The following is a 112,164-nucleotide window of genomic DNA, read 5'->3' on the forward strand; positions in this document are numbered from 1 at the left end:
CCGAGGACGCTGCCGGGCGGTGGTCGATGAGCCTCCGAGACCGCGCCCGCGACGCCCTGTACGGGGCCATGAACACCAGCGACGGCTCCCCGGCCTCCGCCCGACGCGCCACCCAGGTCGCCTCCGTGGCTGCGCACGCGGCCGCGCAGCACGGCCACTCCGGCACCGCGGCGGTCGTCGCCACCCTCGGCGCGGCGGCCGTCGCCGCCGAGGGCGCGCTCAGCAACTACGTCTACCCGCCCGGCGACTACGCGTCGTTCCGAGAGGACGGTGCCCGATGAACCGCGTCCTCGCCTGGCTTATCCGCCCGTTCAAGCGGACCGCCCCGCACGTCGGCCGCCGCCAGTCCGCCCCGCTCTGGGTCCGTGGCCTCACGGCCGGCGGCCGCCCCATCGTCCTCGGCGTCGCCCTCCTCATGTGCGCGCCCGGGGAGTACCACCTTGCCGAGACCGCCGGGTGGGCCGATCCCTTCACCTACGGCATGCCGGTCGTCCTGTCCGCCTACGCGGGCATCGCGGCCGCCGTCGCCTCCACCCGCCGCCCCGGCGACCGGGGCCGGTGGTCCGCCATCGTCGGCGCCTGCCTCGCCCTCGGCCTCGCCATGGCCGCCCAGGTCGTGTCCCACCTGATCACCACTGGGCACGTCGTCGCCGATCAGCCCGTCCTGATCGCGGTCACCAGCCTCGTCCCGCCCGCCGTCGTCGGCCATCTGCTGCACCTCGCGGCCAGCCCGCCGGACGCCCACCAGGACGCCTCGGACGCTGAGGACGCGACCGCGGCCGCCGCCGTCCCGAGCGTCCGCCCCATCCCCGAGGTCGTCCCGCCAGACGTCCGCCTGCTGCCCCTCGTTGCTCGATCCGGCCCCACCGTGATCCTGGAACGGGAGGACGCCCGGGACGGCAGCAGGACACACGAACTGTTGCCCGGGACGGGCGAGGACGCAGAGGACGAACCGCGTCCCGAGCCGCCCCTCATGACGTCCGCGGACGTCGCCCGGCACTACCGCATCGAGCAGTCCACCGTCCGCTCCTGGGTCGCCGTGGGACGGCTCACCGTCCACAGCAAGACGCCCTCAGGACGCAACCTCTTCCACCCCAACCAGCTCCCCGATTGGGGATTCGGACCAGTGGAGGTGAGGGCATGAAGCCCATCCTCTTCGGCGCGCTCTCCAGCACGCTCCTGTTCGTACTCGCCGCTCTGTCGCTCACCGCCGAGACGCTGTCCTCCATCGCCCAGCCCACCGTCCTCACCTTCGTCCTCGGCGTCCTGGCCCGTCCCGCCATCGCCCGCCGCGCCCGGAGGTGGCTGACATGAGCGACGCCCTCGCCAAGGCCGAGGCAGCAGCCTCCGAAGCCGCCACGAACACGGCCGCTGTGCAGCTCGCGCTGGCCGCCGTCGAGCTGGCCAAGCTCGCCCACCAGCAGCCCGCCGCCCAGCCGCCCGCATGCCACCAGGCACACCGTCAGGGCCGCAGCCCCGGCGAGTGGCTGGGCATCGGAGCTGCCGTGTGCGTCGGCGGCGTCGGCATCGCGTTCGCCTCCATCGCCATCGCCATCTGCGGCATGTCCGTCGCAATCCTCGCCCTCGTCCTCCGCTCCATCTGGGGCGACATCCAGAAGAAACGCTGACCAGGAGAGAACCGTGAACCGAGAAGCACACCTGAAGCTGGCGGACGAAGCGGTTACCAAGGCGGAGAGGCTCGCCGGATGGGCCGAGAACGCGGCCCGCGGCGACGGACCGCACAAAGCCGCCCCCTACGCCGCCGCCGGCACCCTGTGGGACTCGATCGCCCGCACCCACCTGCTCATCGCGCAGGCCACCCCGGCCGACGACACCACCCCGGAGGCCTGACCCATGGCGTTCACCGACAAGGACCCGCACAACGCGGCCGAGATCCTGCGCGTCGTCGGCCTCGGCCTCCGCATCGAGCGCCGCCGAGCACTGGGCAAGCCCGTGAAGGCCCTGGAGAACCGCGTCGAGCGGATCCGCAAGGACGCGCAGAAGCGCGAGGACGCCAAGGACGCCGCGCGCCGCAAGTAGCAACGCCCCGGGGACGGCGTCCTACCGCCAAGCAGTCGCCGTCCCCGGGCCCCGGACCGCCCAACAGAACGACCGGAGACAGAAGCATGACAGTCCACCTCGTCAAGGCGTCACCGGACGCCCCCCAGGACGCCCAGGACGCACCCGCGCCCGAGGCGTCCCCCGCCCGTCCCGAGCCGTCCCCGGCCCGGCGCCGCGTCCGCATCGATCACCTGCGCCGCGTCGTCGTCGAGACCCGCGAGAAGCCCGCCTACCGCCTCGCCGTCCGCCACGGCTCGTACATCGTCGGCGGCACCCGCGTCCTCACCCGCCGCGCCTGGGACTCCCGCACCACCGCCCGGCACGAGCGGATGATGCGCGCCGCCGAGGCCGCCGGGCAGGAAGACGTCGCCCGCGACTGGGAGCAGCGCGCCTACATCTACCGCCAGTCCAGGCACCGCCGGCGCATGGAGCTGCTGCAGCTCGCCATCAACGCCCCCAAGGCCATCGCCATGGGCACCGCAGGCGGGGCGGGCATCCTGCTCATCCTCGGCATCATGCTCGCCGCGGCCAGCCACGACGCCCACGACGTCCTCACCCCGCTGAACGCCGCCATCACCTTCGTGGCCTGGGTCGCCTTCCTCGCCGGAGTCATCTGGGACCCGCTCCTTCACGCCCTCCCGCTGATCGCGCTCGCCGGAGTCTGGGCCGTCGGCCGGCACCGGCAGACCGCCCCGGCCTGGGCGCTGCCCGGCGACCCCGAGCAGCGCGACGTCGTCCCCGACGAGGGCGCCATCCTCAAGGCCCTCGGCAACCTCGGCATCGCCCCGCTCAACAAGGCCATCAAGGACGGCTGGCAGCCCCGATGGGTCCAGCCCACCACCCGCTCCGGCAACGGCTGGCACACCCAACTCCAGCTCCCCATGGGCGTCACCGTCGAGATGATCAACGGGAAGAAGAACGTCCTCGCCCACAACCTGCTGCGCAAGCCCGTCGAGGTGTGGCCCACCGAACCGCCCAAGCAGCCCGGCACCCTCGACCTGTGGGTCGCCGACCAGGGCTCCCTGTCCGGCGCCGTCCCGCCCTGGCCGCTGCTCACCGAGGGCACCGTCGACTACTTCAAGGGCGTACCCGTCGCCGTCTCCCAGCGCGGCGAGCCCATCATCGGCAAGCTCATGGCCGCCAACTACATGGTCGGCGGCATCATGGGCTCCGGAAAGTCGTCCCTGGTCATCGCCCTGCTGCTCGGCGCCATCCTCGACCCGCTCGTCATCGTCGAGGCCTACGTCATGGCCTACAACGTCGACTACGACCCGCTCAAGCCCCGGATGCGGACGCTGGTCAAGGGCGACGACGACGAGGACATCGAGGCCGCCCTGAAGGCCCTGCGCAACCTCCGCGACGAGGTGACCCTCCGCGGCAAGGTGCTGGAGGAGCTCGGCGGCGAGGCGACGAAGGTGACCCGCGAACTGGCCCTGAAGGACCCTCGGATGCGCCCGAAGGTCGTCGTCTTCGACGAGTGCCACGAGCTGTTCATGCACAAGGAGTACGGCAAGGAGGCCGCCGAGCTGGCCATCAAGGTGATGAAGAAGGCCCGCAAGGTCGCCATCACCCTCGTCTGGGTCACCGTCTCCCCGACCGCCGACAGCCTCCCGCGCGACGTCACCCGCAACACCAGCCACCGCGTGGCGTTCGCGGTCGGCGACCACGTCGCCAACGACGGCCTGCTCGGCTCCGGCCGCCACAAGGCCGGCATCACCGCCACCACCCTCATCCCCGGCGAGGACGTCGGCACCGCCGTGACCGTCGGCTTCAGTAACAAGCCCTTCGAGGTCATCCGCTCCCACTACGTCGCCCGCGACCCCGACAAGGGCATCGACGAGGTCACGCCCGTCGTCGAGCGCGCCATGAGCCTGTACGAGCACGGCGACGCCCCCGAGGCGCCCGCCTTCACCCCCGTCGACCACCTCGCCGACATCGCCACCGTCCTCGGCCACGAGCCGCGAGCCCGCACCCAGGACGTTCTCCACCGGCTCATCGACCACAACCCGGCCGAGTACGACGGCTGGACCTTCCGCGACCTCAAGGCCGTCCTCGACGACGCCGGGCACGGCGAGTACAAGACGAACGGCGGGAAGATGCACGTCAGCCTCGACCGCATCCTCGACGCCATCGCAGCCCGAGACGACGACCTCGACGACGAGGGAGGCACCGAAGACTGAGGGAGATCTCCCCCAGAGCCTCCCTGCCCGCCTCCCTCGGTGCGACCTGCGGAAACACCCACGGAGGGAGGCAAGGGAGGCACGGGAGGCAGGCAGTCGATCCCGGGAAACAGGCAGGCCATCATCCCCACGGGCGGCTCCCTCCCTGCCGCATGATGAGGGCATGGAGTCACAGATCCTTCGCCCGGGCCACCTCACCGCCCATCAGGTCGCCCGCACCCTCGGCGTCGGCCTCCCAGCCGTCCGCCAGCTCGTCCGCCGCGGCCAGCTCGCCCGCTCCGGCGGCACCGAGCGGCAACCCTGGTACCCCGCCGCTGACGTGGCCGCCCTCGCCGCCAAACGGGCCGCCCGCCAGTCCGCTTGACCGCAGGTCAGCCCGATGTCACGATCTGCGTGTACAGCCATGCCCACACGGGCACCGCAGACGCACACGAAGCCCCGGACCGGCCCTGAGCCTCCGGGGCTTCGTCGTGCCACCACAGCCCCAGGAGGTCGCCGTGGCGGACATCGTCTTCAACATCGCCCTCGGCCGGGTCGCCTACCTTGCTGGCCTGCCCGCCGCGAACGACGGCCTGGTCCTCATCCCGCTGGAGAGCAGCGGCCTCGAGGCGGACTCGGTCCTCCGGGACAAGGACACGTTCGCCGACGTCGTAGCTGGGTCCACGAACGAGCAAACGACCATCGGCCGGAAGCCGTTGTCCGGCGTCACGGTCACCGTCAACGACACCCTCGACCGCGTGGAGATCGACGCCGCCGACGTGTCCTGGACGGCACCGACCGGCAACGCGGTCGGTGCCGTCGTGGTCTGCTATGACCCGGACGTCAGCACGGGCACGGACGCCGACCTGGTCCCCCTCGTCAAGGCCGGCCTGACGTGGACGCCGGACGGCACGGCCTTCACCCTGTCGGTCGCGGACATCCTGCGGATCAGCTCCGCCGCGTAGGACCTACCGGCCCGACAGCAGGAGCGGGACGACGTGACGACCTTCACCGACAGTTTCGGCAGAGCCGACTCCAGCAACCTCGGGCCCGACTGGGTTGAGGTCAGCGGAGACTGGGCCATCATCTCCGGCCAACTCTCCCCGGGCAGCGCGGGCGGGACGATCATCCTGCGCGCCGCCGGGGCGATGGCCAGCAACGATCACTTCGCGCAGGTCACGATCGCCGCGACGACGGCAGCCAGCCACGGCCTGTGGATCCGCGGCAATAGCAACATCAGCAACGGCTATCTATGGCGGAACGACGGCAGCGCCTGGGCCCTCTTCTCGGTCGTTGGCGGCAGTTTCACGGTCATCGGCACCTACGCGGTTGCGGCCGCGGCAGGCGACGTGGCCAAGGTGCAGGCGGTCGGATCGACGATCACGGCCTACGTCAACGGGACCCTGCGCGTCTCCGTCGTTGACACCAGCGTCACGAGCGGCACCAGCGTGGGCCTGCGTGGCGAATCCACCAGCGCCCTCAGGTACGACGACTTCTCCGCGGCCGACGTCTCCGCCGGCGCGACGCTCGGCACGGCGGGCAGCACCGAAGCAGCCCAGCCGCTCACCGGGGCCAAGAGCGCCACGCTCAGCCCGGCCGCGGAGAACGACACCGCGCAGCCGCTCACCGGTTTCAAGGCCGCCACCCTGGGCGTCGCCGGGGCCAACGAGTCCGCGCAGCCGCTCATCGGCACCAAGACAGCGACACTCGGGACCGCCAGCAGCGTCGAGACAGCCCAGCCGCTCCCCGGCGCCAAGAGCGCCACGCTCAGCCCGGCCGCGGAGAACGACACCGCGAGACCACTCGCCCGGGCAGGCGGTCCCGACGTGGACATCGACATCACCGTCGGCGCGCCCCACGGCTCGGCCTACACAGCAGGCACACCACGGTCCGGCCGATGGGAGGTGAGCGCACCGTGTTGATCCCCTCGGCCTCCACGGAGTTCTTGCACATCCCCGTGAGCGGCCCGGCAGGCGTCGATCTCACTGGCACCGCGCCGAAGATCGCCATCCTGGCGGGCAGCACCCGTACCAACCCGGCGGCTGGCGACTGGAAGACGGGCGACTGGACGGACGACGGCGAGGCCCGGCTCCTCATCGGGCCCGACGGCGGCGTGGTCACCCTGGACCCTGGTGACTACCGGGTCTGGGTGACCATCGACCCGCCTGGGTCAGAGCTGATCGTCCGGCTTGCTGGGTACCTCAGCGTCAGCTAGCCGCCGAGCACGACGCTTCGCTGCCGCCGGCACCAGGACGCCGAGGATCAGCGCGGCCCCCAGGATCACGCCCGGCCACCACGTGATCAGTCGGCATCCGATCATCAGGACCAGGCCGACCACGACGATCCCCAACGGAACGTCCGTCTTCTTCATCGTCACCACCCCCAAGGGCGGACACCGTAGCGGAGGCCGCATGCCCAAGTCCCAGAGGTGGCGGATCTGCTCCGTACCCCGGTGCCCCGAGTACACCCAGCACGGCAAGTGCGACGGTCACCGCCGCGAGGCAGAGCAGCAGCGCGGCACGGCAAGGCAGCGCGGCTACGGCAAGCAGCACGAGCAGCGCTTCCGTCCTGGCGTCCTGGCCCGTCATCCGCAGTGCGTGTGCACCGAGCAGCAGCACGGGCACGGCTCGCCGTGCGGCCAGCCCTCAGTGCACGCAGATCACTGGCCGCTCAGCCGGCGTCAGCTCGTCGAGCAGGGCCACGACCCCGACGATCCGAAGCACGGCCGCGGACTGTGCGGCCGATGCCACAGCAGCGAGACCGCGCGCGAGCAGCCAGGAGGATGGAACGCATGACCACGAGGAGCAAGGCCAAGGACGAGGCTGAGGTCGAGGCGCCAGAGCCAGCGCCGAAGGTCGAGGCGGCGCCGGCACCGGTGTGCGGAGCCCCGCACTTCCTGCCGGCCCTGCCCCACGTCACCTGCACCGAGCCGCCCGACGACCCGGACCTGCCGCCCGGCCGGCTCGGCCATGAGCACCGGCACCTGGACGGCGACGCCCTCTACTCCTGGCGGTGACCCTAGGTCATCGCCGCAGGTCCGAAGCCTTGGCCGTGACATCACAGAGAGTGACGGGGACCCGGGGAGGGACCCCCGAAGTCGATCTTGGCCAGGACCGCCGGGGAGGTGGCTCCCAGGTTTGCCGGGTTCAGAGCCCCCGGTGATCATGCTCCGTCGTCACGCAACGTGACGACACTGACGCCGCGCAATGCGGTCATCTGGAGTGATCAACATGCCGAAAGGTGGAGCACGCTCACGATCCGGCCCGGCCCCCGACCCCGCTGCCCTGCGGCGTGAACGGGACGCCGGCGAGTGGACGATCCTGCCCGCCGAGGGCCGCCAGGGTGCAACGCCCGACTGGCCACTCACCGAGCAGACCGACCGCGAAGACGACCTGTGGGTGAGCCTCTGGGAGAAGCCCCAGGCCCTGATGTGGGAGAGGTACGGCCAGGAGATCGAGGTGGCCCTGTACGTCCGGCGGCTCGCCGAAGCCGAGAAGCCCGAGTCGTTCGTCAACCTGGGCACCCTGGTTCGGCAGATGGCCGACGCCCTCGGCATCACTACTCCCGGCCTGCGCGCCAACCGGTGGCGCATCGACCGGCCCTCAGCCGAGGACGAAGTGCCGGCCGAGCCGAACGCGGCTCCGGTCATCGCCCCGGGTTCGGCACGCGCCAGGCTGAGGGCGGTGGCCGGTGGTAGCGGCTGACGACGGTGCCTGGCCGCTCGACTTCCCCACCCTGTACGTCGTCCCGGACTGGATCGCCCGGCACTGCCTGCTTCAGTCCGTCGGCGGTCTCGACCTCCGGCCCAAGTCGTTCCAGATGTACGACTGGCAGCTGCGGATCACGGCCAACCTCTACCGGGTCAAGCCGACCGCCCAACTCGGGCAGCTGTCGACCGCCTTCCACTACCGGCGCGCGCAGGCCGTCGCTCCGCAGAAGTCCGGCAAGGGTCCCTGGGCGGCGAGCATCATCGCCGCCGAGGCGGTCGGCCCGGTGCTGTTCGCCGGCTGGGCGCAGGGCGGGGAGCGGTACCGCTGCCGCGACCACCGGTGCGGCTGCGGTTGGGTGTACGAGTACGAGCCGGGCGAGCCGATGGGCCGGCCGTGGAACCAGCCTCTGATCCAGATCACGGCGACGTCCGAGGACCAGACCGACAACACCTACCGGCCGCTTCAGGCGATGATCCGCAACGGGCCGCTGTCCGAAGTGATGAAGGTGGGCGAGCAGTTCATCCGGCTGCCGAACGACGGCCGGGTCGACGTCGTCACCTCGTCCGCTCAAAGCCGTCTGGGCAACCCGATCACGTTCGCCGCGCAGGATGAGACGGGTATCTGGAACGACGGCAACGGCATGACGAAGGTGGCGACCACGCAGCGCCGCGGTCTCGCGGGCATGTCCGGCCGCTCCCTCGAGCAGACGAATGCGTGGGACCCGACCGAGAACTCGGTCGCCCAGAAGACCGCGGAGACCAAGGCCCGGGACGTGTACCGGTTCCACCGGCTGCCACCGAAGGGCCTGTCGTACACGAACAAGGCGGAGCGGCGGAAGATCCATACCGCTGTGTATGCGGGCAGTGCGCACATCGACCTCGACGCCATCGAGGGCGAAGCCGCCGAGCTGATGGAGAAGGAGCCGGCCGAGGCGGAACGCTTCTACGGCAACCGCATCACCGCGGGCATGGGCTCCTGGGTCCAGCAAGACCACTGGGACGCCCGGAAGAAGCCGCGAGCGGTCCCGGACGGCGCCCGGGTGGTTCTGGGTTTCGACGGCTCGGACGTGGACGACTGGACCGGCCTCCGCGCCGAGACCTTGGACGGTTACCAGTTCACCCCGGTCTACGGGCCGGACCGGCGGCCGTGCATCTGGGACCCGGCCGAGTGGGAAGGCCAGGTTCCCCGGCTCGAGGTCGACGCCGCGGTCGACGAGCTGATGCGCCGCTACGACGTGGTCCGCATGTACTGCGACCCGCCGTACTGGACCAGCGAGGTCGCGGCCTGGCAGGCCCGGCACGGCGAGAAGCGGGTGACGGAGTGGCACACGCAGCGCACGGCACAGATGCACGCGGCGTGCGAGCAGCTGCTCACCGACATCACGAAGGCGAAGTCGGAGTTCTGGCACGACGGCTGCGAGACCACCTCGATCCACGTGCGGAACGCCCGGAAGGCGGCCCGGCCGGCGAACCGGTACGTGCTGCGCAAGGCCACACACCAGCAGAAGATCGACCTCTGTGTCGTGTCGATCCTGGCCCACGAGGCGGCAACGGACGCCATCGCCGCGGGCCAGGCCGAACCGCCGCCCACCTACTACGCCTACACGGCATGAGAGGGGGTGCGCGTGGCTACCGAGGAGCAGGCCCGGCGCCTGGTCGACGTCCTGGCGACGGAGTTGACGTCCCGCTCTGGCGCGGTGCTGCGGCACGACCGGTACTACCGGGGCAAGCACCCCCTGAAGTTCGCCTCCGATGAGTTCCGCAAGTACTGCGCCGACCGCTATGAGGGCTTCTCGGACAACTGGGTCCAGCCCGTTGCCGACTCGCCTGTGGAACGCCTCACGGTCACCGGCATGCAGGCCCCGCGCGAGACGAAGGCGGACTCCGATCTGTGGGAGGTGTGGCAGCGCAACGGTCTGGACGCCGACAGCCAGCTCGGCTTCCTCGGCGCCGGGAACGCCGCCAGGTCCTTCGTCCTCGTGTGGGGTGACCCTGACGACGAGGACACCCCGTGCGTCACCTTCGAGGACGCGTCGACGGCCGTCGTGCAGTACGAGCCGGGCTCGCGGCGCCGTCGGCGGGCCGCGCTGAAGCTGTGGCAGGACGGTCATCGCGAGTACGCCACGCTGTACCTGCCCACCGAGGTGTGGAAGTTCGAGCGGCCTCTGTCCGCAGGGGAGAAGAAGTCCCCGCAGATGGCGGAGGCCGACGCCGTCGTCGACTCGTGGACGCCCCGGGAGCTCGAGAGCGAACCGAACCCGCAGCCGAACCCCATGGGCGTGGTGCCCATGGTCGAGCTGCCCAACCGGCCCCTGCTGGCGTCCGAGCCGGTCTCGGACGTGTCCGGCGTAATCGCGATGCAGGACGCCATCAACCTGATCTGGGCGATGCTCTTCACGACCGCGGACTACGCGAGCCTTGAGCAGCGCATCATCATCGGCGCCGAGATCCCCAAGGTGCCGATCCTGGACTCGAACGGGCAGAAAGTCGGCGAGCGGCCGATCGACCTGAAGAAGTTCGTCACCGACCGCATCCTGTGGCTGGAGAACCCGAACGCGAAGGTCGAGCACTGGAACGCGGCGAACCTGACCGCTTACACCGACGTCATCGAGGTGGCCGTCGGGCACATCGCCGCCCAGACCCGCACGCCAGCGCACTACCTGATCGGCCGCATGGCCAATCTGTCCGGTGACGCGCTGATCGCGGCGGAGACCGGCCTCGTGAAGCGCGTCGAGGAGAAACAGCTGTGGTTCGGCCAAGCCCTGCGCGAGGTGTTCCAGCTGATCTGTCTGGCCCGCGGCGAGGACGCCAAGGGCAAGGCGCTGGCCGCCGGAACGGTGCTGTGGAAGGACCCGCAGTCACGGAACCTGGCACAGCTCACCGACAGCCTGCTGAAGCTGAAGCAGATCGGTTTCCCCTTCGAGTGGCTCGCGCTGCGGTTCGGCCTGACACCGACGGAGGTGGCCACGCTGATGGAGATGCGGACCCGGGAAGCTGACCTGGACCCGGTCGCCGCCATCATGAGCGGCGCCGGCGGACCGCCCGTTCCCGCCGGGCCGGATCCGGTGCCGGGTGACGGTGGCGAGGGGGCGTGACCGCGCCGCTGGTCCTGGCGCAGCGGCAAGCGGCCGCGCAGCGCAGGATCGCGGTCACGGCGATGGCGGCGGCCCTGCGCGAGTGGGGGCTGCTCGACGCGAACGACCTGCGTACCTCGTGGTCGCGCATCAGCCCGCGCCTGGTGGCCGTACTGAGCGCGGGCCAGTTGGCCGCAGCCCGCGGGGCCGACGACTACGTGGCCGCTGCGGCCGCTGCGCAGGGGGCCACTTCGGAAGCGGAGTTCAGCGTCGAGGCTGCCGCATTCGCTGGCGTCGCGGCCGACGGGAGACCGCTGGAGTCTCTGCTTGCCCGGCCGCTCGTGGCGTCGCTCCAATCGATCGGCCAAGGCGCCGACGTGGCGCAGGCACTCGGAGTGGGCCGGGGTCTGCTGGGGACGATCGTGCGCTCGGAGGTTGCCGATGCCGGACGCGGCGCTGTCGGCGCGGCCATGACGGGCCGCCGGACGATCCAGGGCTACGTGCGGGTGGTGCAGCCTCCGGCCTGCGGACGGTGCGTGATCCTCGCCGGGCGGGAGTACGGCTGGAACAAAGGGTTCCTGAGACATCCCCGCTGCGACTGCATTCACCTGCCGACCACGCTGATTGCCCGCCATCAGCACCGTGGCGGCCTCAACGGAGACGCCTTCTCACCTACCAACCGCCTGGGCAGCAGCACGCGCGGATTCATCGACCCGCGCGCCTACTTCAACGCCCTCTCGGCGGCCGAACAGGACCGCATCTTCACTGCGGCCGGCGCCCGCGCGATTCGCGAGGGCGCCGACATGGGCCAGGTCGTCAACGCCCGCCGCGGCATGTACACCGCCGACGCCTACGGTCGCCGCCTGGCCGCGACCCGCGAGGGCACCACACGGCGCGGCGCCTTCTACCGCCAGGAACGGGCCCGGACCGAGGCCCGCACCGGCACCCGCTTCGCCCGCGACCGCACCGAGACGCGACGCGGCCTGCCCTCCTTCAACCTGCGCACTCCCCGGCTGATGCCGGAGGAGATTTACCGCATCGCCGAGGACCGCGAGGACGCGATCCGCATGCTGCGCCGCTTCGGCTACCTGACCTGACCGCGCGCAATGCCCGGTCCCGACTTCCGCAACGGGAGACGCACCGCCATGACCGCATCCACCCTGCCCACTCACCCCGTCACCGGCCGCACCGCGCTGGGCTGGCGCAAAGCCCGCCCCGGCGAGGACACCGAGCAGCAGTACCCGATCTGGCCTGTCCTCGGCGCCGAGGACGGCGATGACGATGACGACCAGGACGACGGCGACGGCGACGGCGACGGCGACGACGGAGAGGACGACACCGGAGACGGCCAAGCCGACGACACCGGAGACGGTGACGGCGACCAGGACGGCGCCGCCCAGCTCGGCGACGCCGGCAAGCAGGCCCTGGACCGCATGAAGGAGCGGTGGCGCGCGGAGCGGGACCGGCGCAAGGCGGCCGAGACCGAGCGCGATCAGCTCAAGGGCGCGTCCGGAGGGAGCGACGACGATCCCGAGCGGATCCGCAGTGAGGCCGACCGGGCGGCAACCGCCAAGGCCAACCAGCGGATCGTGCGCTCCGAGGTCCGCGCCGCGGCGGCCGGGAAGCTCACCAACCCGCGCGACGCCCTGGCCTTCCTCGACCTCAGCAAGTTCGAGGTCGACGGGGACGGCCAGGTCGACGAGGACGAGATCGCCGACGCGATCGAGGACCTCCTGAAGGAACGCCCCTACCTGGGAGCTGCCGCAAAGGCACCCGAACCCAGGTTCCAGGGGACCGGAGACGGCGGCGCCCGCAAGGGGACCGGCGGCCCCCGGCAGCTCACCGAGCAGGACGTGAAGAAACTGTCGCCCGAGCAGATCGACGAGGCTCACCGCAAGGGTCAGCTCCGCGACTACCTCGGCGGATAACCACCCGAGAGGAAACCGATGTCCATCAAGCGTTTCCGGCCGGAGATTTGGTCCGCCAAGCTCCTGGTCGCACTCCGCAAGGAACTGGTCTACGCCGGCCCCGGCATGGTCAACCGTGACTACGAGGGCGAGATCCAGGAGGCGGGCGACACTGTCCGCATCACCTCGATCTCCCGGCCGACGATCGGCACCTACAACGCCAACTCGACCGTCATCACGCCGGAAGAGCTGAACGACGCCCAGCGCACGCTGGTCGTCGACCAGTCCAAGTACTGGGCGTTCAAGGTCGACGACGTCGACAAGCGCCAGGCCAAGGGCGACGTCATGCCGCAGGCCATGAGCGAGGCGTCCTACGCCCTCGCCGACGTCGTCGACCAGTACGTCGCCAACCTGTACACGCAGGCCCAGTCGGCGAACCAGCTCGGCACCATCGCGGTCCCGGTCGCGAACCCCGAGTACTTCTACTCGAAGATCGTGGTTCCGCTGAAGGTCACGCTCGACAACGCCAACGTCCCCCGCCAGGGCCGGTGGATGGTCGTCCCGCCGTGGCTCGAGGGCCGGGCCCTGCTGGACCCGAACTTCATCAACGCCGACAAGGCCGCCGACCAGGGCGCCGCCCTGCGCAACGGCTTCATCGGCCGCGCCGGCGGCTTCGACATCTACATGTCGAACAACGCCCCCAACCCGACCGGCGACGACTACGTGGTCACCGCGGGCAACAACACGGCGATCTCCTTCGCCGAGCAGATCAACAAGACCGAGGCCTACCGCCCGGAGTCGTCGTTCTCCGACGCGGTCAAGGGCCTGGCGCTGTACGGCGCGAAGGTCATCCGTCCCGAGGCGCTGGCCACGGCCATCGCTTCCCAGACCTGATCGGAGGCGCCAGATATGGCACGCACCGCTGTCGCGTACAGCAACCTCGTCCCCAACAGCAACCTCGCCGACCCGGCCGGAACGGCGGTCAGCTCCGGCGCCGGCAACGGCGGCCAGGTCGCGGCTGCCTTCCCGGAGTTGACGCTGCTCCGCGTCTCCAACGCCTCCGGCGGCTCCGGCACCGCGACCGTCCTGGCAGGCTCCCTGCCCCTGGCCATCGCCTCCGGGCAGGGCAACCTCGCCGTCACCGTCGCCAACAGCGCCACCCAGTGGATCGGCCCGGTGGAGTCCGGCCGGTTTCTCCAGAACGACGGATCTCTGATCGTCGAGACCTCCGTCGCTATGACCATCACCGCCTTCAAGGTCCCGAGGAACACCTGACATGGCCGAGACGATCTACCTGCGCGGGGAGGGGGGCGGCATCCACGCGATGGATCTGCCGCTGCCCGAGCCGATCGAGGAACGGCTGCGCAAGGGCATGCTGCAGCGCGTCAACGAGGACGGCACCCCCTACATCGAGCCGTCCTCCGAGGATGCGACGGACGCCGGGAAGGTGCCGGCCCCCGGCGCCCAGGTGCCGGGGCTTCCCCTGACCGAGCCCGCCAAGACGGCGGTCAAGGCGGACTGGGTGGGCTGGGCCGTCGTGAAGGGCGCCACCCCCGAAGAGGCCGACGGCATGACCAAGGCCGACCTCATCGAGAAGTACGGCACCCCGAGCACCTGAGGAGGGAACCGTGCCACTCCCCTCTCTGGCCACGGCCGCGGACGCCGTCGCCTACGGCTACAGCCTGCCGGAGGCGTCCGCGGTGGCCCTGCTCACCCGCGCGTCGGTCCGTATCCGGCGCGCGGCCGGACAGCCCATCACTCCCAGCGTCGTCATCGTCCAGCTCGCGGTCGACGGCGGCTGCGTGGAGCTCCCGGCGCCGCCGGTCCTCGAGGTCCAGTCCGTCTCGGCGGTCGACGAGGACGGGCTGCTCACCGAGCTGACCGGATGGTGGTGGGACGGCCAGGTCCTCCGCCTCGGCACCTGCTTTGCGCATCGCGTGCAGGTCACCTACCGGCGCGGCTGGGAGACGGTGCCGGACGGGATCGTGGAGCTGACCTGCCAGGTCGCCAACCGCATCGGGGATTCCCCGGTCGGTATGGAGGCCGGGATCCGCGAGCGGGCCATCGACGACTACCGGGAGACCTACGCGGCCGAGGCCACCCAGACCGCTGGTGACCTGCTGCCCGGCGAACTCACCGCCCTGCAGCGCGAGCTCGGCGAGCGGTGCGTGTGGGTGGTGGGCACGCCGTGAACCTCGACTCCATCCTGGCGTCGGGGCGCGCGGCGGCCGAGGAGCGCATGCGGGACACCGTCCGCATGTACGCGCAGGCAGAAGGCACCTTCGACCGTGGCACCGGTACCACCACGCCCGGCGCCCAGACGACCCTGTACACCGGCAAGGCCCGGGTGAAGGCCATCGCAGCGAGCACCGGCCAGGAGACCACGGCCGGTGAGCGTGAGCTCGTGCTACGCGAGTACGAGGTTCACCTGCCCTGGTCGACGACCGTGCCCGGCGGCCGGGTCCTTCCCGGCACCCGTATCGAGGTGACCGCGTCGTCCGATCCCCGCATGGCCGGCCTGGTCCTGTGGGTGACGGGCACCGCGTTCACGGACCAGTCCACAGCGTGGCGGATCAGGACGGAGGACCGGTCATGAGCAGCGCACGCTTCGACATGTCCGACGTGCGGCGCCTCGAGCGACATCTGGCCCGCGCGATCCCCCGCGCCCGCCGGGACACCAGCATGGTGGTCCGCAAGGGCGCCACGAACATCAAGAAGGACTGGAAGACCAACGCGCGAGCTTCCGCCCCGAAGCACGCCCCCGCCTACCCGCGCACGATCGACTACGACTTCGCTGCATACGGCCGGGACATCTTCATGGCCACCATCGGTCCGGAGAACCTTCACCGGACGCGCGGCTCGCAGGGCGCACTCGGCGCCATCCTCGAATACGGCTCGGTGCACAACCCTCCACACTGCGACGGCGGCCGGGCCCTGGACGTCGAAGAGCCCAGGTTCGAGGCCCAGATGGCGCTCATCGCCGAGCGTGGTCTGGCCTGGTGGTGACCATGGCCGTACCGACTGTCCTGCCGCACATGGACGCCGTCCAGGCCGCGCTGGAGGCCGCCGAGCTGACCGTGTATCTCGGCGGCGCGCCGACCCAGTCGGACTGGGTGCCACCCGACAAGTACGTGGTCCTCTACCCGGAGCCCGGCCAGGCTGTGCGGGAGTCCCTCGCCGACGCCCGTACCGACTTCACGACGACCTTCCAGATCACCTGTGTGGGCGGCTCGATGGAACGGGCGCTCTGGGCCGCTGACACGGCCCGTGCCGCCCTGTCAGCACCCCTCGCGGTGGACGGCCGGGCGACGTGGCGGCCGGAGGATCTGGGCGGGCCTCCAGTGCAGCGCGACGACGACACCACCCCGCCTTCCTGGTTCGTGCCGGTGCAGTACCGGCTGATGTCCATCCCCGCCTGATCAGGAGATCCCCCTCATGGCACTTCTCGCCCAGCAGGCCATTGCGCGCTCCGGCCTGACCCCGACCTACTCGGCCGCGGCCGCGTCCACCACGGTTCTCTGCGGCGACCGTTCGTTCCTGCACGTCAAGAACACGAACGGTTCGAGCATGACCGTCACGATCACGGCGACCGCCACGGTCGACGGGCAGCCCTGCTCCGATCTCATCGTCACGGTCCCGGCGACCACCGGCGACAAGATGATCGGACCGATCACCAACAAGCTCTTCGCGTCCGCCGCGGACGGTGTGAGCGCATCGATCACGTACTCGTCGACCACATCGGTCACCGTGGCCAGCCTCACCATCTGACGCTCCCCGCAGTCCCGCCCCGCCCCGTTGACCGGGGCTTTTTTCATGCCCCGAGGAGGGCCCCATGTCTGATCTGATCAACGACGGAATGACGAAGGTGTGCTGGGCCGCCAGCATCGGCAACATCAGCTCGCCGACCGCGACGGAGCTCAACGCGGCAGCCGACTACACGCCGCGCGTCACGCCCGACGGCCTCAAGGTGGACCCGTCCACCGCAGACGTCGACACCAGCTCCCTGGCCAGCACCTTCGACACCAAAACGGTCGGCAGGATCGGCTACGACGCGGAGATCACCTTCAAGCGCGGGACCACCGGCGGCGAGGACCTGCCCTTCACGACGCTGAAGTACGGCGTGAGCGGCTACCTCTGCGTGCGCCGCGGCGTCGCCTACGCCACCACGTTCTCGGCCGGCCAGAAGGTCGAGGTCTACCCGATCACCTGCGGTGAGCCGATGAACATCGCCCCCGCCGCCAACGAGGTCGCCAAGTTCACCTCGCCCATGAAGGTCACCTCGGCCCCGGCGACCGCCGCGACGGTGGTCTGATGCCGAGCACCTTCGAGGAGATCCTCGCCCGCGCGAAGCCCCGGGAGAAGACCGTCATGGTCTGCCTCGCGGGTGATCTCGCGGGCGAGGCCGAGCGCCTCCAGGACGAACTCTCGCGGGTCAGCGAGGACTGGGAGCCCGAGGACCTCACGGACGTCCACCCGGGCCGAGCCATCGCCGAACAGCTCAAGACGGTGCTCGCGCAAGCCCGTGCCTCCGAGGAGCCGTTCACGTTCCGGTACATCGGCGACCGGGCCTACTCGGACCTGGTGGCCGCGCACCCCTCGGACAGCCCGCAGGAGATGTTCGACTCCGTCACGTTCCCGCGTGCCCTCGTTGCGGCCTCGTGCGTCCAGCCGAAGATGACCGAGGAGCAGGTCGTCGAGCTGTTCGAGGTCATCAACGAGGGCGAGATCAAGAAGATGTTCGACGCGGCATGGGACGTCCATAACGCCTCGGACGTCATCCCTTTCTCTGTGGCCGCCTCCGCACTCCTGGCCTCCCTCATCGACGCGAAGTAGAGACCGCGCGGGCATGGGGCGTGCCTCGAAGTGTCTTCCTCGGGCGGGTCGTCGCGGAGGGCGAGCCCCTGTTCCTGGAGGAAGACCGGGCCTGGGCGTTCGCTCTCGCCGAGGTCGAGGCAGACACCTGCCCGGAGTGCCGGCAGCCGTGGAGCGAGGCAACGGACCCCGCGAACGAATTCAAGTACCGGGCCGAGCCCATCCGTTGCCACGCCTGCGCCACAACGGCCAAGACCGTGAAAGCCAAGACCGACAAGGGCGAGTCCATCGACGGCCTGCACATGCACCTCCAACTCGAAGCGCCCAACGGGAGGTGAGCCGTGGCTACTCGCAGTGTCACCGTGCGCCTGCGTGCCGACATCAGCAGCTACACGCGCGGCATGCGGACCGCGGCTCGCGACACCTCCAAGCTGGCGGGCGCCGGCGCGGCGGTCGGCACCGCCATGCTCGCCGGGTTCGCGGTGGCTGCCGCTTCAGCGGCCAAATTCGACAAGGCCCTGTCGAACGTCAAGGCGGTCACCGGGGCTTCGTCGTCCGAGATGGCGAAGCTGCGCGCCGCCGCCCTGGAAGCGGGAAAGACCACCGCGTACACGGCGACGGAGGCGGCGGACGCCGAGGCGGAGCTCGCGCGCGCCGGTGTCTCCGTCGCCAACATCACCGGCGGCGCCCTCAAGGGCAGCCTGGCCCTAGCGGCCTCCGGCCAGCTCGACCTGTCCGAGTCGGCGACCATCGCCGCCCAGACCATGAACACCTTCGGCTTGGCCGGCAAGGACGTCAGCCACATCGCCGACGTCCTCTCCGCCAGCGCCAACAAGAGCGCGAGCGACGTGCACGGGCTCGGCATGTCGCTGCGGATGGGCGGCCTGCTCGCGCACCAGACCGGCCTGTCTCTTGAGGAGACGGTCGGCACCCTGTCGGCCTTCGCCGACCACGCCCTGATCGGGTCGGACGCCGGTACATCGCTCAAGGTCATGCTGCAGAGGCTCACGCCCCAGAGCAACGAGGCCAAAGCCGCGATGGACAAGATCGGCTTCTCGGCCTACGACTCGCAAGGCAAGTTCGTCGGACTGTCCGAGATGGCAGGCCGGATGAAGACCAGCTTCTCGAAGCTGACGCCCGAAGCCCGGAACGCCGCGATGAGCACGATCTTCGGATCGGACGCTGTCCGCTCGGCCACGATCATGTACGAGCTCGGTTCCCAAGGCATCGACAAGTACGTCAAGTCGGTCAACGACCAGGGAGCGGCCGGCAGGATGGCCGCCGTCCAGACCGACAACCTCATCGGCGACCTGGAGCGGCTCCGCGGCGCCATCGAGGTCGCCCTGATCGAGGGCGGCTCCGCGGCCACCGGGTCACTCCGCACGATGACCCAGTGGATCACCAGGCTGGTCAACGCGTACTCCAGCCTGCCCCCCGGCCTCCAGCAGGCCGTCACCCTGTTCACCGGCATCGGCGGCGCCACAGCCCTGGCAGGCGCCGGCATCCTGCTGCTGCTGCCGCGTATCGCCTCCACCAGAGCCGCGCTCGCCTCCATGGGCGTCACCGCAGCACGGGCGCGCATCGCCCTCGGCGTGCTCGGCAAGACCTCCGCGGTCGTGGCCGGCCTGGCGGCCATCGGCTACGCGAGCCAGACGATCAGAGATCAATTCAAGGACGCCCCGCCGTCGGTGTCGAAGATGGCGGCCTCGCTGGTCGACCTCGCCAAGAACGGCAAGATCTCCGGCGAGGGCCTCAAGTCGCTCGGCAAGAACCTGGACGGCTTCGGCGAGGCCGTCCAGCGCGTCGCCCACCCGGACTGGGAAGCCCGCACCACCGACATCGTCAACTCGTGGACCTTCAACATCACCAAGGGCATCGGTGAATCGCAGATCCCTCTGGACGAGGCCCACGACAAGATCACGGCTGTCGACCAGGCACTTGCGCAGCTCGTGCAGTCCGGCAACGCGCAGTTGGCGGCCGACGCCTTCAACGAGCTGGCAGGCGCAGCGGCGTCAGATGGAACCAGCAAGGAAAAGCTGCTCACCCTGATGCCGGAGTACACCGACGGGCTCGCTGGCGTCGATGTGCAGACCAAGACGAACGCCAGCTCCCAGAAGGAACTCGCGGCCCAGCTCGGAATCACTGCAGACCAGTTGCAGGACAACCGCACCGAGGCCGAGAAGCTGACCGAGGCGCTGAACTCCCTGAACGGGGTCAACATCAGCGCTGGAGAGAAGGAGATCAGCTTCCAGCAGGCGCTCGACGATCTGTCCGCGGCCGTGAAGGAGAACGGCCACTCCCTGGACGTCACCACCGCCAAGGGGCGTGCGGTCAAGGGTGCGTTCCTGGGCGCCGCCCAGGCGGCCATGGACCACGCGCAGGCAGTGGCGGAGCAGAAGAACAGCCAGGAGGCCGGGCAGGCAGTCCTGGGCAAGGACATCGAACTGCTGAAGAAGCAGATGCGTGCCGCCGGGTTCTCGAAGGACGCCATCAACACCCTGACGGCCGCCTACGGCCAGTTGCCCGTAGTGGTGTCCACGGAAATTGACGCGAAGACCGCCGGCGCCATGGGAGACCTGGAAAGGGTCCAAGAGCAGGTCCGTCACACCAAGGGCAAGAAGATCACCGTTGACGCCCTGACCAAGGAGGGCGAGAAGAACCTCGAGGACCTCGGCTTCAAGGTCAAGCGCACCAAGGGCAAGAAGATCGTGATCACGGTGCCCACCGGCACCCAGGCGCACAACGTGGCCGTCCTCGCCGCGGCCATCGCCAACCTGCACGACAAGTCCGTCGCGGTGACCACGACCTTCTACACGCGCGGCTCCCAGTCCACGGTCGCGCCGGCGCACCGCGACTGGGGGGCGCAGGCGAACGGGTCGATCCTGTCCTTCTACGCCAACGGCGGCATGCGCGAGAACCACGTCGCCCAGTTCGCTCCCAAGGGGAGCTGGCGGGTCTGGGCCGAGGACGAGACGGGCGGCGAGGCCTACATCCCGCTCGCGGCCAGCAAGCGCCCCCGGTCCCGGCAGATCGCGGCCGAAGCGGTGAAGCGGCTGGGCGGCGCCGTCCAATGGTTCGCCGGCGGCGGCATCCCTGGCTTCACCTACACCCCCACCTCGAAGGCCGTGCTCGGCGGCCCGTCGAACGCCAAGCAGCGCTACGACCAGGAGATCGAGGACCTCAAGAAGGCCTGGGACGCGCTGAACAAGGCGCTCTCGGACGCCAAGAAGAAGGCCGACGACCTCAAGGCCGCCGAGAAGAACTTGTCGAAGGTCAGGCACGGGCACCACACGGCCGCGCAGTTGCGGTCGGCCGAGGAGCGTGTCGACAAGGCCAAGAAGGCGAAGAGGAAGGCCGACGACACGGTCCGGAAGGACCGCAAGGCCGTCAACGCCGCCGACAAGGAACTGGGTCTGAAGAACGGCGCTCACGCGCCGAAGGCTTTCTCCCTGAAGGCCTACGAGACCCAGCTCGACGAGTCAGTCCACGACACCGAGAAGTGGCGCAAGAGCCTGGAGAAGATCGGCCGCCGTGGCGGCAAGGAACTCCAGACCATGCTGGAGGGGATGGGCGAGGAGGGCTACAGCCTCGTCAATTCGCTCGCGGGGGCGTCGGACAAGCAGTTCAAGTCGATCACCAGCAAGTTGCAGAAGACCGGTGAGCTCGCGAAGGCGACGTTGGCGGACTTCACCAAGCAGCTCAACGGGTCGACGAAGGAGTCGCAGCAGTTCGCCGCCGACCTGCAGAAGCTGGCCGCATCCGGGTTCGGGGACCTGGCCCAGGCGCTCGCCGCGCAGGGCGACTCCAGCGCCATGGAGCTCGCGCACCAGGCAGCCGGGAGCAAGTCCCAGGCGGCTACCGCCAACGCAGCCGTTGGCAAGGCCCAGAACGCCCTCACAGGCGAGGACCTGTCGAACTCGCTGATCCTGCTGTCGACGCTGCGCGGCGGCCCGAACCGGGGCTTCGCCGACCTCATCTCCGCCGGCCTGGACGTGGCCACCATCCGCGCCCTGGTCCCGAAGATGACCAAGCAGATCAGCAGCCTGCCCGCCGTGAACAAAGACAACTTCGTGCGGCAGTGGGTGCAGCAGGGCGGCAAGGCGATGGCGACCGGCGGGATCCTCTCGCGACCGACGATGGTTCTCGGCGCGGAGGCCGGAGTCCGCGAGTCGTGGATCCCGTGGAACGGCACCGCTCGCTCTGTCGGGCTGCTGGCGCGAACGGCAGCGGGCATGGGCTACCAGCTCGTGCCCGCCGGCCGGTACGGGGGCGGTGGGGCGTCCACGGCCGCGATCGCCCGCGAGGTGTCCAAGCAGATCACCGTGAACTTGTACGGCGCCAAGCAGAGCGTCGCCGAGCAGGCGCACGACATCGCCCGCGTCATCTCCTTCGCGGTCTGACGGGAGGCTCACATGCCGACAGCAGGCAGCGCCCTGGACGGGCTCAAGGCCAGCCTGGGCGCCGTCGATCTCGGTCGCGTCGACTCCAACGGTGTCTCCTGGTTCCTCCAGACCTTGGAGGGCTGGGACAGCCCTGAGTCCCGCAGCGAGTTCACGGACCGCGAGGGCGACCACGGCTCATGGGCGGGCCCCGTGTACCTGGGGTCCCGCCCGATCACCCTCGGCGGAACGATCGTCGCCCCGTCCCGGGATCTCCTGGACGGGGCGATGGAGCAAATCCGATCGGCGGCCGGACTGACCGACACTGTGCTGACCGTGTGGGAGACCGCGCCCAAGCAGGCCGTCGTCGTCCGCTCGGGCAAGCCGCTCGCGCAGTACGTCACCGACACGGCGGCGACCTACAGCGTGATGGTGACCGCCGCTGACCCGCGCAGGTACAGCACCACCCTCCAGTCGGCCACCACCGGGCTGCCGTCCAGCAGCGGCGGTCTGACACCGCCCGTCACGCCGCCGCTGACGAGCACCGCGACCACGGTGGCCGGGGAGATCGACGCGTTGAACGAGGGGACGTTCGAGACGCGGGCCCTCTTCACCATCACGGGGCCGGCCGACACCCCGCAGATCCTCACCCAGATGCCGGACGGATCGGTCGTGTTCCTCACCTACACCGATGTCCTGGTCACGGGCGACAGCCTCGTCATCGACACGGACGCCAAGACGTGCGTGCTGAACGGCGCGGTCTCCCGGCGCCGGTACCTCGTCACCCCCACCGGCTGGCCCACCATCCCCGCCGATTCCCAGGTGTCCTTCCAGTTCCGCGCCCGCTACTACAACAGCACGGCCACGCTGACCGCCTCGTGGCGCTCCGCCTGGATGTGAGAGGAGATCACCTGTGACCGCCACCAATCCATCCTGGATCGACGGCCTCGCCCTGGACGGCTACAAGCTGCGGCGCATCGACTCGGCGCTGACCATGCACAACGGCAATGCCCTGGGCGCCCGCAGCGGGATCATCCCCGGGACGGGCGGTTTCGGCGTATCGATCGCCGGGTCAACCATCACCGTGGGCTCCGGCATCGCCGTCGTCTACTACGCAGGCGAGGGCGTCTTTCGTGCGCCGATGACGTCGTCGAGCACGCTCACCCTCACCGCCGCGCACGCCACGCTTCCTCGCGTCGACCTCGTGTACCTGCGGATCTGGTGCAACAGCGTGGACGCGTCCGGCCTCAACCAGGCGGACTGCGTCTACCTGGCGGGCACGGCCGCCGCGAGCCCGGTCGCACCGACGCCGGCCGGAACCCTGATTTACATGCCGCTCGCCACCATCAACGTGCCAGCATCCGGCGGCGGCTCACCGACCGTGTCCCAGGCCGTGCTCCCGTACACGGTCGCTCCCGGCGGCATCCTGCCTCTGCAGAGCTCGGCTCCCCCGAGCCCGTACACGGGCCAGTTCTACGACAATGGCACCGACCTGCTCCGCTACAACGGCAGCAGTTGGGACACCTACCAAAAGGTCCCGGGAGCCTGGACGCCGTACACACCGGTCTGGACCGGTTCTGGTACCAACCCGTCCGTCGGTGCCAACGGAACCCTCATCGGTCGCTACCAGAAATTCGGCCGAACCGTCATCGCCCACATCAACCTGACGTGCGGCTCCAACACGACATACGGGTCCGGTCACTACAACTTCACCATCCCGTTCGCAGCGGCCAACGTGGGCGCGTCCCTGATCGGCAACGCCATGCTCCTCGGCACGGACCGATGGAACGGAGAGATCAACATCTCACCGGGTGCCACCACGCTCGCCGCCTTCTTCCCACTGTCTGCAACGAACAACCGAACAGACTTCATGACCCCAACCCGCCCGGAAACACTCGCAACGGGCGCCCAGTTGCGAATGACGTTCCAGTACGAGTCGGCGACGTGACAGGCACTCCATATCAGCTCGCCTGGTACGGCTGCGATCTACGCACCGGCGGCATCGTGGAGGACCTGCCGTCCCTCACCCCGACGGGCGCCCTGTCGCGGAAGCTTGGTGCGCCCACGACCCTTCAGGCCGACCTCAGTCTGTCCGGGGCGCCCGGCGACTGGGAGGCGGCCACCGCTCCCGGGCGGAGCCTGCTCGTCGCCGTCGACACGGCCACCGACACCCCGCTGTGGGGAGGTGCGGTCCTGCCCCGGGACGGCGGCAGCTCCACCACCGTGCAGCTCGGCGCGGCCACCCTGGAGGCGTACCTCGACGCACGATTCCCCGGCACACAGAACCTCGTCGGCGTGGACCAGGCGGCCGTCGTCCAGGCCCTCGCGACACCGGCGCTCACCGGCGGCCCGCCGATCGTCATCGACGCCGTCAGCACCGGCGTGCTCATGGACTACCCGACGTCCGACGGCGACGACAAGTCCATCCTGTCGTGCCTGCAAGAGGTCATGGGCCTCGACGGCGGGCCGGAATGGACGATCGACGTCGTCTGGAACGCGGCCCACACCGGGTTCCAGTTCCCCCTGCGCGTCCGCTCTGCCATCGGCGTCCAGACCACCACGCCCGAGGCCGTCTTCGACTACCCGGGCTGCATCGCCGAGTACGTGCTCAGCGAGTCCTACGAGAGCGGCAAGGGCGCGACCCGCGTCATCGCCCGCGGCGAGGGCGAGGGCGAGTCCCGGCTCACCTCCGGCGTGCAACAGGCGACCGCGCTGACCGCGAACGGGTGGCCCATCTGGGAGTACCGCTACACCCCGGCAACCGGGGTCAACGACCCCGACCAGCTCACGGCGCACGCCGTGAAGTCCCTCGGCCTCATGGCGCAGGGCGGCCAGGTGTGGACGCTCCAGGGCGTGGCCTCGCAGTCACCACGGCTGGGCCGGGACTGGGGGCTCGGTGACTCGATCCGCCTCGCCGTCGACCACTCGCCGCGCCACCCGGCCGGCACCGACTTCGCGGCCCGCTGCTGGGCGTGGGAGCTCGACCCGGGCGCCAACAACGTCCGCCCGATCCTCGTGGAGGAGTCCTGATGCCGCGGCAACTTGAGCAGCTCCCCACCGACCCGACCACACTCGCCCGCGAGATCGCCGCGCTGAAGCGGCAGATGAGGGAGATGCGGGCGGCACGGCGGATGGTGGCCGCGAGCATCGGCACCCTGCGCGTGTACGCAGCCGACGGCACAACGCTGCTCGCCGAGCTCGGCCCGTCCGAGGACGGCGGGGGCGGCCTATCAACCTTCGGCGTCACAGAGGTCGACGGCATTCCGGTCGTGGCGGCCCTGTCGTCAGGCAGGCTGCGCTTCCAGTCGGTCGACGAGGAAGTGGTCGCCGTTCCCGGCTTCGCCGCCTTCACCGCTATCGCGGGCGGGAGCTGCGACCTCATGCTGGCGTCAGGCTCCCCCCGCGCGACGGACTGGGCGGCCGTGGTCGACCTGACATCCGGCTCGGACGGCGGCCGCCCCACCGTGCTCGTCGCGGGCACCCGCACAGTTGGTGGGGTCGGGGAGAGCGGCGCGTGCGACATGGACGTGGCCGGTGTCCTGACCGCGGGGAATATGGCGTTCGGGCAGGTCAGCATCACGCCGAGTGCCGCGAACACCCCCACCTCGATAAACGTCACGGGCCTGAGCCTCCAAGGGACCACGTTCCTCGGCTACGCATCGGCGGCCACGACCGTGCCCGGCACCCAGGTCACCGGAGTCGGCGCGACGTCCCCGTCCTCGACGGGCCTGACCGTGTGGGCGACGCGCACCAACACCACTGCAACCCTCGTGAACTGGTGGGTGTTCGGCGTATGAGCGATGTGACGTTCCAGCCCGGCCTCTGGTACTCGGTCACCGCCCAGGACGTCAGCGAGGCCTGCGAGAACTACAACCAGGAGTTCGAGGTGAACCCCTGCTACTCCAACGGGGGCCACGTTGTCGTGGAGTGCGGCCTGTGTCAGGCGCCGATGACGCTCGTGTCCGCCACGCTGCTCGACCCGCAGCCACAGATGCCCTGACCGCATCCCCTCTGCCCGCCCCGAGCCGCCCGGCCCGGGGCCTTTCTCATGCCCTGGAGGGCTCATGTCCCAGCAACAGGCACCGTCCATCGGACGGATCGTCCGGGTCCCCATGGACCCTGCCACGAACAACGGCGCTGACGAGGCGCCCGCGGTCATCACGCGCGTCTGGAACGACACGACGGTGAACGTGCGGATCCTCGCCGACGCGGCCCCGAAGGCGGAGGACTGGCGCACGTCGCTCGTCCTCGTCGAGAGCCTCAACGAGGGCATGGGCCTGTGCCGCTGGACCTGGCCGGGACGCGTCTGATGGTGCTCCCTCGCATCGGCCAGACCGTCCACTACGTCTCCCACGGGACACCGCTCCAGGCCGACGGCAGCCAGGCCTACAACTCCCGGTGCCGCGCCGCGATCGTCACCGAGGAGAACACGACCCCCGACCACCCCACCCAGGTCGGCCTGGCCGTCCTCAACCCGACCGGTCTCTTCTTCCACCGCTTCGTCCCGCACCACGACGGCAACGCGACGCCGAGCACAGAGGAGTGCCCGACGCCCGAGGCGCACGGGAAGCCGTTCCGGTACTGCGCGTGCGGCTGGATCGAGGCCTCCTTCGCCGCTGGGTCCTGGCACTCCTTGGAGGAATGCGACTCCTGAGTCGCCGTCTGCTCTCACACGTCCGCCCCGCGCCGCCCGGCCCGGGGCTTTCTCATGTCTGGAGACCCCATGGGCTCACCACTGACCCCGGACCGGTTGATAGCGATCCTCAAGGCGGAGGGCGTTAAGGTCGCCGAGTACCCGGGCTGGCGCACCCGCGAGCGGGACGACGAGACCGGCAAGCCGTTCGGCCCGGTCCACATGATCCTCAACCACCACACCGCCGGCCGCGACTCGCTCGCCGTCGTCGCCAAGACCGGCGTCCCCGGCCTGCCCCCGCCGCTCGCCCACATCCACCTGGCGAAGTCCGGCCTGGCCACACTGTGCAGCGCAGGCCGGGCGAACCACGCCGGGCTGATGGCGCGCAACGCCTACGACTCGTTCCTCAACGAGGAGTCCACGCACCCGGCGCCGGCCAAGAGCACAGGCACCGTCGATGGTAACGACCTCTCATACGGCATCGAGACCGAGAACCTGGGCAACGGCACTGACCCATACACCCGCGCCCAGTACGACGCGTGGGTACGGATCAACGCCGCGATCTGCCGGGAGTACGGCTGGTCAGAGGAGTCGTGCGGCTGCCACAAGGAGACCTCGATCGAGGGCAAGGTCGACCCGCTCGGCCCGGTCGACGGATACGGCACCCGCGGAAAGTTCGCGTTCACCGGCAAGCAGTTCCGGGCGGACGTCGAGCAGCGGCTGGCGCACCCGGCGAAGTGGTCCCCGCCGATCACCCTCCCTGCGCCGATCCCGGCGCCCCCCGTTCCAAAGCCGCAGCCCACCACAGAGCAGCGGCTCACCGCCCTGGAGTCGCGCGTCTCCGCGCTCGAAAAGAAGTGAGGTAGTCCCATGCCCGAGTTCACGCTGCCCGGCGAAGCTGAGACCGTCGTGAAGACGGCGAAGACCTACGCCGTCGACCTGATCGAACGCGTCCTCTGGACGTTCCTCGGCGCTGCCGGCGCTGTCGCTCTGGCGGGCGGCCCCGGCGACATGCTGCACGTCTCCTTCTGGCAGGGCGCGGCCACGGCCGGTATCGCGGCGGCTGTCTCCCTGGTGAAGGGTCTGTTCGTTCGCGGCTTCGGCCAGCGCTACAGCGCCAGCTCGGCGCCCGGCGTCTGATGGGGGCCCCCGCCTCGGACCCGGCGGGCGTCTACATCAGTTCGGCACAGATGTACCAGGAGCTGAGATCCCTGAGCGATGGACTGACCCGAGTGGAGACCAAGCTCGACAGCATCGGCCAGGGCATGAACGATCTCGGCAAGGACGTCGCCGACCACGAGACCCGCATCCGCACCCTGGAAAAAGGCCGGTGGCCGTTGCCCACCATCGGCGTCCTCGCCGGTGTGGCTGGAGCGGCGACGGGCGCCGTCGCCCTCTTCGCACGATGACCGCGGCCCCGCCCTCTTCGGAGGGCGGGGCCGCTTTCGTCATGTCCGGGTTCAGCTCGGGACGGCGATGACGTAGACACCTTTGCCTTGGACCCCCTGCACCAGGCCCTCGGTGGCGAGCAGCTCCAGCGCCGTCTTGATCGTGCGGCGGGACACGACGCCTCCGGTCTCCACCTCCAGCTCAGCCTGTGAGGGGAGCCGCCGGCCTACGGGGATCTCGCCCTCGCGGATGCGCTCGCGCAGCACGTTGGCGAGCTGCACGTACAGCGGCGTCATAGCGTCCCGGTCGAGGTGGATCATGCTGCGACCGTAAGAGCACCGCTCATGCAGGCATAGATCTACGTAGCCCGTCCGAGGACGTGCCAAGACGTACTAAGTGGGCGTAGCATCCGAGCAGAGAAAACCCCCGCGGCCGATGGCACGGCCCGGGGCTTGGACGACTGGTTGGAGTCGGCATGAGAGAGCCTACGCGCGCTCCGGACCGCGGCACAGCCCCCGAGGGCGCTCCGGGCCGCTGCGACTATCACAGGGGGCCGTCGGAGACCGCAGTCCCGGTGGATGTGACCGAGCGGACCTCCGGCCCCCCGCGACCCGTGTATGCGTGCGCCCCCTGTCGCGAGCAGCGCGGCCTCACGCCTCTGGCTCAGGCGGTCCAGTCGTGAGCGCCCGAACGGTACAACCGATCGCACCGGTGGAGTACGGAGCCCTGCTCTCTCACTGCACGACGTGCGGCACGTGCCGGGAAGTCCCCGATCGCGAATGCCCGCGGGCTGGTGCGCTGCGCCGACAGTGGCGGGCGGCGAGCCGACGATCCGCCGGCGCAAGGAGGTCGCGGTGAGCAAGCCGACCAAGCCAAAGCCGGATCGCGCCCGAATCTCGGGCTACTGCTGGGTCGAGCACCCGAACGGCGGGAAGCACTGCTGCCTACCGGTCGGGCACACGGGAAGCCACTGGCACCCGTACAGCAAGACCAGCTTCTAGGACCCCGGGCTCCGCGACGGCAAAGGGTCGGGGCTCGGGTGGGCGGTCGCCTCGCACGGCCCGGGGCGGCTGCCCGTCACTGGACCAGTTCGGAGAGCGGAACGTCGAGGGCCTGGGCAATCAGGATCAGGTGGTCGAGGAGCGTGGCGTAGGCGCCCTGCTCTATCCGATTGACCGTCTTGCGGTCGAGGCCGACGAGTTCGCCCAGCTTCTCCTGGCTCAGTTTGTGACTCAGGCGTGCGGCGCGGATTTGATCGCCGACGGCCCGGCGGCGGGTGAGCACCCAGTCGGGCATCGGGTCGTTCGGCACCCGTTCACGCTGGCTGCGCAGACGATCATTGTCTGTACCATCGTTGGTACATCTGAGAAGCTACGTTCCGGCCAGAGCGCAAGACTCTCAGATATAAAACACTTGTTCGAGTGAACGTGCTTCAATGCCTCTTGCACGGATGTCAGCGGAGCCGCATCATTCACTTGCGCCACACAGAGTGTTGACGATTCATTCACACGCCCACTGAACGTGCCGGGCGCCACTGGGACGGTGCCCCCTCCCGGACGCGTCCCGGCACAGGCAACCCCCGCACTCCCGAGGGAGTGCGGGGGTTGCCGATATCCCGCCTGACCTGCGCGTTCACCGTGATCGTTTAGGGGATATTTAGGGGACGCCCCCCAGTAGTAGGGGTGTAGCCAGGTCGTAGGCAGTGCGTAGCCAGACCGTGTGGCGAGCGCACGAGAAAGGCCCCGCACCCTCCCTGACCTGGGAGTTACGGGGCCTATCTGCTGGTCAACCTGGTGGGCGCGGACGGTTTCGAACCGCCGACATCCGCCTTGTAAGGGCGGCGCTCTACCACTGAGCTACGCGCCCAGGACGAGTCGACAGCCTACATCGCCCGGGGGGATGCCCCGCAAACCCGTATCGGGCGAGTTGGTGGCCAGGCAGGGGCAGGGGCAGAGGTCGTCCGTGGCGAGGGGGCACAAGGGGTCTGCGGGTGGGGGCTCGTCGGGGAACGGTCAGGGGGTGCGGGGCGGGGGTTATCCCCACCTCTCATTCGGGAGCGGGCCGGATCGATCCGGGCTTCGTGCGTGCATACCGTCGAAGAGGCTTCGGCGACCCGCTTGGGCGAGGGAGCGAGGCGTCCAGGCGTTCAGGCATTCAGGCATTCACGTGATCGCAGACCGGTATCCAGGGGGAGATCGACATGGCCAGTACACGCCACCGCGGCATCGGCGGGAGCCGGGACCGTACCCGCGCCGCCGCTCTCACCGCCCTCGCGGTCGGGCTCGTCGCCACGGTCGGTGCGTGTGGGGCTTCCGCCAGGGACGACAAGGAGCCCGAGCAGCGGTCCTTCGGGCTGCACGGGCGGGTCCTGACCGTCGACTCCGACGACTCCGCGCTCGATCTCGTGGTGTCGGACTCCGCGAAGGCCGGTGAGGTCCAGGTCACCCGGTGGTTCGAGGGCCACGTCGCCCTGGGCGGAGACCCCCGGGTCACCTGGGCCATGAAGGACGGGGACCGGCTGGTGCTGCGGATGAAGTGCTCGGGCGTCGTCGCCGACTGCTCGGCCCGGCACCGGATCGTCGTGCCGCGCGGGGTGGCCGTCAAGGTCGAGGACGGGGACGGGCGGGTCAGCGCGAAGGGCTTCGCGGAGGCGCTGAGCATCCGTACGGCCGACGGCTCGGTACACGTCAGCGACTCCTCGGGCGCGCTGGATCTGCGCAGCGGCGACGGCTCCATCCGGGCCGTCGGCGTGGACACCCGCAGGGTTCTGGCCCGTACCGACGACGGGTCGATCCGGCTCGAACTCGGCACCGTGCCGGACCTGGTGGACTCCCGCAGCGGCGACGGTTCCGTGTCGATCGTGCTGCCCCGGGCCGGCTACCGGGTGACGGCCGCGAGCGGCGACGGCTCGGTCCACGTGGACGTGCCGCGCGACGGTTCCAGCTCCCACCGGGTCTCCGCGCACACCGACGACGGAAAGATCACGGTACGAACAGCGAACTGATCGGCCCGTGTGTTCGTCTTCAACCGGTGGGAGAATGACAGCCGGGCAAGGCGGATGACAGCACGGGAGAGGGATGTGACGGCGACACCTTCGCGGCCGTATTCGCCGTTCTCGGGACCCGCGCGGCCTGCGCGCCCAGCACAGCCTGCACAGCATGCGCGCCCAGCACGCCCAGCACGCCCTGCACGTCCCTGGGACCTCCGGGACCTTCTCGGCCTCCGGGGGCGGTTCCGTCTCCCGGGCGGTCTCGGCCTCCCGGGCAAGGGCGGTCTCGGGCTCCGGCACGGGCGCCCACGGATCCCTCTGACGCCACCGGTCCCGCAAACGCGGGCGACCTCACCGACACGCCCGACGTCCGGCACCGCCCGTGACGTGCTCACGCTCGTCGCCCTGCCCCTGCTGGCCGCCCTCGCGCTGCCCGCGGCCTTCGCGGGGGGCGGCACCCGGCGCTGGTTCGGCGGACGGTCCGAGGAGCACCGGGCCGAGGCGCAGGCCGCCAAGGACGCCGCCGCGGCGGCGTTCTACGAGCTCGACACCGCCCAGCGCGACCTGCGGATCTCGATCGAGACCATCACGGCCGTCGACGACTCCCCGGCCGCCCGGCGCGCGGTCTCCGACTTCGCGGCGCTGGGGCGGCGCATCGACGAGGCCAGCCAGAAGTACATCACCGCCGTCGACGCCCATGATCTCGACCGGGACGAGCTGGAGGCGTCGGTCGCGGTACGGGCCCGCACCGAGCTCGTCGCCGCGAAGGACGAACTCGGCCGTGTGAAGGCCGATCTGGACCGGTTCGAGCTGAGCCTCGGGCCGCTGCTCGGCAAGGCCGAGACCCAGCTCGCCCGGCTGGCGCCGGCCGTCGAGCGGGCCCGGCAGGCACTGCTCGCCGCCTCCAACGCCCTCGATTCCGTACGGCAGTCGGGGCTGAAGGCCGACGATCTCGCGACACGGCTGGCCGCGCTGGCCCCCGAGCTGACCAAGCTCAACCAGGGCGCCGGGCAGCACGGCGTGCCGGAGACGCTGGAGCGGGCCGAACGGGTTTCGCGTGAGGCCGCGGCGGTGCGCTCGGAGGCGGAGCGGCTCCCGGAGCGGGCCGCGGAGATCGACCACCGGCTCGTTTCACTGCGGACCCGGGCGCAGGCCCTGACGACCCGCTCGGGGCAGGTGGAGCCGGTGCTGAGCGAGTTGCGGCGGCGGTTCTCGGCGGCGTGCTGGCAGGACCTCCAGCACGTGCCGGAGCAGGCCGCGGAGAACGTACGGCAGGCCGAGGCGAAGCTGAACGAGGCGCGGGCCGCGCGTGAGGCGCAGCGCTGGCCGGACGCGACCTCGCTGCTGGCGACGGTGCGCGCGCTGCTGAACGGCACCGACGAGGCGGTGTCGGCGGCGGGTGACCGGCTGCGGCGGCTGAACGCCGTGCAGAAAGATCCGCAGCAGGAGATCGACCGCACCCGGTTCGCGATCCGGGACGCGCAGCGGCTGGCGATGGCGGGCCGTTCGACGCCCGACCCCCGGCAGGCCCGCCCGCTCGACGACTCCGTCGCGCGGCTCGACCGTGCCGTGGCCACGCTGGAGGGCCGGCACCCCGACTACTGGCACTTCCTCACCGAGACGGAGGCGGTGCGGCAGACGGTGGCCCGTGTCGTCACGCAGATCCGCGAGGAGCGCGGCGGCGTCTGAGAGCGCGGCGGCGCCTGGGGAAGTACCGGGGGGCCGAACCAAGGTTCCGGACCGGGGGTCCGAACCAGGGTTCCGGACCGGGGGTCCGAACCAACGGTCCGCACCGGGATCCGAACCAGAGGTCCGCACCGGGGATCCGAACCGGGGATCCGCACCGGGAATCCGGCCCGGCAAGTCTCTCCCCCGTCCGGCCTCGCCCCGAGGCCCCCGCCCGCCCGCTCGCCGAGGCCCCCCCCCCGGGCAGTTTCCGCCGGAGGGAACCTCCCCGCGGAGCCTCCCCCCGGCTACCTCGCCGGGGAGAGGACCCTGGACGCCGATCAGGTGCGGTACGCGTAGTACGCCGCGTTCGGGTACGCCGCGAGCAGGCTCGACAGCGAGCGGCGGTAGGTGTCGGTGTCGTGGTAGGTCAGGTACGGCACCCCGCCGCTGCTGCGGTACGACGTGATCATGGAGTGGTCCTTGGACCCGTCCTTGTCGAAGTCCATCTGCATCACGTCGCCGACGTCCATCTGGTAGACGTTCGCGAGGGGCGTGGAGCGGTGGGCGGTCTGGGTGAACCAGGACCACTCGTTGACGCCGACCCAGGTGTCGGTCTGGGTGGACGCCGTGTAGTTCCAGGTGCCGTACTCCTCGGCGGAGCTCGCGACCGTCGCCCAGCCGCCCGCCATCAGGGACTGGCTGAGGTAGTTCGTGCAGTCGCCGCCGACGGAGTTGAAGCTGCGGTAGGCGGGGTTGTAGTTCTTCCAGTACTTCTCGGCGTACGTCGCCATGCCCGCGTAGTCGTACGGGCCGCCGGTGAGGTTCTTGGGGTTGGCGGGCGCGGGGTACGTGGTCGCTGCCCGGGGGGCGTCGACAGCGGCCATCGTGGTTCTGGTGGGCTTCGTCGTGACGGGCTGGTTGATCTGCCGGGGGCCCTTGTCCGTCGAGCGTTCGCCGGTCAGTTTCCAGGTTCCGTCGGGCCGGGCGGCGAAGGTCAGGACGTGGTGGGCCCGGAAGCCGGTGGTGGCGGGCTCGTCCCCGCGGATCTTCCGGTAGGTGAGGGTGGTGGTCTCGGTGACCCAGGCGGTGGCGTGACGGCCGGTGAGCCGGGTCCGGTCCACGGTGACCTGGGTGTCGGCGGCGCTGTAGGCCTCGCCGAGGGCGGCGAGGCGGGACCGGGTGCCGTGCAGCGCGGTGACGGCGGTGGTCTCGGTCTGCGCGAGGGTGCCGGAGACCCGGATGCCGGACGTGGTCGCCTTCAGGGCCGTACGGGCCTTCGGGGCCGTGTCCAGCAGGGCGGCCGTGCGGTCGGTGAAGACGGCGTCGGCCACGCGGCCGAAGGCATCGGCCGTCGCCGCGGTCACGCGGGGGGCGGGGGCCGCCGCGTGGGCGGTGGACAGGGGCAGCAGGAGGGCGGAGAGGGTGAGCGCTCCCACGACGGAACAACTGCGGCTTAAGTTCTTCGGTGTCACTGAAGATTCTCCTTGATCCCCGGTAGGACTCCAGGGAAGGGAATCTTTACATGTCCCACTCAACTGTGGTGACTCCGGGGGGAGTTCGCGTCGACTACAACCAAGTCCCTTATGTCGGAGGTAAGTTGATCTCGACGTACGGGGCGGGGTCACCACACGGAAGCGGGGTCACCGTCCCGGCGGCGGGCCCTACTTCACCACGGTCGACCAGTCGGGCGACTGGGCGGGGTCCAGGCCGCGCAGGCGTTCCAGGGTCTCGGGCTTCTGCACGTCGAGCCAGTTGGACAGCTCCTGGAAGGACACGCATTTCACGCCCTTCTTCGTGCACACGTTCTTGATGACCTGGTCGATGGACTTCATGTAGATGCCGCCGTTCCAGTCCTCGAAGTGGTTGCCGATGAACAGCGGTGCCCGGCTGCCGTAGTAGACGCGGTTGAATCCGGCCATGTAGGAGTTGACCGTCTCCTGCTCCCACTGCGGGTACTGGGCCGGGTTCCCCTCGGTCTCACCGTCGGACTGGTTGTAGAGGAAGTTGAAGTCCATGGACAGGCCTTGGTACTTGCCGTTCTCGTAGGGGAGCATCTGGAGCGGGAAGTCCCACACGCCCTCCTTCTTCCTGGGCCATATCTGGAAGTCGCCCGCGGAGCTGGCGTCGTAGCGCCAGTTGTACTCCTTCGACGTGGCCTTCATGGCCTTGAGCAGGTTCTTCTGTCCTTCGAGACACGGCGCGCGCCCGCCACTGATGGCCTTCGACGGGTCGAAGGGAAGCGACGGAAGGTCCGTGTAGCCGGTGTTGGTCCTCCACTTCTCCACGAAGTCGAAGAACTGGTTGATCTCGCTCTCCCACTCCTCGACGCTCCAGTCCCCGCCGCCCTTGTCGCCGCAGAAGTGACCGTTGAAGTGGGTGCCGATCTCGTTGCCGCCCTTCCACGCCTTGCCGAGCTCCTCCAGCGTGGTGCGTATGTGGTCGTCGGTGGCGTAGCTGATGGCCGCCGATCCGGGCGAGTGCATCGGCGGTTCGTAGAGCGTCTTCTTGTCCTTGGGCAGCAGGTAGATGCCGGTCAGGAAGAACGTCATGTGGGCGTTGTACTGCTCGGCCATCTGCCGGTAGTGCGAGAAGAGTTCGTCGTCGCCCTGGAGGGCGCCGTCCCAGGAGAAGACGACGAACTGGGGAGGCTTCTCACCGGGCTTGAGCGGTACGGCCTTCAACTCGCCTTTCTGCGGGCCGGTGTAGGACGTGGAGCCGTCGCCCAGCACATGGATCTTGCCGTCCCACGGCGGTTCCTTCTTCACCTTGGTGGCCGGGCCGTGCGCGCGGGCGGACGCGGCCGGGGTGGTGTGGTCGGTGTTGAGGGCCAGGTAGGTGGCCGCCGTGGAGGTGACGACGAGGAAGGCCGTCATGGCCGCGAAGCCCTGGCGGGCGGAGGCGGCTGCGGAAGCGGGATCGGACTCACGGCGCCGGCGCCGGCTGTGCTTCGAGTTCATACGGGGCACATTCTGCGAGGGGGACGGAAGGTGTGTGGCGCGGCCACCGGGTGGCCGTCGGCGGGGGCCGAGCCGGACGGTCGGCCGACGGGATCAGCGGAGCGGGCTCATGGCGCCGGACCAGATGCCGTACGGCACGTCGGCGACGGGTGCGCCGGCGATCCCCTTGAGCGGCAGCGGTTCGAGGCTCTTGGTCAGGTCGATGCGGTACAGGACCACGGCCGTCGACACGGAGGCGTTCGAGCCCACGTACCAGGCGGACTTGTCGTCGAGCGTGGCGCCCCGCTTGCCGGCCACCCTCACCGAGAGGGGGGCCGCGCCCGGGTGGCCGAGGCGGAAGGAGTCCGCGAGCGCGTCGGTGACCTGGCGGGCCACCTCGGCGCGCATCGCGCGGTGGGGCGCGGGCATGTCCAGCCGGACGCGGGAGCCGTTGCGGGTGATGCGCTTGACCGAGTACGGCTCGTAGTGCGTTCCGTCGGCGGCGAAGGTGGCGTAGGCGCTGGCCATGCGGATCGCGCTGGGGGTGGCGGCGCCGAGGGACATGGCCGGCACCTGGGGTCCGATGCTGGAGGGCAGCAGGCCCGAGGCCTCGGCGGTCTCGCGCACCTTGTCCAGGCCGGCGTCCATGCCGAGCTGCATGAACGGGGTGTTCACGTTCTGGGCGAGCGCCGAACGCAGGGAGATCCGGCCGTAGTTCTTGTTGCCCTCGTTGTGGGCGGCGACCTTCTTGCCGCCGCGGTCCCAGTAGGGGCCCTCGGGGGTGCTGACCGGGACGCCGTCGTTGCCGTCGTACAGGGTCTCGGGGGTGACCGGAGTGGCCGCGCCCTCGCGGGTCTTGTGGACGCCGTTCTCCAGCGCGGCGGCGTAGACGAAGGGCAGGAAGGCCGAACCGGCGGGGACCGTGGTCGCGTTGGACTCGTTGTAGCCCTGCTTGCGGTGGTCGGGGCCGCCGTAGACGGCGAGGATCCGGCCGTCGTCGCCGATCGAGGCGGCGCCGTAGTGGGCGGCCTTCGCGTTGTCCGGGTCGTCCTTCTTCGTCTGCTTGCGGGCCTTGGCCACGGCGTCGGTGAGCGCGGTCTCGCGCTTGCGGTCGAAGGTCGTGTAGATCTGGTAGCCGCCGAGGTCGAAGTCCCGGTCGGAGATGTGCCCGGCCTTCTTCGCGTACTGGGTCGCCAGCTCGACCAGGTAGTCGCTCTGCTTGCCGGTGTCGTAGCTCCCGCTCTGCTTGATCGGCTCGGGGAACTTCGTGTACGTGGCCCGCTCGGCGGCCGAGAGCTTGCCGGTCTTGACCATGCGGTCGAGGATCCAGGACCAGCGTTCGACGGCGCGCTCGTGGTTGGCCTTGCTCAGGGTGGGGTCGTAGAGGCCCGCGCCCTTGAGGAGCGAGGCGAGGAACGCTCCCTCGCTGGCGTTGAGGTGGCTCACGTCCTTGCCGTAGTAGGCCTGCGAGGCCCGCTGGAGGCCGTAGGTGCCGCGTCCGAACCAGCTCGTGTTGAGGTAACCCTCGAGGATCTTGTCCTTGCTCATCTTGTTGTCGAGCTTGAGGGCGATCATGGCCTCGGTGAACTTGCGGGTCACCGAACGGTTCTGGGTCAGGTAGACGTTCTTGACGTACTGCTGGGTGATGGTGGAGCCGCCCTGGGTGTCCCCCTGGCCGACCGTCTTGACCAGGGCGCGGGCCAGGCCCTTGGCGGAGATGCCGGGGTCGCTGTAGAAGCTCTCGTTCTCCGCCGCGAGGACGGCGGAGCGCACGTCCTTCGGTATGTCCTTCAGCGGCATGGCCTGGCGGCGCACCCAGCCGGTCCGGGCCATCGGCGTGCCGTCCGACCAGAAGTAGACATTGTCCTGCTGGGTGGCATATGTGTTCAGGTTCTGGGGTATGTCCGTTGCCGCGTAGGCGATGACGAGCAGCGAACCGCTCAGGCCCACGGACAGCGCGAAGGCGCAGAGCCACTGCCGCCAGGAGGGCAGCCAGCGGCGCAGTCCGGTGCGGCCGGGGCGCGGATAGGCGGGTTTGAGGCGCCGCGTGTACGGCTTGAGGCGTGCGGCCAGCCGGGCCGCGGCGGAGGGCCCCGAGGGCTTGCGGCGGCTGCCGCGGCCGCGCTGCGGTACGGATGTGTCAGCCATGGCGCACCCCTGCGCCTCGGCGGCCCAAAGACAGGGGATTCGAGGCATCGTTGTGATGCCATGTCCTGGTCACGACTGCGTCTCCCTCCGCACTCCGGATCTGCGCGCGCGGGTAGTTGCAGCGGCCGCTTTCGCGGCTGCGAGCCCCCCTCCCCGACCTTGCGGCTCGTCGCGGCCCTATTAAATTATCAGCGACCAATCCAATCCCTTCGATCAGCAACGAGACAAAAAAGCTCAGAGCTCAACGAGTTCCCCTGGTTCACCCAGCGCGAGCAGTCGTAACTCCCGCCCCGGAAGGCATGTTCCGCCACGCGCGACGAGCGCCGCCGAGCCCTCCGAACGACGCCCCCTTCCGGCTAACCTGGGGGCATGCCTCGCTACGAGTACCGCTGCCGGACCTGCGGCGACACCTTCGAACTGAGCCGTCCCATGGCCGAGTCGGCCGCCCCCGCGGCCTGCCCCGCCGGGCACGACGACACCGTCAAACTGCTGTCGGCGGTCGCCGTCGCGCGGGGCGGCTCGGCGTCCGCGCCGGCGCCCCAGCCGCCTTCGGGCGGCGGCGGAGGCGGGTGCTGCGGCGGAGGCTGCTGCGGCTGAGCGCGGGGATTTCTTACCAACTCTTCAGCCTCGTCCCATTCGAACCCCCGGCGTGCCGCGACGGCATGGCGTCGGTCACACCAACGCGTCCGCGCCAGGGGCAAGTTCGACACATCCCCCAGGACGCCCCGAACCGGGCGTGTCGCGGACCGGAGCCCTACGGCATCCCGACCCGGCGGAAAGAGCGCCGGAGTTGGGCAGTCCGGGCACTCCACCGCGAACACGGTTCGGAATGCCGGTCGAAACGACAGCGGTCCCGTGGGGAGGGTGCGCCGAGGACGATCACCCTCGGTACGCCCGTCCCCACGGGACCGCGACAGGAAACGGAATTACCTATTCCGAATTCCGGGAGTAGTTGAAATTCAGACGAGTCCTCGGCCGGCCTCGACGCAGGCGCCCATGAACTCGCGCAGGATGCGCTCCCCCGCCACCACACCCCGCTCCGGCAGCGTGGCGATCGCCGGAGCCGTCCAGTCGGCCTCGGCGAGTTCGCCGTGGCCCGGACGCCAGCCGCGGTCGGCGGCGAGCAGCAGGTCGGCGTCGAGCAGCGAGTCGCCGGCGGCGAGGGTGAGCGGGGCTCCGGTGCGGCGGGCGACCTCGCGCACGGCCGCGCTCTTGGTGAGCGGCCCGGGGACGGCGTAGATCTTGCGTCCCTGCAACGAGACCGTCCAGCCGCGGCTCTCGGCCCACGCGGTGAGGTCCTTGACCCACTGCTCGGGCAGCAGTTCCCGCTCGACCACCAGGTAGACGAACAGGTCCTCGGCGACGCGGTGTTTGCGCACCCACTCCGGGTCCGCGGTCGCCTCCAGGTGCTCGCGGACCTCCTCCAGCGGCGCGCACTCGGAGGCGAGCCGCTCCTGCACGCTGCGGTGCCAGTCGGGGTCGGAGACACCGTCGACGAGCAGATGTCCGCCGTTGGCGCAGATCGCGTACTCGGGCTCCGGACCCGGCAGGTTGATGCGCTGGTACTGCTTGCGGGTGCGGGTCGTGGTGGGCACGAAGTGCGCGATGTCGCCGAGTTCGGTGAGCAGCCCGGCGGCCGTCTCCGTCATGTAGGAGAGGGGCTTGCTCTCGTGCACCTCGACGCAGAGCAGCCGGGGCGCGCGGGCGTCCGGCATGGTGAGCGCGAGCGCGGCGGAGGAGTAGATGAGTGTGCGGTCGAGGTCGCTGGCGACGAGCACCTTGGGCGTGGACATCAGAGGGTCACCGCCTTGCCGTCGGCACCGGTCGCGCCGCGTGTGTACTTCGGGTGGATCAACCCCACACAGGTGTACGGGAGTTCGTCGACCTCCTCGACGGGCACCCCGCGCTGCTCGGCGAGCAGCCGGACGTGGTCGAGGTCGGCGCCCGCTCCGGCGCGCGCGAGGATCTTCCAGGGGACCCGGCGCAGCAGTACCCGCGTGGTCTCGCCGACGCCCGGCTTGACGAGGTTCACGTCGTGGATGCCGTACTCCTCACTGATCCGTTCGACCGCCGCCCAGCCCTCCCAGGTGGGTTCGCGGTCGGCGGCGAGGAGTTCCTTCGCCCGGTCGCGGGCGGATTCGGCGACGTCGGGGAAATGGGCGGCGACGGCGTCGAGGAACTCGACGGAGACGTCGGAGCCGGCGAGCTCGCGGTAGAACTTCGCGCCGTGGAAGTCGTGTTCGCCGACCAGGTCGGAGCGCAGGACGGTGCGCGAGATCAGCCCGGAGACGGTCGAGTTGAGGCACGCGGAGGGGATGAGGAAGTCCTCGCGGGTGCCGTACGTGCGCACGCAGGAGCCCGGGTCGGCGAGGACCGCTATCTCCGGGTCGAAGCCGGTGATGCCCTCGGCCTCCTCGAACTCCTCGATCGCGTCGGCGAGTTCGCGGGTGATGGCGCCCTTGCCGGTCCAGCCGTCGACGAAGACGACGTCGGCGGGGTCGTGGTGGGCAGCGAGCCAGCGCAGCGCGTTGGCGTCGATGCCGCGGCCGCGGACGATGGAGACGGCGTAGTGCGGCAGGTCGAGGCCGTGCTGGTGGTGGGCCCAGCGGCGCATCAGGACGCCGACGGGGGTGCCGGCGCGGGCCAGGGACACCAGGACGGGGCGCGGGGAGCGGTCGGCGAGCACGAGTTCGGTCACGGCGCCCACGGCCTCGGCGATCCGGGCGGCGGAGGCGTCGAGGGCGGCGTGGAAGAGCTCCTGGTACGCGGCGCTCGGCTGGTACTCGACCGGCAGCGACTCGGCGTAGTGGGCGCCACCGCTCTGGATGGCCTCCTCGCGCTCCTCGGTCGGCGCCTCCAGCGTCACGTCCGACAGGTCCTGCAGCAGCCAGCCGACCTCGTCGGGGGCGTACGAGGAGAAGGCGGGGCCGCGGAGGGGCTCGGGCAGCATGGAGGGCCTTTCGGTGGACGGCCGTACGGGCGTGTACGAGGGCACGACGGCGAGCAGGACGTGCGGGGTGTGTGCCGCCAACTGTGCCAACAGCCCGTCGGGTGCGTGCAGTTCGGGGGTGTCGGCGGTGGAGTCGACGACCGCGACGACGGCGTCGAAGCCGGCGCCCGCGACGTTGTAGGCGTAGCGCTCGCCGGGGCCGTCGTCCGGGTCGTCGTGGGCCGGGAAGGCGATGCGGCTGCGGATGGCGTAGCCGGGGTCGTCGAGGGCGAGCACCGGGGAGCGGGTCGTGGTGGAGAAGTACACCTCGGCGGGGGCGGAGCGCTCCAGTTCGTGGGCCAGGCGCAGCGGCGCGTACATCAGTTCCTCGAAGCCGAGGACCAGGACGCGGCCCGCGTCGGCGGGCAGGGCGTGGGCGAGCCGGGCCGCCATGGCGGGCAGGGCCGCTTCCATGCGTATTCGGTGTCCGGGGGTGAATCCGTGCCGTCCGCCGTCGGGGAGGCCGTGGGGCCAGCCGAGGTCGACGCGGACGGCCGGGCCGGTGTCCGGGGCGGCGGGGTGGGCGGGCGCCGCCGTCTCGTGGCGGGCGACCAGGGCGGTGCCCTTGGCCAGGACGTCCTCGGGCAGGCGCACCGTGCCGGAGGCGGCCGCGATCAGGTCCACGCGGGCGCCGATGTCGCCGGCGAACTTCTCGAAGCGCGCGTGGTCGGCGGCCGAGCGCATGTCGACGAGCGCGACGACGACGTACCGCTCGCGCGGGTAGCGCCGGTGCAGGTCGCGGATGGTGTTGAGGACGGTGTTGCCGGTGGAGAACTCGTCGTCGACGAGGACGAGCGGGCCGGAGCCGGCGAGCAGGCCCGGGTCCTCGGGCAGGAGGAGGTGCGAGGTGGCGTGCGAGTGGGACTCCTCGAAGCCGCCCGCCGGCCGGACTCCGCGGACCGGGCGGCGGGTGGAGTGGAGGTAGGGGGCGACGCCGATCCCGTCGGCGACGGAGTGGCCGAGCCCGGTGGCCGTCTCGGCGTATCCGAGGACGACGGCCGCGCGGGCGTCCTCGGTGCCCAGCAGCTCGCGCACGCGCCGGCCGAGCTCGACGCCGTACCCGTGGACCACGGCCGGCGACTGCGGCACGTGCTTGCCGAGGATGTTCGAGACGAGCAGGTGGGCGCGCTTGGGGTTGCGTCGCAGGGCGAGCCCCAGCAGGCCGCTCAGCCCCTCGTCGCCGACGAGCTCGACGCCGAGCCGCTCGGCGACCCAGGTCCCGGTCCACACCGCGTCGTCCGCGTCGTGCCCGGGGTCCGTGGCGTGCGCGGGGTCCGGGCCGCGCACGCCGTCCGGGCCGCTGCCGCCGTCGGGGTGGTTCGGGTCGTGCGCTGGGGTGTTCATCTGTTCCTTGCTGTCGGGGGTGCTCTTCGCTCGGCCGGACCGGCTCACGCCGGCAGTCCGGCGGTGAGCAGCTCGACGAAGCCGATGTCCTCGCGGGCGACGCCGAAGACCTCCGCGCGCAGCAGGGTGCGCTCGGCCCAGGCGCGATGCGGCTTCACCTCGTTCATTTTGTTCGTGTACGCCGATCTCAGTACACCGCCGCCGCCGCGCTCCGGCCTGAGGATGTCCTGGGCGTCACTGAATTCCTCGTGGCTGACCACGGACAGTGCGTGGACGGGTGGTACGTGCGAGGGGTGGATGCAGGTCTTGCCCATGAGGCCGTTGGCCTGGTCGAGGGCGATCTCGCGCAGGAGTCCGTCCATGGCGTGTTCGAGCAGCCGCTCGCGCAGTTCCTCCGCCTCTCCCTCCAGGAAGGGGCTGCGGCGGAGCTGCGGCTTGAACATGCGTTCCGGGACGCGGAAGTACTCCCAGACGGGCCCGGTGACGGTGAAGCCGCTGCCGTCGGCCCGGCCCAGCATGTTCACCACGTCGGCGATCACGGAGGCGACGACCTGGACGTCGTAGGCGGTCATGTCGGGGGCGCGGCGCAGCCCGTAGGAGGAGCAGAAGTCGGTGACGCCGAGGCGCAGGGCGAGCACCCGGTCGCGGTACTTGTCGACGGCGCGGAAGATGCCTTCCAGCGTCTCGACGCGCGATTCGCGGTAGAGCAGTTCGGGCGACTCCAGGACGGGCATGGCGAAGAGCCGCCTGCCGCTCTCCGCCTCGGCGGCGGCGAGGGCCTCCAGGAAGGGTGTGCCGCGTTCCTCGGTGAATTTCGGCATCACGAAGCCGGAGAGCAGCGAGACGGCGGGGCCGAGGCGCCGTACGAGGTCGGGGATCTGCTCGGGGAAGCGGACACGGACGAAGAGCAGGGGCAGCTCTCCGGTGCCGGGGCGGGCGGCGAGGTCGGTGAACTGGCGGACCAGGTTCTGCTCGGCGCCCACGACCTCGGAGTCGTCGATCGAGTCCTCCAGGCACAGGACCATCGAGACGACGCCGCGTGCGGCCTGCTTGACGATGTCGTCGGCGAGGGTCGTCCGGGTCGCCGGGCTGTACAGCGTCGCGCCGAGGGCGGCGGCGAGCACTCTGGCCGGGGACTCGGACGTGAAGACGCCGGGTTCCTGGTGGAAGAGCCGCTGCCGCTCCTCCGGGGTGACGTGACCGAAATGACGCATGGGACTCCCCCGCGGCGGCTAGGTGGCCGAATGTGATGTGGCCGGTAATGGTACGTACGTTTCCATGTCAGAGATTCCCACCGGGCGTGAAGTTCAGGTAACTCCACCATGTCGAACACCGGCCGGTTCCGGAACGACCCCACATTGTCGTGACCAGGACCGACAGGGCAGGATGACCGCATGACGCACGCGATGCTGAAAGGGTCGAACGTCCCGCTGGACTCCACAGCGGTGCGCGCCGTCCTGCGCTGGACGCCCGGCCAGGGTGTCCCCGATGTCGATGCCTCCGCGCTGCTCCTCGGCCCCGACGGTCGTGTGCGATCCGACGAGGACTTCGTCTTCTACAACCAGCCCCGCCATCCGTCGGGCAAGGTCTGGCGGCTCGGCAAGAAGCGCGGCGCCGAGGGCCTCACCGACACGATCCAGACGGATCTGACGGGTGTCGAGCCCGGCGTCGGACAGATTCTCCTGGTCGCATCGGCGGACGACGTCACCTTCGACCACGTACGCGATCTGCGCATTCTGCTGTACGACGCGGGCGTCGCGGACGGTGAACCTCTGGCGTACTTCGACATCAAGCCGGAGACCGGGGCGGAGACCGCGCTGATCTGCGGCGAGCTGTACCGGCGCGGTGACGGGTGGAAGTTCCGGGCGCTCGGCGAGGGCTACTCCAACGGTCTGGTGGGGCTCGCGACGGATTTCGGGATCTCGGTGGACGAGTCGGAGGCCGCGGCCGGGTCCGCGCCGGAGACGGCCGCCTGGGCCGCGCCCGCGGCGGCTCCGGAGACCTCGCAGCCGCTGCCGCCCGAGCACGCGGCCCCGGTCCCGCAGCAGCCGGCCCCGGTGCCGCAGCAGCCCGCCTACGGCTATCCCGGGCCCGCGGCCGCTGCCTCGACCGGCCCCGCGTACGGCTACCCGCAGCCGGCGGGACGGCAGGAGGATCCTTCCGCCTACGGCTACCCGCAGCCGCAGAGCGCCCCGGCCACGCAGCCCGCGTACGGGTTCCCGCAGGCGGTGGGATCGGGCCCTGACCCCGACTTCCGGCTGCCGCCGCAGGGGCCCCAGTTCCTCTCCCGCTGAGTCCGGCGGGGGCGTATGCCGTCGGCCGGCCGTGCGCGAGCACCGCGGGCCGGCGGGAGACGCCCTAACGGTCGGCCTTCGACTTGTAGCCGCGGCCCCACTGGAGCCCCCAGCCGTAGAGGCGGTCGAGTTCGGCCTGGAAGCCGTACACGAACCGGACCTCGCGGCGCACGGTCACCTCGCCCTTGTTGCACTCGATCATGACGACGGCGCAGGAACGGGCCTGCGGATGGCGCTCCTCCAGGCCGATCTCGATGCGCGGGCCGTTGCTCGGGTAGAGCGTGATGATGGCGTGCGTACGGTCGAAGGCCGGCGTCTGGTCGTAGATGTAGACGAAGACCAGCAGGCGCTTGATGTCGTCGCGGTGGTCGAGGTTGACGTAGGCCGTCTCGCCCGAGCCGGAACCGAAACGGTCGTCGCCGCTGAGCTTCACGAACGGCGGGGCGTTGAGTTCGCCGAAGAAGCTGCCGAGCGGCTGGACGACGCCCTTGGTGCCGTCGGTCAGCTCGTACATGACGCCGAGGTCGAGGTCGACGTTGACCATGCTCTGGGTGTGGGCCTGCACCACTTCCGGCTTGAAGGTGCGGAAGGGGTGGCGCAGCAAGCTGCCGCGCTGGGGCCCGCCGATGTCGGACGTGCGCATCCGCCAGGACAGGTTGATGCGGAGGTTGCCGCTGGCCGCGCCCTGCTTGGTGAGCGAGACCGTGTGGTTGCGCTTGGTCATCTCGATGGAGTTGGAGGCCGCGCTGCCGGAGTCGAAGTCCGCCGAGCGGCCGCGCCACAGGTCCTGCCAGATTCCCATTCGGCCCCCCACGTGTCTGGTGTGCGGCGGGGCGGCCGACGAGTCCTCGTCGACCGCCCCGCTCAGAGCGTTCCTCAGCCGGAGGGGTGTCACACCCCGGACGAGACCTCAGCCTTCTCGTCCGAGGTCGGGCCTTTTCCCTCGGCCTCGGCGAGCGCCTTGTTGCGGCGCACGGAGGACCAGAAGGACCAGCCGATCAGGACGACGCCGACGAGACCGGTGATGACCTCGTTGATCTCGTACTGGATGGTGACCAGGAGGATCGCGGCGAGGGCGCCGATGGCGTAGTGCGCGCCGTGCTCCAGGTAGACGTAGTCGTCGAGGGTGCCCTGGCGGACGAGGTAGACGGTGAGCGACCGGACGTACATGGCGCCGATGCCGAGGCCGAGCGCCATGAGCACGATGTCGTTGGTGATGGCGAAGGCGCCGATGACACCGTCGAAGGAGAAGGAGGCGTCCAGCACTTCCAGGTAGAGGAACATGAAGAACGCGGCCTGGCCGGCGAGGACGATGGCCGGCTTCTTCTTGCCGGTCCGCTCGGCCTCCTCCTCTTCCTCGTGTTCGCGCTCCTCCTCCTCTTCGAGCTTGTCCTCGAAGTAGCCGGAGAGACCGCCGACGATCATGTACGTGATCAGGCCGGCGATGCCGGAGATCAGTACCGTCTGTGCCTTGTCGACGTGGCCGCCGCCGTGCTGGTGGGCGTGGACCGCGAAGGTCATGGAGGTGATCAGCAGGACGATCAGGGCGATGCAGACCGACAGCATGTCGACCTTGCCGAGCTTGGCCAGCGGGCGCTCGATCCAGCGCAGCCACTGGATGTCCCGGTCCTCGAAGATGAAGTCGAGGAAGATCATGAGCAGGAACATGCCGCCGAAGGCAGCGATCGACGGGTGGGCGTCGGTGACGAGCTGCTGGTACTGGTCCTTGTCGTTCAGCGCGAGATCGACCGCGTCGATCGGGCCGATCTTGGCGCTGATCGCGACGATCACGACGGGGAAGACCAGGCGCATGCCGAAGACGGCGATCAGAACGCCGACCGTGAGGAAGATCTTCTGCCAGAAGGCATTCATCTTCTTCAGGATCCCGGCGTTGACCACCGCGTTGTCGAAGGACAGCGAGATCTCCAGGACGGCCAGGATCGCCACGATCCCGAAGGCGGTCCACCCCCCGTAGACGGCCGCCGCGGCCAGACCGAGCGCGGTGATCGCGAACGACCAGCCGAAGGTTTTCAGAAGCACTGGCTACCCAATCATCGTGTGGTGGGGGCACCCCCAAGCGGTGGCTCAGGGAGTGCGCAACCCCCGTGCCGTACTCGGCTTTACCTACTGTTGACCACGAAGTCTAAGGGGCCGCCTTCGGCTGATACAGGTGGGTCTAGGAAACATTGACCCCGAAGTCGAGTGCGATGCCCCGCAGCCCCGACGCGTACCCCTGACCGACGGCACGGAACTTCCATTCCGCGTTGTAGCGGTAGACCTCGCCGAAGATCATCGCCGTTTCGGTGGAGGCGTCCTCGGAGAGGTCGTAGCGGGCGAGCTCCTGGCCGTCCGCCTGGTTGACGACCCGGATGAACGCGTTGCTGACCTGGCCGAAGGTCTGGCCACGGTTGTCCGCGTCATGGATGGACACCGGGAAGACGATCTTGTCGACCACGGCGGGGACCTTGGCGAGGTCGATCAGGATCGACTCGTCGTCGCCCTCGCCCTCACCCGTGAGGTTGTCGCCGGTGTGCTCGACGGAGCCGTCCGGGCTCTTGAGCTGGTTGTAGAAGATGAACCACTCGTCCCCGAGCACACGGCCGCCGCTGCACAGCAGCGCGCTCGCGTCGAGGTCGAAATCGGCTCCGGTGGTGGAGCGCGCGTCCCAGCCGAGCCCGATCATCACATGTGTGAGGTTCGGTGCGGCCTTCGAGAGGGAGACATTGCCCCCCTTGGCGAGCGTGACGCCCATGATGCTGGTCCTCCCGAGGTGCGATCTTCTGTTGGTACGGCCGGTCCGGTGCCGCACCGAGCGGTGCGGCACCGGACCGGGATGCCCGAGGGCCGGCGGACTCAGACGTTGACGCCGAAGTCCTGCGCGATGCCGCGCAGGCCCGAGGCGTAGCCCTGGCCGATGGCCCGGAACTTCCACTCGGCGCCGTTGCGGTAGAGCTCGCCGAAGACCATCGCGGTCTCCGTCGAGGCGTCCTCGGAGAGGTCGTAGCGCGCGATCTCCGCTTCGCCGGCCTGGTTCACGACGCGGATGAACGCGTTGCGGACCTGGCCGAAGGACTGCTGGCGGTTCTCGGCGTCGTAGATGGAGACCGGGAACACGATCTTCGTGACGTCGGCGGGAACGGCGGCGAGGTTGACCTTGATCTGCTCGTCGTCGCCCTCGCCCTCACCGGTGATGTTGTCGCCGGTGTGCTCCACCGAGCCGTCCGGGCTCTTCAGGTTGTTGAAGAACACGAAGTTCTGGTCGGTGCTGACCTTGCCGTCCGCGTTCGTGAGGATGGCGCTGGCATCGAGGTCGAAGTCCACGCCGGTGGTGGTCCGGGCGTCCCATCCCAGACCGACGATGACCGCGGTCAGTCCCGGGGCCTCCTTCGACAGCGATACGTTGCCGCCCTTGCTGAGGCTGACTCCCACGAGTCCTCCCAATGGTGTTCAGGGGCGGGGAGCCCCGTAGGTGCGTTGGTATCGGATCAACGGTTCGATCCTAGTGAGGGGTTCCCGTGCCTTGCAGGGCTTGGAACCGAAGAATCACAGGGTGTCGAGCGCCTTGACGTACTCGTTCAGGTCACGCGCGTCCGGCAGCGCGTTGACGACGGTCCAGCGGACGACGCCCTCCTTGTCGATGATGAACGTGCCGCGCACGGCGCAGCCCTTGTCCTCGTCGAAGACGCCGTACGCGCGCGAAATGTTGCCGTGCGGCCAGAAGTCGGAGAGCAGCGGGTACTCCAGGCCCTCCTGCTCGGCGAAGACGCGCAGGGTGTGGATGGAGTCGTTCGAGACCGCGAGGAGCTGGGTGTCGCGGTCCGTGAACTGCGGCAGGTTGTCGCGCAGGGAGCACAGCTCGCCGGTGCACACACCGGTGAAGGCGAAGGGGTAGAAGAGCAGTACGACGTTCTTCTCGCCACGGAAGTCGGACAGCTTCACGGTGGCGCCGTGATTGTCCTTGAGCTCGAAGTCCGGGGCCTTGGTGCCGACCTCGACGGCCATAGTCACTCGCTTCCCTTCCAAGGGTCTGTTCGGGTGACGCCCAGCGTACGCAGTGATCGGCTCGCGGCGGCGGCGCGACCCCGGCCGGGTCCCCCGGGTGCCGGTTCCGGGCATGCGTGAGGCCCCCGCCGAGGTGGCTCGGCGGGGGCCTCACGGATGCTCTGCGTGCAGACGGGGCTGCAGCTCAGCGCTTCGACTTGGGAGTGGCCAGGCGGGTGCCCGACCATTCCTTGCCGACGGAGATGCTCTTCGTCTGGGAGAGGCCGGCTGTCTGTGCGGCATCGCTGATGTCGCTGGGCTCGACGTAACCGTCCCTGCCGGTCTTCGGGGTCAGCAGCCAGATGTTGCCGCCGTCCTCGAGGAAACTGATGACGTCCACCAGTGCGTCCGTGAGATCGCCGTCCTCGTCCCGGAACCACAACAGCACCACATCGGCGACGTCGTCGTAGTCCTCGTCGACCAGATCCTGGCCGATCAGCGATTCGATGCCTTCACGGAGCTCGTGGTCAACGTCGTCGTCGAAGCCGATCTCCTGGACCACCTGTCCGGGCTCGAACCCCAGCCTGGCGGCCGGGTTGGTCCGCTCCTCCGCGTGGTCCGCGGTCGCGCTCACGGCTTGCCTCCTGATCATGTTTCGGAATGGGGGTCTCCCTCTGCTCGTCCAGAGCGGGGGGATCTCAGCCACGCGCGTACGCGAAGCGTTGGCCGTAGTCCACACGGGCGGAGCGGATCGCGCAAGTACCCGGCCGCCGAGACCGCCGAAACGGTGACGATCCTGGCAGTGCCGACGCAACTCCCGACGGGCCTTCATGACGCCGCGTGACGGGCACCACACACTTCTGCCCCATTTATTCCCTTCGGAACCCTCGGGGCGTGCGAAAGCCGAACTGCTTTGCGGAACGCGTCACCCCCTGAGCGTATCGTTACGTTTTGGTCGAGACCGCCCCAACGGTCCGCACGAGCGACTCGGTTACCCCCTGGTAGAGATGACGTACGCGTTCGCGGGGTACACGATGGGGATCGGTGCAGATGCAGGGAAAACCCACGAAGACAGCCCTCTGACAGCGAAGGAACAGCGTGGCTTCCGGATCCGATCGCAACCCGATCATCATTGGCGGCCTTCCCAGCCAGGTCCCGGACTTCGACCCTGAGGAGACTCAGGAGTGGCTCGACTCCCTCGACGCCGCCGTCGACGAGCGCGGCCGCGAGCGGGCCCGCTATCTGATGCTGCGGCTGATCGAGCGAGCCCGCGAGAAGCGCGTGGCCGTGCCCGAGATGCGCAGCACGGACTACGTCAACACGATCGCGACCAAGGACGAGCCGTTCTTCCCGGGCAACGAGGAGATCGAGCGCAAGATCCTCAACGCGACCCGCTGGAACGCCGCCGTGATGGTCTCGAGGGCGCAGCGCCCCGGCATCGGCGTGGGCGGCCACATCGCGACCTTCGCCTCCTCCGCCTCGCTCTACGACGTCGGCTTCAACCACTTCTTCCGCGGCAAGGACGAGGGCGACGGCGGCGACCAGATCTTCTTCCAGGGGCACGCCTCCCCCGGCATCTACGCCCGCGCCTTCCTTCTCGACCGGCTCTCCGAGCAGCAGCTCGACGCGTTCCGCCAGGAGAAGTCGAAGGCGCCCTACGGACTGTCCTCGTACCCGCACCCGCGGCTGATGCCGGACTTCTGGGAGTTCCCGACCGTCTCGATGGGCCTCGGCCCGCTCGGCGCGATCTTCCAGGCGCGGATGAACCGCTACATGGAGGCGCGCGGCATCGCGGACACCTCCAAGTCCCATGTCTGGGCGTTCCTCGGCGACGGCGAGATGGACGAGCCCGAGTCGCTGGGCCAGCTCTCCATCGCCGCGCGCGAGGGCCTGGACAACCTGACCTTCGTCGTGAACTGCAACCTCCAGCGCCTCGACGGCCCGGTGCGCGGCAACGGCAAGATCATCCAGGAGCTGGAGTCGCAGTTCCGGGGCGCCGGCTGGAACGTCGTGAAGCTCGTCTGGGACCGCACCTGGGACCCGCTGCTCGCGCAGGACCGCGACGGGGTGCTCGTCAACCGGCTGAACACGACGCCGGACGGCCAGTTCCAGACGTACGCCACGGAGACGGGCGCGTACATCCGCGACCACTTCTTCGGTGACGACCACCGGCTGCGCGCGATGGTCGAGAACATGACCGACGACCAGATCCTGCACCTGGGGCGCGGCGGCCACGACCACAAGAAGATCTTCGCGGCGTTCTCGGCGGCCAAGGCGCACGCGGGCCAGCCGACGGTGATCCTGGCGCAGACGGTCAAGGGCTGGACGCTCGGCCCGAACTTCGAGGGCCGCAACGCCACGCACCAGATGAAGAAGCTGACGGTCTCCGACCTCAAGGGCTTCCGCGACCGGCTGCACCTGCCGATCTCCGACAAGGAGCTGGAGGACGGCGCCCCGCCGTACTACCACCCGGGCCGGGACTCGGAGGAGATCCAGTACATGCACGACCGCCGCAAGGGCCTCGGCGGGTACGTGCCCACGCGTGTCGTGCGGTCGAAGCCACTGGTCCTGCCCGAGGACAAGACGTACGCGAGCGTGAAGAAGGGTTCGGGTCAGCAGTCCATCGCCACGACCATGGCGTTCGTCCGACTGCTCAAGGACCTCATGCGGGACAAGGAGATCGGCAAGCGGTTCGTGCTGATCGCGCCCGACGAGTACCGCACGTTCGGCATGGACTCGTTCTTCCCGAGCGCGAAGATCTACAACCCGCTCGGCCAGCAGTACGAGTCGGTGGACCGCGAGCTGCTGCTCGCCTACAAGGAGTCGCCGACCGGCCAGATGCTGCACGACGGCATCTCGGAGGCGGGCTGCACGGCCTCGCTGATCGCCGCGGGTTCGGCGTACGCCACGCACGGCGAGCCGCTCATCCCGGTCTACGTCTTCTACTCGATGTTCGGTTTCCAGCGCACGGGCGACCAGTTCTGGCAGATGGCGGACCAGTTGGCGCGCGGTTTCGTCCTGGGCGCGACCGCCGGGCGGACGACGCTGACCGGTGAGGGGCTCCAGCACGCGGACGGCCACTCGCAGCTCCTCGCCTCGACGAACCCGGGCTGTGTCGCCTACGACCCGGCGTTCGGCTTCGAGATCGCGCACATCGTCCAGGACGGTCTGCGCCGCATGTACGGCTCGTCCGACGAGCACCCGCACGGCGAGGACGTCTTCTACTACCTCACCGTCTACAACGAGCCGCTCCAGCACCCGGCGGAGCCGGAGAACGTGGACGCCGAGGGCATCCTGAAGGGCCTGTACCGCTTCAGCGAGGGCACCTCGGGCACGATCCCCGCGCAGATCATGGCGTCCGGCATCGGCGTCACCTGGGCGATGGAGGCGCAGCGGATCCTCGCCGAGGAGTGGAACGTCAGGGCCGACGTGTGGTCGGCGACGTCCTGGAACGAGCTGCGGCGCGAGGCGGTCGACGTCGAGCGGCACAACCTGCTGCACCCCGAGGAGGAGCAGCGCGTCCCGTACGTGACGCGGAAGCTGTCCTCCGCGCAGGGTCCGTTCGTGGCCGTCTCCGACTGGATGCGATCGGTTCCCGACCAGATCGCGCGGTGGGTGCCGGGCACCTACCAGTCCCTCGGCGCGGACGGTTTCGGCTTCGCGGACACGCGCGGCGCGGCCCGGCGCTTCTTCCACATCGACGCGCAGTCGATCGTGGTCGCCGTGCTGACCGAGCTGGCCCGTGAGGGCAAGGTGGACCGGTCGGTGCTGAAGCAGGCCGTCGACCGCTATCAGCTTCTCGACGTGCGGGCGGCCGACCCGGGCGCGGCGGGCGGCGACGCGTAGGGCGTGAGCCCGGCAGGACCGACGAGGGGCGGCGGGCCGTGGGCCCACCGCCCCTCACCCGTTTTCTTTCTACGATGCGGGCATGAATGCGGCCATGGATGCGGGCATGAACGAACAATCGGCGCAGGCCCGCTGGGAGCTGCGCACCCAGCGGCCCCTGCTCGTGCTCGCGGTGGCGTTCGCCCTCGCCTACGCCGTGCCGATCGTGGACAGCGACGCCGGCCGCTCCGTCACGTTCACCTGCACGGTCGTGGAGTGGGTGGTGTGGGGGGCCTTCGCGGCCGACTACCTCGTCCGGCTCGCCCTCGCCCCGCGACGGCGGGTCTTCGTCCGCGGTCACTGGATGGACCTGTGCGCCGTGATCCTGCCGATCCTGCAGCCGCTGCGGCTGCTGCGGCTCGTCTCCACGCTGACGCTGGTGGGGCGGCGCGCCCGGATGGCCTCGCAGATACGGCTGACGACGTACGTCGGGGGCGCGGTCGTCGGACTGCTGATGTTCGGCTCGCTGGCGGTGCTGTCGGTGGAAAGGGACTCGCCGAACGGGAACATCAAGACGCTGGGTGACGCGGTGTGGTGGTCGTTCACGACGATGACGACCGTCGGATACGGCGATCACGCCCCGACGACGGGGATGGGCCGTGTCCTCGCGGTCGGTCTGATGCTCTCCGGGATCGCGCTCCTCGGTGTGGTCACCGCGAACATCGCGGCCTGGTTCATCTCGCGGTTCGAGAAGGACGACGTGGAGGAGCGGCGGCAGACGGCGGCGATCGAGGCGCTCACGGCCGAGGTGCGCGCGCTGCGGGCCGAGGTCGCCGCCCTGACCGAGGGCCCGGGAATCCTGCCGCATCCCCTGGCGGCGGGGTCGGAGGAACACTCGCCCACGTAACCGGCGGGGTCGGAGGAGCACTCCCCCACATAACGGGCGGGGTCGGAGGAGCACTCGCCCACATAACCGGCGGGCCCGCGTGCCGCTCGAAGCGGTGCGCGGGCCCGTGTCCGGTCCGGTCCCCGGAGGCGTCAGAGCAGGCCGTTGCCCGGTCCGCCGCCCAGCCAGATGACCGCCAGGAGTGTGTCGATCGCTCCCAGCACCAGGGCGATCAGCGCCGGCACCGGCCCCGAGCCGGTCCAGCGGCGGCCCATCGCGAGCCAGCCGCAGACCATCGCGGCCGGCCCGAGGACGATCCCCAGCGTGAAGAAGCCCGCCACCGCGCACACGGTGCCGACGATCCCCAGGGTCGCGCTGTCCGGCCCGGTCCGTGATCCTGTACGGCCACGTGAACGGGGGTACCTGCGCGTACCGTTTCCGAAGCCCGCCATCATCAACTCCTGAACTCCCGTGACCTGTCGGTCGGTTCGGGTCGATGGACCGGGTACCCCCGTTTCACGCCGGCAGACCCGCCCGGGTCCGGGCGGGTCTGCCGGAGGCGGACGGGTCAGATGTGACCGACGCCCGCACCGGCTTCGGCGTTCTCGCCGCGCTTGGTGAACAGCGCGACGAAGACGGCCACGACGGCGACCACGGCGGCGACGAGGCACGCGAGGCTCATGCCGGAGATGAACGTGTCGTGCGCGACCACCGAGATCTTCGCCGCGATGGCCTCCGGCGTGCCCTTGGTCACCGGCGCCATGCCCTGCTGCACGGCCTGCGAGGCCAGGGCCTCCTGCGCGTCGGTGAGCTTGGGCAGCCCGGCCCCGACCCAGTTGCCCGCGAGGTCGTTGTCGACCTTCGACGCCATCACGGCACCGAGCACGGCCGTACCGAGGCTGCCGCCGATCTGCATGGCGGCCTGCTGGAGACCGCCGGCGACGCCGGAGAGCTCCATCGGGGCGTTGCCGACGATGACCTCGGTGGCGCCGACCATGACCGGCGCGAGACCGAAGCCGAGCAGGGCGAACCAGATGGACATCAGGCCGCTGGAGGTGTCCGCCTCCAGCGTCGACATGCCGTACATGGCGATCGCGGTGGCCGCCATGCCGCCGGCGAGCGGGATGCGCGGGCCGAGCTTGGTGATGGCCAGACCCGCGAGCGGGGAGCCGACGATCATCATGCCGGTGAGCGGCAGCAGGTGCAGGCCCGCGTCGACCGGGCTCATGCCGTGCACGTTCTGGAGGTAGAACGTCACGAAGAACAGGCCGCCCATGAACGCGATGGCCATGAGCACCATCAGCACCACACCCGCCGAGAGCGGGACGGAGCGGAAGAGGCCGAGCGGGATCAGCGGTTCCGCGACGCGCTTCTCCCACAGGGCGAAGCACACGAAGCCGAGGACCGAGGCACCGAGGAAGGACCAGGTCTTGACGTCGCCCCAGCCCCAGGCCGGGGCCTTGATGAGGGCCCAGACCAGGCAGAACATGGCGCCGGAGAGCAGCGCGATGCCGAGCAGGTCGAAGGAGCGCGGGGCGTTCTCGGCGCGGTGGTCCTTGAGGATCAGCACACCGAGGACGAGCGCGAGGGCGCCGACGGGCACGTTGATGAAGAACACCGACTGCCAGCTCACGTGCTGGACGAGCAGACCGCCGAGGATCGGGCCGCCCGCGGTGGAGGCGCCGATGACCATGCCCCAGATGCCGATCGCCATGTTCAGCTTCTCGGCCGGGAAGGTCGCGCGGAGCAGGCCGAGCGCGGCGGGCATGAGCAGCGCGCCGAACAGACCCTGGAAGACGCGGAAGGTGACCACGAAGGCGATGCTGTGCGACAGGCCGATCGCGCCGGACGCGGCGGCGAAGCCGGTCACGCCGATCAGGAAGGTCTGCCGGTGGCCGAAGCGGTCGCCGAGCTTGCCCGCGGTGATGAGGGAGACCGCGAGGGCGAGGAAGTAGGCGTTGGTGATCCACTGGACGTCGGCGAAGGTCGCGCCGAGGTCCTGGGCGATCGCCGGGTTGGCGATGGCCACGATGGTGCCGTCGAGGGCCACCATCATGACCCCGACGGCCACGGTGATGAGGGTGAACCACGGATGGCCGCGCAGGCCCGTGGACGGGGCCTGGTCCAACGGCGGGACCGGAGTCTTGTCCTCCGGGCCCGTCTTGTCGATGGTGGTCTGACTAGTCATTTTTCGAGGCTAGTGACAGTCGCTGACAATTGACAAACCGATTCACAAGTCGGTAACTGTCACGTCACTCACAGATAGGCTGAACTGGGCGAACTGTTGGCGAAGGAGAGAGCGCGGCACCATGACGGACACGGTCCCCCCTGCGCAGGTGACGCGCCCCGGGCTGCGGGAGCGCAAGAAGCAGCGCACCCGGGACGCGCTGCTGCGGGCCGCCCTCGAACTGTTCACGACCCAGGGTTACGAGGAGACCACGGTCGACGAGATCGCCGAGGCCGTCGACGTCTCCCAGCGCACCTTCTTCCGCTACTTCGCGGGCAAGGAGGACGCGGCCCTGTTCCTGCAGCGGCTCTCGGAGTCGCATTTCATCGCCGCGGTGCGCGAACGGCCGCCCCACGAGGCACCGTTGGAGGCGCTGCGGCGCGCCGTGCTGGAGAGCTGGGACACCATCGGCGAGGCGATCGAGGCGGTGGTGCCCATCGAACTGCACATGCGCACCTACCAATTGATCGAATCGACCCCGGCGCTGCTCGCGGTGCACCTGCGCCGCTCGGAGGAGATCGAGGAGGAGATCGCGCGGCTCATCGCCGAACGCGAGGGCCTCGACGTGGACAGGGACCCGCGTCCGCGCATCGCGGTCGCGGTGTTCGGCGGGGTGATGCGCGTCACGGGCCGGCTGTGGGGGGCCGGCGAGGACACCAGCGTCGAGGCGATCCGTGAGCTGACCGCGGCCTATCTCGACCACGTGGGGCCCGCGTTGGCGGAGAAGTGGGGCCCCGCCCCGCGGTGACGCCGGGCCCTGCCCCGCGGTGACGCCCGCCCGCGCGATCCGGCACCTCTCACCCAGGCCGATCGACGCATGCCCGTGTACGGAACCTCACGGACGCCCGCGCTCGTTGTAGAGGTGACGTGCGCGCGAGATGTGCCACGTGGGCCTCCGGGTCATCACAACACCCCCGTACGGAGCGTCACATATCGCACACGCATAGCAGGAAAGCACGTACAGAGTGTCACCATTTAACTCAAACTGAACCCGGTTTGCCCCAATCACCCCATCAGAAACGTGATCCCAGTCACTCGTTTAACGGGAGGCTCTTCACTTCTCCTAGGGTGTCCTCTCAGTGACTTCCTTCGACACCACTCCCCAACTCAACGTCTGGCGCGCTCTGCTCGCGCTGGCCGTGGTGTTCGTGATGCTGGCCACCAGTGGCTGGACCGCGCTCCACAGCCACCGGGCAGCCTCACCGCTCCAGGCGTCCCGCTCCGCGTGGGAACGCGGCAGCATCGCCGGGCACAAGCTGCCCGACCCGGACTCCGCTCCGGGGCTGCTGACGCATTTCTTCACCACGCTCGACACGCAGGAGCGTGCGGAGCTCGCTCACCGCTACCCGCTCGCGGTCGGCAACATGAACGGGGCGCCGGTGACCCTGCGCTACGCGGCGAACCGTCTCGCGCTCAAGCACGAGCGCACGGTCGAGCGCGGGCGCATGCACGACAACCGGCTGTCCTCGGTCGGCCAGTACGACGCCGGCCGCCGCATGCACCGCTACGAGGCGCTCCTGCACAAGGGCCGCAAGATCCTCGCCTTCGACCCCAACGGCTCGGGCCGCGTCGCCGAGGTCTTCGGCGACCTCGACAGGGCCGACCGCGTCTCGGTCGTGGTGCCCGGCGTGGACACCGACCTGCTCACCTTCCAGCGCACGTACAAGCAGTACGCGGCGCCGGTCGGCATGGCGGGCTCGCTGTACGCGGCGGAGCGCGCGGCCGACCCCGGCACGCGTACGGCCGTGATCGCGTGGGCCGACTACACGACGCCCAGCGGACTGGGCATCGACTCGGCCACCGCCATGCGGGCCGAGGACGGCGCGGTGCGGCTGAACGCGCTGCTGCGGGCACTGCCGGGCAGCTCCGAGGTGGCGCTGTACTGCCACAGCTACGGCTCGGTGCTGTGCGGGGTGGCGGCCTCGAAGCTGCCCGCCAGGGTCTCCGACATAGCGGTGGCCGGCAGCCCCGGCATGCGGGCGGCGAAGGCGGCGAACCTGCGCACGACCGCGCGGGTCTGGGCGATGCGCGACACGGACGACTGGATCCAGGACGTGCCGCACATGGAGGTCGGCGGCCTCGGGCACGGCGCGGACCCGGTCTCCAAGGGGTTCGGGGCACGGGTGCTGTCGGCCGAGGGGGCGAAGGGGCACGCCGGCTACTTCGAGCCGGGCACGGAGAGTCTCCGCAACTTCGCGGAGATCGGGATCGGTGCGTACCGCGCCGTCCGCTGTGCGCACGATGATGACGCCTGCCGGACGGGTTTGTCCGCCGGTGCGTCGGTCTGACGCGCGTAGAGGACGAAAAACTGCGGTCCGCCCAGAGAGGCGACGGAGGCTTGCGTGCCGCATACGATGGCCCGCATGGGTGACGTACTGGCCGGTTTTCATGCCGCCTGGGAGTTCGAGTCCGACTCCGTGCTCATCCGCTTCGAACGGGGGATCCGCACACCGAAGCTGTTCCAGGCGCTCGGCGAACGCCGTGTCCCCCTGGAGGCGATCGCTGCGGTGACGCTGACGCCCGGGAAGCGAGGCACGGTCGTTCTGCGTGCGGTGCCGAGGCCCGGCGCCGATCCGCTGATGGAAGCGGCCGCGGGACAGCTCAAGGAGGGGTGCGACCCCTATCGGCTGGTGCTGCCCGCCGACCGCGAGACGCTCGCCGAGTACTACGCGGACGAACTGCGCGGACAGCTCACCGGCGACGAGGAGCCGGCCGAGCGCTTCCTCGTGAAGCCGCCCGAGGGGCCGCTGACCTTCAAGGCCTACGACGGGAAGGCCACCTTCGACGGCAAGACGGTGTCCTTCCGGTGGTTCTGGACGGGCGCGTCCTCGGCGAAGTGGAAGGCCGGAGACCAGACGTTCCCGGTCTCCTCGCTGTGCGGGGTCGAATGGCGCTCGCCCGAGGTGTTCGAGGGGCATCTGCGGCTGCTGCGCCGGGACCCCGCCCCGGCACATCCCGCGCAGGCGGACCAGGACCCGGCGGCCGTCGTCTTCGGACTCGGGTACGGGCCCGTCCACGAGTCGCTGCCGTTCGCGGCGGCCGTGCTCGCCGCCGCGCGCTCCGCGAGTCCCGCTCCGGTGGACGCGGTCCCGGCGCCGCACCGCGACCCGGCCGACATCGCCGACCGGATCCGGCATCTCGGGGAGCTCCACGAGGCGGGGCTCGTCACGGACGAGGAGTTCTCCGTGAAGAAGGCGGAACTGCTCGCCCAGCTCTGAGGCACGGGTGCCCCGAAGGGGGCCCTCGCCTCAGGAGCGCTCGGCGGCGAGGGCCTGGCCCGCGTCGCCGTAGAAGCCGATCTTCCGGTCGAGCACGGCCAGGGTGTCCTGGAGCTCGGCGATCCGGGCCCGGACGTCCCGGCGGGTGGCTTCCAGGAGTTCGTAGCGCTCCCTGTACGTGTGGTCGCCGGCACGCACCATCTCCGCGTAGCGGACCATGTCGGCGACCGGCATCCCGGTGAGCCGGAGCTTGCCGACGAGGCCCAGCCAGTCCAGGTCGCGGTTGCTGTAGCGGCGCTGGCCGGTGTGCGAGCGGTCGATGTGCGGCATCAGCCCGATGCGCTCGTACCAGCGCAGGGTGTGCGCGCTGAGGCCGGTGAAGGCGACGACTTCGCTGATCGTGTAGTTGTCCCGGCCGTCCGGGCGCCGCGGCTCCTGCTCGGGGGGCTCGGCGCAGGTGTCGGTCCCGGTGGCCTCGGCTGTGGTCTCCATCACCGTCATGCCCCCACGCTAAAACCTTGGAGTGCACTCCAGGCAACCCGAACCGGCCGAAAACCCCAGGACATGGCCGGGAGACGCCGGTGACCGTGCTGATCGCCCCCGGCGGACAGCCCGCCCCCTCCATGCGGCCGGTCCTCCGGGGCACTTAGGGTCGGGGTATGTCCTTGCAGAGCCTGGCGCTGATCTCGAACTGGCCCGTCCCCACCGCCGCCGCAGCGGTCGTCCGGGCGGACGGCACCGTGGCCGGCACGCACGGTCCCGGCGGGCACCGGTTCGCGCTGGCGTCCGTGACCAAGCCGCTCGCCGCGTACGCCGCTCTCGTCGCGTACGAGGAGGGCGCCATCGAGCTCGACGAACCCGCGGGACCCGCCGGTTCGACGGTCCGCCATCTGCTCGCGCACACCTCGGGTCTGGCCTTCGACGAGCACCGGGCGACCTTCACGCCCGGTGAGCGGCGGCTGTACTCCAACGCCGGCTTCGAGGTGCTCGGGGACCACATCGCCAAGGCGGCCGACATGCCCTTCGCGGAGTACGCGCGCCAGGCGGTCCTCGAACCGCTCGGCATGACCGCGACGACGCTGGACGGTTCGCCCGCCAAGGACGGCGTCTCGACGGTGGACGACCTCGTCCGCTTCGCCGCCGAGCTGCAGGCGCCCCGGCTGCTGGACCCGCGCACGGTCGCGGAGGCGATGACCGTCCAGTACCCCGGCACCAAGGGCGTCCTTCCGGGGTACGGCCACCAGAACCCCAACGACTGGGGGCTCGGCTTCGAGATCCGCGACTCCAAGTCGCCGCACTGGACGGGGAACGCGTCCTCGGCGCGCACCTTCGGCCACTTCGGGCAGGCCGGTACGTTCCTGTGGGTCGACCCGGCCGTGGGCGCCGCCTGCGTCGCGCTGACCGACCGGACCTTCGGCCCCTGGGCGGTCGAGGCGTGGACCCCGTTCACGGACGCGGTACTGGCCGACCTCGCGGCCTCCTGACGCGGGCCGGCGTCAGCCGACCGTCATCTCCCACACCAGCAGCTCCGCCGGCGCGCCCGCGACCAGTTCCAGGTCCTTCGCGTCCGTGACCCGGGCCGCGTCCCCCTCCCCCAGTTCCACGCCGTCAAGCCGGACCTCACCGCGCACGACGTGGACGTACACGTAGGACCCGTCCGGGACCGCCGTGCGCTCGCCCGCCGTCAGCCGGCGGACATGGAGCATGGCGCCCGCCTCGGGGACGGCGTACGGGGTGGAGTCGGCGATGCCGCGGACGGTCTCGTAGGCGGGGTCGCCGCCCGGCTCCAGCGGGGCCAGCCACATCTGGACGAAGACCAGCGGCAGCTCGCCGTCGTTGCGCTCGACGTGACGGACTCCGCCCGCCGAGCTCAGCCGCTGGACGTCGCCGTGCCGCAGCACCGACACGTTCCCCGCCGAGTCGCGGTGGGTCAGTTCGCCCTCCACCACCCAGGTGACGATCTCGGTGTGGCTGTGCGGGTGCTCGTCGAAGCCCGCGCCGGGGGCGAGCCGCTCCTCGTTGCAGGCGATGACCGCGCCGAAGCGGAGGTTGTCGGGGTCGTAGTGCGGGCCGAAGGAAAAGGCGTGGAGCGAGGAGATCCCGGCCGCCGGGTCTCCTCCGCGGTAGCGCTCGTCGGCGCGGCGGACGTCCATCACCCCACCACGGTAGCCGTGGCCGGGCGGCGGCTCCTCGCTTACTTGCGACCCGCCGCCGCACGGCTCCGTCCGGATAAGGCAGTCTTGTCCCGTGCCCGAACCCGAAGCCAGCAACACCGAGCGCCCAGCGCACGACGTCGACTCGCACACCGCGACCCTCAAGCGGCTGGAGAAGTCGGCCGGCAGTCTCGCCGCCCAGGCCATCACGCGCATGGACGAGACGCTGCCGTGGTACCGGGCCATGCCACCGGAGAACCGGTCGTGGATCGGGCTGGTCGCCCAGGCCGGTATCGCGGCCTTCACGGAGTGGTTCCGGCACCCGGACGCCCCGCAGGCCATCTCCACGGACGTCTTCGGCACCGCGCCACGCGAGCTGACCAGGGCCATCACGCTGCGCCAGACGGTGGAGATGGTGCGGACGACAATCGAGGTCATGGAATCGGCCATCGACGAGGTGGCGGCACCCGGCGACGAGTCCGTGCTGCGCGAGGCACTCCTCGTGTACGCCCGCGAGATCGCCTTCGCCACCGCCCAGGTGTACGCGCAGGCCGCGGAGGCGCGCGGCGCCTGGGACGCCCGGCTCGAGTCGCTCGTGGTGAACGCGGTGCTCTCCGGCGAGGCCGACGAGGGCGCCGTCTCCCGGGCCGCCGCGCTCGGCTGGAACTCGCCCGAACATGTCTGCGTGGTGCTGGGCACGGCACCCGACGGTGACAGCGAGCTGACCGTCGAGGCGATCCGGCGGGCGGCACGGCACGCCAAGCTGCAGGTGCTGACGGGAGTGCTCGGGGACCGGCTGGTGGTCATCGCGGGCGGCAGCGACAACCCGCTGGCCGTCGCCAAGTCGCTGATCGGTCCGTACGCCGCCGGATCGGTGGTCGCGGGCCCGATCGTGCCCGATCTGCTGGCCGCGACCCGGTCCGCGCAGGCCGCGGCGGCCGGGCTCAAGGCGTGTTTCGCCTGGCAGGACGCCCCTCGCCCGGTGCTGGCGGACGATCTGCTGCCGGAGCGCGCGATCGCCGGAGACCCGTCGGCCCGCGAGCAGTTGGTGGAGGAGATCTACAGACCGCTGGAGGAGGCGGGCTCGGCGCTCCTGGAGACGCTCAGCGTCTATCTGGAACAGGCGAGCAGCCTCGAAGGCGCGGCCCGCATGCTGTTCGTCCATCCCAACACCGTGCGCTACCGGCTCCGACGTGTGACTGACGTCACCGGCTGGTCGCCCTCGGATGTTCGATCGGCGTTCACGCTGCGGATCGCGCTGATCCTGGGGCGTCTGGCCGATGGAGATCCACAAACCTAGGCTTTTGTCGGGCCCCTACAATTCCCCCTCGTGTTCTTCGTCCCTGTCCCCACGGGCGGCCGTGGCCGTCCACAAGAGAGAGTGTGAGAGTGCTCGTACTCGTCGCTCCCGGCCAGGGCGCTCAGACGCCCGGCTTCCTGACTCCTTGGCTCGACCTCCCCGGCGCCGCCGAACGCCTCGCCGCGTGGTCGGACGCCATCGGGCTGGACCTTGCCCACTACGGCACCCAGGCCGACGCGGACGCGATCCGTGACACGGCCGTCGCGCAGCCGCTCCTGGTCGCCGCCGGTCTCCTGTCCGCCGCCGCCCTCGGTGACGTCACCCCCGGTGCCGTCGCCGGCCACAGCGTCGGCGAGATCACCGCGGCCGCGTTCGCGGGAGTGCTCGACGACACCGCCGCGCTGGACCTCGTACGCAAGCGCGGCCTCGCGATGGCCGACGCCGCCGCCATCACGCAGACCGGTATGTCGGCGCTGCTCGGCGGTGACCCCGACACGACGGTCGCGCACCTGGAGAAGCTCGGGCTGACCCCGGCGAACGTGAACGGCGCCGGCCAGATCGTGGCCGCCGGCACGCTGGAGCAGCTCGCCGCCCTGGAGGCGGACAAGCCCGAGGGTGTCCGGCGGGTCGTGGCCCTGAAGGTGGCGGGCGCGTTCCACACCCACCACATGGCCCCCGCGGTCGACGCGCTGGCGAAGGCCGCCGAGGAGCTGACCCCGGGCGACCCGCGGGTCACGTACGTCTCGAACCGTGACGGCCAGGCGGTGGCCTCCGGTGCCGAGGTCCTCTCCCGCCTGGTCGGCCAGGTCGCCAACCCGGTCCGCTGGGACCTGTGCATGGAGACCTTCCAGGAGCTCGGCGCGACCGCGCTGATCGAGGTGTGCCCCGGCGGCACGCTGACCGGTCTGGCCAAGCGCGCGCTGCCCGGTGTCACGACGCTGGCCCTGAAGACCCCCGACGACCTGGACGCGGCTCGCGAACTCATCGCCGAGCACGGCGCAGCCTGAGGAGCCCGAGAGCATGACGAAGATCAAGGCACCCAAGGGCGCTCCGTTCGCGCGCATCCTCGGCGTCGGCGGCTACCGTCCCGTCCGGGTGGTGCCCAACGAGGTGATCCTGGAGACGATCGACTCGTCCGACGAGTGGATCCGTTCGCGCTCCGGCATCGAGACCCGGCACTGGGCCTCCGACGAGGAGACGGTGGCCGCGATGTCGGTCGAGGCGTCCGGCAAGGCCATCGCCGACGCCGGGATCGACGCCGACCAGATCGGCGCCGTGGTGGTCTCCACCGTGTCGCACTTCGCGCAGACCCCCGCCATCGCCACCGAGATCGCCGACAAGCTCGGCACGAACAAGGCCGCGGCCTTCGACATCTCGGCCGGCTGCGCGGGCTTCGGCTACGGCCTGACCCTCGCCAAGGGCATGATCGTCGAGGGTTCCGCGGAGTACGTCCTCGTCATCGGCGTGGAGCGGCTGTCCGACCTCACCGACCTGGAGGACCGCGCGACGGCCTTCCTGTTCGGCGACGGCGCGGGCGCGGTCGTCGTGGGTCCCTCGCAGGAGCCTCACATCGGCCCGACCGTCTGGGGCAGCGAGGGCGACAAGGCCGGCACGATCAAGCAGACCGTGCCGTGGGACCGCTTCCGGGTCGGCGACGTCTCCAATCTCCCGCTCGACTCCAAGGGCGAGATCAAGTTCCCTGCCATCACGCAGGAGGGCCAGGCGGTGTTCCGCTGGGCCGTGTTCGAGATGGCGAAGGTCGCACAGCAGGCGCTGGACGCGGCCGGGATCAGCCCGGACGACCTGGATGTCTTCATTCCCCACCAGGCCAACGAGCGGATCATCGACTCGATGGTGAAGACGCTGAAACTGCCGGGACACGTCACGGTCGCGCGTGACGTGCGCACCACCGGCAACACCTCGGCCGCCTCGATCCCGCTCGCGATGGAGCGGCTTCTGGCGACCGGTGAGGCGAAGAGCGGCGACACCGCGCTCGTCATCGGCTTCGGGGCGGGTCTCGTGTACGCCGCGACGGTCGTTACCCTCCCCTAGGCACTCCGTACCGGATCATCCGGTCCGTACGGAATATCGCCACCCCTCTGGAAACACACCGAAGGAGCGCCTGACATGGCCGCCACTCAGGAAGAGATCGTCGAAGGTCTCGCCGAGATCGTCAACGAGATCGCCGGGATCCCCACCGAGGACGTCCAGCTGGACAAGTCCTTCACCGACGACCTGGACGTCGACTCGCTGTCCATGGTCGAGGTCGTCGTCGCCGCCGAAGAGCGCTTCGACGTCAAGATCCCGGACGACGACGTCAAGAACCTCAAGACGGTCGGCGACGCGACCGACTACATCCTCAAGCACCAGGCCTGATCTTCCGGTCACCTGGGCCGACCGTCCGGGGCCGCCGGGGCCGTGTGCCCTGGTTCCCCCGGGCTGATGCCCCGCCACCCGGCGGTGGCGCCGCTGAATCCTCGTATCCGTTGGAGAAAGAATTCCCGTGAGCCCGACCAATCGCACCGTGGTCGTCACCGGTATCGGCGCAACCACACCGCTGGGTGGCGACGCAGCCTCTACCTGGGAGGGCCTGATCGCCGGACGTTCCGGCGTCCGCCCTCTCGAGCAGGAGTGGGCCGCCGACCAGGCTGTCCGTATCGCGGCGCAGATCGCCGTGGAGCCGGGCGAGGTCATTCCCCGCCCGCAGGCCCGCCGTCTCGACCGCTCGGCGCAGTTCGCGCTGATCGCGGCCAAGGAGGCCTGGGCAGACGCCGGTTTCACCGACAAGGCGGGCGAGGACCAGAGCGTCGACCCCGACCGGCTGGGCGCGGTCATCGCCTCCGGCATCGGTGGTGTCACGACCCTGCTCGACCAGTACGACGTGCTGAAGGAGAAGGGCGTACGCCGCGTCTCCCCGCACACCGTTCCGATGCTGATGCCGAACGGCCCGTCCGCCAACGTGGGCCTCGCCGTGGGCGCCCGCGCCGGTGTGCACACCCCGGTCTCCGCCTGCGCCTCCGGCGCCGAGGCCATCGGCTACGCCATCGAGATGATCCGCACGGGCCGCGCCGACGTCGTCGTCGCCGGTGGCACCGAGGCGGCCATCCACCCGCTTCCCATCGCCGCGTTCGGCAACATGATGGCGATGTCCAAGAACAACGACGACCCCGAGGGTGCCTCGCGCCCGTACGACGTGGCCCGTGACGGCTTCGTCCTCGGCGAGGGCGCCGGTGTGCTCGTCCTGGAGTCCGCCGAGCACGCCGCCAAGCGTGGTGCCCGGGTGTACGCCGAGGCGGTCGGCCAGGGCATCTCGGCCGACGCGCACGACATCGTGCAGCCGGAGCCCGAGGGCCGCGGCATCTCGCACGCCCTGCAGAACCTGCTCGACAACACCGACCTGGACCCGGCCGAGATCGTGCACGTGAACGCGCACGCCACCTCGACGCCCGCCGGTGACGTGGCCGAGCTGAAGGCGCTGCGCAAGGTGTTCGGCGACGACGCCGACCACTTCGCGGTCTCGGCGACGAAGTCGATGACCGGTCACCTCCTCGGTGGCGCCGGTGGCATCGAGTCGGTCGCGGCCGTGCTCGCGCTGTACCACCGTCTCGCGCCGCCGACCATCAACGTGGAGAACCTCGACCCCGAGGCCGAGGCCGCCGCGGACATCGTGCGCGGCGAGGCCCGCAAGCTGCCCGTCGAGGGCCGTATCGCCGCGCTGAACGACTCGTTCGGCTTCGGCGGGCACAACGTGGTGCTGGCGTTCCGTTCGGTCTGACTCCGGTTTCCTCCTCCGTACGGCGTGTGGCCCGTACCCCTGGTCCCAGGGGTACGGGCCACACGCCGTTCGAAGACCGGTGACGTCGGGGTCCCTGACGGAGCCTCACGCCTCCGTGCGTCACACCACCTGGTGCAGCCAGCGGACCGGGGCGCCCTCGCCCGCGTAGCGGAAGGGCTCCAGCTCGTCGTCCCAGGGCTTGCCGAGGAGTTTGGCGAGGTCGGCCTCCAGGTCGCTCTCGCCGCGCTGGGAGCGCAGGAGCGCGGCGCGCAGCCGGTCCTCGGGGATGAGGATGTCGCCGTGGATGCCGGTGACGGCGTGGAAGATGCCGAGTTCGGGGGTGCAGCTGTAGCGCTCGCCCTCGGCGGTGGGGCAGGGTTCGGCGGTGACCTCGAAGCGCAGCAGGTGCCAGCCGCGCAGCGCGGAGGCGAGCTTGGAGGCGGTGCCGGCCTCGCCCTTCCAGGAGAACTCGGATCTCCAGGTGCCCGGCGCGGCGGGCTGCCGGATCCAGTCGAGGTTGACGCGTGTGCCGAGCACCCCCGCGACCGCCCACTCGACATGCGGACACAACGCGCGGGGCGCGGAGTGCACGTAGAGAACTCCACGTGTCGTCACTGGGGCCTCCGGACAGAGCGAGACATCTTGTAACTTAGCGGAACGGCAGTGGCAGGGCGGCCACGTGGCGAGGCTACCCTGCGGCGGCGCAAGGAGTGTGACGTACCGTCGGTCCAAGCGCCGTGAACCTCCGAGGTTTCACCCGGCGGGACGTGTCCGGACTCCCCTGCCGGGACTCCGGGCCCGCCTTCCGGGCGGAGCCGGTCACACCGCGGAACCGTGGCGCGACCGACCGTGTACGACGTGGTGCGACCGACCGCGCGGAGCGGATGCCGACCAACCCTGTACAACGAACGAGGAGACCAGGGGATGCGGAATCGCAGCCACCGTTCGCGGGCCGTCCTCGCCGCCGCCGCCGCGGCGGCGCTCCTGGGCACCGCCGCCTGCGACTCCTCGGCGCCCGGCGGGACCGGGAGGATGCGGCCGTCGGCGAGGCCCACGCCGGTGTGGGACCGCAGTCCGGACTCCATGGCCGCGGTCGGCGACTCGATCACCCGCGGTTTCGACGCGTGCAGCGTGCTCTCCGACTGCCCCGAGGTGTCGTGGGCGACGGGCAGCGATCCGCGGGTCGACTCGCTCGCCGTACGGCTGCTCGGCACGACGGGGGCGGCCGAGCGGAGCTGGAACTACGCGGTGACCGGAGCGCGGATGGCGGACCTTCCCGGCCAGATGGCCGAGGCGGTGACCCGTAGGCCGGAGCTGGTCACGGTGATGGCGGGCGCCAACGACGCGTGCCGGTCCTCCACCTCCGCGATGACGCCCGTGGCCGACTTCCGTACCGGGTTCCAGGACGCGCTGCGGACGCTGCGCCGGACCCTGCCCAGGACGCAGGTGTACGTGTCGAGCGTGCCGGATCTGAAGCGGCTCTGGTCGGAGGGGCGGGGCAGCGCGCTGGGCAAGCAGGTGTGGAAGCTGGGCATCTGCCCCTCGATGCTCGGGGACGCCGACTCGCTGAACGCGGCGGCGACCCTGCGGCGTGGGCAGGTGCAGGACCGGGTGAAGGCGTACAACCAGGTGCTGCGCGAGGTGTGCGCCAAGGACCGGCGCTGCCGCTTCGACGGGAACGCCGTCTTCGACTTCCGCTTCGGCACGGATCAGTTGAGCCACTGGGACTGGTTCCATCCGAGCAGGGACGGTCAGGCGCGACTCGCGGAGATCGCCTACCGGACCGTCACGGCACGCGAGCCCGTGACCTAGGGTTTCCCTCATGAGTGAACTTTTCGGCACACTTTCCGACGGCACCCCGGTCCATCGCTGGACGCTGGAGCGCGCCGGGGTCCGGGTGCGTGTGCTCACGTACGGCGGGATCGTGCAGTCGGCCGAGGTGCCGGACCGGGACGGGCGGGCCGTGGACGTGACCCTGGGCTTCTCCGCCCTGGAGGGGTACACGGCCCATCCCGAGCCGTATCTCGGCGCGCTGGTCGGGCGGTACGCGAACCGGATCGGGGGCGCCCGTTTCACCCTGGAGGGGGTGACCCACCGCCTGGAGCCGAACAACGGGCCCAACTCCCTGCACGGCGGCGACGGCGGTTTCGACAAGCGCGTGTGGGACGCGGAGCCGGTCGAACACGGGGTCCGGCTCTCCCGGGTCAGCCCGGACGGCGAGGAGGGCTTCCCGGGGCGCCTGGAGGTCTCGGCGACGTACACGCTGGACGAGCGGGGGGCGCTGCGGATCGCCTACGAGGCGGTCACCGACGCGCCGACGGTGGTGAACCTGACGAACCACACGTACTGGAACCTCGCCGGCTCCGGCAGCGCGCTCGGGCACGAACTCCGGCTCGACGCGTCCCGGTTGACCAGGGTGGACGACACCCTCATCCCGACCGGGGAACTCGACCCGGTCGAGGGCACCCGCTTCGACTTCCGCGAGTCCCGCAAGACCGGCGCGGGATACGACCACAACTACGTGCTCGACAAGGGGCTCACGGCCGATCCGGTGGAGGTGGCCGAACTGTACGACCCGGCGTCCGGGCGGGTGCTCACGGTCGCGACCACCGAACCCGGGCTCCAGCTCTACACCGCGGACCACCTGGGCGAGCCCTTCGCCCCGAACGACGGCATCGCGCTGGAGACCCAGCACTTCCCCGACTCCCCCAACCGGCCGGCCTTCCCGAGCACCGAGCTGCGGCCGGGCGCGGTGTACCGCTCGCAGACGGTGTACGGGTTCTCCGTACGGCCCTAGGGCCGCCCCGAGGACGTGGTCCCGGAGGGCGCCGGGGGAGAAAACGGCGGGCCCCGGTCCGGATGTCAGGTTCCGGGCCGGGGCCGGCCGAAGGGGGGCGCGACGTCTACGCCTCGACGATCGTGCTCAGACGGCGGTCCAGAAGGGAACGACCTGCCTGAACCTCGTACAAACCCTTCACGAACGCCCACGTGTCCGCCGCGGTGTCCCAGACCTCGAAGGCGCGGCGCGGGAGCTCCACGACGGCCTCGGCGCTCTCGCCGGGGGCGGCCTCGACTCCGGCGAATCCGGCGAGCGCCCGCGCGGGCCGGTCGGCGCCGGGTTCCACCGGGGCGAGGTAGACCTGCACGACCTCGCGCCCGGCCCGCCGGCCGGAGTTGCGGACCCGGACGGTGACGGTGGTGCCCTCGACCTCGATGGACTCGTACGTCCAGTCGGTGTAGCCGAGACCGTGCCCGAACGGGTACGAGGGGGTCCTGCCCTCCTTCTCCCAGGCGCGGTAGCCGATGAAGACGTCCTCGGTGTACGGGAGTTCGCCGTCGGCCGGGGTGACCCGGGTGACCGGGGCGTCGGCCAGGGCGCCCCAGGTGGTGGGGAGGCGGCCGCCCGGCTCGTGGGCGCCGGTGAGGACGTCGGCGAGGGCGGCGCCGCCCTCCTGGCCCGGGAACCAGCTCAGGAGCACGGCGGCGACCTCCTCGCGCCACGGGAGTTCCACCGGGGAGCCGGAGTTCACGACGACGACGGTGTTGGGGTTGGCGGCGGCCACGGCGTGGACCAGTTCGTCCTGGCGGCCGGGGAGCCCGAGGTCCGCGCGGTCGAAGCCCTCGGACTCGACGCGGTCGGTGGTGGCGACCACGACGACGGCGGTGTCGGCGGCGCGGGCCGCCTCGACCGCCTCGGCGATCAGTTCGTCGGCGCCGCGCACGGGCTCCTGGTGGGCGAGGGAGAAGCCGACGACCTTCATCGGGACGCCCTCGGGGACCGTGACGACATGGGTGAGGGAGACCTCCACCGGCTCGCCCGCGGCGAGTTCGGCCCGGCCGCGCGGGACGGGGGCGCCGAAGAACGTCACGAACGGGTCGTCCTTCTCGGCGCCCTGGACGCCGTCGAAGTACGTCGTGCCGCCGACGGTGAGGGTGAACGCGCCGAGGCCCTTGATGCCGAACGTGTGCGGGCCGGAGTCGCGCGGGGTGAGGGTGCCGGTGAGTTCGACGCTGTGCAGGTTCGCGTGTGTGACCCCTTCGGGCAGGTCGTCGCCCATCCACTGGATCTGGCCGTTCGGGGCGGAGGCGGTGGCGATGATCGCGCCGGCGGCGTCGCGGCACACCGCGCGCAGCTCGAACCCCTTGTCGGCGACGGGGAGTTCGACGGCGAGGTCGGCGCCGACGGCGTAGGTCACCGTGCCCTCGGGGAGCGCGGCGGTGAGGCCGTCGAGGGGCGAGACGATCCGGGCGGGGAAGACGGTGGCCGAGCCGCCGCCGAGGACGCGTGCGTCGCGGGCGGCGGCACCGATGAGGGCGACCCGGTGGCCCGCGGGGAGCGGCAGGGCGCCTTCGTTGCGGACGAGGACGAAGCCGCGGCGGGCCACCTCGCGGGCCAGCGCCGGCCCGTCCACGGCCGCGGGCGCCTCGGTCACCACGGGTTCGGCGCCCTCCAGGGCGCCGACGCGGGCGGCGAGCCGGAGCACGTTGCGCACGGCGGCGTCGAGGGTGGCCTCCGCCACGTCCCCGGCGCGCACGGCGGCGGCGAGCGGTTCCCCGTAGACGGTGAGGGGGCCGGGCATGGCGACGTCGAGGCCGCCCTCGATCGCCGCCCTGGTGTCGCGGGCGGCCATCCAGTCGGAGACGTTGAATCCGTCGAAGCCCCATTCGCCGCGCAGGACGTCGTTCACGAGACGGCGGTGCTCGCTCATGGTCGTGCCGTTGACCGAGTTGTAGGCGGTCATCACGCCCCACGGGCGGGCCTTCTCGACGATGGTCTCGAAGGGCGCCAGGTACAGCTCGCGCAGGGCGCGTTCGGAGACGAGGTTGTCCACGGTGAAGCGGTCGGTCTCGGCGTCGTTGGCGACGAAGTGCTTGACCGTGGTGGCGACCCCGCCGGACTGCACACCGCGGACGTAGCCGGCGCCGATCGCGCCGGTCAGGAGCGGGTCCTCGCTGTAGGCCTCGAAGTGGCGGCCGCCGAGCGGCGAGCGGTGGAGGTTGACGGTGGGGGCGAGCAGGACGTGGACGCCCTTGCGGCGCGCCTCCTGGGCGAGCAGCGTGCCGGCGCGGCGGGCCAGCTCCGGGTCCCAGGAGGCGGCGAGCGCGGTGGGCGAGGGGAGCGCGACGGAGGGGTCGTCGGCGGTCCAGCGGACGCCGCGGACGCCGATCGGGCCGTCGGACATGACGAGGGGCCTCAGCCCGATCTCGGGGAGTCCGGGCAGCGTCCACATGTTCCGCCCGGACAGCAGCCGGGCCTTCGCGTCCAGGCCGAGCCGGGCGAGCGCCGCCTCGACGACGGCCTCACGGGCCGCGTCCGCCTCCGCGCCGTCCGCCCCCGCGCCGTTCGGGTCCTTCGCCGTCTCCACCGCAGCGTCCGCCATGCCGGCACCTCCTCGTCGAAAACCGTCGGTCCCCAACATCGCGCATTCGGCCCCGCCGGGCGAGAGCCTGACGGCGGGACAGCAGGCCCGGGGGCCGGGCGGTCCGGGCGGTCCGAGGGTCCGGGGGGCGACGGGAGGCGGTCTAGAGGGCGAGGGGGAGCGTCCCGGTCACGGGGTGGCGCTCTGCTCCTCGGAGGCGGTGTCGGCGTCCGGTTCGGCGTCGCCCTCCTGGATCTCCTCGCCGAGCAGGTCCCGGGCCATCAGGGTGGCGCCCGCGACCGCTCCCGGCATCAGGAACACCGCGACGAACGGGACGAGGAAGGCCAGGCCCAGCGGGGTGCCGAAGCCCCAGACCAGCGTCTTGCGGGAGCGGAGCAGCGCGAGGCGCGCCCGCAGGTCGACGTCACGGCGCTGCAGGGCGACGGCGACGAGTTCCTCGGTGAGGAAGAAGCCTGTCACGAAGAAGCCGAGCACCGGGACGACGGTCTGGCCGATGAACGGGACGAAGCCGAGCGCGAAGAGGAGGGTCGCCCACACCAGGGCCCGCGCGAGGATGCGAAGGCTGTCGCGCGCGGAGATCCACAGCTCGCGCCAGAGCGGCAGCCCGGACTCGGGGGCCGTGCCGTCCGGGGAGACGTCGCGGTCGACCTTCTCCGAGAGGCTCTCGTAGAAGGGCTGGCCTATGAGCAGGGTGACCGCGGTGAAGGTGAGGACGGCGAGGAGGAGGGCCAGGGCGAACAGGACGGCGGTGAGGAAGCCGCGGAACAGACCGTCCCAGGGGCTGCTCCAGTCGTCCGCGAACGGCGTCGCCCAGGTGACGAAGTCCTCCCCGTACACGCCGAGGGCGACCAGCGCCGCCGCGTAGAGGACGAGCGTGACGAGTCCGGGCAGCAGCCCGAACCCGAAACTCTTCCCGTGCCGGGCCACCCACCGCTGGCCGCGCAGCAGATAGCCGAAACCCACCCCAAGATCGCGCATGGGGAGACCCTATCGGGGCGCAGCGCCGGGCCACAGCCCGTGGTGGCGGCGGCCGTGGCCGCCCGGTCCGCCGCCCATCCCGAAGCGGGCACCTCCCGGTTCGCCGCCACCCCGGAAGCGGGTGCCGCCCGGTCCGCCGCCACCCCGGAAGCGGGTGCCGCCCGGTCCGCCGCCACCCCGGGGGCGGCGCCGCGCGGCGGTCCGCCGCCGCCCGCCGCCGCCCCGCCGGGATCAGAGCTTGACGATCATCTTTCCGATGTTGTCGCCGCGCAGGACGCCGAAGAACGCCTCCACGTTGTTCTCGATGCCCTCGACGACCGTCTCGGCGTACTTCAGCTCGCCGGAGCGGATCCAGGCGCCGACCTCGCGCACGAACTCCGGCTGGAGGTCGTACTGGTCGCCGACGAGGAAGCCCTGGATGCGGCCGCGGGTCTGGATCAGCCGGGCCAGGTTCCGCGGGCCCGGGGCGGGCTCGGTGCTGTTGTAGACAGAGATCATGCCGCAGATGGCGATGCGGCCGTCCCGGTTCAGGGAGCCGATGGCGGCCTCCAGGTGGTCGCCTCCCACGTTGTCGAAGTAGACGTCGACGCCGTCGGGCGCGGCCTCGCGGAGCTGCTGGGAGACCGGGCCGTTCTTGTAGTTGAAGGCCGCGTCGAAGCCGTACTCCTCGACGAGCAGCTTGACCTTCTCGTCGGAGCCGGCCGAGCCGATGACGCGCGAGGCGCCCTTGAGCTTGGCGATCTGGCCGACCTGGCTGCCGACGGCACCGGCCGCGCCCGACACGAAGACGGAGTCGCCCTCCTTGAAGGAGGCGGTGCGCAGGAGCCCGGCGTAGGCGGTGAGGCCGGTCATGCCGAGGACGCCGAGGTACGTCGACAGCGGCGCGGCCTCCGGGTCCACCTTGACGGCCTGCTTGGCGTCCACGACGGCGTACTCGCGCCAGCCGAGGAAGTGCAGCACGTGGTCGCCGACCTCGATGCCCTCGGCGTTCGAGGCGACGACCTCGCCGACCGCGCCGCCCTGCATGGTCTTGCCGAGCTCGAAGGGGGCGACGTAGGACTTGGCGGCGCTCATACGGCCGCGCATGTACGGGTCGACGGAGACGTAGGCGTTGCGGACCAGGACCTCGCCGGGACCCGGCTGCCGGACCTCGGCCTCGACCAGGGCGAAGTCGGCGGGCTCGGGCCAGCCGACCGGACGGCTGACCAGGTGCCATTCACGGCCGGTGGAGGGAAGCTGGGGGGTCTCGGACATGAGGGGTGCGCCTTTCGCGGTGACCGGCGGGGGGAATTACTTAAGTACCTCAAACAATGAGTACCTGAAACAACGATGCTCATGAATATTTCATGATGTCAAGTAACGCGGTACGATCGAGGGCATGGCCACCCCCAAGAGACCACGGATCGACCCCTTGACCCTGGAGGTCGTCGAACTGATCGGCACGGTGGTGGCCCGCTACCACGAGGAGTACGAGCACGCGGCCGCCGAACACGCCCTCACCGGCGCGCAGGCGCGGCTGCTGAGCCTGCTCTCGCTGGAGCCGCTGCCGATGCGCCGTCTGGCGCGGCAACTGCGGTGCGAGCCGTCCAACGTCACGGGCATCGTGGACCGGCTGGAGACGCGGGGGCTGGTGGAGCGCCGCCCCGACCCGGCGGACCGCCGGGTGAAGCTGGCGGCGGCGACGGCCGAGGGCCGCAGAATCGCCGGCGGGCTGCGCGACTCGCTCGACTTCGCCCGCGAACCCCTGGCGGAGCTCTCGGACCGGGAACGGCTGGCCCTGCGCGACCTGCTGCGCCGCATGCTGGGCGAGACCCCGGAGGGCGCGGGCGGCGGCGCCTGAGGGCGCGAGCGCCGAGAAGGGCACCTGGCCGGCCGGAGGCAGGGCCAGGACACGGGAGGGCCCGGAGACGGGACGGACGGCCCGGAGACGGGACGGACGACCCCGAGACGCGACGGACGACCCGGAGACGGGTCGACCCGTAAGCCGGAGAACCGGAGGAAGGTCAGCCCGTGCCGGGCGGCACCCTCACGTGCACCACCACAGGAAGCGGTTGCAGTCGCCCGAGGACGAGGGCGCGGGCGTGGGCGCCGACGTGGTCGGTCCCGTGGTGGCGGGGGCCGACGTACCCGGGGCCGCGGGAGTGGCCGCCGGGGCCGATGTGGACCGGCCCGGGAGGGTGCCCGCGGTCGCGGACCCGCCGCTCCCGGCGCTCTTCTCGCTCGTCGCCGACGCGGAGGCGGAGGACGAGGCGGAGGCGGATCCGGAGGCCGACGGCGAGGAGGTGGACGTACGTCCGGCCGAGGGGGACTTGGAGGGCGAGCCCTTCTTGAGCACGGACGCCGCCGGCGAGGCCGAGCCGTCGGGCGACTCCGCCGCGGCGGGGCTGGGGCCGAGCCCGGGCGCGTCGACGCCGAGTTCGGCGAGGCTCAGACCGCCGGCCGCCAGGACGAAGCCGACGGCTATGTACAGGGTGCGGCGGCGCCGGCGGCGGTGCGCGGCGGCCTTGCGGTCGCGGCGGCTGGCACCGGCCGGACCCCTCGCCCCCCGCGGGTCGCCCTCACTCCCGGCCTCGGTGTCCACGACAGGGCCACGTCGGCGCGCGGCACGCCGGGAGCGCCACTCGACGTCACGGTCGCCACCGTCGTCGCCGTGGTGCGCGTCGGTGTCCGCGTCTGCCGGCGGGCGCGCGCCGGCGTCCTCGGCGTCCGCGCCGAGTTCGTCGACCGGGGTGCCGCACCCGGGACAGGCGAGGGCGCCGTTGAGGTGCCTGCGGCACACGTGGCAGTAGTCCATGACGCGGGAAGACTAGGGTCACCGCCGGTAACGTTCCTAGGCGCAGTTGTGAAGATGTTGTGCGGAATCGATTATTCCGGTCCGTCGGACCCGGGCACCCCCGAACATTCCCCGCCATCCTGCGCCCATCGCGTCGAAACCGATATGCGCGCGACCCATTGACACTCCCCGGGCGGCGTCCTTACTGTCACGCCAGCATTTCGAACGTGTGACGAAATTTCGAACAGAGCTGAAAGCACAGGGGGCAACTGCCGTGCGCATCACGGGAATCACCACACACGTGGTCGGGACACCCTGGCGGAACCTGACCTACGTCCAGGTGCACACCGACGAGGGCATCACCGGGGTCGGCGAGACCCGCATGCTGGGCCACACCGACGCGCTGATCGGCTATCTGCACGAGGCGCAGGCCAACCATATTCTCGGCTCCGACCCGTTCGCGGTCGAGGACCTGGTCCGCCGCATGAAGTACGGCGACTACGGGCGCGCCGGAGAGATCGTGATGTCCGGCATCGCCGTCATCGAGATGGCCTGCTGGGACATCAAGGGCAAGGCGCTCGGGGTGCCGGTCTGGCAGCTTCTCGGCGGCAAGGTCACCGACAGGGTCAAGGCCTACGCCAACGGCTGGTACACCACCGAACGCACCCCGGAGGCCTACCACAAGGCCGCCCAGGAGGTCGTCGCCCGGGGTTACAAGGCCCTCAAGATCGACCCCTTCGGCACCGGGCACTTCGAGCTGGACCACGAGGCCACGCTGTACTCGGTGTCGCTCATCGAGGCGGTGCGCGACGCGATCGGGCCCGAGACCGAGCTGATGCTGGAGATGCACGGCCGTTTCTCACCGTCCACCGCCGTCCGGCTGGCCCACGAGCTCGCCCCCTTCAAGCCCGCGTGGCTGGAGGAGCCGGTGCCGCCGGAGAACCTCAAGGCGCTGGAGAAGGTGGCCGCCAAGGTCGACATGCCCCTCGCCACGGGCGAGCGGATCCACGACCGCATCGAGTTCCGCGAGCTCTTCGAGAGCCAGGCGGTCGACATCATCCAGCCCGACGTCGGCCACATCGGCGGCATCTGGGAGACCCGGAAACTGGCCGCGACCGCCGAGACCCACTACATGCTGGTCGCGCCGCACAACGTCGGCGGGCCGGTCCTGACCGCCGCGTCCCTCCAGGTCGGCTTCACCTCGCCGAACTTCAAGATCCTGGAGCACTTCAACGACTTCGCCGACGCGGAGATCAAGAAGGTCGTCAAGGGCGCCCCGCAGGTCGTGGACGGCTACTTCGAGCTGTCCCACGAGCCGGGACTCGGCGTGGAGCTGGACGTCGACGCGGCGGCCGAGTTCCCCCAGCAGCAGGCCCGGTTCGACCTGTGGGCCGACGGCTGGGAGCAGCGCAAGCCCAAGGGGTCGAAGTGAGCACCGCGGTCCTCGTCGAGGGTCCCGGCGAGCACCGGCTGGTCCCGCACGAGCCGGTCCGGCCCGCGGCGGGCGAGGCGCTCGTGCGGGTGCACGCGGTCGGCATCTGCGGCAGCGACCGCGAGGTCTACCAGGGCAACCGGCCCGAGGGCTACGTCCGCTATCCCCTGACGCCGGGTCACGAGTGGTCCGGGACCGTCGAGGAGGTCGGCGCCGGTGTCCCGGCGACGCTCGTCGGCCGCAAGGTCGTCGGCGAGGGCTTCCGCAACTGCCAGGTCTGCGACCGCTGCCACGCGGGCGAGACGACGTTGTGCACGGCCGGGTACGAGGAGACGGGCTTCACCGTTCCCGGGGCGATGGCGAGCACGCTGACGCTGCCGGCCAGGCTGCTGCACGTCCTGCCCGACGACGCCGATCTGACGGCCGCCGCCCTGCTGGAGCCGGCCGCCTGCATCGCGGCCGCCGCGCTCAAGGCGAACGCCCGGCCCGGTGAGCGGGTGGCCGTGGTGGGCACCGGAACGCTCGGGATGTTCGCCGTGCAGTTCCTGAAGGCGGGCTCCCCGGCCGAACTGCTCGTGGTGGGCACCCGCCCCGACCGGGCGGCGCTGTCGCGGGAGTTCGGCGCCACCGGGTTCCGCACCAGGGACCAGGAACTCCCCGACGACTTCGACGTCGTGATCGAGACCGCCGGGTCCGCGTCCGCCGCGCGCACCGCCGCCTCCCTGCTGCGGCGCGGCGGGCGCCTGGTCCTCACGGGGATCCCGGCGCCGGGTGCCGAGGGTCTCGACCCGACCGATCTCGTCGTACGGCAGTTGGAGGTGCACACCGTGTTCGGGGCTCCGCCGGAGGCCTGGGCGCACACGGTACGCGTCTTCGGCGCGGGTCTGCTGGACCCCTCCCCGCTGGTGACCCACGAGTTGCCGCTCGCCGCGTTCCCGGAGGCCATCGAACTGGTGGGTTCCGGTGATCCCAAGGTCGGCAAGGTCCTGCTGAAGCCGTGACCACCCGAGCCGTACGCCGGTACGGGGTTCCCTGACGGTCCCGTACCGGCGTACACCAGGCCTCGCGCGCCCGACGTCGCGAACCATGCCCGAAATATCGAACGATGAAGGACAGCTTGTGACCGACGCCTCTCCCACGGCGCCCCGTCGCCCCGGCGAGCCGGCCCTGGCCGCGCTCGGCCTGGCCGCGCCCGCCCTCGCCCCCGACGACGCCTCGCCGCACACCTTCCCCGGAGGCGGCCGCTGGCGCACCGAGGTCCCCTCCGTGGAGGGGCCCGAGGCGCTCGCCGTGGTCCTCAAGGAGGCCTCGCGGCTCGACGTGCCGATCCACCGGATCAGCCAGGGCAGCGGCATCTGGATGCTGACCGACGCCGAGATCACCGAGATGGTCGAGGCCACCGGTGAACGCGACATAGAGCTCTGCCTGTTCACCGGACCGCGCGGCATCTGGGACATCGGCGGCTCGACCCGCTCCGACTCGCGCGGCGGCGGGCTGCGCGCCCGCGGCCACGACGCGGTGGCCGGCTGTGTCGAGGACGCCGTCCGGGCGACGGAACTGGGCGTCAAGTGCCTGCTCGTCGCCGACGAGGGCGTGCTGTGGACGCTGCACCGGGCGCGCGTCGCCGGGATCCTGCCGGCCGACACGACGTTCAAGGTCTCGGCGCTGATCGGTCCGGTGAACCCGGCCTCGTACGCCGTGTACGAGAACCTCGGCGCCGACTCGCTGAACGTGCCGAGCGACCTGACCCTCGATCACCTCACCGAGATCCGGCGGGTCTCCGCCGCCCCCATGGACATGTACATCGAGGCCCCCGACGATCTCGGCGGGTACATCCGGATGTACGAGGTCGCCGAGCTGATCCGGCGCGGCGCACCGCTCTACCTGAAGTTCGGGCTGTCCAAGACCCCCGGGCTCTACCCGTACGGGCACCATCTGCGGGACCTGACCCTGAGCACGGCCAAGGAGCGGGTGCGGCGCGGCCGTCTCGCCCTTGACCTGCTGGCACGGCACGGCGCGGGCGGCGACATGGCCCCGCTCGGCACCCGTCTGCCCGGGACTCTCTCGCGGTTCGACACTCCCTCATAACGTTCGCACAAACCCCCTTCACACAAGCAGACACAGTCGCGCACAATCCAACACACCTTCTCGGCCTCACCTGTAACACTCCCGGAACATCCCAGCTCCGTGAGACTCCGCCCGGTCCAAGACATCAAGGATGATGATCATGCGTAACCGCAGAGCCGCACTCGCCGCCATAGCCGGAGCCGCCTCCCTCGCCCTGACCCTCACCGCCTGTGGCCAGAGCGGCGAAGGCGGCAGCAAGGAGGACAAGGGCAGCAGCAAGGGCGGGACGATCGGCATCGCGATGCCGACCAAGTCGTCCGAGCGCTGGATCGCCGACGGCAACAACGTCGTCAAGAACCTCCAGGCCAAGGGCTACAAGACCAAGCTGGTCTACGGCGAGGACGACCCGGACCAGCAGGTCTCGCAGATCGAGAACCTGATCACGCAGGGTGTCAAGGCGCTGATCGTGGCCGCCATCGACAACAAGTCCCTGAACAACGTGCTCCAGCAGGCCGCCGACGCCCACATCCCGGTCATCGCCTACGACCGTCTGATCCTCGGCTCGAAGAACGTCGACTACTACGCGTCCTTCGACAACTCGAAGGTCGGCGAGCTCCAGGGCAACTACATCCTGCAGAAGCTCGGCCTCGCGGACGGCTCCAAGAAGGGCCCGTTCAACCTCGAGCTCTTCGCCGGCTCGAACGACGACAACAACACGAAGTACTTCTTCGGCGGCGCGATGAAGGTGCTGCAGCCCTACATCGACAAGAAGCAGCTCGTCGTCCAGTCCGGCCAGACCGCGCTCAACCAGGTCACCACCCTGCGCTGGGACGGCGCGACCGCCCAGAAGCGCATGGACGACATCCTCACCAAGTCGTACTCCAGCAAGAAGGTCGACGCGGTCCTCTCCCCGTACGACGGCATCTCCATCGGCATCCTGTCGGCGCTGAAGTCGGACGACTACGGCTCCAAGAGCAAGCCGCTGCCGATCCTCACGGGCCAGGACGCCGAGCTGGCGTCGGTGAAGTCGATCATCGCGGGCGAGCAGACGCAGACGGTCTACAAGGACACCCGCGAGCTCGCCAAGATCGCTTCGACGATGGTCGACTCGGCCCTCAACGGCAAGAAGCCGGAGACCAACGACACCAAGACGTACGACAACGGCGCCAAGGTCGTTCCCGCCTACCTGCTCCAGCCGGTGAGCGTCGACAAGTCCAACTACCAGTCGGTCCTGGTCGACGGCGGCTACTACACGGCGGACCAGCTCAAGTAAGCGTCGAACCTTACGGATTGGAAGGCACGACCATGGCGGGACCCGTCCTGGACATGCGCTCGATCGTCAAGACCTTTCCCGGCGTCAAGGCGCTCTCGGACGTCAATCTGACCGTCCGGCAGGGCGAGGTCCACGCCATCTGCGGTGAGAACGGCGCCGGCAAGTCCACCTTGATGAAGGTGCTCTCCGGCGTTCACCCTCACGGCAGTTACGAGGGCGAGATCCTCTTCGAGGGAGAGGTCTGCCGCTTCAAGGACATCCGGGCGAGCGAGCACCACGGCATCGTCATCATCCACCAGGAACTGGCGCTGTCGCCCTACCTCTCCCTCGCGGAGAACATCTTCCTCGGCAACGAGCACGCCAAGCGCGGTTTCATCGACTGGAACCTGACGCTGCGTCACGCCACCGAGCTGCTGCGGCGGGTGGGTCTGAACGACCACCCCGAGACCCGCGTCGCCGACATCGGCGTGGGCAAGCAGCAGCTCGTGGAGATCGCCAAGGCCCTCTCGAAGAAGGTGAAGCTGCTGATCCTCGACGAGCCGACCGCGGCGCTCAACGACGAGGACAGCGAGAAGCTCCTGGACCTGATCCTGGAGCTGAAGAAGCAGGGCATCACCTCGATCATCATCTCCCACAAGCTCAACGAGATCCGCAGGGTCGCCGACTCGGTGACGATCCTGCGGGACGGCCGGACCATCGAGACGCTCGACGTGAAGGCGCCGGAGACGACCGAGGACCGGATCATCAGCGGCATGGTCGGCCGCGACCTGGAACACCGCTTCCCCGAGCGCACCCCGCACCACGCCGAGGCGGGGGCGGCTCCCGCGCTGGAGATCCGCGACTGGACCGTCCACCACCCGATCGACCAGCAGCGCAAGGTCGTCGACGACGTGTCGATCCAGGCGCGGCGCGGGGAGATCGTCGGCATCGCCGGCCTGATGGGCGCAGGCCGCACCGAGCTCGCGATGAGCGTCTTCGGGCGGACCTACGGCCGGCACGCGGGCGGCACGGTCCTCAAGGACGGCGAGGAGATCCGTACGAAGACGGTCGCGGAGGCCGTCGACCACGGCATCGCGTACGTCACCGAGGACCGCAAGCACTACGGCCTCAACCTCATCGACACGATCAACCGCAACATCTCGTTGTCCGCGCTCGGCAAGGTGTCCAGGCGCGGGATCGTCGACGAGCACGCGGAACGCCAGGTCGCCGAGGGCTACCGCACCTCGATGAACATCAAGGCGCCGACCGTCTTCGAGCCGGTGGGCAAGCTGTCCGGCGGCAACCAGCAGAAGGTCGTCCTCAGCAAGTGGATCTTCGCGGGTCCGGACGTGCTCATCCTGGACGAGCCGACCCGCGGCATCGACGTGGGCGCCAAGTTCGAGATCTACACGGTCATCGACAAACTGGCGGCCGAGGGCAAGGCGATCATCTTCATCTCCTCCGAGCTGCCCGAACTGCTCGGCATGTGCGACCGCATCTACACGATGGCCGCTGGGCGGCTGACCGGTGAGTTCTCGCGGGCCGAGGCCACTCAGGAAGTGCTGATGCGTCAGATGACGAAGGACAAAGAGGTAACGCGATGAGCACCGATGTGACCAACATCCCGGCCGAGGCGCCACCGGGCAAGGGCGGGAGCGGCGACGCCGGCGAGAACCTGCTGCGGGTGATGCTCGACGGCCTGCGCCAGAACATGCGCCAGTACGGCATGCTGCTCGCGCTCGGCCTGATCGTCGTCCTCTTCGCGGTCTGGACCGACGGCCAGCTCCTGCTGCCGCGCAACGTCTCCAACCTCGTCCTGCAGAACAGCTACATCCTGATCCTGGCGATCGGCATGATGCTGGTGATCATCGCGGGCCACATCGACCTGTCGGTCGGCTCGCTGACGGCGTTCGTCGGCGCGTTCGCGGCCGTGCTGATGGTGGAACACCGGATGGCGTGGCCACTCGCCCTGCTGCTGTGCCTGGTGGTGGGCGCCGTGGCGGGCTCGGTCCAGGGATTCCTGATCGCCTATCTCGGCATACCCTCCTTCATCGTCACCCTCGCGGGCATGCTGCTCTTCCGCGGTCTGACGGAGATCCTGCTCAAGGGGCAGACCCTCGGCCCGTTCCCGGACGGCCTGCAGAAGGTGGGCAACGGCTTCCTCCCCGAGGTCGGCCCGACCACGAACTACCACAACATCACCCTGCTGCTCGGCCTCGCGGTGATCGCCTTCGTGGTCGTCCAGGAGGTCCGCGACCGCAAGCGCCAGCAGGAGTTCACCCTGGACGTGCTGCCGGCCAAGCTGTTCCTGCTCAAGCTGGTGGCGCTGGTCGCCGCGGTGCTCACCGTCACGATGCTGCTCGCCAGCTACAAGGGCGCGCCGGTCGTGCTGCTGGTCCTCGGCGCGCTGGTCGTCGGCTACGGCTACGTCATGCGCAACGCCGTCTTCGGCCGGCACATCTACGCGATCGGCGGCAACCTCCCGGCGGCGAAGCTGTCGGGCGTGAAGGACAAGAAGGTCACCTTCTACGTCTTCCTGAACATGGGCATGCTCGCGGCCCTGGCGGGTCTGGTGGTAGCCGCCCGCCTGAACGCGGCCTCTCCGAAGGCCGGCCTGAACTTCGAGCTGGAAGCCATCGCCTCGTCGTTCATCGGCGGCGCGTCCATGAGCGGCGGTGTCGGTACCGTCCTCGGCGCGATCATCGGCGGTCTGGTCCTCGGCGTGCTGAACAACGGTATGAACCTCCTCAGTGTCGGCACCGACTGGCAACAGGTCATCAAGGGCCTGGCCCTGCTGGCCGCGGTCGGGTTCGACGTGTGGAACAAGCGCAAGGTCGGTTCGTAAGTCAGCCGGGGCCCCCCCCAGAGGCGGGGCCCCCTCCATTGGGCAGGAGCCGCGAAATGGAAACGAGCAGACGTACGGTCATCGCAGCGGCGGCAGCGGGCTTAACCGCGGCCGGCATCGGCACGGCGCACGCGGCGGGCGAGAAGAAGCCCGTGAGGGAACTGTTCGGCAGGCTCGCCGACGGGACGAAGGTCCACCGGTGGTCGCTGGAGAACGGCGGGACACGGCTCAAGGTCCTGTCCTACGGCGGAATCGTCCAGTCCCTGGAGATCCCCGACCGGCACGGCAGGTACCGCAACGTCGCACTGGGCTTCGGCGACCTCGACTCCTACGTCGCCTCCAGCCCGTACTTCGGCGCCCTGATCGGCCGGTACGGCAACCGCATCGGCAAGGGGCGGTTCACCCTCGACGGCACGACCTACCAGCTCTCCGTCAACGACGGCGTCAACAGCCTGCACGGCGGCGCCAAGGGCTTCGACAAGCGGGTCTGGGACGTGGAGGGCTTCGCCTCCGGCTCCGACGTCGGACTCGTCCTGCACTACACCGGCATCGACGGCGAGATGGGCTACCCCGGCACGCTCCGGGCGAAGGTCATCTACACCCTGACCCGGCACGGCGACTGGCGCATCGACTACGAGGCCACCACGGACAAGGCCACCGTCGTCAACCTCACCAGCCATGTGTACTGGAACCTCGCCGGTGAGGGCAGCGGCTCGATCTACGACCACGAGCTCGAGATCGCCGCCTCCCGCTACACCCCCGTCGACTCGGGCCTGATCCCCACCGGGGAACGCGCGAAGGTCGCCGGCACCCCCTTCGACTTCCGCCGGACCAAGACCGTCGGCCGGGACATCCGGGTGGCCCACCAGCAGCTCCTGTACGGCAAGGGCATCGACCACAACTGGGTCCTCGACAAGGGGATCACGGCGCGGCCCGAGCATGTCGCGACCCTCCGCGACCCGTCCTCCGGCCGCACCCTGACCATCGCGTCGAACGAGCCCGGCCTGCAGTTCTACTCGGGCAACTTCCTGGACGGCACCCTGGTCGGCACCGGCGGCCACATCTACCGCCAGGGCGACGCGCTGTGCCTGGAGACCCAGCACTTCCCGGACTCCCCGAACCAGCCGTCGTTCCCCTCGACGGTGCTGCGGCCCGGGCAGACCTACCGGACCAGCACGGTCCACTCGTTCGGGGTGTGACCGGATTTCTCAGCCGGTTCACAGGATCCGCACGACCTCACGACGATTGAACAGCGCCCCGTCCGTATCCGTATGAGAGGGCGGCCCGTGCTCCCCCGCGCGGGCCACCCAAAGAACGGGGGCCCGTCCTCCCCAACGGGCTCGCCCTATACGGAGGTTCCATGGCCGGCAATGTCACCTCGCTCTTTCGCGGCACCGCGGCGCACAGCCCGTCGATGGCCGCACTGACGCGGGAGGGCGACGGAGCCGGCCCGGTTGACTTCTGCATCCCCTGCAACCCGTACTTCCCCACCCCGGCAATGTTCGACGAACTCGCCGGCCGTCTGCGCGAGATCATCACCTACTACCCGAGCAGCGCCGACACGATCACCAGCGAGCTGTGCTCGCTGCTCCAGCTTCCGCCGCAGTGCGTCGCGATGGGCAACGGCTCGACCGAACTGATCACCTGGATCGATCACCTGCTGGTCCGTGAGTCCCTCGCGATCCCCGTCCCCACGTTCGGCCGCTGGACCGACCAGCCGATGGAGACCGGCAAGCGGGTCGACATGTTCCCGCTCCAGGAGTCCAACGGCTTCGCGCTCGACCTGGCCGCCTACGCCAAGTTCATCCGCTCGCGCGGCACCAAGGTCGCCGTCATCTGCAACCCGAACAACCCCGACGGCGGTTTCCTGCCGCGCCAGTCGGTCATCCAGTTCATGGACGCGATGGCCGACCTGGACCTGGTCGTCATCGACGAGTCCTTCCTGGAGTTCGCCGACGCCGAGTCGGAGCCCAGCGTGGTGGAGGACGCGGTCATGAGACCCAACGTCATCGTGCTGCGCAGCCTCGGCAAGAACTTCGGCCTGCACGGCATCCGCTTCGGCTACATGGTCGCCAACCCCTCGCTCGCCGGCAAGGTCCGCTCCATGCTGCCGAAGTGGAACCTCAACTCCTTCGCGGAGACCGTGGTGTTCATGCTCAAGAACCACGGCAAGGAGTACATGGAGAGCCTGCACATGGTCCGCCGCGACCGGCTCGACATGGCCCGCCAGCTCTCCGCGCTGCCCGGCCTGACGATCTACCCCTCGCAGGGCAACTTCCTGTTCGTCCGTCTTCCCGTCGGCGCCGAGGGCACCGTGGTGCGGGACCGGCTGCTCACCGAGCACCGCATCCTGGTCCGCGAGTGCGGCAACAAGGTCGGTTCCTCCAGCCGGTTCCTGAGACTCGTCGTACGTCCTCAGACGGATGTGCGCCGCCTGGTGGCCGGTCTGGAGCAGGTGCTCTACGGGGCCAGGAAGGAAGCCGCCGTACCCGAGCTGAGCAACGGGACCGGCTACGGCTCGGGTACGGCCATGGTCGACCGTCTCGTCGGCTCGACCAACGGGGCGGGCATGCAGGGGCTGGCCGCGCAGGCCAACGCGTGGCCCGGACAGCCCGCCCCGGCGCCCCAGCCGGTGGCCGCCGCCGCCCCGCAGCCCGTCCTGCCGGCCGCCCCGCAGCCGCGGCCCGCCGCCGCGTCGCCCTACCCGGCCCAGCAGCCCGCCGCCGCCCCCGTCTATCCGGCCCCGCAGCAGCCCGCGGCGGCCCAGTACCCCGCCCCGGGGCCGTCCAACTGGCCGGCCGCGGCCCAGGGCCCGGGCGCGATGCCGGCCCAGATGCCGCCCGCCGCCATGCAGGCCCCGTCGCCCGCCCTCCAGCCCGCCGGCCAGACTGGGATGCCCGGCATGGCGGGGGCCGCCTCCATGGGCGCTCAGGGCGGTCTGACGGCGGCCCAGGTCCGCGGCAGGACGCAGCCGGAACCACCCCCACCCCAGTCGCCGAGCAACGGCAGCGGCTGGGGCGCCGTGGGCGCCATGCTGTACAACCAGGCCGGTTAGGCCACTCGTACCGCCGCGCGCCTACCCCGCGCGGCCGGCCTCCCCACAGGCCGGGCGGGACCCCCGCGGAATCGGCCTCCCCACGGGCCGGCCGCGGGGATCCGCCCACGACCCGAAGCCCGATCTCCAGGCGCCCGGTGCCGGTGGCGCACCGCGGCGGACCGGCAGCGTGTCCGACAAGGAGCTTGACGGGCGGTCACTTTGCGGAACGCACAGCCCTCCGACAGCATCCCTCCCTACGGTGCCGTGTCCATGACAGACACCCCCACGAACGACACGTCAGCGGCCCCCGTCGGGCGCCGCACCGTACTGATCGCCGCGGGCGCCTCGGCCGCGGCCCTCGCCGTGGCCGCCGCGGCACCCGTCGCCCCCACCGTCACCCCCGCCCCGGTCACGGACCCGGCGGACGCGGCTCCCGCGGCGGCGGCCGTCTGCACCCTCACCAAGGAGATGACCGAAGGCCCCTACTACCTCGACGGCCAGCTCGTCCGCTCCGACGTCACCGAAGGCAAGGCGGGCGCCCCCCTCAAGCTGGTCCTGACCGTCGTCGACGACTCCACCTGCGCACCGATCGGCAACGCCCTCGTGGAGATCTGGCACTGCGACGCACTCGGCGAGTACTCCGGCTTCGTCGGCAACAACGGCCACAGCGAGCCGGACGACGGCACGTTCCTGCGCGGCGGCGTCCTGACGAACGCCTCCGGCGTCGCGAACATCACCAGCGTCTACCCCGGCTGGTACCGCGGCCGCTGCGTGCACATCCACGTCAAGGTGCACACCGGCGTCACCCTCACCTCCGACGGCTCCTTCACCGGCGGCAGGGAACTCCACACCGGTCAGCTCTTCTTCGACGAGAAGATCACCACGGCGATGGCCAAGGTGTCCCCGTACTCCACCAACAAGGTCACCCGCACCACCCTCGCCCAGGACTCCGTCTACGACGACGGGGGCGCCGCCTCCGGCCTCCTGACCCTGACGGCCCTCGGCAGCACCACCTCCGCCGGCTACACCGGCACGCTGACGCTCGGCGTCGAGACGAGCTGACCCGTACCCTCCCCCCACGGAGAGGCCGGGGGCGGTCCGCGAAACCGCGGGCCGCCCCCGGCCACGGCCATACCGGGTAATCCCCTCGCGCCGGGATCGTCATACGACCATCGAATGACCTGCTCCTGTGGACAATGGCCGCACCTCCCCGGCTCCCGGCCCCCCACCGGAGGGCGGGGAACCCCCGTCGCCGTCCCCCGGGAGTACCCGCATGGTGTTGAGCAGACGTACCTTCAGCGCACTCGCCGGCACCGCCGCCCTCGGCCTCTCACTGAGCGGCAGCGGGAGCGACGAGGCGTGCGCGGCCGGAAGGACGCCCCTCGCACCCACCGGACCCGCGCCCGCGCCGCCCTCGGCCGACGGCAGGAGACACACGGTCGGCTTCGACCGCTACTCGATGCTGATCGACGGCAGGCGCCTGGTCATCTGGTCGGGCGAGTTCCACCCCTTCCGGCTGCCCAGCCCGTCCCTGTGGCGGGACGTCCTGCAGAAGATGCGCGCCCACGGCTACAACGCGGTCAGCATCTACGTCGCGTGGAACTACCACTCCCCCGCGCCCGGGAAGCACGACTTCACCGGGGTCCGCGACCTCGACCTGTTCCTGCGCACCGCCGCCGAGACCGGGCTGTACGTCATCCTGCGCCCCGGCCCGTACATCAACGCCGAGGTCGACGCGGGCGGTTTCCCCGGCTGGCTGACGGCCACCCCCGGCGTCGCCCGCACCTCCGACCCCACCTATCTGGGGCACGTCGACGCCTGGCTGACCGCCGTCGACCGCATCGCCGCCCGCCACCTCCACACCGACGGCGGCGGCACGATCATCCTGTACCAGCTCGAGAACGAGTACGACAACCATGTGACCGAGCCCGCGGGCCGCGACTACATGGCCCACCTGTACGCCAAGGTGCGGGCCGACGGCATCGACGTCCCCCTCTTCCACAACGACAAGGGCAGGAACGGCCACTGGGCCCCCGGCACCTTCGGCACGGGCGGCGAACGCGGGCGTTACCTGTACGGCTTCGACGGCTACCCCTCCCCCTTCAAGACCCCGCCGGACTGGGGACACTTCGGCCCCGGCGGTACGACAGGCGGCTCGACCGCCAGCCCGGACACCCCCGGCTTCATCCCGGAGTTCGGCGGCGGCTGGTTCGACCCGTGGGGCGGCGCCGAGTTCGACGGCCGCGGATACGCCGAGTCCCGCCGCACCCGCGACGCGGCCTACGAACGGCGCTTCTACCTCACCAACCTCGCCAACGGCATCACGCTCCACAACGTCTACATGACCTTCGGCGGCACCTCCTGGGGCTGGCTGCCCGCGCCGATCGTCTACACGTCGTACGACTACGGGGCCGCCATCGACGAGGCGCGGCAGCCGACCGACAAGCTCGTCCCGATGCACCAGATCGGCCGGCTGCTGCAGTCGGTGCCCGATCTGGCGAAGCTCGACCGCGCCGAACCGCTCCCCGGCGACGACATGGGGGCGGGCCCCGGCATCAAGGCCTACCACCTGGTCAATCCGGACACGAAGGCCCGCTTCCACGTGCTGCGGAACGACTCCTCCAGCGACGCCGTCGCCACCGTGGCGCTCCCCGGAGCGAGTGTCGAGGTGCCGGTGCCCGGCCTCGACGCCCGGCTGCTCGCCGCCGGGATCGCCCTGGGGCGGCGGAAGCTGAGCTGGTCCACCGCCCAGCCGATGCTGTGGCTGGCCGCGGGACGGCAGGACATCGCCGTGTTCACGGGCCGGGCGGGCGAGTCCACACGCACCTGCCTGGAGGCCTCGGGCGAGCCGAAGGTCACCGTGCTGGACGGGGACGCCCGGTACCGCTACGAGGACGGGGTCCTGCGGATCGACGCCGTGCTCGACGGCCTCACCCGGGTCCGGGTGGAGGGCGGCGGGGTGAAGGCCCCGCTCCTGCTGCTGCTCGCCGACGACGAGAGCTCCCGCCTGCTGTGGCGCCACGACACCCCGTCGGGTCCGGTGCTGGTGCGCGGCCCGGCGCTGCTGCGCACGGCCGTCCTGCGCGGTACGGCCGCGCGTCTCACCGGAGACACGACGAAGACGGCGGACCTGGAGGTGTGGGGGCCGCGCGGGGTGACCGAACTCGTCTGGAACGAGCGGCCGTTGAAGGCCCACGCCACCTCCTCCGGAAGTCTGCTGGCCGAGCGGGCGCTGGCCGGACCGGGCCGGGTGCGGCTGCCCGCGCTCACCGGCTGGCGCCGGGCCGAGGAGAACCCCGAGGCGGCGCCCGGTCACGACGACACGGCGTGGCGGCGGGCGGACCGGACGGCCTCGTCCAGCGTCACCCCGGTACCCGCCGGGCAGCCCGTGCTGTTCGCCGACGACTACGGCTTCCACTACGGAGACGTCTGGTACCGGGGGCACTTCACGGACGCGGGCGACGCGGACTCCGTCTCCCTGTCGTATGTCGCCGGTACCCAGGGGCTGTTGATGGCCTGGCTGGACGGTGAACCGCTCGGCACGCACCGGATGCCGGTGCCGGACAAGAAGACCGTGCGCAAGGGGACCTGGGCGGCCACCGCCACCTTCCCCGTGCGGCCGAAGGAGCGGCGTTCCCATGTGCTGTCCGTCCTGGTCCGGCGGATGCAGCACGACGAGGACGGCCGGGCCGACGACACGCACAAGGCGGCCCGGGGCCTGACGGCCGTCACCTTCACCGGGGCCTCCCCCGCGGTCCGCTGGCGCATCCAGGGCGAGGCGGCCCCCGACCCGGTGCGCGGGCCGCTCAACACCGGAGGTCTGCACGGGGAGCGGCACGGCTGGCATCTGCCGGGTTTCGCCGACGGCGGCTGGAAGGCCGCCGGCTTCCCGCGCGCCGAGCGGCGCCAGGGCGTCACCTGGTACCGCACCAGCTTCCGGCTCGGCGTGGACAGCGGGGTGGACGCGTCGATCGGGCTCACCCTCACGGACGATCCGGGCCGCGCCTATCGCGTCCAGATCTTCCTGAACGGCTGGAACATGGGCCAGTACATCAACGACGTGGGCCCGCAGCACACGTTCGTCCTCCCCAACGGGGTGCTGCGCACCCGGGGGCACAACACGCTGGCCCTCGCGGTGCTGTCCGACGGGACCACGCCCGCGGGACCCGGCCGGGTCGAACTGACCCTGCTGGGCAGCGCGGCCGGAGGAGTGCCGGTGACACCGGTCGCCTCCCCCGGCCCCGGGAGCGCGTGAGGAAACCCGGCAGCGCGGGGCGAAGGAGCCTCAGGCGAGCCTGATCATGTTCCAGGACAGCGGCTCCAGGACGGCGCTGAGCGTGCCGTCTTGGAGCGTGGTCCCCTCGACCTGGTGGGGAGTGACCCGCTCCGGGTCGTGGAGGCTGTTGACGGCGTCCGGATCGGCGTCGGAGAGCGCGCTGTGCTCGACGACGGTGGTCAGCCCCGTCCGCGCCAGGGCGACCTCCAGCGGCAGCGGCTCGGTCCGGCCGCGGTTGACGGCGAAGACGGTGACCGAGCCGTCCTCGGCGCGTACCGCGGTGGCGTGCAGCAGGTCCACCTCGCCGTACTTGCGGGTCTCGTACGTCGGCGAGTCCACCCGGACGTCGAGGACCCGGCCGCGCCCGTGGGCCGAGGCCTGCGCGAAGGGGTGGAACGTCGTCTGCCGCCAGGCCGGGCCGCCCGGTTCGGTCATGATCGGCGCGATGACGTTGACGAGCTGGGCGAGGCAGGCGACCGCCACCCGGTCCGCGTGCCGCAGCAGCGCCACGAGCAGCGAGCCGAGGACGACCGCGTCGGTGACGGTGTAGACGTCCTCCAGCAGGCGCGGGGCCTCCTGCCAGTCCTCGGCCGGGTGCAGGTCGGTCCGGCTCTGGTACCAGACGTTCCACTCGTCGAAGGACAGGTTGATCTTCTTCTCGGACTTCAGCCGGGCGCCCACGTGGTCGCAGGTCGCGATCACGTTCTCGATGAACGACTCGGTGTCGACGGCGGAGGCGAGGAAGGAGTCCCGGTCGCCGTCGGTCTCCTCGTAGTAGGCGTGCAGGGAGATGTGGTCGACGAGGTCGTACGTCTCGGCGAGGACCGCCGCCTCCCACGCGGCGAAGGTGGGCATGCCCTGGCCGGACGAGCCGCAGGCGACGAGTTCGATGCCGGGCTCGATCTGCCGCATCGCGCGGGCCGTCTCGGCGGCGAGCCGGCCGTATTCCTCCGCGGTCTTGTGGCCGGTCTGCCAGGGGCCGTCCATCTCGTTGCCGAGGCACCAGAGCCGGACGCCGAAGGGATCCTTGTCGCCGTGGGCGATCCGCAGGTCGGAACGGGCGGTCCCCGAGGGGTGGTTGGCGTACTCCTGGAGTGCCAGGGCCTCGGCGACCCCGCGGGTGCCGAGGTTGACGGCCATCATCGGCTCGGCCCGCGGGCCGATCTTGCGTACGAAGCCGATGAACTCGCTGAGCCCGAAGCGGTTGGTCTCGGTGGAGCGCCAGGCGAGGTCCAGCCGGCGGGGCCGCTCCTCGGCGGGGCCCACCGAGTCCTCCCACTCGTAGCCGGAGACGAAGTTGCCGCCGGGGTAGCGGACGGCCGTGACGCCGAGCTCGCGGACGAGTTCCAGCACGTCGGTGCGCAGGCCGTCGGCGTCGGCCGCCGGATGGTCCGGTTCGAAGACCCCGGTGTAGACGCAGCGGCCGAGGTGCTCGACGAAGGAACCGAAGAGACGGGGGTCGACCTCGCCGACGGTGAAGGCGGGGTCGAGGACGAAGCGGGCAGGGCGCATGGTGTCCTTTCGGGGCGCCTGTTCGACATGCCGGAGAACGATCGCGACTTCGGACAGGACCGTAGGAAGGAAGCGCTTACCCGTCAATGGTGCGCGCACGGAGCGCCGGCCGGGACGCGACGACGCGCGTCCTCGCCCGGTCGGCTGCCGACCGGGCGACTATCCGGCGAACTCCGGCTGCGGAAGGCCCTTGCCGGCGCCCGGGACGACCAGCAGGGAGCCGGACATCGGGTGCGGTGCGTCGAGGCCCGTACGCGCGGTGGTGATGTACAGGTCGGTGAGGTCGGCGCCGCCGAACGCGCAGGCGGTGGGGCGCCGGACGGGCAGTTCGAGCACCCGGTCCAGCGTGCCGTCCGGCGTGTAGCGGCGGACCGCGCCGCCGTCCCAGAGGGCCACCCAGACGCAGCCCTCGGCGTCCACCGTCAGACCGTCGGGGAAGCCGTCCTCCACGGTGACGAACGGACGCCTGCCGACGGGCAGTCCGTCGTCCCCGGTGTCGAACACGTCGACGCGGCGGGTCGGCGAGTCGACGTAGTAGACACGGCGGCCGTCGGGACTCCAGCCCGTGCCGTTGCTGACGCTCACGTCGTCGAGGATCGGGCGGACCGTGCCGTCGGGGGCGATCCGTGACAGCGTGCCCCCGCCGGGCGCCTCGTCGTAGCGCATGGTGCCGCACCACAGCGAGCCGTCGGGCGCGACCGCGGCGTCGTTGGCGCGCCGGCCGGGCACCGGCTCCCGGTGCAGCCAGCGGAACGAGTCGCCGTCGGGCCCGTAGAGGCCCACGCCGTCGCGGAGGTTGACGACCAGGCCGCCGCCCGCGCGGGGCTTGGCCGCGCCCACGTGCTGCTCGGTGGCCAGCACCGTGCGGCGGCCGGAGGCGGGGTCGTAGGTGTGGATGCGGGAGCCGAGGATGTCGACCCAGACGAGCCGCCCCGCCCGGGCGTCCCAGGTCGGGCCCTCGCCGAGCGCCGCGTGCGCGCGGACCGCGACCTCTACGGCGGTCACCGCGCGTTCCGGTGGCCGAGCCGCTCGGACAGCTCCTCGGCACCCTTGACCGCGAGCTGCTCCAGCTCGGCGCGGCGCTCGTCGCTCCAGCGGATCATCGGTACGGAGATGGAGAGGGCGGCGACGACGTGTCCCGCCCGGTCGCGCACGGGGGCGGCCACACAGCTCACGTCCGGGTTGGACTCACGGCTCTCGACGGCGATCCCGCGCCGGCGGATCTCGGCGAGGGCCTCGCGCAGGGCGCCCGGCTCGGTGATGCTGTTCGGGGTCATGGCCACGAGGTCGGCGTCGTCCGGGACGCGTGAGGTGAGCTCGGGCTCGGAGAGGGAGGCCAGGAGCATCTTGCCGACGGAGGTGCAGTGCGCGGGAAGGCGGCGGCCGGCGGCCGAGACCATGCGCACGGCGTGCGTGGAGTCGACCTTCGCGATGTAGATGACGTCGGTGCCTTCGAGGATGGCGACGTGTACGGTCTCGTCGCAGGTCTCGGCGACGGAACGGGCGACCTGCTGCCCCTCGGCCGCGAGGTCGAGCTGCTCGGCGTAGCGGCTGCCGAGCTGGTACGGGCGCACGCCGAGCCGGTAGCGTCCCGGCTGGCCGGGCACCTGCACGATGTACGACCGGGCGGCGAGCGTGGTCACGAGCTCGTGCACGGTGGTGCGCGGAAGCTGGAGCCTGCGCACGATGTCGGGGGCGGAGAGCGTCCCGTCCCCGTCGAGAAAGAGCTCCAGTATGTCCAGAGCCCGGGTCACGGCAGGTACGAGGCGTCCCACAGCGGGCCCCTCCCTTTTGTTCGAAATTTCAACAGACGATCGGGATGACGAACACAGGCTAGTCATTCGCCCGGGGGCGGGGCAATGGTTTGCGGGGGCCGGGTGCGCGACCATGGAGCCCATGCCGGCCAGACGCCCCGCCACGCCCTTCACCCCGCTCGACTTCCAGCTCGTCCTGCTGCGCCGCATGGCCGACCACAACCCCGGCCCGGTCGAGGACGCCCGTCACGAGCTGGGTGTGTCGGTCGCGGACATGCGCGAGGCCAACCGGCGCTGGCAGGCGATGCTGCGCACCCCGAGGGCCCGCTCCGCCGCCTCGCGCTACCGCTCGGTCCTCGGCGCTCCCGAGTCGGCGTCCGAGCGCCGGATCGGCGATCTGACCTGCGAGGCCCTGCGGTGGCCGGTGCCGTTGTGGCCCGCTCTGCGCTTCGAGGTCCTGCTCGCCCCGGACGGCGTCGTCTGGAACGAATGGCTGGTACGGGCCCCGGGCGCCCCCGCTCCCGCGCTGGAGACCCTGGCGGATCTGACTCCCTGGAGCTGCACGGTCGACGAGGTGGCCCGCGCCTTCGCCCCCGCCCGGCCGCTGGAGGGCACGGCCCCGACCCGCTGGGGTCTGGCGTTCACGGCGCCCGACGCGTCGGGCGTGCCGCACGCGTGCGCGGCGGAGTTCACCTGGGGGCTGCTGCAACGGGTGGGCGTCAAGGGACCCGTACCGGATCACCCCGGGGCTCCCGGTCGATAGGGGCCCCGGGAACCCTGCCGGTGGTATGGGAAGTCTCAGCGGGCGGCGGCCTCGACGATCCGGTCCACGACGACGGGCAGCGACCCGGGGTGCAGCCACAGGAAGAGGTTCGGCTCGACGAGTTCCAGCTCCATCAGCCGGGGCTCGCCGTCCTCGCCGTCGACGAGGTCGACACGGGCGTAGAGCACCCGGTCCGCTCCTCCCGGTATGGCGGCCAACGCCTGCTCGGCGACGGCCAGTTCGGCCGCGGTCGGCTCCCAGGCCTCCAGGCGCGGGTGGGGCGTCTTGTCCGCGTCGTAGGGCGTCCCCGGCTCCAGGACGGCTCCCTTGCGGCTCGCGTGCAGAAGCCGTCCGCCGAAGAACTGGAGGGCACGCTCGCCCCGGACGTCGATGCCGGTCAGGTAGGGCTGGACCATGGCGGTCAGCCCCTCGGCGTGCATCCGGGTGAGCTGCGCGAGGGCCGTCTCCCGCTCCTTCGGCGTGTACCGGGCGGCGTAGCGCGCCCCCGCCCCCGCCGTGGGCTTCACGACGAACTCGTGCTCGCCGGGCAGGTCGACGGGGTCACCGGGCGCGAGATAGCGGGTCGGCACGACCGGCACCCCCGCGTCCGCCAGGTCACCGAGGTACCGCTTGTCCGTGTTCCACCGCACGACCCGCGCCGGATTCATCAGCCGGGTGAGCCCCGCGCACCGCTCGGCCCACGCCACGAACTCGGCCACGCGCCGGCTGTAGTCCCAGGTCGACCGGATCAGCGCCAGGTCGAACCGCGCCCAGTCGACCGCGGGATCGTCCCAGTGCACGATCTCCGCCACCGCCCCGGCGTCCTCCAGCGCTCCCCTCAGCACGGGCAGGTCCCGGTCCGCGCCGGGCTCCTCGCCCGGGTCGTAGGTGACGAGCGCGATACGGGCCACGACGGACTCCATCCTCGTACGGCACCGGCACGACACCGGCGCACGACCTCGGCCGCACCCCATCGGTACGCCGCCCCCGGACAACCCCGCCGCAGGGTAACAACCGCCCGCACCCCCGGGCCGGGCCACACTTGACCTTCACCAAGGGGCAGGGCCCAGCATCGGTGACGGAACGAGGACGCGGACCGGATCCGGATCGGGTGCGGCTCGGGTACGGCAGGGAACGGGAGCGACGGGGTGGACGCGTGGAGATGCTGACGATCGGGGCCTTCGCGAAGGCCTCCCGGCTGTCGCCCAAGGCACTGCGGCTCTACGACGAACTGGAGCTGCTGCGCCCCGCCCGGGTGGACCCCGGGACCGGGTACCGCTACTACGCCGCCGACCAGCTCGGACAGGCCCGGCTGGTGGCGTGGCTGCGCCGGCTCGGCATGCCGCTCGCCGGGATCCGGCGGGTGTGCGCCCTGGAACCGGGGCCGGCCGCGCGGGAGATCCGCGCGTACTGGGCCGGGGTCGAGGCCGAGACGGCCGCCCGCCGGGACCTGGCCGCGTTCCTCGTGGACCAACTGTCACCGCCCCCAGGGAAGGACACCAGCATGCTGGAACTCCGTTGCTCCGCTCTCTCCGACACCGGTCTGGTCCGCGAGTCGAACCAGGACAGCGTCCACGCGGGTGCCCGCGTCCTCGCGGTCGCCGACGGCTGCGGGCCGGGCGGCGCCCCCGCGAGCACGGCGGCCGTACGGGCCCTGACGTTCCTGGACGACGAGCCGCTGTCGGCCGGTGGCGTGCTCAACCTGCTGGAGGACGCCGTGGAGGGCGCGGCACAGGCGGTGGCGGACCTGGTGCCGCGGCACGCCACGGCGGGGACCCCGGACGGCGTCGGCACCGGGAGCACGCTCACGGCCCTGGTGTGGACCGGCTCCCAGCTCGCCCTCGTCCACATCGGGGACTCCCGGGCCTATGTGCTCCGCGACGGCGGGCTGTTCCGGATCACCCACGACCACACCGTCGTCCAGTCGCTGATCGACGAGGGCCGTCTCACCCCGGAGGAGGCGGCCACGCATCCGCAGCGCGCGCTGCTGCTCAAGGCGCTGGGCAGCACCGCGTCCGTACCGGATCTGCGGCTTCAGGACGTCCGGCCGGGCGACCGCTATCTGCTGTGCTCGGACGGCCTGTCCACCGTCGTGCCCGACGAGGGGATCGAGCGGCTCCTCGCCGCGGCACCCGATCCCGACGCCGCCGTCCGGGCCCTGGTCGGGGCGGCGAACGACGCGGGCGGGCCGGACAACGTCAGTTGTGTGGTCGCGGACGTGGTCGAGGCGGGCAGTCCGGCCGGACTCCGGCTCGGGTAGGACCGTCCGGCCGGACTCCCTTTCGGTCAGGGGCAGTCCGGCCGGGCCCGCGGGTCAGTCCTGGGGTCTGCGGTAGCCGAGGGAGGCCTCGATGGCGCGGCTCACCGGGTCGGCGGGGGCGCTGTCGCCGGGGCCGGTCACCCAGGAGCGGAAGACGCTCGCCAGTTGCAGGCCGAAGGCCTCGGCCCGCGCCTCGTCCGCCTGACGCGAACCGTCACGGGCGGCGACGGCACGCGCGACCTCCGGCCGGAACGGCACAGAACGCGGTCCGGGTTCGTGCCGGTGGGAGCGGTCCGAGAGGGCCGCCCGCGCCACGGCCGTCGCCCCGTCCACGTGGTGGTCGCGGTGGCCTTCCTTCATGTGCCACAACTCGTGCCCGAGGATGACCAGTTGCTGCACGGTCTCGGCGCGCTCCTCGACGACGACGAGGTCGAAGTCGCTGAACTCCATCCACAGACCGGTGACTTCGATCTCGTCGGGGAAGCGCTCGAAGCGGAGCTGGACCGGACGGCCGCCCCGGCGCCGGCTCATCTCCTCGCAGAGGGCCTGCGCCAGCTCCCGCATGTCGACCGGCGTATCGATCCTTCTCCGCAGCACCCGGCCGAGCTCCACCGCCAGCGCCCGCATCTCGGAGCGGGTCCCGCGCGGACGCAGCGCCGCCACGAACCTTCCGACGGAGCCGGCGGCCCTCGTCGTCATCGCTCCGCCTCCCCGCCGTCCGGCAGGACCTCGGGAAGGTGCGGCGGGGACTCACTCACCAAAGGTCTCCCGGCAGTTGACTCGTCAAGTTGTGACGCGAGCCCGACCCTACGTGTCCGGGTCCGTCCACGCCACGGTTCCCCGGCGATCGTCCCCCGTTTCGCGGCGATCCTTACGGAGCCTGCGCTCCCCCTCCACGTCCTCGGCGCGATCGGGCGGCCGAGAGCCCGGTCCGGGATTCCGATCGTGTAGGAAGAACGTGTCCCTCCCGGTGAAGTCCTCTCGGCAAGGAGTCCTCGTGTTCTCCCTCTTCCCGGCCCTGGTGGGCGGCTCGGTCGCGGACCGGTCCGCGCTGCGCTTCGGCGATCGGTCCCTCACGTACGCGGAACTGGCCGCCTCCGCGCAAGCGCTGGCCGCGCGGCTCGACGGCGCCGGGAGGGTCGCCGTCTGGGCCACGCCGGCCCTGGAGACGGCCGTGGGTGTCGTCGCCGCGCTGCTCGCGGGCGTGCCGGCCGTACCGCTGAACCCGAAGTCGGGAGAGACGGAACTCGGCCACATCCTGGGCGACAGCGCGCCGACGCTGGTGCTCGCGGCCCCGGGCGACGTGCTGCCCGCGCCGCTCGGGGCGCTGGAGCGCGTGGACGTGGTGGTGGACGCGGAGGCGACGGCGAACCGGGCGGAGGCGGGCTCGGGGGCCGGGGGTCCCGGCGGCGCGGAGACCGTCGGCGCCGGCACGGTCACGGACCCCGCCGCCCCCGCCCTGATCGTCTACACCTCCGGCACCACCGGTCCGCCCAAGGGCGCGGTCATCCCGCGCCGCGCGATCGCCGCGACCCTGGACGCCCTGGCCGACGCCTGGCAGTGGACCGGCGACGACGTGCTGGTGCACGGCCTGCCGCTGTTCCATGTGCACGGGCTGATCATCGGCGTCCTCGGCCCGCTGCGGCGCGGCGGGTCCGTACGGCACCTGGGCCGGTTCAGCGTCGAGGGCGTGGCGCGGGAGCTGGGCGCCGGGGCGACCATGCTGTTCGGGGTGCCGACGATGTACCACCGCCTCGCCGAGGCGCTCGGGGAGGACCCCGGGCTCGCCAAGGCACTGGGCGGGGCGCGGCTGCTGGTGTCGGGCTCGGCGGCGCTGCCCCTGCACGACCACGAGCGGATCGGTGCCGCGACCGGGCGCGGGGTCGTCGAGCGGTACGGCATGACCGAGACCCTGATGAACACGAGCGTGCGGGCCGACGGGGAGGTGCGCCCCGGCACGGTCGGGGTGCCGTTGCCCGGCGTCGGGCTGCGGCTCGTCGAGGAGGACGGGACGGCGATCGCCTGGTACGAGGCCGACGGCACGCCGGCCGGGGCGTACGACGGCGAGAGCGTGGGCGAGATCCAGGTGCGGGGGCCGAACCTGTTCACCGAGTACCTGAACCGGCCCGACGCCACCGCCGCCGCGTACACCGCCGACGGCTGGTTCCGCACCGGCGACATGGCGGTCCTCGACCCCGACGGCTCGGTCCGCATCGTCGGCCGCAAGGCCACCGACCTGATCAAGAGCGGCGGTCACAAGATCGGCGCGGGTGAGATCGAGAACGCGCTCCTCGAACACCCCGGGGTCCGCGAGGCCGCCGTCGCCGGGGAGCCGGACGCCGACCTCGGTGAGCGCGTGGCGGCCTGGATCGTCCCGCTCGACCCCCAGGCGCCGCCGTCCGCCGACGAGTTGGCCGACCATGTGGCCCGGCGGCTCGCCCCGCACAAACGGCCGCGCACCGTGCGCTTCGTGGAGGAGCTGCCCCGCAACGACATGGGCAAGATCCTGAAGCGGGAGCTGCCGCGTGACTGAACGGATCTCGGCCCGCGAGGCCATCGCCCTGGTCACCGACAGCTTCGCCGAACTCCCCTCCCCCGAAGGGGAGTTCCCGCCGGACGGCCCGCTCTCCTGGAACGGGTACGGGGACGCGCGGGCGCGTGCGGCGGCCCGTACCGGCGAGGAGGAGTCCGTCGTCTGCGGTACGGCCACCTTCGGGACGGCGAGTTTCGGCACCACGATCGACGGCAGGGCTCCGCTCGGTCCGGTCACCGCCGTCCTGGTCGCCTTCGAGTTCGGCTTCCTCGGCGGTTCGCTCGGCGAACGCACCGGGGACCGTCTGGAGGCGGCCTACGACTACGCCCGTACGCACCGGCTGCCGGTCGTCTCGCTCGTCGCCACGGGCGGCAGCCGGATGCAGGAGGGCATGCTCGCGCTGACCCAGCTCCAGCGGGTGGCACGGCAGTCGGCGCTGCTCAGGGAGGCGGGGCTCGCTCAGGTCGCGGTGCTGCGGGACCCGACGACGGGAGGGGGCTGGGCCACGCTCGGCGCGGGCGCCGACGTGACCCTGGCGCTGCCGGGCGCCCAGGTCGCCTTCGCGGGCTCCCGGGTCCGCCCGCCCGACGCGGACCCGGCCGCGTACACCGCCGAGGCGCAGGTCGCGGCGGGTGCGGTCGACGCCCTCGTACCGAAGGACGGGCTGCGGGAGACGCTCGCCCTGTGGCTGGACCTGCTCACCCGGCCCGCCGTCGGGGCGGCACCTGTCCCGGCCGCCCTGGGCGAGGCGGCCGACCCGCCCGCGACGGGCTGGGAGGCGGTGCGACGCGCCCGGTCCGCACAGCGCCCGCGCGCCGAGGCCTACCTGGACGCCTACTTCACCCGCCGGGCGGCGATCGGCGGCGACCGCTGCGGCGGCACCGACGACGGCGTGCTGTGCGGCTTCGGCCGCGCGCACGACGGACGGACCGTCGCGTACGCCGCCCAGCGCGGGACCCCGACCCGTCCCGCCGGATACCGCACGGCGGCCCGGCTGGTGCGGATGGCGGGGCGGCTCGGCATCCCGGTCCTGACGCTGGTGGACACCCCGGGCGCCGCGAACGACGCGCTCGCCGAGCGGCAGGGGGCCGGTTCGGCGATCGCGGACCTGTTCGCGGCGGTCGCCACCGCCCGCACGCCCGTCACCACGCTGGTGATCGGCGAGGGCGGCTCAGGCGGCGCGCTGGCCCTGGCCGCTCCCGGCAACACCTGGGCCACGCCGGACAGTTACTTCTCCGTCATCGCGCCGGAGTCGGCTGCCGCGATCCTCAAGCGGCCCGCCGAGGAGGTCCGGGCGACGGCGGCCCAGCTCCGGGTGCGGCCGCAGGACCTGCTGGACCTGGGAGTGATCCGGGGCATCTCGCCGCGCCGCCCCTGAGGCCGGCCGGACGGCGGCCGCCGGATCCTCACTCCCGGGAGGATCCGACGGCCGCCTGCTCACCCGGGCGCCACGACGGTGGCGGCCCGCGGTTCTCCGGGCCGCCTCGGTGGCGGCGCGCCGGAGGGATGGGACCGGGTGGCGGGCTCCCGCCCCGGGCGGCCCGCCACCCGGCGACCGGTCACCGGACACCCACCGCCCGGATGATCTCCTGGCTGACCGAACCGCCCTGGTCGTCGTGGGCGGACGCCCGCAGCGACACGAACGCCGCGCCGCGCGGGACGTTCAGCGTGCCCTTCCAGCGGGCCGTGCCGGCGCCGCTCAGCGGGACCGTCCTCCAGGTGGCGCCGTCGTCGTAGGACACCTCCAGCTTTCCGCCGCCGAGGGTGCCGGTGTCCGGCGCGCCCTTCACGTACTCGGCGTGGATGCTCACCGGCACCCGGCCGCCGCGCACGTCGCCCGCGAGGTCGGTGTCGATGTCGTAGCCGAGGTTGACGAGCGGGAGGAAGGTCCAGCGGTCGTCGGGGGTGGCCGCCGAGCGGACGGTGAACTCGGTGTGGCCCTTGGTGGAGAGCTTCCAGCGCTCGGGGTCGAGGGTCGTGTCCGTGACCACCTTGTAGGTGTGCTCGTCGGCGGGCGCCTCCCAGACGTATCCCGCGGAGCTCTGCCGCCGGCCGAGCAGGACACCGTCCTGGTACACCTCGGTGAACTGCGTCATCCCGGTGTCGTCGCTCCACACGTCGCCGAAGCCGGTGTGGTCGGGGCCGGAGTCGCCCCAGCCGGGCGTGTTGAACTGGATGACGTCGCCCGAGCGCTGCTGGCCCCAGCCGAGTCCGGTGCCGAGCCAGGGGTGCCAGACCGGCTTGAACCAGTTCAGCCCCTGGTGGGCGCCGCCCCGGTAGGCGACCAGGCCGCTGCGCTCCTCCAGCGCGCCCGTCCCGACGTTCACGGACTCCGACCAGGTCTGTCCGGTGCCGGTGGAGACGTAGTCGGTGCGCTCGGCCGGGTAGTCGATCCGCTCCTGGAAGCCGAGTCCGATGGGGAAGGGGTCGACGATGGAGTAGCGGTACTCGCTGCCCGAGACGGGCTTCACCGCGTAGAACCTGGTGTCCAGCACGGCCAGTTCACGGCGGCCGGGCTCGTAGGCGAGGCTCCGGTCCGGGACGGCCCCCGTGTAGCCGTGCGAAAGGTCGTACACGTACGGCGAGTTGCGGGTGCCGGTCATGTCGACGGTCCGCTTCGCGCGCAGCCGCGCCGCGTCCGCCGCGTCGACCGTGGCGACCTGCAACGGCCGGTCCTCGTAGGCGTCCGTGCCGAACCAGGCGTTGAGACGGCCCGGCGCGTCGTCGGTGACGAACAGGGCCTTGGCGCCCGCGTCCTGGGCCGCCTGGGCGAGTTCGGCCGGCGAGACGCCGTCGGTGAGTCTCGCGAGCACGGCCTTGCCGCTCACGCCGGTGAACGGTCCGCTCCCGACGTCGACGAGCGGCAGCCTGGTGCGGCCCTCGGTCAGCGTGGTCCCCGGCTGGACGACCGTCTCCTCGACACCCGCGACCTCCAGGAGCGGCTTGCCCAGCCGCCACACGGTCCGGTAGTCGAAGGTGCCCTCGGTGACCTTCGGGGTCGGCGCGGCGAACACGCTGTCGTACTTGACGGGGAGCTGGACCGCGCCGAACAGGTCGGCGCCGCCGCCCGCACGGTCGTACTCCATGATCAGTTGCCGGGTCTCGGTGCGCCGGTCGACCTTGGCGCTGATCTCCCGCAACTTCCGCCCGTCCAGGGTGACTTCGCGGTCCTGGTCGAGAACGATCTGGGGTGCGGCGAGGAAACCGAGGCCGAGGGAGTCGGCGCCGTGGCTGCCGCGCACGTCGAGGAACGAGGTGAGGCTGTACGTGGCCGGGCGCAGCCGCAGCTTCAGCGTGCCGGAGTCGTCGACGGCCGCGGAATAGGCGTCGACGTCCTTCGCGAGCTGCTGGACGGCGAGGTAGGCCGCGGCCGGGCCGCCGTCCCGGTCCTTCACATGGACGGTGAGCGTGTACCGCTCCTCCTCCTTGACCAGCCCGAACGCGGTGTGCGCGACGGGGGTGCCGGCCACCGACGCCACGATCCGGCCCGACGTCTGGCCCGCGGGCGCCTTCCGGCTGTCGCCGGTGAGCGTGGTGGAGGCGCTGCCGTGCGCGGGCACCGTGAGCGTGGTGTCGGCGAGGGTGGCGACACCCTCGCCGGCCCCCTCCGCGGCGAGCGTCAGCTCCACCGCCGCGTCGGAGGAGTTGGAGTAGGTGACCGTCTTGGTGACGGGCTTGTCGTCGTCGTGGGGCCAGCCGTGGAAGCCGAGGTCGACACTGCCCGTGGCGGTGACCTTCGCGCCGACGGCGTCCGGGACGCTCACCCGGCCCGCGCCCAACTGGTAGACGGAGGCGTCGAGTTCCGCGGAGGTGGACATCAGCGCGTCCTTGAGCCGGGCGCCGGTCCAGTCGGGGTGGGCCTGGGCGAGCAGCGCGGCCACACCGGCGACGTGCGGGGTCGCCATCGACGTGCCGCTCATGGAGGTGTAGTAGCCGCTGCCGCCCACGAGCTGGGAGCGGGCGGCGAGGATGTCGACGCCGGGTGCGGACAGGTCGGGCTTGAGCGCGTTGTCGCCGTAGCGGGGTCCGGCGCTGGTGAAGTAGGCGGCCTGGTCGGAGGAGTCGACCGCGCCGATGGTCAGGGCGGAGTCGGCGGCGCCGGGCGAGCCGATGGAGGAGGGGGCGCCGGTGTTGCCCGCGGCGATGACGAAGAGGGCGCCGGTCTCCTTCGAGAGGGTGTCGACGGCCGCGGCCATCGGGTCGGTGCCGTCGCTCGGCTCGGTCGAACCGAGGCTCATCGAGACGACCTTGGCGTGGACGTCACGCGCGGCCCACTCCATGCCGGCGATGATCTGCGACTCGCTGCCCGAGCCCTCGTCGCTGAGCACCTTGCCGACGGCGAGGGTGGCCTCGGGGGCGACGCCCTTCTCCTGGCCGTCGGAGGCGGCGCCGGTGCCGCCGACGGTGGAGGTGACGTGCGTGCCGTGCCCGTTGCGGTCGGCGACCTCCTCCCCGTCGATGAAGCTCCTGGTCTGCGCGACCCGGCCGGCGAGGTCGGGGTGGCTCGTGTCGACGCCGGTGTCCAGGACGGCGACGGTCACGCCCTTGCCGGTGAGCCCCGCCTCCCAGGCCTTCGGGGTGCCGATCTGCGCGTTGCTCTCGGCCATGTCGGCCTTGACGCATCCGTCGAGCCAGACCTTGCCGATCCCGGCCTGCCGGGTCATCGCCTTCCAGAAGGTCCGGCCCTTGTCCGCGTCGACGGCCGCGCCCCGGATGCTCGGCAGCGACCGCGTCCGCTCGGCTCCGCCGGGGACGGTGGTGCGCGCCTTCGGGTCGTACGTCACGATCAGCGGCAGTTCACCGGTCTGCCCGTCGGTGAGCCCCTGCCGGATCAGCTCGCTCACGTCGAACAGCCGCCGGTCGAGGGTGCCTGCCTCCAGATACGGGAGCGCCTCGTCCGGTACGACGGTGACGGTCCCGTTCGCGACCTGGGTGCGCACGGCCCCGGTGGCCCCCCGGGGACGTACGACGGAGACGGTCCTCTTCCCGCCGCCGACGTCGGTGACGGTCACCTTGTCCCCGGTCACGAGGGTGACGGTGTGTGTGGTTCCGGCGGCTCTCGCCGCGGCCGGGGCGGCGGTGGTGTCCGCGGCGCCGGCGGCGGCCAGCGCGCCGGCCCGGCCCGTGGGCAGCAGCGCGAACACGAGCCCGGCCGACAGCAGCGCCGCCGGTCGTATCAGTGGTCCTCTGGTCATTCATGGCCTCTCTTCGTCGGCCGAGCGCGCACCTGGGCAGGGGGTGGCGCCCGGTGCTTGCGAAGAGTGTCGGGGGGCTTGTGTTGCGGTGACATTGACGGAACCTGGCGGGAAGGCGCCCTGGCGGCTTCCCGCCAGGACATGCCGGTAGGAGCCGCAGAAACCGGGACAGCGTCAAGTGGCGTGCGCGGCAACGCCGTTGCTTCGGCGGACGGCCCGGCGCACCGGATGCCCGGCGATCGCGTTCAGCGGATGGACGCGCCGCGGCGGCGGGCGCCCGGCGGCGCCGCCGGGCCGGACGGCGTCGGACCACCCGTCCGGCGGCACCTCGCCCGGCGGCCCAAAAGGGGCGCCGTCCCCGCCGCGCGCGCACCATGCGAGTAAGGACCGCCGTCCGGCGGAGCCCCACGGTCTGCGCTCTCGGGAGGACCTGCCATGACCGCCAGTCTGGAGCAGCTTCGCCGCTGTCACTTCGCCGTCGACATGGGCGCGGCGCGGACCCGTGTGTGGGTGCGGGGCGCGGGCCTGGTCGTCGACCAGCCGAGCGTCGCGGCGATCAACACGAAGACGGGCGCCCTGATCGCGGTCGGGGAGTTCGCGGAGCGGATGACGGGCCGCACCCCCGAATACATCAGGGTGGTGCGCCCGGTGTCCGGCGGCACCGTCGTCGACATCGACATGGCCCAGCGGATGCTGCGTCAGCTCCTGGGCGACAAGGTCCGGCGCACCCTGCGCCGCAAGCCCCGACTGCGGGCCGCGGCCTGCACCCCGCACGACGCGGGCCCGCTGGCCCAGCGCGCCACGATCGAGACGCTGGTCGGGCTCGGGGCGCGGCGGGTCGAGCTCGTCGACACGCTCATCGCGGCGGCGGTCGGCTGCGGACTGCCCGTCGAACGTCCCGAGGCCACCATGATCATGGTGTGCGGGGCCGCCGCGACCCAGCTCGCCGTGCTGTCGCTGGGGTCGATCGTCACCGCCGAGCGCATCCCGGTCGGCGGTGAGGCCGTCGACCACGCGATCGTGCAGCACCTGCGCCACCAGCACGAACTGATGCTGCCGAGTCAGGCCGTACGGCCGCTGCAGCTCGCCCTCTCCGGGAACGGGCTGACCCCGCACGGGCCGGCCCTGACCGAGATCCACGGGCGGGACGTGGCGACCGGGCTGGCGCGTTCCGTGAAGGTCGACACCGCCGCCGTCCGCATGGCGATCGAGACCCCGCTGACCGCCGTACTGGACGGCATCGGCAAGGTGCTGCGGTCCTGCCCGCCCGATCTGGTGGCCGACGTCGCCGACCGCGGGATCATGATGGTCGGCGGCAGCGCGCTGCTCCCCGGGCTCGACCAGATGCTCCGGCAGGCGACCGGCGTGCCCGTCCACATCGCCGAGCGGCCCGAACTCTGTGCCGTCCAGGGCCTCGGCTACATGCTGGAGGGCAAGATCGAGCCGATGATCCTGAACCCGCTGGCCAACTGACGTACCGAAGGACCGGCGAACGGTGTCCGAAGGGCCTTCCACGACCGACCCCCTGCCCGGACTCCCGCCCCTGCTGGAGGCGGTCCTCAGCGTCGGCACCGAACTCGGACTGCGCGCGACCCTCCAGCGGATCGTGGACGCCGCCGCCGAACTGACCGGGGCCCGGTACGCGGTGCTGGGGATGCGGGACCCGGCGCGGGACGGGCTGGTACGGATCCGCACGGCGGGACCGCACCTGACGGGGACGGGCCCTTCGCCGGAGGAACCCCGGCCGACCGGGAAGTCCCCGGCGTCCACCGAATCCCCTGCGCCCCGGGTGCGCCCGGCGTCCACCGAATCCCCGGCGTCGGCGTCGGCGTCCCGGGAACCCCCGGCCGACGAGGAGTCCGGGGCGTCCGAGGACCTCCCCTCCCCCGAGCTCCGTGACGAGCGGGAAGCCGACATCTGTCTGGACGTTCCCATCCGGGTCGACGACGAGGTGTTCGGCAACCTCTGTCTCGCGGACAAGTCCACCGGACCCGTGACCCGCGAGGACGAGCAGGTGGTGCGCCTGCTCGCCGCGCAGGCCGGTATCGCGATCGCCAACGCCCGGCTCTACGAGACGGCCCGGCAGCGGGAGCGCTGGATCGAGGGCGCCGCCGCCGTCACCACCACCCTGCTCAGCGGCGGCACCGCGGCCGACGCGCTGACCACGGTCGCCGAACGCGCCAGGATGCTCGCGGACGCCTCGGCGGGGATCATCCTCAAGCCCACGGACGAGGGCGGCATGGAGATCGTGGTCGCCTCCACCCCCGGGGACCCGGCCGGCATCGTGGGCACCACCATCGCGCCCGGCAGCCCGGTCCTCGAACAACTCCTCGGCGGGGAGCCGGTGTTCATCGAGGACTCGGCGACCGACCCGCGGATGACGACCTCCGTACGGTCCCGGTTCGGGCCGAGCATGATGCTGCCCCTGCAGACCGAGGGCCGGCTCATCGGCACGCTGGCCCTGCCGCGCGGGCGGGGCGACCGCCCGTACACCGAGGTCGAACGCCTGCTGGCCACCCAGTTCGCCTCGCAGGTCGCGCTCGCCCTGGTCCTCGCCGACGCCCGGCACAGCCGTGAACTCCTCGCGGTGTACGAGGACCGCGACCGTATCGCCCGTGACCTGCACGATCTCGTCGTACAGCGCCTCTTCGCGACCGGCATGATGCTGGAGTCGACACAGCGCAGGAACGCCGCGCACGGCGGCGACGACGGGCAGGCGGAGGAGGTGTCGGCGACCCTCGGCCGGGCGGTCGACGAACTGGAGGCCACGGTCCAGGAGGTGCGTACCGCCATCTTCGCGCTGCAGCAGCCGCCCGCCGACGCCCCCAGCACGTTCCGCGGCAAGGTCCTGCGCGAGACGGCGGGCGCGGCGGCGGTCCTCGGCGTCCGGCCGTCCACCCGGTTCACCGGCCCGGTGGAGAACCGGATCACGGAGCCGGCGGCGGGCCGCCTGCTCGCCGTGCTGCGGCGCGCCCTGGCCGCCGCCTCGCGACGGTCCGGGGTGTCGCGGATCGAGGTCGCCGTCGATGTGACGGTGACCCTGCCCGACGGCCGGCCCGGCGTCCGTCTGACCGTCCACGCCGACGGCTTCCCGAACGACGCCTCGGGCGCCCCGGACGTCAACTGGCAGTCACCGCTGTGACGTCCGGGAGCGGTGAGGTGAGGCGGAGGACGACGGGACGGCGGTGAAGGGCGGGGCTCGATTTCCGTCCGGGGCGTACAACCCTCCCGCCGGGGGAGGCGTCTGACGTTCGGGAATCACCGTTCCCCTGTCGTTCGTCCGTACGTATCCGCCGATTCACTCGCGAGGATCCCCCCATGCTCCGGACCGCATTCGACCGCCGCCCGCCGCGCAGGACCACGGCCACAATCACCGCCGCCACGGTCACCGCCGCCGCGGTCGGCGTCGTCGGCCTGATGGCGCTGGGCGCCGTCCCCGCCGCCGCCGAGGTCACCCCGACCGGTCTGGCCCTGGCTTGGCTCACGCCGATCGACGGAGTGGACCCCGGCAGCAGCGTCGAGCTGCCCGGCACGTTCGCCAACAAGGGAGCCACGGATCTCGACAAGGTCTACCTGGCCTACACCGTCTCCCGCGGTCTGGCCCACCAGGAACTGCCGTCCAACTGCGTGCGCTACGAGATCGGCTCCTACGACGAGAACCCGAGCCACTCCACCGCGGTGTGCGAGTTCGACCAGACGGTGAAGGCCGGTTCGGTCTACGCGCCCGAGAAGCCGCTGAAGATGAACGTCCTCGACCACGCGCTGTACGAAAGCCTCCGCATGACGGTTTCCACGTACGACTCCGGCGACGAGGACGGCACCGAGGAGACCGTACGGGGCACCGGGCCCGCGGTGAAGCTGACCGAGCTGCCCTCGAACACGCCGGTGCGTGCCGGCGACGTGGACCACCCGGACTGGGACGCGGAGAGCGTGCCGGTCACCGCGGACAACACGGCCGACCTCCAGGCGACGGGCGCCCGGCTGAAGGGCCGCGTCGGGGACACGGTCGCCCTGGACACCGGGTTCACCGACGCGGGTCCGGCCTGGGTGAGGTCGGACCTGGGCGACCCTGTCGCCAAGGTCCTGGTCAAGATGCCCGCCGGTACGACGGTGACCAAGCCGTCCGGTGCCTGCTCGAAGGTGGCCGCCGGGAGCTACCGCTGCGACCTCGCCAACTACTGGATCGAAGAGAAGGGCGCCGTCACCTACTCGTTCAGGCTGCGGATCGACAAGGCCGTGGCCGGGGCCAGGGGTTCGGTGACGCTCGACGCCGCCGAGCGCCCGTACGACAGGAACAAGAAGAACGACTCGGCCGCGATCCTGCTCGACGTCGACGGCGCCGGCGGCTCGACGGGCGGCTCGGGCGACAGCGGCTCGACGGGCGGTTCCGGTTCCACGTCCGCCACGGGCGGTTCCGGCGGCACCTCGACCGGCGGTTCGGGCTCCACCGGCGGTTCGGGCTCCACGGGCGGCTCGGCGGCGACCGGGTCCTCCGGCTCCTCGGCCACCGGCGGCGACCTCGCGAGCACCGGTTCCGGTTCCGCCCTCCCCCTCGCGGGCGCGGCGGCCGCGGCCCTCGCCGCCGGCGCGGGCGCGATCCTCGTCGTACGCCGTCGCGCGGCCCGGGACTGACGACCGGACCTCACCGTCCGGACAGCACACGGCCCGCCGGGTATCCACCCGGCGGGCCGTGTGCTTCGCACCGGCGGACACGTCGGTGCGGCGAGTCGGGGCGCGTGCGCGTCAGTACGGCAGGAGACGGCCCGAGGGCGTCCTGCGGTCGATCGGCATCTCGCGCGGAGCGGCGGGCCGACGGTTGACGCGAATCCGGATCTGACGGTTCATGACCCCTCCTCATGACTGATGAGACCGGCGTCCTCGTCGACGCGCATAGACGCATGGTGCCCACGGATGTGCCACTCCTACCCTCCGAGCAGCATGTTCCGTCGCGGCTCCGCCCCGGCGGCGCCGTCCGGTCCGGCCGGGTCCGACGCGAACGGCGTTTTCGGTTGTTCGCCGCCGTTTGTCCGTGTTCACCTGGGCGTATGAACAGCACACACAGCGCGCGCCTCACGCAGTGGTGGGAAGCTCTGGAGCCTTCGGCGCGGAAGGCACTCCTCGATCTCCACCTGGTCGAGGGCGACAGGCTGCCCGAGGGGTTCGTGCGGAGTCTCGCGGACCACGGCATCCATCCCGTCCAGTGGGACGAACCGGAGGCCGGGCACCTCGTGCCCGGGGAGGTGGTGGGGTTCCTCGCCGGGAAGCGTTCCGGGGACGGCTGACCGTCCCGTTCCGGGGGGCGCCTGACCGTCCCGTTCCGGGGGCGCTTGACCGTCCCGTTCCGGGGCGGCCGACCGTCCGCTCCCCGGGCCGGCCCGGGTCCGCCCCGGCGACCGAGGTCCTCCCTCGGGCCCGACCGGGCGCCGGTGTCGCCGCCCGTGTCCCACGCCCGTCCCAGAGGTACCGCGTTCCCGCAGGTCACGTAGGTGGGACTGTCCCGCCGTCCCTATCCGGATCGAGAGGATCCGCCGCGGGGCAGTCGCTGCCAGCCTGATCGGCGGCCGGAGGTTTCCCGGCCACTGATCAGAGGGGGAACACCAGATGGGAACAAGGACGCTACTGCGGGGCCTGACCCTCGCCGTGGCAGCGGTCCTGCCCCTGTGCGGACCCGCGGCGGTGCAGGCGGCGCCGGCCGCCGCGGTCGCGGTCTGCGGGCACACGAGCGAACAGCCCACGCTCAAGCAGGGATCCACGGGGGACGCGACGGTCGAGGCGCAGTGCCAACTCGACCTGGCGACGAAGCCGAGCCGGTACACGCCGATCGCGGCGGACGGCTCGTTCGGAGCGGCGACCGAGACGCGGGTGAAGGAGTTCCAGCGGTGCGCCGGGCTGAGCGCGGACGGCGTGCTCGGACCGCAGACCTGGGCGGCGCTGAACTCCTGGGCCGCACAGCCGCACACCTGCTCGACCCAGGGCACGGCGGGGACGGCGCAGGCGACCGTGTGCGGCCACACCGACGCGCGCCCGACCCTGAAGAAGGGCGCGAAGAGCGAGGAGGTCAAGGAGGTCCAGTGCCGGCTGAACCTGGCCATGGAGCCGTTCCACTATCCGCCGCTGACCGTCGACGGCGACTTCGGGGGCGGCACCGAGGACCGGGTCGTCGAGCTCCAGCACTGCGCCAACCTCAGTGCCGACGGCACCGTGGGCCCCAACACCTGGGCGAAGCTGGTCGACTGGTCCAGCCGTAACGCGTACTGCACGCCGCCCCACCCCGCCGGCCACCCGATCGACGGCCTGGACACGGCCAAGTACCAGCACCCCGGCGGCGCGCCGATCGACTGGAAGGCCGTACGGGCCTCGGGCGCCGAGTTCGCGACGGTCAAGGCCACCCGCGGCACGAACGTCACCGACGAATACCTCGCCACCGACCTCGAAGGGGCCAGGACGGCGGGGCTGGCCGTGGCGCCGTACCACTTCTACACGGGCACGGCGGCCGACACGGGTGCCGCGCAGGCCGACCGGTTCATCGCCGCCGTGCGGGCGACCGGCTACACCGGGAAGCGGGCGGGCGACCTTCCGCCGATCTTCGACCTGGAGCGCATGGACGACGGCAGCGGGCGCTGTCCCACCTACGGCACGGTGGCCGACGCCAAGGCCTGGCTCGACCGGGTGGAGAACGCCTTCGGCCGCGTTCCGATGATCTACACCCAGAAGTCCTTCCTGGACGACTGCATGGGCTCGACCACCGCCTTCGCCCGGTATCCGCTGCAACTCGCGGACTACCGCCAGTCGATCACCCAGCCTCCGGTGCCGAACGGCTCGGCGACCTGGACGATGTGGCAGTACACCGACGCCGCGATCTTCCCGGGTCTGCGGGCGCCGGCGACCGGCGACGTGTTCAACGGCACCCAGGCCGATCTCGACCGGCTGGCGAACCGGTGATCCCCGCCGCGACCGCCTCCGCCTCCGCCTCCGTACCGAGGAGCGTCCCCATGACCGCCCGGTTCGCCCGTGCCTCCCTCGTCGCCCTGCTCGTCACGCTGGGCTTCACCGTCCCGGCGCCCGCCTCGGCCGCCACCACCGCCACCGCCGCCACGAGCTGTTACGGCGGAGCGGTCACCGTGCACTACGGGGAGGTCCGCGACTTCGGCCCGTACGTGACCACGAGCCGCTGCACGGACATCAACATGCGGATGACCGGCGGCGACGCCGATTTCGGCTGGGCCTGCGTGCAGTTCGCGCGGGCCAGTGGCTGCAACTACTGGACCAAGATCGGCCGCAACTGGACGACCATCGCCACCGACGTCCTGAACGGAACCCGGTTCACCGTGCCCAACGGCGTCGACCTGGAAGGCAGTTCGGCCACCTTCCAGATCGCCTTCTGACCCTCTCCCCCACTTCACGAACGGAGACCATCATGAGCAGGACCAAGGCGCTCGCCTCGGCTCTCGTCACCGTGGCCGCGCTGCTGGGAGCGGGTGCCGCGCCCGCCGCCGCACAGTCCTCGGCCGCGGCGACCAGCTGCTACGGCGGAGCGAAGACCCTGAACTACCGCTACCAGGCGGGCCCCAGGGACTACGGCCCCTTCACCACGTCCTCGCGGTGCGGTGACATCAACATGCGGCTCACCACGGACGACCAGAGCTTCCTGTACGCGTGTGTGGTGTTCATCGACCACACCGACAAGTGCAACCACGACAACACGTACTCCCTGCACGGCACCCCGTGGGCGACCGTCGCCACGGACGTCAAGGACGGCACACGCTTCGTCCTGCGCGTCGGCCCGTACGACACCTTCGCCCAGAACGTGAACTTCCAGCTCGCCTACTGACCTCGCTCCGCCTCCTCTCGCACCACCGTTCCGAAAGGACGACGATGACCTTCCTCTTCCGTTCCGCCGGCGGCCGCTCCGTCGGCAGCCGCCCGCTCGACCGCCGCAGCATGCTGCGCGGCACGCTGGCCGTCGGCGCCGGCCTGGCGTTGAGCCCGCTGCTGCTCTCCGGTACCGCGCAGGCCTACTCGTGGTCGCGCACGATGAAGCAGGGCGACAGCGGCGCCGACGTGCTGGAGCTGCAGATCCGCGTGGCGGGCTGGGCGGCCGACAGCGCGAGCCACACCCGGGTCGGCCTCGACGGCGACTTCGGTCCCGGCACGTTCGCGGCGGTCAAGCGGTTCCAGGCGGCGTACGGGCTCGACGACGACGGGGTCGCCGGTCCGAACACCCAGGCGAAGCTCAACGCGCTGGAGCAG

The 112,164-nt window shown here is 71.1% G+C and carries 112 protein-coding genes and 1 tRNA gene (2 of these 113 cut by a window edge); 82 read left to right on the plus strand and 31 right to left on the minus strand.

Annotation, left to right across the window (positions count from 1 at the left end):
• The 12 genes from ACFRIC_RS09230 to ACFRIC_RS09285 form a co-directional block, all read left to right on the plus strand.
• Positions 1–30: the final stretch of a hypothetical protein gene (locus tag ACFRIC_RS09230; RefSeq protein ID WP_382781818.1), read on the plus strand. The gene continues 117 nt to the left of window position 1, outside the view; only the last 30 of its 147 coding nucleotides appear in the window; the start codon falls outside the window, past its left edge; it ends in the stop codon at positions 28–30.
• On the plus strand, positions 27–281 hold the full coding sequence (locus ACFRIC_RS09235; RefSeq protein WP_382781820.1) for a hypothetical protein: 255 nt from the start codon (positions 27–29) through the stop codon (positions 279–281). The genes ACFRIC_RS09230 and ACFRIC_RS09235 overlap by 4 nt, the downstream gene beginning before the upstream one ends.
• On the plus strand, positions 278–1,144 hold the full coding sequence (locus tag ACFRIC_RS09240) for a hypothetical protein (RefSeq protein WP_382781822.1): 867 nt from the start codon (positions 278–280) through the stop codon (positions 1,142–1,144). The genes ACFRIC_RS09235 and ACFRIC_RS09240 overlap by 4 nt, the downstream gene beginning before the upstream one ends.
• Positions 1,141–1,314, plus strand: a complete 174-nt coding sequence (locus ACFRIC_RS09245) for a hypothetical protein (RefSeq protein ID WP_382781825.1) — start codon at positions 1,141–1,143, stop codon at positions 1,312–1,314. Before ACFRIC_RS09240 ends, ACFRIC_RS09245 begins: the two co-directional genes overlap by 4 nt.
• Complete coding sequence (locus ACFRIC_RS09250) at positions 1,311–1,628, plus strand: hypothetical protein (RefSeq protein ID WP_382781828.1); 318 nt, start codon at positions 1,311–1,313, stop codon at positions 1,626–1,628. The genes ACFRIC_RS09245 and ACFRIC_RS09250 overlap by 4 nt, the downstream gene beginning before the upstream one ends.
• Positions 1,629–1,641: 13 nt before the next feature.
• Positions 1,642–1,851: a hypothetical protein gene (locus ACFRIC_RS09255; RefSeq protein WP_382781831.1), complete on the plus strand. Its 210-nt coding sequence runs from the start codon at positions 1,642–1,644 to the stop codon at positions 1,849–1,851.
• A gap of 3 nt (positions 1,852–1,854) precedes the next feature.
• A complete protein-coding gene (locus ACFRIC_RS09260) occupies positions 1,855–2,040 on the plus strand; it encodes a hypothetical protein (RefSeq protein ID WP_382781833.1) in 186 nt (61 codons plus the stop codon).
• Positions 2,041–2,126: 86 nt separating this feature from the next.
• A complete protein-coding gene (locus ACFRIC_RS09265) occupies positions 2,127–4,241 on the plus strand; it encodes a cell division protein FtsK (protein ID WP_382781835.1) in 2,115 nt (704 codons plus the stop codon).
• A gap of 163 nt (positions 4,242–4,404) precedes the next feature.
• Positions 4,405–4,605 carry a hypothetical protein gene (locus ACFRIC_RS09270; protein WP_382781838.1) on the plus strand — a complete coding sequence of 67 codons (201 nt, stop codon included), beginning with the start codon at positions 4,405–4,407 and terminating at the stop codon, positions 4,603–4,605.
• 133 nt (positions 4,606–4,738) lie between these two features.
• The gene (locus ACFRIC_RS09275) at positions 4,739–5,185 is read left to right on the plus strand and encodes a hypothetical protein (protein WP_382781841.1); all 447 of its coding nucleotides are present in this window, start codon (positions 4,739–4,741) and stop codon (positions 5,183–5,185) included.
• Between the two features lie 33 nt (positions 5,186–5,218).
• Positions 5,219–6,142, plus strand: coding sequence for a hypothetical protein (locus tag ACFRIC_RS09280; protein ID WP_382781843.1), 924 nt, complete (start codon positions 5,219–5,221; stop codon positions 6,140–6,142).
• Positions 6,136–6,435, plus strand: coding sequence for a hypothetical protein (locus tag ACFRIC_RS09285; protein WP_382781846.1), 300 nt, complete (start codon positions 6,136–6,138; stop codon positions 6,433–6,435). Before ACFRIC_RS09280 ends, ACFRIC_RS09285 begins: the two co-directional genes overlap by 7 nt.
• Here ACFRIC_RS09285 and ACFRIC_RS09290 read toward each other — a convergent pair.
• Positions 6,391–6,591, minus strand: coding sequence for a hypothetical protein (locus ACFRIC_RS09290; protein WP_382781849.1), 201 nt, complete (start codon positions 6,589–6,591; stop codon positions 6,391–6,393). The genes ACFRIC_RS09285 and ACFRIC_RS09290 overlap by 45 nt on opposite strands.
• 40 nt (positions 6,592–6,631) lie before the next feature.
• Here ACFRIC_RS09290 and ACFRIC_RS09295 point away from each other — a divergent pair, with 40 nt between their 5' ends.
• The 29 genes from ACFRIC_RS09295 to ACFRIC_RS09435 all read left to right on the plus strand — a co-directional run bounded on the left by ACFRIC_RS09295 (position 6,632) and on the right by ACFRIC_RS09435 (position 28,143).
• Positions 6,632–7,015, plus strand: a complete 384-nt coding sequence (locus ACFRIC_RS09295; protein WP_382781852.1) for a holin — start codon at positions 6,632–6,634, stop codon at positions 7,013–7,015.
• Complete coding sequence (locus ACFRIC_RS09300; protein ID WP_382781855.1) at positions 7,012–7,236, plus strand: hypothetical protein; 225 nt, start codon at positions 7,012–7,014, stop codon at positions 7,234–7,236. The genes ACFRIC_RS09295 and ACFRIC_RS09300 overlap by 4 nt, the downstream gene beginning before the upstream one ends.
• A gap of 214 nt (positions 7,237–7,450) precedes the next feature.
• Positions 7,451–7,924, plus strand: a complete 474-nt coding sequence (locus ACFRIC_RS09305; RefSeq protein WP_382781858.1) for a hypothetical protein — start codon at positions 7,451–7,453, stop codon at positions 7,922–7,924.
• Positions 7,911–9,542, plus strand: coding sequence for a hypothetical protein (locus ACFRIC_RS09310; protein WP_382781861.1), 1,632 nt, complete (start codon positions 7,911–7,913; stop codon positions 9,540–9,542). Before ACFRIC_RS09305 ends, ACFRIC_RS09310 begins: the two co-directional genes overlap by 14 nt.
• Before the next feature lie 12 nt (positions 9,543–9,554).
• Positions 9,555–11,024, plus strand: a complete 1,470-nt coding sequence (locus ACFRIC_RS09315) for a phage portal protein (protein ID WP_382781863.1) — start codon at positions 9,555–9,557, stop codon at positions 11,022–11,024.
• A complete protein-coding gene (locus ACFRIC_RS09320) occupies positions 11,021–12,100 on the plus strand; it encodes a hypothetical protein (RefSeq protein ID WP_382781865.1) in 1,080 nt (359 codons plus the stop codon). The genes ACFRIC_RS09315 and ACFRIC_RS09320 overlap by 4 nt, the downstream gene beginning before the upstream one ends.
• A 48-nt stretch (positions 12,101–12,148) precedes the next feature.
• Positions 12,149–12,931, plus strand: coding sequence for a hypothetical protein (locus ACFRIC_RS09325; RefSeq protein ID WP_382781868.1), 783 nt, complete (start codon positions 12,149–12,151; stop codon positions 12,929–12,931).
• Between the two features lie 18 nt (positions 12,932–12,949).
• Positions 12,950–13,804, plus strand: coding sequence for a P22 phage major capsid protein family protein (locus ACFRIC_RS09330; RefSeq protein ID WP_382781870.1), 855 nt, complete (start codon positions 12,950–12,952; stop codon positions 13,802–13,804).
• A gap of 15 nt (positions 13,805–13,819) precedes the next feature.
• Entirely contained in the window at positions 13,820–14,185 is a 366-nt protein-coding gene (locus ACFRIC_RS09335) for a hypothetical protein (RefSeq protein WP_382781873.1), read from the plus strand.
• 1 nt (position 14,186) lies between these two features.
• Positions 14,187–14,528 carry a hypothetical protein gene (locus ACFRIC_RS09340; protein WP_382781876.1) on the plus strand — a complete coding sequence of 114 codons (342 nt, stop codon included), beginning with the start codon at positions 14,187–14,189 and terminating at the stop codon, positions 14,526–14,528.
• A 10-nt stretch (positions 14,529–14,538) separates the two neighbouring features.
• Complete coding sequence (locus ACFRIC_RS09345; protein ID WP_382781879.1) at positions 14,539–15,102, plus strand: hypothetical protein; 564 nt, start codon at positions 14,539–14,541, stop codon at positions 15,100–15,102.
• The gene (locus tag ACFRIC_RS09350; RefSeq protein ID WP_382781880.1) at positions 15,099–15,506 is read left to right on the plus strand and encodes a DUF6093 family protein; all 408 of its coding nucleotides are present in this window, start codon (positions 15,099–15,101) and stop codon (positions 15,504–15,506) included. The genes ACFRIC_RS09345 and ACFRIC_RS09350 overlap by 4 nt, the downstream gene beginning before the upstream one ends.
• The gene (locus tag ACFRIC_RS09355) at positions 15,503–15,916 is read left to right on the plus strand and encodes a hypothetical protein (protein ID WP_382781883.1); all 414 of its coding nucleotides are present in this window, start codon (positions 15,503–15,505) and stop codon (positions 15,914–15,916) included. The genes ACFRIC_RS09350 and ACFRIC_RS09355 overlap by 4 nt, the downstream gene beginning before the upstream one ends.
• Positions 15,917–15,918: 2 nt before the next feature.
• Entirely contained in the window at positions 15,919–16,329 is a 411-nt protein-coding gene (locus tag ACFRIC_RS09360) for a hypothetical protein (RefSeq protein WP_382781885.1), read from the plus strand.
• 16 nt (positions 16,330–16,345) lie between these two features.
• Positions 16,346–16,678, plus strand: a complete 333-nt coding sequence (locus tag ACFRIC_RS09365; RefSeq protein WP_382781888.1) for a hypothetical protein — start codon at positions 16,346–16,348, stop codon at positions 16,676–16,678.
• 64 nt (positions 16,679–16,742) lie between these two features.
• Complete coding sequence (locus ACFRIC_RS09370; protein WP_382781891.1) at positions 16,743–17,222, plus strand: hypothetical protein; 480 nt, start codon at positions 16,743–16,745, stop codon at positions 17,220–17,222.
• Complete coding sequence (locus ACFRIC_RS09375; protein ID WP_382781894.1) at positions 17,222–17,743, plus strand: hypothetical protein; 522 nt, start codon at positions 17,222–17,224, stop codon at positions 17,741–17,743. Before ACFRIC_RS09370 ends, ACFRIC_RS09375 begins: the two co-directional genes overlap by 1 nt.
• Before the next feature lie 20 nt (positions 17,744–17,763).
• Positions 17,764–18,060, plus strand: a complete 297-nt coding sequence (locus ACFRIC_RS09380; protein ID WP_382781897.1) for a hypothetical protein — start codon at positions 17,764–17,766, stop codon at positions 18,058–18,060.
• Positions 18,061–18,063: 3 nt separating this feature from the next.
• Positions 18,064–22,122, plus strand: a complete 4,059-nt coding sequence (locus ACFRIC_RS09385) for a phage tail tape measure protein (protein ID WP_382781900.1) — start codon at positions 18,064–18,066, stop codon at positions 22,120–22,122.
• Between the two features lie 12 nt (positions 22,123–22,134).
• Positions 22,135–23,001, plus strand: coding sequence for a phage distal tail protein (locus tag ACFRIC_RS09390; protein WP_382781902.1), 867 nt, complete (start codon positions 22,135–22,137; stop codon positions 22,999–23,001).
• Positions 23,002–23,014: 13 nt separating this feature from the next.
• Positions 23,015–24,049: a hypothetical protein gene (locus ACFRIC_RS09395; RefSeq protein ID WP_382781905.1), complete on the plus strand. Its 1,035-nt coding sequence runs from the start codon at positions 23,015–23,017 to the stop codon at positions 24,047–24,049.
• A complete protein-coding gene (locus tag ACFRIC_RS09400; protein WP_382781908.1) occupies positions 24,046–25,131 on the plus strand; it encodes a hypothetical protein in 1,086 nt (361 codons plus the stop codon). The genes ACFRIC_RS09395 and ACFRIC_RS09400 overlap by 4 nt, the downstream gene beginning before the upstream one ends.
• Positions 25,131–25,898, plus strand: coding sequence for a hypothetical protein (locus ACFRIC_RS09405; protein ID WP_382781910.1), 768 nt, complete (start codon positions 25,131–25,133; stop codon positions 25,896–25,898). The genes ACFRIC_RS09400 and ACFRIC_RS09405 overlap by 1 nt, the downstream gene beginning before the upstream one ends.
• The gene (locus tag ACFRIC_RS09410) at positions 25,895–26,101 is read left to right on the plus strand and encodes a hypothetical protein (protein WP_382781912.1); all 207 of its coding nucleotides are present in this window, start codon (positions 25,895–25,897) and stop codon (positions 26,099–26,101) included. The genes ACFRIC_RS09405 and ACFRIC_RS09410 overlap by 4 nt, the downstream gene beginning before the upstream one ends.
• 64 nt (positions 26,102–26,165) lie before the next feature.
• Complete coding sequence (locus tag ACFRIC_RS09415; protein WP_382781913.1) at positions 26,166–26,411, plus strand: hypothetical protein; 246 nt, start codon at positions 26,166–26,168, stop codon at positions 26,409–26,411.
• On the plus strand, positions 26,411–26,755 hold the full coding sequence (locus tag ACFRIC_RS09420) for a hypothetical protein (protein WP_382781916.1): 345 nt from the start codon (positions 26,411–26,413) through the stop codon (positions 26,753–26,755). Before ACFRIC_RS09415 ends, ACFRIC_RS09420 begins: the two co-directional genes overlap by 1 nt.
• A gap of 69 nt (positions 26,756–26,824) precedes the next feature.
• Positions 26,825–27,595 (plus strand): N-acetylmuramoyl-L-alanine amidase, encoded by a 771-nt coding sequence (locus ACFRIC_RS09425; protein WP_382781919.1) that lies wholly within the window; start codon positions 26,825–26,827, stop codon positions 27,593–27,595.
• A 9-nt stretch (positions 27,596–27,604) separates the two neighbouring features.
• Entirely contained in the window at positions 27,605–27,874 is a 270-nt protein-coding gene (locus tag ACFRIC_RS09430) for a hypothetical protein (RefSeq protein WP_382781921.1), read from the plus strand.
• A gap of 92 nt (positions 27,875–27,966) precedes the next feature.
• Positions 27,967–28,143 (plus strand): hypothetical protein, encoded by a 177-nt coding sequence (locus ACFRIC_RS09435; protein ID WP_382781923.1) that lies wholly within the window; start codon positions 27,967–27,969, stop codon positions 28,141–28,143.
• 51 nt (positions 28,144–28,194) lie between these two features.
• Here ACFRIC_RS09435 and ACFRIC_RS09440 read toward each other — a convergent pair whose 3' ends face one another.
• The 3 genes from ACFRIC_RS09440 to ACFRIC_RS09450 all read right to left on the minus strand — a co-directional run bounded on the left by ACFRIC_RS09440 (position 28,195) and on the right by ACFRIC_RS09450 (position 29,989).
• A complete protein-coding gene (locus tag ACFRIC_RS09440; protein ID WP_382781925.1) occupies positions 28,195–28,443 on the minus strand; it encodes a GntR family transcriptional regulator in 249 nt (82 codons plus the stop codon).
• A gap of 757 nt (positions 28,444–29,200) precedes the next feature.
• Positions 29,201–29,434: a helix-turn-helix transcriptional regulator gene (locus ACFRIC_RS09445; RefSeq protein WP_382781927.1), complete on the minus strand. Its 234-nt coding sequence runs from the start codon at positions 29,432–29,434 to the stop codon at positions 29,201–29,203.
• A gap of 480 nt (positions 29,435–29,914) precedes the next feature.
• Positions 29,915–29,989: transfer RNA gene (locus tag ACFRIC_RS09450), tRNA-Val, on the minus strand.
• Between the two features lie 334 nt (positions 29,990–30,323).
• Between ACFRIC_RS09450 and ACFRIC_RS09455 the strand changes: the two genes are divergently transcribed.
• From ACFRIC_RS09455 to ACFRIC_RS09465, 3 genes are all read left to right on the plus strand, one after another.
• Complete coding sequence (locus tag ACFRIC_RS09455) at positions 30,324–31,127, plus strand: DUF4097 family beta strand repeat-containing protein (protein ID WP_382781929.1); 804 nt, start codon at positions 30,324–30,326, stop codon at positions 31,125–31,127.
• Between the two features lie 154 nt (positions 31,128–31,281).
• Positions 31,282–31,434, plus strand: coding sequence for a hypothetical protein (locus ACFRIC_RS09460; protein ID WP_382781932.1), 153 nt, complete (start codon positions 31,282–31,284; stop codon positions 31,432–31,434).
• Positions 31,435–31,499: 65 nt separating this feature from the next.
• On the plus strand, positions 31,500–32,801 hold the full coding sequence (locus ACFRIC_RS09465) for a hypothetical protein (protein ID WP_382781935.1): 1,302 nt from the start codon (positions 31,500–31,502) through the stop codon (positions 32,799–32,801).
• Positions 32,802–33,118: 317 nt separating this feature from the next.
• On the opposite strand, the gene ACFRIC_RS09470 is transcribed toward ACFRIC_RS09465, so the two are convergent.
• From ACFRIC_RS09470 to ACFRIC_RS09480, 3 genes are all read right to left on the minus strand, one after another.
• Positions 33,119–34,252 carry an amidase domain-containing protein gene (locus ACFRIC_RS09470; RefSeq protein ID WP_382781937.1) on the minus strand — a complete coding sequence of 378 codons (1,134 nt, stop codon included), beginning with the start codon at positions 34,250–34,252 and terminating at the stop codon, positions 33,119–33,121.
• 189 nt (positions 34,253–34,441) lie between these two features.
• Positions 34,442–35,737, minus strand: a complete 1,296-nt coding sequence (locus ACFRIC_RS09475; RefSeq protein ID WP_382781940.1) for a hypothetical protein — start codon at positions 35,735–35,737, stop codon at positions 34,442–34,444.
• A 93-nt stretch (positions 35,738–35,830) separates the two neighbouring features.
• Positions 35,831–37,864, minus strand: coding sequence for a transglycosylase domain-containing protein (locus ACFRIC_RS09480; RefSeq protein WP_382781943.1), 2,034 nt, complete (start codon positions 37,862–37,864; stop codon positions 35,831–35,833).
• A gap of 369 nt (positions 37,865–38,233) precedes the next feature.
• Between ACFRIC_RS09480 and ACFRIC_RS09485 the strand changes: the two genes are divergently transcribed.
• The gene (locus ACFRIC_RS09485; RefSeq protein ID WP_382781945.1) at positions 38,234–38,461 is read left to right on the plus strand and encodes a zinc ribbon domain-containing protein; all 228 of its coding nucleotides are present in this window, start codon (positions 38,234–38,236) and stop codon (positions 38,459–38,461) included.
• Positions 38,462–38,823: 362 nt separating this feature from the next.
• Here the strand turns inward: ACFRIC_RS09485 and ACFRIC_RS09490 are convergent, their stop codons facing one another.
• Genes ACFRIC_RS09490 through ACFRIC_RS09500 form a run of 3 tightly spaced genes read right to left on the minus strand, consistent with a single transcriptional unit; the run spans position 38,824 to position 43,411 of the window.
• Positions 38,824–39,657: an HAD family hydrolase gene (locus tag ACFRIC_RS09490; RefSeq protein ID WP_382781948.1), complete on the minus strand. Its 834-nt coding sequence runs from the start codon at positions 39,655–39,657 to the stop codon at positions 38,824–38,826.
• Positions 39,657–42,197, minus strand: coding sequence for a phosphoribosyltransferase (locus ACFRIC_RS09495; RefSeq protein ID WP_382781950.1), 2,541 nt, complete (start codon positions 42,195–42,197; stop codon positions 39,657–39,659). The genes ACFRIC_RS09490 and ACFRIC_RS09495 overlap by 1 nt, the downstream gene beginning before the upstream one ends.
• Positions 42,198–42,241: 44 nt before the next feature.
• Entirely contained in the window at positions 42,242–43,411 is a 1,170-nt protein-coding gene (locus ACFRIC_RS09500; RefSeq protein WP_382781953.1) for an HpcH/HpaI aldolase/citrate lyase family protein, read from the minus strand.
• Between the two features lie 180 nt (positions 43,412–43,591).
• On the opposite strand from ACFRIC_RS09500, the gene ACFRIC_RS09505 reads away from it, so the two are divergent.
• Positions 43,592–44,491, plus strand: coding sequence for a TerD family protein (locus ACFRIC_RS09505; protein WP_382781955.1), 900 nt, complete (start codon positions 43,592–43,594; stop codon positions 44,489–44,491).
• Between the two features lie 64 nt (positions 44,492–44,555).
• On the opposite strand, the gene ACFRIC_RS09510 is transcribed toward ACFRIC_RS09505, so the two are convergent.
• From ACFRIC_RS09510 to ACFRIC_RS09535, 6 genes are all read right to left on the minus strand, one after another.
• Positions 44,556–45,293 carry a Tellurium resistance gene (locus ACFRIC_RS09510; protein WP_382781957.1) on the minus strand — a complete coding sequence of 246 codons (738 nt, stop codon included), beginning with the start codon at positions 45,291–45,293 and terminating at the stop codon, positions 44,556–44,558.
• An 89-nt stretch (positions 45,294–45,382) separates the two neighbouring features.
• Positions 45,383–46,531 (minus strand): DUF475 domain-containing protein, encoded by a 1,149-nt coding sequence (locus tag ACFRIC_RS09515; RefSeq protein WP_382781960.1) that lies wholly within the window; start codon positions 46,529–46,531, stop codon positions 45,383–45,385.
• A 136-nt stretch (positions 46,532–46,667) separates the two neighbouring features.
• On the minus strand, positions 46,668–47,243 hold the full coding sequence (locus ACFRIC_RS09520; RefSeq protein ID WP_361677826.1) for a TerD family protein: 576 nt from the start codon (positions 47,241–47,243) through the stop codon (positions 46,668–46,670).
• A gap of 101 nt (positions 47,244–47,344) precedes the next feature.
• On the minus strand, positions 47,345–47,920 hold the full coding sequence (locus ACFRIC_RS09525; RefSeq protein ID WP_266758290.1) for a TerD family protein: 576 nt from the start codon (positions 47,918–47,920) through the stop codon (positions 47,345–47,347).
• 114 nt (positions 47,921–48,034) lie between these two features.
• On the minus strand, positions 48,035–48,493 hold the full coding sequence (locus tag ACFRIC_RS09530) for a peroxiredoxin (protein WP_365483906.1): 459 nt from the start codon (positions 48,491–48,493) through the stop codon (positions 48,035–48,037).
• 184 nt (positions 48,494–48,677) lie between these two features.
• Positions 48,678–49,106 carry a DUF3052 domain-containing protein gene (locus ACFRIC_RS09535; protein WP_382781964.1) on the minus strand — a complete coding sequence of 143 codons (429 nt, stop codon included), beginning with the start codon at positions 49,104–49,106 and terminating at the stop codon, positions 48,678–48,680.
• A gap of 464 nt (positions 49,107–49,570) precedes the next feature.
• On the opposite strand from ACFRIC_RS09535, the gene aceE reads away from it, so the two are divergent.
• Both aceE and ACFRIC_RS09545 read left to right on the plus strand, forming a co-directional pair.
• Positions 49,571–52,318 (plus strand): pyruvate dehydrogenase (acetyl-transferring), homodimeric type, encoded by a 2,748-nt coding sequence (gene aceE / locus ACFRIC_RS09540; protein ID WP_382781967.1) that lies wholly within the window; start codon positions 49,571–49,573, stop codon positions 52,316–52,318.
• A 106-nt stretch (positions 52,319–52,424) separates the two neighbouring features.
• Positions 52,425–53,204 (plus strand): potassium channel family protein, encoded by a 780-nt coding sequence (locus ACFRIC_RS09545; protein ID WP_382781970.1) that lies wholly within the window; start codon positions 52,425–52,427, stop codon positions 53,202–53,204.
• 131 nt (positions 53,205–53,335) lie between these two features.
• Here ACFRIC_RS09545 and ACFRIC_RS09550 read toward each other — a convergent pair whose 3' ends face one another.
• Both ACFRIC_RS09550 and ACFRIC_RS09555 read right to left on the minus strand, forming a co-directional pair.
• Complete coding sequence (locus ACFRIC_RS09550) at positions 53,336–53,638, minus strand: small hydrophobic protein (protein WP_369482870.1); 303 nt, start codon at positions 53,636–53,638, stop codon at positions 53,336–53,338.
• A gap of 113 nt (positions 53,639–53,751) precedes the next feature.
• Complete coding sequence (locus ACFRIC_RS09555; RefSeq protein ID WP_382781972.1) at positions 53,752–55,371, minus strand: MFS transporter; 1,620 nt, start codon at positions 55,369–55,371, stop codon at positions 53,752–53,754.
• Positions 55,372–55,492: 121 nt separating this feature from the next.
• Between ACFRIC_RS09555 and ACFRIC_RS09560 the strand changes: the two genes are divergently transcribed.
• The 3 genes from ACFRIC_RS09560 to ACFRIC_RS09570 all read left to right on the plus strand — a co-directional run bounded on the left by ACFRIC_RS09560 (position 55,493) and on the right by ACFRIC_RS09570 (position 58,628).
• Positions 55,493–56,158 carry a TetR family transcriptional regulator gene (locus tag ACFRIC_RS09560; RefSeq protein ID WP_382781975.1) on the plus strand — a complete coding sequence of 222 codons (666 nt, stop codon included), beginning with the start codon at positions 55,493–55,495 and terminating at the stop codon, positions 56,156–56,158.
• A 331-nt stretch (positions 56,159–56,489) separates the two neighbouring features.
• On the plus strand, positions 56,490–57,698 hold the full coding sequence (locus ACFRIC_RS09565; RefSeq protein ID WP_382781979.1) for an alpha/beta hydrolase: 1,209 nt from the start codon (positions 56,490–56,492) through the stop codon (positions 57,696–57,698).
• 75 nt (positions 57,699–57,773) lie between these two features.
• Positions 57,774–58,628 carry a DUF4429 domain-containing protein gene (locus ACFRIC_RS09570; RefSeq protein ID WP_382781982.1) on the plus strand — a complete coding sequence of 285 codons (855 nt, stop codon included), beginning with the start codon at positions 57,774–57,776 and terminating at the stop codon, positions 58,626–58,628.
• A gap of 30 nt (positions 58,629–58,658) precedes the next feature.
• Here ACFRIC_RS09570 and ACFRIC_RS09575 read toward each other — a convergent pair whose 3' ends face one another.
• A complete protein-coding gene (locus tag ACFRIC_RS09575; RefSeq protein ID WP_382781985.1) occupies positions 58,659–59,129 on the minus strand; it encodes a MerR family transcriptional regulator in 471 nt (156 codons plus the stop codon).
• Positions 59,130–59,287: 158 nt separating this feature from the next.
• On the opposite strand from ACFRIC_RS09575, the gene ACFRIC_RS09580 reads away from it, so the two are divergent.
• Positions 59,288–60,112 carry a serine hydrolase domain-containing protein gene (locus ACFRIC_RS09580; protein WP_382781988.1) on the plus strand — a complete coding sequence of 275 codons (825 nt, stop codon included), beginning with the start codon at positions 59,288–59,290 and terminating at the stop codon, positions 60,110–60,112.
• Positions 60,113–60,124: 12 nt separating this feature from the next.
• Here the strand turns inward: ACFRIC_RS09580 and ACFRIC_RS09585 are convergent, their stop codons facing one another.
• Positions 60,125–60,781: a pirin family protein gene (locus ACFRIC_RS09585; RefSeq protein WP_382782752.1), complete on the minus strand. Its 657-nt coding sequence runs from the start codon at positions 60,779–60,781 to the stop codon at positions 60,125–60,127.
• Positions 60,782–60,875: 94 nt separating this feature from the next.
• Between ACFRIC_RS09585 and ACFRIC_RS09590 the strand changes: the two genes are divergently transcribed.
• The 5 genes from ACFRIC_RS09590 (at position 60,876) to fabF (ending at position 65,856) form a co-directional block, all read left to right on the plus strand.
• On the plus strand, positions 60,876–62,081 hold the full coding sequence (locus ACFRIC_RS09590) for a PucR family transcriptional regulator (protein ID WP_382781991.1): 1,206 nt from the start codon (positions 60,876–60,878) through the stop codon (positions 62,079–62,081).
• A gap of 89 nt (positions 62,082–62,170) precedes the next feature.
• Positions 62,171–63,088: an ACP S-malonyltransferase gene (locus ACFRIC_RS09595; RefSeq protein ID WP_382781994.1), complete on the plus strand. Its 918-nt coding sequence runs from the start codon at positions 62,171–62,173 to the stop codon at positions 63,086–63,088.
• 13 nt (positions 63,089–63,101) lie between these two features.
• Positions 63,102–64,133 carry a ketoacyl-ACP synthase III gene (locus ACFRIC_RS09600; protein WP_382781997.1) on the plus strand — a complete coding sequence of 344 codons (1,032 nt, stop codon included), beginning with the start codon at positions 63,102–63,104 and terminating at the stop codon, positions 64,131–64,133.
• A gap of 75 nt (positions 64,134–64,208) precedes the next feature.
• Positions 64,209–64,457 carry an acyl carrier protein gene (locus tag ACFRIC_RS09605; RefSeq protein WP_028800941.1) on the plus strand — a complete coding sequence of 83 codons (249 nt, stop codon included), beginning with the start codon at positions 64,209–64,211 and terminating at the stop codon, positions 64,455–64,457.
• A gap of 127 nt (positions 64,458–64,584) precedes the next feature.
• Positions 64,585–65,856 carry a beta-ketoacyl-ACP synthase II gene (fabF, locus tag ACFRIC_RS09610; RefSeq protein ID WP_382782000.1) on the plus strand — a complete coding sequence of 424 codons (1,272 nt, stop codon included), beginning with the start codon at positions 64,585–64,587 and terminating at the stop codon, positions 65,854–65,856.
• A 120-nt stretch (positions 65,857–65,976) separates the two neighbouring features.
• Here the strand turns inward: fabF and ACFRIC_RS09615 are convergent, their stop codons facing one another.
• Complete coding sequence (locus ACFRIC_RS09615; protein ID WP_037623426.1) at positions 65,977–66,471, minus strand: DUF3145 domain-containing protein; 495 nt, start codon at positions 66,469–66,471, stop codon at positions 65,977–65,979.
• 309 nt (positions 66,472–66,780) lie between these two features.
• Between ACFRIC_RS09615 and ACFRIC_RS09620 the strand changes: the two genes are divergently transcribed.
• Positions 66,781–67,668: an SGNH/GDSL hydrolase family protein gene (locus ACFRIC_RS09620; RefSeq protein ID WP_382782002.1), complete on the plus strand. Its 888-nt coding sequence runs from the start codon at positions 66,781–66,783 to the stop codon at positions 67,666–67,668.
• Positions 67,669–67,678: 10 nt separating this feature from the next.
• Entirely contained in the window at positions 67,679–68,653 is a 975-nt protein-coding gene (locus tag ACFRIC_RS09625; protein ID WP_382782005.1) for an aldose epimerase family protein, read from the plus strand.
• Between the two features lie 106 nt (positions 68,654–68,759).
• Here ACFRIC_RS09625 and ACFRIC_RS09630 read toward each other — a convergent pair whose 3' ends face one another.
• From ACFRIC_RS09630 to ACFRIC_RS09640, 3 genes are all read right to left on the minus strand, one after another.
• Positions 68,760–71,237 carry a beta-glucosidase gene (locus ACFRIC_RS09630; RefSeq protein WP_382782008.1) on the minus strand — a complete coding sequence of 826 codons (2,478 nt, stop codon included), beginning with the start codon at positions 71,235–71,237 and terminating at the stop codon, positions 68,760–68,762.
• Between the two features lie 168 nt (positions 71,238–71,405).
• Entirely contained in the window at positions 71,406–72,215 is an 810-nt protein-coding gene (locus ACFRIC_RS09635) for an EI24 domain-containing protein (RefSeq protein WP_382782010.1), read from the minus strand.
• Between the two features lie 231 nt (positions 72,216–72,446).
• Positions 72,447–73,469 (minus strand): NADP-dependent oxidoreductase, encoded by a 1,023-nt coding sequence (locus tag ACFRIC_RS09640; protein ID WP_382782013.1) that lies wholly within the window; start codon positions 73,467–73,469, stop codon positions 72,447–72,449.
• 124 nt (positions 73,470–73,593) lie between these two features.
• Here ACFRIC_RS09640 and ACFRIC_RS09645 point away from each other — a divergent pair, with 124 nt between their 5' ends.
• A complete protein-coding gene (locus ACFRIC_RS09645) occupies positions 73,594–74,055 on the plus strand; it encodes a MarR family winged helix-turn-helix transcriptional regulator (protein ID WP_382782015.1) in 462 nt (153 codons plus the stop codon).
• Positions 74,056–74,241: 186 nt separating this feature from the next.
• On the opposite strand, the gene ACFRIC_RS09650 is transcribed toward ACFRIC_RS09645, so the two are convergent.
• On the minus strand, positions 74,242–75,009 hold the full coding sequence (locus tag ACFRIC_RS09650) for a hypothetical protein (RefSeq protein WP_382782018.1): 768 nt from the start codon (positions 75,007–75,009) through the stop codon (positions 74,242–74,244).
• Positions 75,010–75,262: 253 nt separating this feature from the next.
• Here ACFRIC_RS09650 and ACFRIC_RS09655 point away from each other — a divergent pair, with 253 nt between their 5' ends.
• The 10 genes from ACFRIC_RS09655 (at position 75,263) to ACFRIC_RS09700 (ending at position 89,876) form a co-directional block, all read left to right on the plus strand.
• Positions 75,263–76,420 (plus strand): mandelate racemase/muconate lactonizing enzyme family protein, encoded by a 1,158-nt coding sequence (locus ACFRIC_RS09655; RefSeq protein WP_382782020.1) that lies wholly within the window; start codon positions 75,263–75,265, stop codon positions 76,418–76,420.
• Positions 76,417–77,421 (plus strand): zinc-binding dehydrogenase, encoded by a 1,005-nt coding sequence (locus ACFRIC_RS09660; RefSeq protein ID WP_382782022.1) that lies wholly within the window; start codon positions 76,417–76,419, stop codon positions 77,419–77,421. The genes ACFRIC_RS09655 and ACFRIC_RS09660 overlap by 4 nt, the downstream gene beginning before the upstream one ends.
• 85 nt (positions 77,422–77,506) lie before the next feature.
• Complete coding sequence (locus ACFRIC_RS09665) at positions 77,507–78,508, plus strand: hypothetical protein (protein WP_382782025.1); 1,002 nt, start codon at positions 77,507–77,509, stop codon at positions 78,506–78,508.
• A gap of 139 nt (positions 78,509–78,647) precedes the next feature.
• Positions 78,648–79,760, plus strand: coding sequence for a multiple monosaccharide ABC transporter substrate-binding protein (gene chvE / locus ACFRIC_RS09670; protein WP_382782028.1), 1,113 nt, complete (start codon positions 78,648–78,650; stop codon positions 79,758–79,760).
• 32 nt (positions 79,761–79,792) lie between these two features.
• Positions 79,793–81,343, plus strand: a complete 1,551-nt coding sequence (gene mmsA / locus ACFRIC_RS09675) for a multiple monosaccharide ABC transporter ATP-binding protein (protein WP_382782030.1) — start codon at positions 79,793–79,795, stop codon at positions 81,341–81,343.
• Complete coding sequence (mmsB, locus tag ACFRIC_RS09680) at positions 81,340–82,584, plus strand: multiple monosaccharide ABC transporter permease (RefSeq protein WP_382782033.1); 1,245 nt, start codon at positions 81,340–81,342, stop codon at positions 82,582–82,584. Before mmsA ends, mmsB begins: the two co-directional genes overlap by 4 nt.
• A 56-nt stretch (positions 82,585–82,640) precedes the next feature.
• Positions 82,641–83,783: an aldose epimerase family protein gene (locus ACFRIC_RS09685; protein WP_382782036.1), complete on the plus strand. Its 1,143-nt coding sequence runs from the start codon at positions 82,641–82,643 to the stop codon at positions 83,781–83,783.
• Positions 83,784–83,944: 161 nt separating this feature from the next.
• Positions 83,945–85,639 carry a pyridoxal phosphate-dependent aminotransferase gene (locus ACFRIC_RS09690; protein ID WP_382782039.1) on the plus strand — a complete coding sequence of 565 codons (1,695 nt, stop codon included), beginning with the start codon at positions 83,945–83,947 and terminating at the stop codon, positions 85,637–85,639.
• Positions 85,640–85,891: 252 nt separating this feature from the next.
• Entirely contained in the window at positions 85,892–86,683 is a 792-nt protein-coding gene (locus tag ACFRIC_RS09695) for an intradiol ring-cleavage dioxygenase (protein WP_382782042.1), read from the plus strand.
• 211 nt (positions 86,684–86,894) lie between these two features.
• Positions 86,895–89,876, plus strand: a complete 2,982-nt coding sequence (locus ACFRIC_RS09700) for a beta-galactosidase (RefSeq protein ID WP_382782045.1) — start codon at positions 86,895–86,897, stop codon at positions 89,874–89,876.
• Positions 89,877–89,906: 30 nt separating this feature from the next.
• On the opposite strand, the gene ACFRIC_RS09705 is transcribed toward ACFRIC_RS09700, so the two are convergent.
• The 3 genes from ACFRIC_RS09705 to ACFRIC_RS09715 all read right to left on the minus strand — a co-directional run bounded on the left by ACFRIC_RS09705 (position 89,907) and on the right by ACFRIC_RS09715 (position 93,184).
• Positions 89,907–91,409: an alpha-N-arabinofuranosidase gene (locus tag ACFRIC_RS09705; RefSeq protein ID WP_382782047.1), complete on the minus strand. Its 1,503-nt coding sequence runs from the start codon at positions 91,407–91,409 to the stop codon at positions 89,907–89,909.
• Positions 91,410–91,568: 159 nt separating this feature from the next.
• Entirely contained in the window at positions 91,569–92,414 is an 846-nt protein-coding gene (locus ACFRIC_RS09710) for an SMP-30/gluconolactonase/LRE family protein (RefSeq protein WP_382782050.1), read from the minus strand.
• The gene (locus ACFRIC_RS09715; RefSeq protein ID WP_355775284.1) at positions 92,411–93,184 is read right to left on the minus strand and encodes an IclR family transcriptional regulator; all 774 of its coding nucleotides are present in this window, start codon (positions 93,182–93,184) and stop codon (positions 92,411–92,413) included. Before ACFRIC_RS09715 ends, ACFRIC_RS09710 begins: the two co-directional genes overlap by 4 nt.
• A 112-nt stretch (positions 93,185–93,296) precedes the next feature.
• On the opposite strand from ACFRIC_RS09715, the gene ACFRIC_RS09720 reads away from it, so the two are divergent.
• Positions 93,297–93,926: a hypothetical protein gene (locus tag ACFRIC_RS09720; RefSeq protein ID WP_382782054.1), complete on the plus strand. Its 630-nt coding sequence runs from the start codon at positions 93,297–93,299 to the stop codon at positions 93,924–93,926.
• A gap of 35 nt (positions 93,927–93,961) precedes the next feature.
• Here the strand turns inward: ACFRIC_RS09720 and ACFRIC_RS09725 are convergent, their stop codons facing one another.
• Positions 93,962–94,849: a RimK family alpha-L-glutamate ligase gene (locus ACFRIC_RS09725; protein ID WP_382782058.1), complete on the minus strand. Its 888-nt coding sequence runs from the start codon at positions 94,847–94,849 to the stop codon at positions 93,962–93,964.
• Between the two features lie 239 nt (positions 94,850–95,088).
• Here ACFRIC_RS09725 and ACFRIC_RS09730 point away from each other — a divergent pair, with 239 nt between their 5' ends.
• Entirely contained in the window at positions 95,089–96,186 is a 1,098-nt protein-coding gene (locus ACFRIC_RS09730; RefSeq protein WP_382782755.1) for a MerR family transcriptional regulator, read from the plus strand.
• Between the two features lie 54 nt (positions 96,187–96,240).
• Here the strand turns inward: ACFRIC_RS09730 and ACFRIC_RS09735 are convergent, their stop codons facing one another.
• The gene (locus ACFRIC_RS09735; RefSeq protein ID WP_382782059.1) at positions 96,241–96,885 is read right to left on the minus strand and encodes a toxin-antitoxin system, toxin component; all 645 of its coding nucleotides are present in this window, start codon (positions 96,883–96,885) and stop codon (positions 96,241–96,243) included.
• A 298-nt stretch (positions 96,886–97,183) separates the two neighbouring features.
• On the opposite strand from ACFRIC_RS09735, the gene ACFRIC_RS09740 reads away from it, so the two are divergent.
• Both ACFRIC_RS09740 and ACFRIC_RS09745 read left to right on the plus strand, forming a co-directional pair.
• Entirely contained in the window at positions 97,184–98,719 is a 1,536-nt protein-coding gene (locus tag ACFRIC_RS09740; RefSeq protein WP_382782062.1) for an acyl-CoA synthetase, read from the plus strand.
• Positions 98,712–100,097 carry a carboxyl transferase domain-containing protein gene (locus tag ACFRIC_RS09745; protein WP_382782065.1) on the plus strand — a complete coding sequence of 462 codons (1,386 nt, stop codon included), beginning with the start codon at positions 98,712–98,714 and terminating at the stop codon, positions 100,095–100,097. Before ACFRIC_RS09740 ends, ACFRIC_RS09745 begins: the two co-directional genes overlap by 8 nt.
• 181 nt (positions 100,098–100,278) lie before the next feature.
• On the opposite strand, the gene ACFRIC_RS09750 is transcribed toward ACFRIC_RS09745, so the two are convergent.
• Positions 100,279–103,914: a S8 family serine peptidase gene (locus ACFRIC_RS09750; RefSeq protein WP_382782068.1), complete on the minus strand. Its 3,636-nt coding sequence runs from the start codon at positions 103,912–103,914 to the stop codon at positions 100,279–100,281.
• A 435-nt stretch (positions 103,915–104,349) separates the two neighbouring features.
• Between ACFRIC_RS09750 and ACFRIC_RS09755 the strand changes: the two genes are divergently transcribed.
• The 8 genes from ACFRIC_RS09755 to ACFRIC_RS09790 all read left to right on the plus strand — a co-directional run.
• Positions 104,350–105,387: a rod shape-determining protein gene (locus tag ACFRIC_RS09755; RefSeq protein WP_382782070.1), complete on the plus strand. Its 1,038-nt coding sequence runs from the start codon at positions 104,350–104,352 to the stop codon at positions 105,385–105,387.
• 22 nt (positions 105,388–105,409) lie between these two features.
• On the plus strand, positions 105,410–107,056 hold the full coding sequence (locus tag ACFRIC_RS09760; protein ID WP_382782073.1) for a GAF domain-containing protein: 1,647 nt from the start codon (positions 105,410–105,412) through the stop codon (positions 107,054–107,056).
• Between the two features lie 176 nt (positions 107,057–107,232).
• Complete coding sequence (locus ACFRIC_RS09765) at positions 107,233–108,546, plus strand: hypothetical protein (protein WP_382782075.1); 1,314 nt, start codon at positions 107,233–107,235, stop codon at positions 108,544–108,546.
• 413 nt (positions 108,547–108,959) lie between these two features.
• Positions 108,960–109,196 carry a hypothetical protein gene (locus ACFRIC_RS09770; protein ID WP_382782078.1) on the plus strand — a complete coding sequence of 79 codons (237 nt, stop codon included), beginning with the start codon at positions 108,960–108,962 and terminating at the stop codon, positions 109,194–109,196.
• A 319-nt stretch (positions 109,197–109,515) separates the two neighbouring features.
• Positions 109,516–110,856 (plus strand): GH25 family lysozyme, encoded by a 1,341-nt coding sequence (locus ACFRIC_RS09775; RefSeq protein WP_382782080.1) that lies wholly within the window; start codon positions 109,516–109,518, stop codon positions 110,854–110,856.
• Positions 110,857–110,906: 50 nt separating this feature from the next.
• Positions 110,907–111,299, plus strand: a complete 393-nt coding sequence (locus ACFRIC_RS09780) for a hypothetical protein (RefSeq protein ID WP_382782082.1) — start codon at positions 110,907–110,909, stop codon at positions 111,297–111,299.
• A gap of 32 nt (positions 111,300–111,331) precedes the next feature.
• Entirely contained in the window at positions 111,332–111,745 is a 414-nt protein-coding gene (locus tag ACFRIC_RS09785; RefSeq protein WP_359025992.1) for a hypothetical protein, read from the plus strand.
• A gap of 44 nt (positions 111,746–111,789) precedes the next feature.
• Positions 111,790–112,164: the 5' portion of a D-Ala-D-Ala carboxypeptidase family metallohydrolase gene (locus ACFRIC_RS09790; RefSeq protein WP_382782085.1), read on the plus strand. Its footprint extends 405 nt past the window's final position; only the first 375 of its 780 coding nucleotides appear in the window; the start codon lies at positions 111,790–111,792; its stop codon lies off the right edge, out of view.

Origin of the sequence: Streptomyces sp. NPDC056738 (assembly GCF_042790435.1) — a bacterium.
Taxonomy (GTDB): Bacteria; Actinomycetota; Actinomycetes; order Streptomycetales; family Streptomycetaceae; genus Streptomyces.

What these genes read in the sequence shown, in the direction of transcription:
- ACFRIC_RS09235 (WP_382781820.1), top strand. Translation starts at nt 27, where the DNA reads ATGAGCCTCCGAGACCGCGCCCGCGACGCCCTGTACGGGGCCATGAAC.
- ACFRIC_RS09240 (WP_382781822.1), top strand. Translation starts at nt 278, where the DNA reads ATGAACCGCGTCCTCGCCTGGCTTATCCGCCCGTTCAAGCGGACCGCC.
- ACFRIC_RS09245 (WP_382781825.1), top strand. Translation starts at nt 1,141, where the DNA reads ATGAAGCCCATCCTCTTCGGCGCGCTCTCCAGCACGCTCCTGTTCGTA.
- ACFRIC_RS09250 (WP_382781828.1), top strand. Translation starts at nt 1,311, where the DNA reads ATGAGCGACGCCCTCGCCAAGGCCGAGGCAGCAGCCTCCGAAGCCGCC.
- ACFRIC_RS09260 (WP_382781833.1), top strand. Translation starts at nt 1,855, where the DNA reads ATGGCGTTCACCGACAAGGACCCGCACAACGCGGCCGAGATCCTGCGC.
- ACFRIC_RS09265 (WP_382781835.1), top strand. Translation starts at nt 2,127, where the DNA reads ATGACAGTCCACCTCGTCAAGGCGTCACCGGACGCCCCCCAGGACGCC.
- ACFRIC_RS09270 (WP_382781838.1), top strand. Translation starts at nt 4,405, where the DNA reads ATGGAGTCACAGATCCTTCGCCCGGGCCACCTCACCGCCCATCAGGTC.
- ACFRIC_RS09290 (WP_382781849.1), bottom strand. Translation starts at nt 6,591, where the DNA reads ATGAAGAAGACGGACGTTCCGTTGGGGATCGTCGTGGTCGGCCTGGTC.
- ACFRIC_RS09295 (WP_382781852.1), top strand. Translation starts at nt 6,632, where the DNA reads ATGCCCAAGTCCCAGAGGTGGCGGATCTGCTCCGTACCCCGGTGCCCC.
- ACFRIC_RS09300 (WP_382781855.1), top strand. Translation starts at nt 7,012, where the DNA reads ATGACCACGAGGAGCAAGGCCAAGGACGAGGCTGAGGTCGAGGCGCCA.
- ACFRIC_RS09305 (WP_382781858.1), top strand. Translation starts at nt 7,451, where the DNA reads ATGCCGAAAGGTGGAGCACGCTCACGATCCGGCCCGGCCCCCGACCCC.
- ACFRIC_RS09325 (WP_382781868.1), top strand. Translation starts at nt 12,149, where the DNA reads ATGACCGCATCCACCCTGCCCACTCACCCCGTCACCGGCCGCACCGCG.
- ACFRIC_RS09330 (WP_382781870.1), top strand. Translation starts at nt 12,950, where the DNA reads ATGTCCATCAAGCGTTTCCGGCCGGAGATTTGGTCCGCCAAGCTCCTG.
- ACFRIC_RS09335 (WP_382781873.1), top strand. Translation starts at nt 13,820, where the DNA reads ATGGCACGCACCGCTGTCGCGTACAGCAACCTCGTCCCCAACAGCAAC.
- ACFRIC_RS09340 (WP_382781876.1), top strand. Translation starts at nt 14,187, where the DNA reads ATGGCCGAGACGATCTACCTGCGCGGGGAGGGGGGCGGCATCCACGCG.
- ACFRIC_RS09355 (WP_382781883.1), top strand. Translation starts at nt 15,503, where the DNA reads ATGAGCAGCGCACGCTTCGACATGTCCGACGTGCGGCGCCTCGAGCGA.
- ACFRIC_RS09360 (WP_382781885.1), top strand. Translation starts at nt 15,919, where the DNA reads ATGGCCGTACCGACTGTCCTGCCGCACATGGACGCCGTCCAGGCCGCG.
- ACFRIC_RS09365 (WP_382781888.1), top strand. Translation starts at nt 16,346, where the DNA reads ATGGCACTTCTCGCCCAGCAGGCCATTGCGCGCTCCGGCCTGACCCCG.
- ACFRIC_RS09370 (WP_382781891.1), top strand. Translation starts at nt 16,743, where the DNA reads ATGTCTGATCTGATCAACGACGGAATGACGAAGGTGTGCTGGGCCGCC.
- ACFRIC_RS09375 (WP_382781894.1), top strand. Translation starts at nt 17,222, where the DNA reads ATGCCGAGCACCTTCGAGGAGATCCTCGCCCGCGCGAAGCCCCGGGAG.
- ACFRIC_RS09390 (WP_382781902.1), top strand. Translation starts at nt 22,135, where the DNA reads ATGCCGACAGCAGGCAGCGCCCTGGACGGGCTCAAGGCCAGCCTGGGC.
- ACFRIC_RS09405 (WP_382781910.1), top strand. Translation starts at nt 25,131, where the DNA reads ATGCCGCGGCAACTTGAGCAGCTCCCCACCGACCCGACCACACTCGCC.
- ACFRIC_RS09410 (WP_382781912.1), top strand. Translation starts at nt 25,895, where the DNA reads ATGAGCGATGTGACGTTCCAGCCCGGCCTCTGGTACTCGGTCACCGCC.
- ACFRIC_RS09415 (WP_382781913.1), top strand. Translation starts at nt 26,166, where the DNA reads ATGTCCCAGCAACAGGCACCGTCCATCGGACGGATCGTCCGGGTCCCC.
- ACFRIC_RS09420 (WP_382781916.1), top strand. Translation starts at nt 26,411, where the DNA reads ATGGTGCTCCCTCGCATCGGCCAGACCGTCCACTACGTCTCCCACGGG.
- ACFRIC_RS09425 (WP_382781919.1), top strand. Translation starts at nt 26,825, where the DNA reads ATGGGCTCACCACTGACCCCGGACCGGTTGATAGCGATCCTCAAGGCG.
- ACFRIC_RS09430 (WP_382781921.1), top strand. Translation starts at nt 27,605, where the DNA reads ATGCCCGAGTTCACGCTGCCCGGCGAAGCTGAGACCGTCGTGAAGACG.
- ACFRIC_RS09440 (WP_382781925.1), bottom strand. Translation starts at nt 28,443, where the DNA reads ATGATCCACCTCGACCGGGACGCTATGACGCCGCTGTACGTGCAGCTC.
- ACFRIC_RS09455 (WP_382781929.1), top strand. Translation starts at nt 30,324, where the DNA reads ATGGCCAGTACACGCCACCGCGGCATCGGCGGGAGCCGGGACCGTACC.
- ACFRIC_RS09460 (WP_382781932.1), top strand. Translation starts at nt 31,282, where the DNA reads ATGCGCGCCCAGCACGCCCAGCACGCCCTGCACGTCCCTGGGACCTCC.
- ACFRIC_RS09475 (WP_382781940.1), bottom strand. Translation starts at nt 35,737, where the DNA reads ATGAACTCGAAGCACAGCCGGCGCCGGCGCCGTGAGTCCGATCCCGCT.
- ACFRIC_RS09480 (WP_382781943.1), bottom strand. Translation starts at nt 37,864, where the DNA reads ATGGCTGACACATCCGTACCGCAGCGCGGCCGCGGCAGCCGCCGCAAG.
- ACFRIC_RS09485 (WP_382781945.1), top strand. Translation starts at nt 38,234, where the DNA reads ATGCCTCGCTACGAGTACCGCTGCCGGACCTGCGGCGACACCTTCGAA.
- ACFRIC_RS09490 (WP_382781948.1), bottom strand. Translation starts at nt 39,657, where the DNA reads ATGTCCACGCCCAAGGTGCTCGTCGCCAGCGACCTCGACCGCACACTC.
- ACFRIC_RS09495 (WP_382781950.1), bottom strand. Translation starts at nt 42,197, where the DNA reads ATGAACACCCCAGCGCACGACCCGAACCACCCCGACGGCGGCAGCGGC.
- ACFRIC_RS09500 (WP_382781953.1), bottom strand. Translation starts at nt 43,411, where the DNA reads ATGCGTCATTTCGGTCACGTCACCCCGGAGGAGCGGCAGCGGCTCTTC.
- ACFRIC_RS09505 (WP_382781955.1), top strand. Translation starts at nt 43,592, where the DNA reads ATGACGCACGCGATGCTGAAAGGGTCGAACGTCCCGCTGGACTCCACA.
- ACFRIC_RS09510 (WP_382781957.1), bottom strand. Translation starts at nt 45,293, where the DNA reads ATGGGAATCTGGCAGGACCTGTGGCGCGGCCGCTCGGCGGACTTCGAC.
- ACFRIC_RS09520 (WP_361677826.1), bottom strand. Translation starts at nt 47,243, where the DNA reads ATGGGCGTCACGCTCGCCAAGGGGGGCAATGTCTCCCTCTCGAAGGCC.
- ACFRIC_RS09530 (WP_365483906.1), bottom strand. Translation starts at nt 48,493, where the DNA reads ATGGCCGTCGAGGTCGGCACCAAGGCCCCGGACTTCGAGCTCAAGGAC.
- ACFRIC_RS09545 (WP_382781970.1), top strand. Translation starts at nt 52,425, where the DNA reads ATGAACGAACAATCGGCGCAGGCCCGCTGGGAGCTGCGCACCCAGCGG.
- ACFRIC_RS09550 (WP_369482870.1), bottom strand. Translation starts at nt 53,638, where the DNA reads ATGATGGCGGGCTTCGGAAACGGTACGCGCAGGTACCCCCGTTCACGT.
- ACFRIC_RS09555 (WP_382781972.1), bottom strand. Translation starts at nt 55,371, where the DNA reads ATGACTAGTCAGACCACCATCGACAAGACGGGCCCGGAGGACAAGACT.
- ACFRIC_RS09560 (WP_382781975.1), top strand. Translation starts at nt 55,493, where the DNA reads ATGACGGACACGGTCCCCCCTGCGCAGGTGACGCGCCCCGGGCTGCGG.
- ACFRIC_RS09570 (WP_382781982.1), top strand. Translation starts at nt 57,774, where the DNA reads ATGGGTGACGTACTGGCCGGTTTTCATGCCGCCTGGGAGTTCGAGTCC.
- ACFRIC_RS09575 (WP_382781985.1), bottom strand. Translation starts at nt 59,129, where the DNA reads ATGACGGTGATGGAGACCACAGCCGAGGCCACCGGGACCGACACCTGC.
- ACFRIC_RS09580 (WP_382781988.1), top strand. Translation starts at nt 59,288, where the DNA reads ATGTCCTTGCAGAGCCTGGCGCTGATCTCGAACTGGCCCGTCCCCACC.
- ACFRIC_RS09585 (WP_382782752.1), bottom strand. Translation starts at nt 60,781, where the DNA reads ATGGACGTCCGCCGCGCCGACGAGCGCTACCGCGGAGGAGACCCGGCG.
- ACFRIC_RS09600 (WP_382781997.1), top strand. Translation starts at nt 63,102, where the DNA reads ATGACGAAGATCAAGGCACCCAAGGGCGCTCCGTTCGCGCGCATCCTC.
- ACFRIC_RS09605 (WP_028800941.1), top strand. Translation starts at nt 64,209, where the DNA reads ATGGCCGCCACTCAGGAAGAGATCGTCGAAGGTCTCGCCGAGATCGTC.
- ACFRIC_RS09620 (WP_382782002.1), top strand. Translation starts at nt 66,781, where the DNA reads ATGCGGAATCGCAGCCACCGTTCGCGGGCCGTCCTCGCCGCCGCCGCC.
- ACFRIC_RS09625 (WP_382782005.1), top strand. Translation starts at nt 67,679, where the DNA reads ATGAGTGAACTTTTCGGCACACTTTCCGACGGCACCCCGGTCCATCGC.
- ACFRIC_RS09630 (WP_382782008.1), bottom strand. Translation starts at nt 71,237, where the DNA reads ATGGCGGACGCTGCGGTGGAGACGGCGAAGGACCCGAACGGCGCGGGG.
- ACFRIC_RS09635 (WP_382782010.1), bottom strand. Translation starts at nt 72,215, where the DNA reads ATGCGCGATCTTGGGGTGGGTTTCGGCTATCTGCTGCGCGGCCAGCGG.
- ACFRIC_RS09640 (WP_382782013.1), bottom strand. Translation starts at nt 73,469, where the DNA reads ATGTCCGAGACCCCCCAGCTTCCCTCCACCGGCCGTGAATGGCACCTG.
- ACFRIC_RS09645 (WP_382782015.1), top strand. Translation starts at nt 73,594, where the DNA reads ATGGCCACCCCCAAGAGACCACGGATCGACCCCTTGACCCTGGAGGTC.
- ACFRIC_RS09650 (WP_382782018.1), bottom strand. Translation starts at nt 75,009, where the DNA reads ATGGACTACTGCCACGTGTGCCGCAGGCACCTCAACGGCGCCCTCGCC.
- ACFRIC_RS09665 (WP_382782025.1), top strand. Translation starts at nt 77,507, where the DNA reads ATGCCCGAAATATCGAACGATGAAGGACAGCTTGTGACCGACGCCTCT.
- chvE (WP_382782028.1), top strand. Translation starts at nt 78,648, where the DNA reads ATGCGTAACCGCAGAGCCGCACTCGCCGCCATAGCCGGAGCCGCCTCC.
- mmsA (WP_382782030.1), top strand. Translation starts at nt 79,793, where the DNA reads ATGGCGGGACCCGTCCTGGACATGCGCTCGATCGTCAAGACCTTTCCC.
- mmsB (WP_382782033.1), top strand. Translation starts at nt 81,340, where the DNA reads ATGAGCACCGATGTGACCAACATCCCGGCCGAGGCGCCACCGGGCAAG.
- ACFRIC_RS09685 (WP_382782036.1), top strand. Translation starts at nt 82,641, where the DNA reads ATGGAAACGAGCAGACGTACGGTCATCGCAGCGGCGGCAGCGGGCTTA.
- ACFRIC_RS09690 (WP_382782039.1), top strand. Translation starts at nt 83,945, where the DNA reads ATGGCCGGCAATGTCACCTCGCTCTTTCGCGGCACCGCGGCGCACAGC.
- ACFRIC_RS09695 (WP_382782042.1), top strand. Translation starts at nt 85,892, where the DNA reads ATGACAGACACCCCCACGAACGACACGTCAGCGGCCCCCGTCGGGCGC.
- ACFRIC_RS09700 (WP_382782045.1), top strand. Translation starts at nt 86,895, where the DNA reads ATGGTGTTGAGCAGACGTACCTTCAGCGCACTCGCCGGCACCGCCGCC.
- ACFRIC_RS09705 (WP_382782047.1), bottom strand. Translation starts at nt 91,409, where the DNA reads ATGCGCCCTGCCCGCTTCGTCCTCGACCCCGCCTTCACCGTCGGCGAG.
- ACFRIC_RS09720 (WP_382782054.1), top strand. Translation starts at nt 93,297, where the DNA reads ATGGAGCCCATGCCGGCCAGACGCCCCGCCACGCCCTTCACCCCGCTC.
- ACFRIC_RS09725 (WP_382782058.1), bottom strand. Translation starts at nt 94,849, where the DNA reads ATGGAGTCCGTCGTGGCCCGTATCGCGCTCGTCACCTACGACCCGGGC.
- ACFRIC_RS09730 (WP_382782755.1), top strand. Translation starts at nt 95,089, where the DNA reads ATGCTGACGATCGGGGCCTTCGCGAAGGCCTCCCGGCTGTCGCCCAAG.
- ACFRIC_RS09735 (WP_382782059.1), bottom strand. Translation starts at nt 96,885, where the DNA reads ATGACGACGAGGGCCGCCGGCTCCGTCGGAAGGTTCGTGGCGGCGCTG.
- ACFRIC_RS09750 (WP_382782068.1), bottom strand. Translation starts at nt 103,914, where the DNA reads ATGACCAGAGGACCACTGATACGACCGGCGGCGCTGCTGTCGGCCGGG.
- ACFRIC_RS09755 (WP_382782070.1), top strand. Translation starts at nt 104,350, where the DNA reads ATGACCGCCAGTCTGGAGCAGCTTCGCCGCTGTCACTTCGCCGTCGAC.
- ACFRIC_RS09765 (WP_382782075.1), top strand. Translation starts at nt 107,233, where the DNA reads ATGCTCCGGACCGCATTCGACCGCCGCCCGCCGCGCAGGACCACGGCC.
- ACFRIC_RS09770 (WP_382782078.1), top strand. Translation starts at nt 108,960, where the DNA reads ATGAACAGCACACACAGCGCGCGCCTCACGCAGTGGTGGGAAGCTCTG.
- ACFRIC_RS09775 (WP_382782080.1), top strand. Translation starts at nt 109,516, where the DNA reads ATGGGAACAAGGACGCTACTGCGGGGCCTGACCCTCGCCGTGGCAGCG.
- ACFRIC_RS09780 (WP_382782082.1), top strand. Translation starts at nt 110,907, where the DNA reads ATGACCGCCCGGTTCGCCCGTGCCTCCCTCGTCGCCCTGCTCGTCACG.
- ACFRIC_RS09785 (WP_359025992.1), top strand. Translation starts at nt 111,332, where the DNA reads ATGAGCAGGACCAAGGCGCTCGCCTCGGCTCTCGTCACCGTGGCCGCG.